This is a genomic window from Staphylococcus sp. MI 10-1553, assembly GCF_010365305.1.
In the GTDB taxonomy this organism is placed as follows: Bacteria; Bacillota; Bacilli; order Staphylococcales; family Staphylococcaceae; genus Staphylococcus.
Genome location: NZ_CP048279.1, coordinates 461,371 through 576,713 on the forward strand (window position 1 = coordinate 461,371; position 115,343 = coordinate 576,713).

97 protein-coding genes and 9 pseudogenes (2 of these 106 only partly in view) are annotated in these 115,343 nt (G+C 36.5%); 76 read left to right on the forward strand and 30 right to left on the reverse strand.

The genetic code is table 11. The features are described 5' to 3' along the window. Positions 1–12, reverse strand: partial view of an ATP phosphoribosyltransferase regulatory subunit gene (locus GZH82_RS02000; RefSeq protein WP_162681084.1) — the start only. It extends 798 nt beyond the left edge of the window; only the first 12 of its 810 coding nucleotides appear in the window; the start codon lies at positions 10–12; the stop codon falls past the left edge of the window. A 333-nt stretch (positions 13–345) separates the two neighbouring features. On the opposite strand from GZH82_RS02000, the gene deoC reads away from it, so the two are divergent. From deoC to dhaM, 7 genes and pseudogenes are all read left to right on the forward strand, one after another. After that, positions 346–1,008: a deoxyribose-phosphate aldolase gene (deoC, locus tag GZH82_RS02005; protein ID WP_162681085.1), complete on the forward strand. Its 663-nt coding sequence runs from the start codon at positions 346–348 to the stop codon at positions 1,006–1,008. A 33-nt stretch (positions 1,009–1,041) separates the two neighbouring features. Next, positions 1,042–2,220, forward strand: a complete 1,179-nt coding sequence (deoB, locus tag GZH82_RS02010; protein ID WP_162681086.1) for a phosphopentomutase — start codon at positions 1,042–1,044, stop codon at positions 2,218–2,220. Positions 2,221–2,317: 97 nt separating this feature from the next. Continuing rightward, positions 2,318–2,533, forward strand: a pseudogene (locus tag GZH82_RS02015) (CidA/LrgA family protein); the annotation flags it as partial. Further along, positions 2,526–3,216, forward strand: a pseudogene (lrgB, locus tag GZH82_RS02020) (antiholin-like protein LrgB). The pseudogenes GZH82_RS02015 and lrgB, both read left to right, overlap by 8 nt. Before the next feature lie 168 nt (positions 3,217–3,384). After that, positions 3,385–4,347: a dihydroxyacetone kinase subunit DhaK gene (dhaK, locus tag GZH82_RS02025; protein WP_162681087.1), complete on the forward strand. Its 963-nt coding sequence runs from the start codon at positions 3,385–3,387 to the stop codon at positions 4,345–4,347. Between the two features lie 22 nt (positions 4,348–4,369). Next, positions 4,370–4,951: a dihydroxyacetone kinase subunit DhaL gene (dhaL, locus tag GZH82_RS02030; RefSeq protein ID WP_162681088.1), complete on the forward strand. Its 582-nt coding sequence runs from the start codon at positions 4,370–4,372 to the stop codon at positions 4,949–4,951. Then, positions 4,948–5,307 (forward strand): dihydroxyacetone kinase phosphoryl donor subunit DhaM, encoded by a 360-nt coding sequence (gene dhaM / locus GZH82_RS02035; protein WP_096547169.1) that lies wholly within the window; start codon positions 4,948–4,950, stop codon positions 5,305–5,307. The genes dhaL and dhaM overlap by 4 nt, the downstream gene beginning before the upstream one ends. A 66-nt stretch (positions 5,308–5,373) precedes the next feature. Here the strand turns inward: dhaM and GZH82_RS02040 are convergent, their stop codons facing one another. Further along, entirely contained in the window at positions 5,374–5,724 is a 351-nt protein-coding gene (locus tag GZH82_RS02040) for a zinc ribbon domain-containing protein YjdM (RefSeq protein ID WP_162682979.1), read from the reverse strand. A gap of 152 nt (positions 5,725–5,876) precedes the next feature. Between GZH82_RS02040 and GZH82_RS02045 the strand changes: the two genes are divergently transcribed. After that, positions 5,877–7,265: an NAD-dependent succinate-semialdehyde dehydrogenase gene (locus GZH82_RS02045; protein ID WP_162681089.1), complete on the forward strand. Its 1,389-nt coding sequence runs from the start codon at positions 5,877–5,879 to the stop codon at positions 7,263–7,265. A gap of 397 nt (positions 7,266–7,662) precedes the next feature. Here GZH82_RS02045 and GZH82_RS02050 read toward each other — a convergent pair. Both GZH82_RS02050 and GZH82_RS14490 read right to left on the reverse strand, forming a co-directional pair. Next, positions 7,663–8,055 (reverse strand): annotated as a pseudogene (locus GZH82_RS02050) (DUF1828 domain-containing protein); the annotation flags it as partial. Between the two features lie 101 nt (positions 8,056–8,156). Next, positions 8,157–8,342, reverse strand: coding sequence for an ATP-binding protein (locus GZH82_RS14490; RefSeq protein ID WP_343236267.1), 186 nt, complete (start codon positions 8,340–8,342; stop codon positions 8,157–8,159). A 625-nt stretch (positions 8,343–8,967) separates the two neighbouring features. Between GZH82_RS14490 and GZH82_RS02055 the strand changes: the two genes are divergently transcribed. From GZH82_RS02055 to GZH82_RS02100, 10 genes are read left to right on the forward strand one after another with little or no spacing between them, the layout of a single operon-like run. Beyond that, entirely contained in the window at positions 8,968–9,129 is a 162-nt protein-coding gene (locus GZH82_RS02055; protein ID WP_162681090.1) for a signal protein, read from the forward strand. A gap of 55 nt (positions 9,130–9,184) precedes the next feature. Continuing rightward, positions 9,185–10,291, forward strand: coding sequence for a serine hydrolase (locus GZH82_RS02060; RefSeq protein ID WP_162681091.1), 1,107 nt, complete (start codon positions 9,185–9,187; stop codon positions 10,289–10,291). A gap of 50 nt (positions 10,292–10,341) precedes the next feature. Continuing rightward, positions 10,342–11,304 carry a phosphotransferase gene (locus tag GZH82_RS02065; protein WP_238989617.1) on the forward strand — a complete coding sequence of 321 codons (963 nt, stop codon included), beginning with the start codon at positions 10,342–10,344 and terminating at the stop codon, positions 11,302–11,304. Between the two features lie 20 nt (positions 11,305–11,324). Further along, a complete protein-coding gene (locus tag GZH82_RS02070; RefSeq protein WP_162681093.1) occupies positions 11,325–12,203 on the forward strand; it encodes a T3SS effector HopA1 family protein in 879 nt (292 codons plus the stop codon). A gap of 19 nt (positions 12,204–12,222) precedes the next feature. Further along, positions 12,223–12,420 carry a hypothetical protein gene (locus GZH82_RS02075; protein ID WP_162681094.1) on the forward strand — a complete coding sequence of 66 codons (198 nt, stop codon included), beginning with the start codon at positions 12,223–12,225 and terminating at the stop codon, positions 12,418–12,420. Beyond that, positions 12,417–13,304: an ABC transporter ATP-binding protein gene (locus tag GZH82_RS02080; RefSeq protein ID WP_162681095.1), complete on the forward strand. Its 888-nt coding sequence runs from the start codon at positions 12,417–12,419 to the stop codon at positions 13,302–13,304. The genes GZH82_RS02075 and GZH82_RS02080 overlap by 4 nt, the downstream gene beginning before the upstream one ends. Positions 13,305–13,316: 12 nt before the next feature. Beyond that, positions 13,317–14,066: a hypothetical protein gene (locus GZH82_RS02085; protein ID WP_162681096.1), complete on the forward strand. Its 750-nt coding sequence runs from the start codon at positions 13,317–13,319 to the stop codon at positions 14,064–14,066. 11 nt (positions 14,067–14,077) lie between these two features. After that, the gene (locus GZH82_RS02090) at positions 14,078–15,019 is read left to right on the forward strand and encodes an ABC transporter ATP-binding protein (RefSeq protein ID WP_162681097.1); all 942 of its coding nucleotides are present in this window, start codon (positions 14,078–14,080) and stop codon (positions 15,017–15,019) included. Next, positions 15,006–15,818 carry an ABC transporter permease subunit gene (locus tag GZH82_RS02095; RefSeq protein WP_162681098.1) on the forward strand — a complete coding sequence of 271 codons (813 nt, stop codon included), beginning with the start codon at positions 15,006–15,008 and terminating at the stop codon, positions 15,816–15,818. The genes GZH82_RS02090 and GZH82_RS02095 overlap by 14 nt, the downstream gene beginning before the upstream one ends. A 14-nt stretch (positions 15,819–15,832) precedes the next feature. After that, the gene (locus GZH82_RS02100; RefSeq protein WP_162681099.1) at positions 15,833–16,951 is read left to right on the forward strand and encodes a quinone oxidoreductase family protein; all 1,119 of its coding nucleotides are present in this window, start codon (positions 15,833–15,835) and stop codon (positions 16,949–16,951) included. A 583-nt stretch (positions 16,952–17,534) separates the two neighbouring features. Here the strand turns inward: GZH82_RS02100 and GZH82_RS02105 are convergent. The 4 genes and pseudogenes from GZH82_RS02105 to istA (GZH82_RS02120) all read right to left on the reverse strand — a co-directional run. Then, positions 17,535–19,214 (reverse strand): annotated as a pseudogene (locus GZH82_RS02105) (IS1182 family transposase); the annotation flags it as partial. Between the two features lie 271 nt (positions 19,215–19,485). Next, entirely contained in the window at positions 19,486–20,685 is a 1,200-nt protein-coding gene (locus GZH82_RS02110) for an IS110 family RNA-guided transposase (RefSeq protein WP_343236282.1), read from the reverse strand. A 293-nt stretch (positions 20,686–20,978) separates the two neighbouring features. Next, positions 20,979–21,722 (reverse strand): ATP-binding protein, encoded by a 744-nt coding sequence (locus tag GZH82_RS02115; protein ID WP_162680791.1) that lies wholly within the window; start codon positions 21,720–21,722, stop codon positions 20,979–20,981. Continuing rightward, complete coding sequence (istA, locus tag GZH82_RS02120) at positions 21,712–23,247, reverse strand: IS21 family transposase (protein ID WP_162680792.1); 1,536 nt, start codon at positions 23,245–23,247, stop codon at positions 21,712–21,714. The genes GZH82_RS02115 and istA (GZH82_RS02120) overlap by 11 nt, the downstream gene beginning before the upstream one ends. A 175-nt stretch (positions 23,248–23,422) precedes the next feature. Between istA (GZH82_RS02120) and GZH82_RS14495 the strand changes: the two are divergent. The 9 genes and pseudogenes from GZH82_RS14495 to spsA all read left to right on the forward strand — a co-directional run bounded on the left by GZH82_RS14495 (position 23,423) and on the right by spsA (position 33,488). Further along, positions 23,423–24,189, forward strand: a pseudogene (locus GZH82_RS14495) (group II intron maturase-specific domain-containing protein). Between the two features lie 151 nt (positions 24,190–24,340). Beyond that, on the forward strand, positions 24,341–24,646 hold the full coding sequence (locus GZH82_RS02130) for a hypothetical protein (protein ID WP_162681101.1): 306 nt from the start codon (positions 24,341–24,343) through the stop codon (positions 24,644–24,646). A 166-nt stretch (positions 24,647–24,812) separates the two neighbouring features. Next, positions 24,813–25,142, forward strand: a complete 330-nt coding sequence (locus GZH82_RS02135) for an antibiotic biosynthesis monooxygenase (RefSeq protein ID WP_162681102.1) — start codon at positions 24,813–24,815, stop codon at positions 25,140–25,142. A 650-nt stretch (positions 25,143–25,792) separates the two neighbouring features. Beyond that, positions 25,793–26,197, forward strand: a complete 405-nt coding sequence (gene tnpA / locus GZH82_RS02140) for an IS200/IS605 family transposase (protein ID WP_162680810.1) — start codon at positions 25,793–25,795, stop codon at positions 26,195–26,197. Positions 26,198–26,212: 15 nt separating this feature from the next. Then, on the forward strand, positions 26,213–27,355 hold the full coding sequence (tnpB, locus tag GZH82_RS02145; RefSeq protein WP_162680811.1) for an IS200/IS605 family element RNA-guided endonuclease TnpB: 1,143 nt from the start codon (positions 26,213–26,215) through the stop codon (positions 27,353–27,355). Between the two features lie 301 nt (positions 27,356–27,656). Continuing rightward, positions 27,657–28,622, forward strand: coding sequence for an alpha/beta fold hydrolase (locus tag GZH82_RS02150; protein WP_162681103.1), 966 nt, complete (start codon positions 27,657–27,659; stop codon positions 28,620–28,622). 29 nt (positions 28,623–28,651) lie between these two features. Further along, entirely contained in the window at positions 28,652–29,377 is a 726-nt protein-coding gene (locus GZH82_RS02155) for a MerR family transcriptional regulator (RefSeq protein ID WP_162681104.1), read from the forward strand. 187 nt (positions 29,378–29,564) lie between these two features. After that, positions 29,565–31,487 (forward strand): fructose-specific PTS transporter subunit EIIC, encoded by a 1,923-nt coding sequence (locus GZH82_RS02160; RefSeq protein ID WP_162681105.1) that lies wholly within the window; start codon positions 29,565–29,567, stop codon positions 31,485–31,487. A 141-nt stretch (positions 31,488–31,628) separates the two neighbouring features. Next, entirely contained in the window at positions 31,629–33,488 is a 1,860-nt protein-coding gene (gene spsA, locus GZH82_RS02165; protein WP_162681106.1) for an LPXTG-anchored surface protein SpsA, read from the forward strand. Positions 33,489–34,083: 595 nt separating this feature from the next. Here the strand turns inward: spsA and GZH82_RS02170 are convergent. Next, a complete protein-coding gene (locus tag GZH82_RS02170; RefSeq protein WP_162681107.1) occupies positions 34,084–36,138 on the reverse strand; it encodes an amidase domain-containing protein in 2,055 nt (684 codons plus the stop codon). Positions 36,139–36,459: 321 nt separating this feature from the next. On the opposite strand from GZH82_RS02170, the gene GZH82_RS02175 reads away from it, so the two are divergent. The 9 genes and pseudogenes from GZH82_RS02175 (at position 36,460) to GZH82_RS02215 (ending at position 46,983) form a co-directional block, all read left to right on the forward strand. Then, the gene (locus GZH82_RS02175) at positions 36,460–39,294 is read left to right on the forward strand and encodes a YhgE/Pip domain-containing protein (protein ID WP_162681108.1); all 2,835 of its coding nucleotides are present in this window, start codon (positions 36,460–36,462) and stop codon (positions 39,292–39,294) included. A 725-nt stretch (positions 39,295–40,019) separates the two neighbouring features. Beyond that, positions 40,020–40,169 (forward strand): annotated as a pseudogene (locus tag GZH82_RS02180) (halocin C8-like domain-containing protein); the annotation flags it as partial. Between the two features lie 400 nt (positions 40,170–40,569). Beyond that, the gene (locus GZH82_RS02185) at positions 40,570–41,199 is read left to right on the forward strand and encodes a class I SAM-dependent methyltransferase (RefSeq protein WP_162681109.1); all 630 of its coding nucleotides are present in this window, start codon (positions 40,570–40,572) and stop codon (positions 41,197–41,199) included. Between the two features lie 207 nt (positions 41,200–41,406). Beyond that, the gene (locus tag GZH82_RS02190; RefSeq protein WP_162681110.1) at positions 41,407–42,135 is read left to right on the forward strand and encodes an epoxyqueuosine reductase QueH; all 729 of its coding nucleotides are present in this window, start codon (positions 41,407–41,409) and stop codon (positions 42,133–42,135) included. 103 nt (positions 42,136–42,238) lie between these two features. After that, complete coding sequence (nikA, locus tag GZH82_RS02195; protein WP_162681111.1) at positions 42,239–43,735, forward strand: nickel ABC transporter substrate-binding protein; 1,497 nt, start codon at positions 42,239–42,241, stop codon at positions 43,733–43,735. Beyond that, complete coding sequence (gene nikB / locus GZH82_RS02200; RefSeq protein ID WP_162681112.1) at positions 43,725–44,711, forward strand: nickel ABC transporter permease; 987 nt, start codon at positions 43,725–43,727, stop codon at positions 44,709–44,711. The genes nikA and nikB overlap by 11 nt, the downstream gene beginning before the upstream one ends. Next, positions 44,708–45,532 carry a nickel transporter permease gene (nikC, locus tag GZH82_RS02205; RefSeq protein ID WP_162681113.1) on the forward strand — a complete coding sequence of 275 codons (825 nt, stop codon included), beginning with the start codon at positions 44,708–44,710 and terminating at the stop codon, positions 45,530–45,532. Before nikB ends, nikC begins: the two co-directional genes overlap by 4 nt. After that, complete coding sequence (locus GZH82_RS02210) at positions 45,525–46,292, forward strand: ATP-binding cassette domain-containing protein (protein ID WP_162681114.1); 768 nt, start codon at positions 45,525–45,527, stop codon at positions 46,290–46,292. The genes nikC and GZH82_RS02210 overlap by 8 nt, the downstream gene beginning before the upstream one ends. Before the next feature lies 1 nt (position 46,293). Further along, positions 46,294–46,983: an ABC transporter ATP-binding protein gene (locus tag GZH82_RS02215; protein WP_162681115.1), complete on the forward strand. Its 690-nt coding sequence runs from the start codon at positions 46,294–46,296 to the stop codon at positions 46,981–46,983. 141 nt (positions 46,984–47,124) lie between these two features. On the opposite strand, the gene GZH82_RS02220 is transcribed toward GZH82_RS02215, so the two are convergent. After that, on the reverse strand, positions 47,125–49,299 hold the full coding sequence (locus tag GZH82_RS02220) for a bifunctional glycosyltransferase family 2 protein/CDP-glycerol:glycerophosphate glycerophosphotransferase (RefSeq protein ID WP_162681116.1): 2,175 nt from the start codon (positions 49,297–49,299) through the stop codon (positions 47,125–47,127). 194 nt (positions 49,300–49,493) lie between these two features. Here GZH82_RS02220 and GZH82_RS02225 point away from each other — a divergent pair, with 194 nt between their 5' ends. Continuing rightward, positions 49,494–50,429: an SDR family NAD(P)-dependent oxidoreductase gene (locus GZH82_RS02225; protein ID WP_162681117.1), complete on the forward strand. Its 936-nt coding sequence runs from the start codon at positions 49,494–49,496 to the stop codon at positions 50,427–50,429. A gap of 255 nt (positions 50,430–50,684) precedes the next feature. Continuing rightward, positions 50,685–53,204: a glycosyltransferase gene (locus GZH82_RS02230; RefSeq protein WP_162681118.1), complete on the forward strand. Its 2,520-nt coding sequence runs from the start codon at positions 50,685–50,687 to the stop codon at positions 53,202–53,204. A 57-nt stretch (positions 53,205–53,261) separates the two neighbouring features. Here GZH82_RS02230 and GZH82_RS02235 read toward each other — a convergent pair whose 3' ends face one another. The 3 genes from GZH82_RS02235 to GZH82_RS02245 are packed head-to-tail and all read right to left on the reverse strand — an operon-like array spanning position 53,262 to position 56,225. Continuing rightward, the gene (locus GZH82_RS02235; protein WP_162681119.1) at positions 53,262–54,761 is read right to left on the reverse strand and encodes a tripartite tricarboxylate transporter permease; all 1,500 of its coding nucleotides are present in this window, start codon (positions 54,759–54,761) and stop codon (positions 53,262–53,264) included. Positions 54,762–54,773: 12 nt separating this feature from the next. Then, a complete protein-coding gene (locus GZH82_RS02240) occupies positions 54,774–55,217 on the reverse strand; it encodes a tripartite tricarboxylate transporter TctB family protein (RefSeq protein ID WP_162681120.1) in 444 nt (147 codons plus the stop codon). 18 nt (positions 55,218–55,235) lie between these two features. Further along, complete coding sequence (locus GZH82_RS02245) at positions 55,236–56,225, reverse strand: tripartite tricarboxylate transporter substrate binding protein (protein WP_162681121.1); 990 nt, start codon at positions 56,223–56,225, stop codon at positions 55,236–55,238. A gap of 257 nt (positions 56,226–56,482) precedes the next feature. Here GZH82_RS02245 and GZH82_RS02250 point away from each other — a divergent pair, with 257 nt between their 5' ends. Continuing rightward, positions 56,483–57,322 carry an AraC family transcriptional regulator gene (locus GZH82_RS02250; protein ID WP_162681122.1) on the forward strand — a complete coding sequence of 280 codons (840 nt, stop codon included), beginning with the start codon at positions 56,483–56,485 and terminating at the stop codon, positions 57,320–57,322. Here the strand turns inward: GZH82_RS02250 and GZH82_RS02255 are convergent. The 3 genes from GZH82_RS02255 to GZH82_RS02265 form a co-directional block, all read right to left on the reverse strand. Then, positions 57,267–59,525 carry an alpha-galactosidase gene (locus GZH82_RS02255; protein ID WP_162681123.1) on the reverse strand — a complete coding sequence of 753 codons (2,259 nt, stop codon included), beginning with the start codon at positions 59,523–59,525 and terminating at the stop codon, positions 57,267–57,269. The genes GZH82_RS02250 and GZH82_RS02255 overlap by 56 nt on opposite strands. After that, positions 59,506–60,915 (reverse strand): melibiose:sodium transporter MelB, encoded by a 1,410-nt coding sequence (gene melB / locus GZH82_RS02260; protein WP_343236269.1) that lies wholly within the window; start codon positions 60,913–60,915, stop codon positions 59,506–59,508. Before melB ends, GZH82_RS02255 begins: the two co-directional genes overlap by 20 nt. 619 nt (positions 60,916–61,534) lie before the next feature. After that, entirely contained in the window at positions 61,535–62,197 is a 663-nt protein-coding gene (locus GZH82_RS02265; RefSeq protein ID WP_162681124.1) for an NAD(P)H-dependent oxidoreductase, read from the reverse strand. 112 nt (positions 62,198–62,309) lie between these two features. On the opposite strand from GZH82_RS02265, the gene GZH82_RS02270 reads away from it, so the two are divergent. Next, positions 62,310–63,173 carry a fructosamine kinase family protein gene (locus GZH82_RS02270; RefSeq protein WP_162681125.1) on the forward strand — a complete coding sequence of 288 codons (864 nt, stop codon included), beginning with the start codon at positions 62,310–62,312 and terminating at the stop codon, positions 63,171–63,173. Then, positions 63,160–63,606: a DUF1648 domain-containing protein gene (locus tag GZH82_RS02275; RefSeq protein ID WP_162681126.1), complete on the forward strand. Its 447-nt coding sequence runs from the start codon at positions 63,160–63,162 to the stop codon at positions 63,604–63,606. The genes GZH82_RS02270 and GZH82_RS02275 overlap by 14 nt, the downstream gene beginning before the upstream one ends. A 68-nt stretch (positions 63,607–63,674) precedes the next feature. Here GZH82_RS02275 and GZH82_RS02280 read toward each other — a convergent pair whose 3' ends face one another. Further along, positions 63,675–64,277, reverse strand: coding sequence for a YIP1 family protein (locus GZH82_RS02280; protein ID WP_162681127.1), 603 nt, complete (start codon positions 64,275–64,277; stop codon positions 63,675–63,677). A 175-nt stretch (positions 64,278–64,452) separates the two neighbouring features. Here GZH82_RS02280 and GZH82_RS14150 point away from each other — a divergent pair, with 175 nt between their 5' ends. The 7 genes from GZH82_RS14150 (at position 64,453) to GZH82_RS02315 (ending at position 71,158) form a co-directional block, all read left to right on the forward strand. Beyond that, positions 64,453–64,722: a hypothetical protein gene (locus GZH82_RS14150; RefSeq protein ID WP_238989621.1), complete on the forward strand. Its 270-nt coding sequence runs from the start codon at positions 64,453–64,455 to the stop codon at positions 64,720–64,722. Between the two features lie 461 nt (positions 64,723–65,183). Then, complete coding sequence (locus tag GZH82_RS02290) at positions 65,184–66,236, forward strand: efflux RND transporter periplasmic adaptor subunit (RefSeq protein WP_162681128.1); 1,053 nt, start codon at positions 65,184–65,186, stop codon at positions 66,234–66,236. Continuing rightward, the gene (locus tag GZH82_RS02295; protein WP_162681129.1) at positions 66,233–66,928 is read left to right on the forward strand and encodes an ABC transporter ATP-binding protein; all 696 of its coding nucleotides are present in this window, start codon (positions 66,233–66,235) and stop codon (positions 66,926–66,928) included. Before GZH82_RS02290 ends, GZH82_RS02295 begins: the two co-directional genes overlap by 4 nt. Beyond that, positions 66,912–68,087 (forward strand): ABC transporter permease, encoded by a 1,176-nt coding sequence (locus GZH82_RS02300; RefSeq protein WP_162681130.1) that lies wholly within the window; start codon positions 66,912–66,914, stop codon positions 68,085–68,087. The genes GZH82_RS02295 and GZH82_RS02300 overlap by 17 nt, the downstream gene beginning before the upstream one ends. Before the next feature lie 256 nt (positions 68,088–68,343). Beyond that, complete coding sequence (tnpA, locus tag GZH82_RS02305) at positions 68,344–68,748, forward strand: IS200/IS605 family transposase (RefSeq protein ID WP_162681131.1); 405 nt, start codon at positions 68,344–68,346, stop codon at positions 68,746–68,748. A 15-nt stretch (positions 68,749–68,763) separates the two neighbouring features. Continuing rightward, positions 68,764–69,906: an IS200/IS605 family element RNA-guided endonuclease TnpB gene (gene tnpB / locus GZH82_RS02310; protein ID WP_162680811.1), complete on the forward strand. Its 1,143-nt coding sequence runs from the start codon at positions 68,764–68,766 to the stop codon at positions 69,904–69,906. 307 nt (positions 69,907–70,213) lie between these two features. Then, positions 70,214–71,158 carry a cation diffusion facilitator family transporter gene (locus GZH82_RS02315; RefSeq protein ID WP_162681132.1) on the forward strand — a complete coding sequence of 315 codons (945 nt, stop codon included), beginning with the start codon at positions 70,214–70,216 and terminating at the stop codon, positions 71,156–71,158. A gap of 180 nt (positions 71,159–71,338) precedes the next feature. Here GZH82_RS02315 and yut read toward each other — a convergent pair whose 3' ends face one another. Beyond that, on the reverse strand, positions 71,339–72,256 hold the full coding sequence (gene yut, locus GZH82_RS02320; RefSeq protein WP_162681133.1) for an urea transporter: 918 nt from the start codon (positions 72,254–72,256) through the stop codon (positions 71,339–71,341). 252 nt (positions 72,257–72,508) lie between these two features. Between yut and GZH82_RS02325 the strand changes: the two genes are divergently transcribed. From GZH82_RS02325 to GZH82_RS02375, 11 genes are all read left to right on the forward strand, one after another. Next, positions 72,509–72,811 carry an urease subunit gamma gene (locus GZH82_RS02325; protein ID WP_014612952.1) on the forward strand — a complete coding sequence of 101 codons (303 nt, stop codon included), beginning with the start codon at positions 72,509–72,511 and terminating at the stop codon, positions 72,809–72,811. Positions 72,812–72,822: 11 nt separating this feature from the next. Continuing rightward, complete coding sequence (locus GZH82_RS02330) at positions 72,823–73,179, forward strand: urease subunit beta (protein ID WP_162682981.1); 357 nt, start codon at positions 72,823–72,825, stop codon at positions 73,177–73,179. Further along, positions 73,176–74,891 carry an urease subunit alpha gene (gene ureC, locus GZH82_RS02335; protein WP_162681134.1) on the forward strand — a complete coding sequence of 572 codons (1,716 nt, stop codon included), beginning with the start codon at positions 73,176–73,178 and terminating at the stop codon, positions 74,889–74,891. Before GZH82_RS02330 ends, ureC begins: the two co-directional genes overlap by 4 nt. Positions 74,892–75,257: 366 nt before the next feature. Further along, the gene (gene dcd / locus GZH82_RS02340) at positions 75,258–75,803 is read left to right on the forward strand and encodes a dCTP deaminase (protein ID WP_162681135.1); all 546 of its coding nucleotides are present in this window, start codon (positions 75,258–75,260) and stop codon (positions 75,801–75,803) included. Continuing rightward, entirely contained in the window at positions 75,804–76,706 is a 903-nt protein-coding gene (locus tag GZH82_RS02345; RefSeq protein ID WP_162681136.1) for a CobW family GTP-binding protein, read from the forward strand. A gap of 280 nt (positions 76,707–76,986) precedes the next feature. Next, a complete protein-coding gene (locus tag GZH82_RS02350; protein WP_162681137.1) occupies positions 76,987–77,409 on the forward strand; it encodes a universal stress protein in 423 nt (140 codons plus the stop codon). Positions 77,410–77,641: 232 nt separating this feature from the next. Continuing rightward, positions 77,642–77,902 carry a ferredoxin gene (locus GZH82_RS02355; RefSeq protein ID WP_162681138.1) on the forward strand — a complete coding sequence of 87 codons (261 nt, stop codon included), beginning with the start codon at positions 77,642–77,644 and terminating at the stop codon, positions 77,900–77,902. Beyond that, positions 77,902–79,587 (forward strand): hypothetical protein, encoded by a 1,686-nt coding sequence (locus tag GZH82_RS02360; RefSeq protein ID WP_162681139.1) that lies wholly within the window; start codon positions 77,902–77,904, stop codon positions 79,585–79,587. The genes GZH82_RS02355 and GZH82_RS02360 overlap by 1 nt, the downstream gene beginning before the upstream one ends. An 18-nt stretch (positions 79,588–79,605) precedes the next feature. Further along, positions 79,606–80,853, forward strand: coding sequence for an ATP-grasp domain-containing protein (locus GZH82_RS02365; RefSeq protein ID WP_162681140.1), 1,248 nt, complete (start codon positions 79,606–79,608; stop codon positions 80,851–80,853). Further along, positions 80,850–82,049, forward strand: a complete 1,200-nt coding sequence (locus GZH82_RS02370) for an ATP-grasp domain-containing protein (RefSeq protein ID WP_162681141.1) — start codon at positions 80,850–80,852, stop codon at positions 82,047–82,049. The genes GZH82_RS02365 and GZH82_RS02370 overlap by 4 nt, the downstream gene beginning before the upstream one ends. Positions 82,050–82,116: 67 nt before the next feature. Continuing rightward, a complete protein-coding gene (locus GZH82_RS02375; RefSeq protein WP_162681142.1) occupies positions 82,117–82,314 on the forward strand; it encodes a hypothetical protein in 198 nt (65 codons plus the stop codon). Positions 82,315–82,546: 232 nt separating this feature from the next. Here GZH82_RS02375 and GZH82_RS02380 read toward each other — a convergent pair whose 3' ends face one another. After that, complete coding sequence (locus tag GZH82_RS02380) at positions 82,547–83,776, reverse strand: MFS transporter (RefSeq protein ID WP_162681143.1); 1,230 nt, start codon at positions 83,774–83,776, stop codon at positions 82,547–82,549. 156 nt (positions 83,777–83,932) lie between these two features. On the opposite strand from GZH82_RS02380, the gene cidR reads away from it, so the two are divergent. The 3 genes and pseudogenes from cidR (at position 83,933) to GZH82_RS02395 (ending at position 86,012) form a co-directional block, all read left to right on the forward strand. Next, the gene (gene cidR, locus GZH82_RS02385) at positions 83,933–84,862 is read left to right on the forward strand and encodes a cidABC operon transcriptional activator CidR (RefSeq protein ID WP_162681144.1); all 930 of its coding nucleotides are present in this window, start codon (positions 83,933–83,935) and stop codon (positions 84,860–84,862) included. Positions 84,863–84,939: 77 nt separating this feature from the next. After that, a pseudogene (locus GZH82_RS02390) lies at positions 84,940–85,332 on the forward strand (CidA/LrgA family protein). Further along, positions 85,329–86,012 (forward strand): LrgB family protein, encoded by a 684-nt coding sequence (locus GZH82_RS02395; protein ID WP_162681145.1) that lies wholly within the window; start codon positions 85,329–85,331, stop codon positions 86,010–86,012. Before GZH82_RS02390 ends, GZH82_RS02395 begins: the two are co-directional and overlap by 4 nt. A gap of 157 nt (positions 86,013–86,169) precedes the next feature. Here the strand turns inward: GZH82_RS02395 and tnpB (GZH82_RS02400) are convergent, their stop codons facing one another. The 5 genes and pseudogenes from tnpB (GZH82_RS02400) to GZH82_RS02420 form a co-directional block, all read right to left on the reverse strand. Then, positions 86,170–87,312 (reverse strand): IS200/IS605 family element RNA-guided endonuclease TnpB, encoded by a 1,143-nt coding sequence (gene tnpB / locus GZH82_RS02400; protein WP_162680811.1) that lies wholly within the window; start codon positions 87,310–87,312, stop codon positions 86,170–86,172. 15 nt (positions 87,313–87,327) lie between these two features. After that, positions 87,328–87,732 (reverse strand): IS200/IS605 family transposase, encoded by a 405-nt coding sequence (gene tnpA / locus GZH82_RS02405; RefSeq protein WP_162680965.1) that lies wholly within the window; start codon positions 87,730–87,732, stop codon positions 87,328–87,330. 497 nt (positions 87,733–88,229) lie between these two features. Beyond that, positions 88,230–89,111: pseudogene (locus GZH82_RS02410) on the reverse strand (Y-family DNA polymerase); the annotation flags it as partial. A 90-nt stretch (positions 89,112–89,201) separates the two neighbouring features. After that, positions 89,202–89,999 (reverse strand): hypothetical protein, encoded by a 798-nt coding sequence (locus GZH82_RS02415; protein WP_162681147.1) that lies wholly within the window; start codon positions 89,997–89,999, stop codon positions 89,202–89,204. Next, on the reverse strand, positions 89,977–91,266 hold the full coding sequence (locus GZH82_RS02420) for a radical SAM/SPASM domain-containing protein (RefSeq protein ID WP_162681148.1): 1,290 nt from the start codon (positions 91,264–91,266) through the stop codon (positions 89,977–89,979). The genes GZH82_RS02415 and GZH82_RS02420 overlap by 23 nt, the downstream gene beginning before the upstream one ends. Before the next feature lie 175 nt (positions 91,267–91,441). On the opposite strand from GZH82_RS02420, the gene istA (GZH82_RS02425) reads away from it, so the two are divergent. The 6 genes and pseudogenes from istA (GZH82_RS02425) to GZH82_RS02445 all read left to right on the forward strand — a co-directional run bounded on the left by istA (GZH82_RS02425) (position 91,442) and on the right by GZH82_RS02445 (position 97,600). Beyond that, positions 91,442–92,977, forward strand: coding sequence for an IS21 family transposase (gene istA, locus GZH82_RS02425; RefSeq protein WP_162680792.1), 1,536 nt, complete (start codon positions 91,442–91,444; stop codon positions 92,975–92,977). After that, positions 92,967–93,710, forward strand: a complete 744-nt coding sequence (locus GZH82_RS02430) for an ATP-binding protein (RefSeq protein WP_162680791.1) — start codon at positions 92,967–92,969, stop codon at positions 93,708–93,710. The genes istA (GZH82_RS02425) and GZH82_RS02430 overlap by 11 nt, the downstream gene beginning before the upstream one ends. Before the next feature lie 435 nt (positions 93,711–94,145). Beyond that, complete coding sequence (locus GZH82_RS02435) at positions 94,146–95,336, forward strand: MFS transporter (RefSeq protein ID WP_162681149.1); 1,191 nt, start codon at positions 94,146–94,148, stop codon at positions 95,334–95,336. Positions 95,337–95,834: 498 nt separating this feature from the next. Continuing rightward, positions 95,835–96,050, forward strand: a pseudogene (locus GZH82_RS14575) (Abi family protein); the annotation flags it as partial. 275 nt (positions 96,051–96,325) lie between these two features. After that, positions 96,326–96,502 (forward strand): hypothetical protein, encoded by a 177-nt coding sequence (locus GZH82_RS13860; protein WP_203232838.1) that lies wholly within the window; start codon positions 96,326–96,328, stop codon positions 96,500–96,502. Between the two features lie 273 nt (positions 96,503–96,775). Beyond that, entirely contained in the window at positions 96,776–97,600 is an 825-nt protein-coding gene (locus GZH82_RS02445; protein ID WP_162682982.1) for a hypothetical protein, read from the forward strand. Positions 97,601–97,827: 227 nt separating this feature from the next. Here the strand turns inward: GZH82_RS02445 and GZH82_RS02450 are convergent, their stop codons facing one another. Continuing rightward, complete coding sequence (locus GZH82_RS02450) at positions 97,828–98,277, reverse strand: MarR family winged helix-turn-helix transcriptional regulator (protein ID WP_162681150.1); 450 nt, start codon at positions 98,275–98,277, stop codon at positions 97,828–97,830. Positions 98,278–98,418: 141 nt separating this feature from the next. Here GZH82_RS02450 and GZH82_RS02455 point away from each other — a divergent pair, with 141 nt between their 5' ends. Together GZH82_RS02455 and GZH82_RS02460 are read left to right on the forward strand one after the other, a co-directional pair. Beyond that, positions 98,419–99,048: a nitroreductase family protein gene (locus GZH82_RS02455; protein ID WP_162681151.1), complete on the forward strand. Its 630-nt coding sequence runs from the start codon at positions 98,419–98,421 to the stop codon at positions 99,046–99,048. Between the two features lie 338 nt (positions 99,049–99,386). Continuing rightward, entirely contained in the window at positions 99,387–100,106 is a 720-nt protein-coding gene (locus GZH82_RS02460; RefSeq protein ID WP_162682983.1) for a GTP pyrophosphokinase, read from the forward strand. 342 nt (positions 100,107–100,448) lie between these two features. Here the strand turns inward: GZH82_RS02460 and GZH82_RS02465 are convergent, their stop codons facing one another. Then, positions 100,449–100,994: a M23 family metallopeptidase gene (locus GZH82_RS02465; RefSeq protein WP_162681152.1), complete on the reverse strand. Its 546-nt coding sequence runs from the start codon at positions 100,992–100,994 to the stop codon at positions 100,449–100,451. Between the two features lie 237 nt (positions 100,995–101,231). Then, complete coding sequence (locus tag GZH82_RS02470; protein WP_162681153.1) at positions 101,232–101,939, reverse strand: transglycosylase SLT domain-containing protein; 708 nt, start codon at positions 101,937–101,939, stop codon at positions 101,232–101,234. A 420-nt stretch (positions 101,940–102,359) separates the two neighbouring features. Between GZH82_RS02470 and GZH82_RS02475 the strand changes: the two genes are divergently transcribed. Together GZH82_RS02475 and GZH82_RS02480 are read left to right on the forward strand one after the other, a co-directional pair. Beyond that, entirely contained in the window at positions 102,360–103,778 is a 1,419-nt protein-coding gene (locus GZH82_RS02475; RefSeq protein ID WP_162681154.1) for a phosphate--AMP phosphotransferase, read from the forward strand. Between the two features lie 87 nt (positions 103,779–103,865). Further along, a complete protein-coding gene (locus GZH82_RS02480; protein WP_162681155.1) occupies positions 103,866–104,741 on the forward strand; it encodes an alpha/beta hydrolase in 876 nt (291 codons plus the stop codon). Positions 104,742–105,039: 298 nt separating this feature from the next. Here the strand turns inward: GZH82_RS02480 and GZH82_RS02485 are convergent, their stop codons facing one another. Next, entirely contained in the window at positions 105,040–105,249 is a 210-nt protein-coding gene (locus tag GZH82_RS02485; RefSeq protein ID WP_162681156.1) for a hypothetical protein, read from the reverse strand. 316 nt (positions 105,250–105,565) lie between these two features. Here GZH82_RS02485 and GZH82_RS02490 point away from each other — a divergent pair, with 316 nt between their 5' ends. After that, positions 105,566–110,548, forward strand: a complete 4,983-nt coding sequence (locus GZH82_RS02490) for an Ig-like domain-containing protein (protein ID WP_162681157.1) — start codon at positions 105,566–105,568, stop codon at positions 110,546–110,548. A gap of 583 nt (positions 110,549–111,131) precedes the next feature. Continuing rightward, positions 111,132–112,013, forward strand: coding sequence for an SDR family oxidoreductase (locus GZH82_RS02495; RefSeq protein ID WP_162681158.1), 882 nt, complete (start codon positions 111,132–111,134; stop codon positions 112,011–112,013). 83 nt (positions 112,014–112,096) lie between these two features. On the opposite strand, the gene GZH82_RS02500 is transcribed toward GZH82_RS02495, so the two are convergent. Further along, positions 112,097–112,306: a hypothetical protein gene (locus GZH82_RS02500; protein WP_162681159.1), complete on the reverse strand. Its 210-nt coding sequence runs from the start codon at positions 112,304–112,306 to the stop codon at positions 112,097–112,099. Positions 112,307–112,492: 186 nt separating this feature from the next. Here GZH82_RS02500 and GZH82_RS02505 point away from each other — a divergent pair, with 186 nt between their 5' ends. After that, positions 112,493–113,617: a hypothetical protein gene (locus GZH82_RS02505; RefSeq protein ID WP_162681160.1), complete on the forward strand. Its 1,125-nt coding sequence runs from the start codon at positions 112,493–112,495 to the stop codon at positions 113,615–113,617. Between the two features lie 352 nt (positions 113,618–113,969). Here GZH82_RS02505 and GZH82_RS02510 read toward each other — a convergent pair whose 3' ends face one another. Next, complete coding sequence (locus tag GZH82_RS02510) at positions 113,970–114,722, reverse strand: DeoR/GlpR family DNA-binding transcription regulator (RefSeq protein ID WP_162681161.1); 753 nt, start codon at positions 114,720–114,722, stop codon at positions 113,970–113,972. Between the two features lie 166 nt (positions 114,723–114,888). Between GZH82_RS02510 and GZH82_RS02515 the strand changes: the two genes are divergently transcribed. Then, positions 114,889–115,343: the 5' end (the start) of an L-fucose isomerase gene (locus tag GZH82_RS02515; protein WP_162681162.1), read on the forward strand. 1,315 nt of this gene lie beyond the right edge of the window; only the first 455 of its 1,770 coding nucleotides appear in the window; it begins with the start codon at positions 114,889–114,891; the stop codon falls past the right edge of the window.

A 115,343-nucleotide genomic window follows, 5' to 3' on the forward strand; every position in this document is an offset into this window, starting at 1 on the left:
AGGTTGTACCATAACCTACCCTCGCTTTCGTTCTCTACCAAGTTAAAGTATTCGAATAGAATACGACAATGGTAGCACAGAGGTTTTCAGATTTCAACTCATTTTTCTGAATAATTTATTTTTAGTTTCGGATGATTGCCATGACCCTTATCATCAAACTGTCCCCAAACCGTTTGATTTGTACATGGAAGGGTCTCATGCCATAACGGTTCAAGCACGAGCAAGCGTCGCACAAATTCAATCCCAACTTATCGCAATCGATCCAAAATAAAAAAATCGTATTTTGAAGCATCTAATTGTATAATTGAGATGGTCAAGTAATTATATAAATAAGGAGCGTTTCGTATGAATTTCGAAAAATATATTGATCACACGTTGTTAAAACCAGAATCAACACGTGCACAAATTGATAAAATTATTGAGGAAGCAAAAGAATATCATTTCAAATCTATTTGTATAAATCCAACACACATCGCTTATGCTGCAGAAAAATTAGCAGATTCAGATGTACTTGTATGTACAGTGATCGGTTTCCCATTAGGTGCGAACACTACGGAAACAAAAGTATTTGAAACAGAAGATGCGATCCGTAAAGGTGCAGATGAAATTGACATGGTGATCAACATTGGTGCATTAAAAGACCAACGTTACAATGACGTACAAAAAGATATTGAAGCGGTCGTTAAAGCTGCACAAGGTAAAACAGTTAAAGTGATTATCGAAACAGCACTATTAACTGATGAAGAAAAAATAAAAGCATCTGAATTAACAAAAGCAGCAGGTGCACATTTCGTGAAAACATCGACAGGCTTCTCTACGGGTGGTGCAACACCTGAAGACGTGAAGTTAATGAAAGATACAGTGGGCGAATCAGTAGAAGTTAAAGCGGCTGGTGGCGTACGTAACTTAGAAGACTTTAAAGCAATGATTGATGCAGGTGCAACACGTATCGGTGCAAGTGCCGGCGTACAAATTATGCAAGGTCTAGAAGTAGATTCAGATTATTAATCAAGGAATTCAATAAATGTGGGAGTGATTAAGATGACAGTACCTTTTCAACGCGTTCATTTAATTGTGATGGATTCAGTTGGGATTGGAGAGGGTCCAGACGCTAAAGACTTTAATGATGAAGGCTCACACACTTTAAAACATACGCTTGAAGGATTTGATCAAAAGTTACCGAACCTTGAAAAATTAGGCTTAGGGAACATTGCGCCATTACCAGTGATTGATGCTGTTGATCATCCTTTAGCGTATTATACAAAATTAAGTGAAGCGTCAGTCGGCAAAGACACGATGACAGGCCACTGGGAAATTATGGGCTTGAACATGATGCAACCGTTCAAAGTGTATCCAGAAGGTTTTCCAGAAGAGTTAGTTCAAGAAATCGAACAACTATCAGGCCGTAAAGTTGTCGCAAACCGCCCAGCATCCGGTACACAAATTATTGACGAGTGGGGCGAACATCAAATGAAGACAGGGGACTTAATCGTCTATACTTCTGCTGATCCTGTACTTCAAATTGCCGCACACGAAGACGTCATTCCGTTAGAAGAGTTGTATGACATTTGTGAAAAAGTCCGTGAACTGACAAAAGATCCAAAATATTTAATTGGACGTATTATTGCACGCCCATATGTGGGTGAACCAGGCAACTTCACACGTACAAGTAACCGTCATGACTATGCATTGAAACCATTTGGTAAAACAGTCATGAATACGTTAAAAGAAAATGACTATGATGTCATTGCGATTGGTAAAATTAATGATATTTATGATGGTGAAGGTGTAACAGAAGCGGTACGTACGAAAAGTAATATGGACGGCATGGACCAATTAATGAACATCGTCAACAAAGACTTTAAAGGATTAAGCTTTTTAAACTTAGTTGACTTTGATGCGTTATATGGCCATCGTCGTGATAAGCCAGGATATGCACAAGCGATTAAAGATTTTGATGATCGTTTGCCAGAATTGATGGATGCAATGCGCGAAGACGATTTATTGATCGTTACAGCGGACCATGGGAATGACCCAACGGCACCGGGTACAGATCACACACGTGAGTACATTCCAGTCATCATGTATAGTCCGAAGTTTAAAGGCGGACATGCATTAGCAGGCGATACAACATTTAGTTCAATCGGTGCGACAATTGCTGATAACTTTGGCGTAACATTGCCTGAGTTTGGACGTAGCTATTTAAATGAATTGAAATAATTGAGTGAAGTGGCTGATGCCTGTAATGGGGTGTCAGCTGCTTTTTAATTTTTTGAGCAATTAGCAGGCTTGTCCTCTCTAATGGGGGCAAGTCTTTTTATTCGTACCAGCTGGGATTTCAGTTGTCAATTCATTGGACATTATTAGTGCAAGTCCGATTCTCATTATTGGATTGATTATTATTTCAACAATTCTGTTACTTGTGTTTACAGGCTTTGCGTCACAAATTTTAATGCGTATGACAACGAAAGATAAAGTGGCAACAACGCCTCGTACTAAAGCGAAAGTGAAAGGAGCGCACTCACATGGTTAATCATCTCGCTATCGATACACCTTATTTCGGTATTTTATTATCAGTGATTCCATTTTTAATCGCAACAGTACTTTTTAAGAAAACAAATGGCTTTTTATTATTCGCACCACTCCTTGTTGCGATGGTTTTCGGGGTAGCGTTCTTACACTTTACAAGTATTCCATATGAAAAGTACAAAATTGGTGGGGACATCATTAATTTCTTCCTCGGACCAGCAACGATTTCATTTGCGATTCCTTTATACAAAAAGCGTGATGTCTTGGTGAAACATTGGCATCGTATTATAGGCGGTATTGGGATTGGAACCGTGTTGGCACTTGTCGGTATTTTCTTCGTCGCAAAAGCACTTCAATTCGGTAGTGATATTATCGCATCAATGCTTCCGCAAGCAGCAACAACAGCGATTGCACTACCTGTATCAGAAGGCATTGGCGGTATTAAAGAGTTGACATCATTAGCGATTATTTTAAATGCGGTTATTATTTATTAAATTATTGAAATGGTTCCACATTGATAATCCGATTGCGAGAGGTTTATCTTTAGGAACGAGCGGACATACGTTAGGTGTAGCGGCAGCAAAAGAATTAGGACTAGTAAAGGAGTCAATGGCAAGCATCGCGATTGTATTGGTTGGGGTTGTCGTTGTAGCAGTTGTTCCGATTTTGATACTCATCTTCTTCTAGACACAATTAAATATCATTAAAAAGTGTTGTACAAACGTGTGAGGTGGAATGCGCGTCTGTACAACTTCTTTTTGTATACAGAATTGTCAAATATATCACAATAGTTTTTGCGTGAACGTTTTCATATTAAAACTTATAATAGAAGAAACTAGGATAGAAGGTGAGCAAATGAAAAAGTTAATCCAGGATAAAACGCACTTTTTACAAGACATGCTAGACGGTTTGAAAATTACAAATCCGAACATTGATGTGATTGCAGATACAGTGGTTGTACGTCAGCATAAAAAAACGTCTGGTGTCGCATTAGTTTCTGGTGGTGGAAGTGGTCACGAACCAGCACATGCGGGCTATGTCGGTGAAGGCATGCTGGATGCTGCGGTATGTGGTGAAGTGTTTACCTCACCGACACCAGATAAAGTGTTAGAAGCCATTAAAGCGGTGGACAATGGAGACGGTGTGTTACTCATTGTTAAAAATTACGCGGGTGACGTCATGAACTTTGAAATGGCAAAAGATATGGCAGCGATGGAAGACATTCAAGTAGACATGGTCGTTGTACGTGATGACATTGCGATTGATGATGTCGAAAAACGTCGTGGGGTTGCAGGTACAGTATTTGTTCATAAATATGCCGGTTATTTATCAGAGCGTGGTAAGAAATTAACAGAGCTTAAAACTGAAGTCGAAGCATTGATTGATCAAATTCGCACAATCGGGATGGCACTCACACCTCCTGCTGTACCAACGACTGGCAAGTATGGTTTCGATATTGAAGATCATGACATGGAAATCGGTATTGGTATTCACGGTGAACGTGGATTAGAACGTGTGCCAGTTGAACCTGTAGAACAAATTGTGCAACGTTTAATTGAACAATTGAAGGCTGAAGTGGCAAGTGATGAATTAATTGTGATGGTAAATGGCATGGGCGGCACACCATTATCAGAATTAGATATTGTGACGAAATATGTCGCATTACAGTTAGAAAAAGAAGGGAAAACTGTAAAAGGCTGGTTTGTAGGTGATTATATGACATCACTCGACATGCAAGGATTTTCATTAACCTTTGTTCCTTATGACGAACACGTATTATCAGCGTTTCGCGCACCTACAACAAGTCGATTTTTTTAACATCATTCAGGAGGTTCACAAGATGAACGTAGCAATTTTAAAAGAACGATTACTTGCATTAAAAGAAACATTTGAAACAGAAGAAGAAACTTTGACAGAGTTGGACCGTGCGATTGGTGACGGGGACCACGGTGTGAATATGCGACGTGGTTTTGAAGCACTTCCTGACCAATTAGACGACAGTTCCATGCAAGCTTTATTCAAAACGACAGGTATGACACTCATGTCGAAAGTGGGCGGAGCGTCTGGACCATTATATGGCTATAGTTTCGTCAAAATGGCGCAAGTCGCAAAAGATGAGATTGATTATGACAACTTAGTCGAATTGTTAAAAGCATTTGAAGAAGCTGTAGCACAACGCGGAAAAGTGACTTTAAATGAAAAAACAATGTATGATGTCATTGCACGTGCGAGAGAAGCGGTAGAACAAGGTGAGACTGTAGATTTAGCGACGTTACAATCTTATGCTGATGCGACACGTGATATCGAAGCGACAAAAGGCCGTGCGTCATATTTTAAAAAGGACTCAATCGGGTATATTGATCCTGGTGCACAAAGTAGTGTCTACATTTTAAATGCACTGATAGGAGCTGATGAAGCGTGACACAAATCGTTTTAGTAAGTCATAGTGATAAAATTGCAGAAGGTACGCAAGAACTGCTTGCACAAATGGCACAAGATGTTACTGTCGTCGCTATTGGTGGCATTGAAGGCGAAATCGGCACATCTTTTGATGACATTTCTGCAGTATTAAATGATATAGACGATGATGCGATTTGCTTCTTTGATATCGGTTCATCGGAAATGAATTTGGATATGGCGATTGAAATGTATACGGGGACACATCGTATTGAAAAAGTCGATGCCCCGATTGTAGAAGGCAGTTTCATTGCGGCAGTTGCTTTATCTACAGGTCAAACGATAGATGAAGCCATCGCATCTGTCGACGAAGCATTTTAATAACATCTATAAAAATAGGACAGCATGAACGCGTACAGCACGACAATGTTGTCCTATTTTTTAACGTTATTTAATTTTTTTCACAACTTCAGATTTTAAACCAATTTGTCCAAAGCCAGGGATTTTACAGTCGATATCGTGGCCGTCTTCAGGGTCAACGAGCTTAATATTTTTTACTTTTGTACCTTGTTTAATCATTTGAGAACTGCCTTTGATTTTTAAATCGCGAATGACTGACACCGTGTCACCATCTTGAAGTGGATTACCATTTGCATCACGGATTATGGCTTGTTCAGTAGCTGCCTCGAGTGTATCGTTTGTCCATTCATACGCACACATCGGGCAAATGTAAAGTCCGCCATCTTCGTAAGTATATTCAGAATCACACTGCGGACAGTTTGGGATTGCGGTTGTCATGTTAGAATCAACTACTTTCATTAAATATATAAATCTAATCTAACACATTCTGAGTGAAAAGTATTTAACAAATTTAACGACATGTTACGATAATTGTGTGATGCGCAATGAAGTGTCATACGGTCACTAACTCAAAGAAAGAGGGATGGAAGATGACAAAGTTTGATGTAGAAAACCCTTCAACAGGAGAAGTCATTAAAACCTATGCATTTACAGAAGAAGCTGAAATTCATCATAAAATTGAACGTGCGTATGAAGCGTATTTATCATGGCGTGAAGTCGATGCGCATAAGCGTTCACGTTTATTATGGCAGTGGTCAACTTTAATTAAAGAGAACCGTGAAGCTTTGGCGGAACTGATTACACTTGAAGGGGGCAAGCCTTATCAAGAAGCATTAGGTGAAGTGGATTACGCTGTCGGCTACGTGGATTGGTATGCCGAAGAAGTGAAACGCATTTACGGTAGAACGATTCCGGCTAACGCACCAGACAAGAAAATTTTAGTTGATAAATTTCCAGTTGGTGTTGTAGGGGCCATTACACCGTGGAACTTCCCAGCTGCAATGATTACACGTAAAATGGCACCCACGCTCGCAGCAGGTTGTACGATTGTATGTAAACCAGCGACACAAACGCCAATGACGACGATTCGTTTAGTCGAATTAGCACATGAAGCGGGCATTCCTGAAGATGCGATTTCATACATTTTAGCGAGTGGTAAAACAGCAGGTAAAATTTTCACAGAGCATGAACTGATCAACAAAGTAACGTTCACAGGCTCTACACCAGTGGGTAAAAAGTTAATCGAACAATCAGCGGCATCTGTTAAAAATGTCACAATGGAACTCGGCGGTCTGGCACCACTCATCGTGCATAAAGATGCTGATATTGAACATGCTGTGGAACAAACGATTAAGACAAAATTTAGAAATGCAGGTCAAACTTGTATTTGTGCCAACCGTATTTATGTACACGAAGATATTGCAGAAGAATACGAAAAACAACTTATTGAACAAGTCCATGCCTTAAAAGTAGGGGACGGTATGGAAAAAGATGTGAAAATTGGGCCACTCATTAACCAAAAAGGCGTCGATAAAGTACTCGATCATATTCAAGATGCGGTTGAACATGGCGGTCAATTATCACGTGAATTAGATGACATTCAAGAACGCGGTGGCAACTTCTTAAAACCGGTTGTCATTACTAATGTTAACCATGATATGAAATGTATGCATGAAGAAACATTCGGTCCAGTGGCGCCCGTGATGCGTTACGCTGATATTGATGAAGCGATTCATTTAGCGAATGATACAGAATTTGGATTGGCATCTTACTTTTTCACAAATGATTACCGTACAGGACTTTATATTTACAACAACTTACACTACGGCGTCGTTGGTTGGAATGACGGTGCACCATCTGCACCTCATGCGCCATTTGGTGGTGTGAAAGAAAGTGGTTATGGCCGTGAAGGTGGTATTGAAGGTATCGAACCTTATCTTGAAACAAAATATCTCTCAATCGGTACAAAAACAAAATAACGATCATAGGAATTTTAGGCTAGGGCACATTTCAGTTGTCTTAGCCTTTTTGGAAATCTTTCATAAAAGGTACTGGGGCAAAGGAGGCAAGTTTTTGAAATAATGAACATCAAAAATTTTGTATCAGAATAATCGAGTTGATTTTGTTTCGATTTATGAACACGCATCTTGTTTTCTCTGCCTAATCATTCACCGGCAACGTGTATCATTGTGTAGTGTATTGCATTACATGGAAGCGGAGTGCTAAATACATTAAGTCATCATCTATCTGATATACTTCTTTGTTTCTTTCCTCTTTTTCAAGGTGTATGATAGACACTTCTTCAATCGCAAGAAAGTAAAAAATAAGGGTAAGTGGGAGCACCCTGGAAAAATTAAGTTAATAAATATATTTTTTCATATCATTAACGAAAATAAGGCACTGTAATAGATTATGTTTAGATTTATTTAAGTTTTTAAAATTAGATTCAACAAAAATTTCATGAGTCATATCATTATATTTAATGCCATATGCTGAAAGATGTTCTTCAAAGATTTTTTTGCGTTTTTTCGATTTGTTTATGAAAACCCCATTGTTTTCTAATCCGAATATAGTATAGCCATCGTCTGTTAAAGTGATGATGTCCCGAGATTGATCGTATATAGCATATATAATCAAATTATCTAAAGTGTGGTCTTTAAAAGGAGAGTCTATTCTTACTACATTGTTTGACAAATTAGAAAACTCTAATTCTTGGTTGTACCAATCAAGATATTCTTTTTTTAATTTGTTAGCATCAAATGTAGGCATATTAACACTCCTTTGTTCAAATTCTTGTAAATTATTATAGTCTAAAAATGATATATAAGCACTATGTCAATAGCGGTTTGAAAATGTCATTTTTTAGCGGTTTAAGAATGACGTATGTTTAAACTTTTTTCACTTTTATAGTCTTTAAGTCGGTATGAATCCCCTGTAATTATAAATATTTTTGAATGATGAATGAGTCTATTAATAATAGCTGATGACGTTATCTTGTTACGCAATGAATCCCCAAAAAATTTGAAAAGGGGATTTTTGTCGTTATAATTGTACATATTTATTTTGACATTTATATTTAGCCTTTCTCATCAATAATTAGTAGCTTGATTCTGCTTAATTGTTTTAAAGTATTATTTCTTTGGTTTCTAATGTGATTAAGAGTTTATTTAATTCATTAAAAGTATAGAATTGGATTTTGATATTTTGCTTTAATTTGTGTAGCTACATTTTAATTTCTTTCCTAACTTCGTAATATTTTTGAACGTTCTTAAATCATAATGCTACTAGCTACATAGCTCAGCGAAATTTAGCTTCATGCTTTTCATGGTATAAAATAACACTCCTTCATATATCACGGCTCAATCAAACAACTGCTGTTTAAAGATTGAGTTAATGTCTTATTATATATCTTATAGGTGTTGTTTAAAACAGATTAAAATATCAAGATTCAACTAAAATGTAAATTTTAATATATAATTTTAATAACTTTGTTTATTAGTTAGAAGATGTAAATATTGAGGTTAATGTATTTCTTATAGACTTCATGGTATTGTGTAATAAGTGATAACATAAACTTAAATTTATAAAAAAATAAAAAGCGCAAAACAATATTGACTTTTTTGTTTGTGTGAAATAAAATGAAAGCGGTTACCATCCTGTTATCTATGGGAGGATTGAATTATGAAGGATTTATTATTCAATGGATATAGCAACTATACAACAGCTAACAATATTCAAAAGTGTGCTGTAGATGAATGTGAATTAGGTAATGTAGGAACATCAATTTCATTAAGTGTAACTTATTCATATTCGATTTCATGGACAATTACTTGGAGTGTGTAATATAACTTTATAGAAGTGTTTTGATTTTATTCTAAATAATAGGGTGGTGACCTTTATGTTGAATGTTCATATAGAATTTTTAAAGTTACTGAATTCTAAAGATAAATCAGATATTAAAAGTGAAGTTAGGAAAATTGTTTCCAAAAAGAAAAGTGAGAAAGATATAAAGAATCTTGAAAATTTAATAATTGCATTAAGGCTGGGAAATACAAAATACATTTGGAATAAAGAGAGCAATGAAATTGTTTTGCATGAAAGAAACATTTCTGGGTGTATAAAAATGTATTTGGATGAAGAAAATTTGTTAGATAGATTCTTCATTTTACCAACTATACCTGAGATGACCAATATAAAAGATTTTGAAAGAGCCATAAAACAAATCAATGCGGATTATGAAATCCAATTAGATTGGGAAAAAAATTTGTTAAAAATACAATCAGAAGAAAATAGAAATATGCCGTTAGCAATTTCTTCTATGGTAAAGATTATTGTAGCAGCCTGCATTTATAAGGAAATTAGTGAAGAAAATATTGAATTGAGTAGTACAATTAAAATAAAAGAAGAGGATATAAGTGTTTTGAGTGCGGGAATAAGCAAACAAAATATTGGTGAAGTATTTACCGTTGAAGAATTATTGAAATTATTATTGCTCGTTTCAGATAATACAGCTATGGATGTTTTTATCAATTATCTAGGGGAAAATAAGATCAAAAATTTTTTGAACTTTGAAAATTCTAAAGTAGAAAACAAAGGATATAAATTTAAATTTCCTTTAACAAAGAAAATTTACACTGAAGCATGGTGTGCTGAATCAAATTTCGAACAACAATGGAGAAAATCCGCAATGAAAAAAGTTGTTTGGACTGAGGGATTAGACTATTATATCGATTTAGACTACGTGAGGTATAGTATGAATTACCTGTTAAATAATAGTTGGATACCTTGGGATGATATTCAAAATAATAATGTTATTTATAAAGGAGGATCAGCACCAGGAGTATTATCATGTATCTGGTCAACGAGAAATCTGGAAAAAGAAGACTTTTTGCAATTTATGTTTGTCATAAATAAAAGAGAAGCCCTCTCTTTATTGGAAGAATTATACATTTTTGGATGTGCTAATAAGCTGTTGGAATTTTATGGAGTTTTGAAGGTAAAATGATTTATATATTTGAGTTAGTATTTTATATGAAAAAGAAATGAGGAATGGACATGAAAGTTAGGGAAGGACGAAATATTAATAAAAAAATAGAGAAGGGAGGAGAAAATTTTTTTAAAAAGACAATAGTAGGTCCGAAAAGTGATGCACAAAGAAGATTTGATAATTGCTTGAAGTGGGAAAAATTACACAAAAACTTACCTAAGATAAATTCTCCTGAGCTTTTAGATTATGATAAAAATGAATTAGATTTATACTTTGAGTGGTTAGAAGGAGGAATTTCACTGGAAGACTTTTTGCTAGAAAAGTCAGATTGTTTGGAAAATAAGATAAAGATAGCATCAAATGCATTAGCCATTATACACACAACAAACAATTGGATAGTGGATGTTGATAAAGAAAAAAGTTTGCCAAATAGACGTTCGCTTATGATAGCAATAAACAAGTATGATTATGCTAGTTGTACTGGCGCAGAATTAGAGCTGTTTGCACTTTTACATCAAGATAAAAAATTTATAGAGTCATTGTTTGATGAAAATGATGAAAATAATGAAAATGATGAATGCCTGTGTCATGGAGACGTAAGACTGGATCAATTCATATGGTATCAAAATAAAATGTATATTATTGATTTTGAAGAGTTACGAATCGGTGATGGAACAAGAGATCTTGCGGGAATAATAGGTTCGATCTATTTTAACTGTCTGTTAAAAACTTTTAGTAAAACCACACAAGAAACCTCAGATGAAAAAGAGATCGAGTCACAATTTGTTGAAAGAGGTATGGCATATATAGAAGAAATGATACCAATTATGAAATCAGCATATGAAGCCTATTCAATTGTAAAACCAATTAATAAAATAAATTTATCAATAAATATTGGATGGTTTATTATTGAAAGAATCATGAGTAGAGCCAAATATTCTTTTAAATTGTCAGCTACAGATAAAGCAATTTTAGGGATTGGAAGAGAAATAATATTGTCTCCTAATAAGTTTGAGGAAATTTTTAAATAGTAAAAATAGGGGGGATTTTAATGTTACATAATACTTCTATTGAAACATTATTAGCTAACATGAATTTAGAGGTAGACTTAAATAAAGTAACAGTAGCAAATAATGTATATAAAGGTGTTTTAGAGAAACCTAAAGTAGAATTAATACAATGGTTATATAAAGTGTTGCACACAGGTAATATAGAGATGAATATGAATCAAATAATAAATTCATTAAATGATTTAGACAGTAATATTATTAAACGTTTAAAAGATCCTGAAATTAAAATGCCTGTTCAAAAGCAAGAAGTTTATAGCAAAAGCTATCCTATATTACACGGTGTAAGAATATACGAAGATATAGGAATAGACCAGTTTATAAGTATTCCTTGTTTTCGTCCGAATCTTACGCCCGGCTTTTTTATGTTTGTAAACACAGAAAACGGTATGCATAATGGTAATGTAAAAAGACATTATATTTATGCAGATACGCCTGAATATGGAATCGAAACATGGGTGAATTGTGTTGAAAAATTAATAAGTGAAAAGATTTCATTTTCAGCAAAAGTGCTTTCATCTTCGACTAATTACCCAAGAAATGACGCATTAGTTTTTTATAGTAGCAAAGATACACAGAGAGTTCAAGAAATATTGGTTAATGAAGTGAATAAAAACCCTATTAGAAATATAAAAGGATCTTTGTTGGCAAAAAAAATAGTGCATAATTTATATGTAGCAGATGAACCTATTCAGAGACAAGGTATGCATCAAAGTTTTGGAGAACATCGGTCTAATGCAATAGCAGATGCGATACAAGATCATTTTATTACAGGTGTAGATTTTAAATTATTATTAAAGCAAAGATTATTATCATATAATATAAATATAGAAGATATATCTAAAAATTATTCCGATTTATAAATTGAGGAGGAAAATGGATATGTATATTAAAATTTTAATTCCTATAATTATATTAATAATTATATATTTATTTATATGTTATCGTGATTTGTACAAAATTAATATGGTCAAATACTTACCTAAATGGGGGTGGAGTATTATTATTATTATTTCTATTCCTTTAGGCGGAGTAATTTATTTCCTATTTGGAAGAGAAACACGAGGTGATAATGGGTGACTAGTTTAATTCATGTTAACAATTTATCGATTCACTTTGGGGATTTTATTGCACTAGAAGATATTACTTTAACTTTTGAAAAGACTAATGGAGTGATTGGTTTAATAGGACCTAATGGTGCTGGTAAAACAACTTTAATCAGCGCAATAATTGGACAATTAAAGTTTCATAAGGGTTTTGTAAATGTTAATCATGAAGATGTTGCGTATTGTCCAGATGTACCATCTTTTGAGTCTTTTCTGACACCTAAAGAAGTATTAGAACAAACAATAAGGTTGAGAGGAAAACCGGTCAAAAATTATAAAAAAAAAATATTAGATGTATTAAAAGAAGTAGACTTAATTAAAAGTCAAAATAAGCTTGTGGGAGGCTTTTCTCGTGGCATGAGACAAAGATTGGGAATTGCATCTGCACTGGTTTTAGATCCAAAGATAATATTTTTAGATGAACCAACAAGTGCTTTGGATCCATTTGGACAAAAAGATGTTTTACAATTAGTGGATAAAGTGGCAAAAAATCACGTAGTTGTTATATCAAGTCATAATTTAAAAGAAGTAGAAAAAATTGCCGAGGAAATAATTGTACTCAATGAAGGTAGACTTATTTACAAAGGAAGTTTAAATAGTTTTAGTAGAGAAAATCAAACTCTGTCATTAATAGAATTTTCCGATTCTAAAATTTCTGAAAATTTGGACTATATTTTAAAAGAAAATAACATTTCACATATTTTAGTTGATAAAGCAATAAAATTTGAAAAGGATGAAATAAAAAAAGTACTATCTCTAGTTAATTCTTATGCCGATTATATTGTAAGGATAGAAAGAGAGATATTTTCTTTAGAAGATGCATTTGAAGCACATGTAAAAAATCGCAATAAAAAGTGAGAGGTTAGAGATATGGTTAAATTAGAATTAATGATATGGATTAGAAGTAAAAAGTTTCTTGTAATTTTTGTAGTTTTTTTATTTTCTGGCTTTACATCTCCGCTTATCGCTTATTATTCAAATGATATTATAAGTAGTTTTAGTAATAGTAATACGAAAATTATATTTGCAGATCCTAAATGGACAGATTTGATTTTATCTTACTTTAAAAATGCATCACAGCTCGTGATGTTTATAACTGCATATATCATTGGAGATACATGTAGAATTGGGAGAGACAAATCGATGCAGTTATATTACAAAACTAGAGCAAGTAATTCAGGTAGAATTCTTTATCCAAAGATTCTTGTAAGTCTAATAGTTGTGACTTTAGGAGCGCTTTTCGGAAGTTTAAGTGCATTGTATACAACATGGATTTATTTTGATGACTTTAATTTAAATCATGCTATTCAGGGACTTTTTATTCAAATAATAGGAATTTTGATTTTTTCAACTTTTAGTGGGGTAATTGCGTTTTGGATAAATTCAGCATTTGTCGCTGCTTTAATTGTAGAAATTTTCATATTTATTGCAATGTTTTTTTCCTCCATTGAAGAATTTCAAAAATTGTCACCTGTTACATTACTAAAACCACAGAACGTTTTGATAGAAGGAATAAATACTACCAATTTATGGTATCCGTTGATTAGTGGAGGGCTAGTTTGTTTGATATTAATTCTTGTTAGTTTTTATCGTCCGCTTAGAAGAAAAACTATTAAATGAGGACTGATTTGATGATAGCTAAAGTAACTAATGTTCAGAAATCCCTTAATAACAGGGAAATTATCAAAAATGTTTCGTTTTCTTTAGAAGAAGGATCTATAAATGCTATTTTAGGGCCAAATGGTGTCGGAAAAACAACAACTGTTCGTATATTAACAGGTTTACTAATACCCACTAAAGGTACAGTAGAAGTGTTCGGCACATTAACAACTGATAAAGATTTCGACCGAGTAAGGGAATTTATTGGAGTGCAAAATGATGGCAACCTTTATGAAAGTTTAACAGTTTATGAGAACCTAAAACTTTGGGCGATATTTTACAATATACCAAGCATACAAATTTCCGGACGCATAGATAAGTTATTGCATCACTTTGATTTGCACGAAAGAAAATATAGCAAGGTAGGTACACTAAGTAAAGGCCAAAAACAAAAAGTCTCAATTATAAGAGCTATGCTACATAAACCTAAATTATTAATTTTAGACGAGCCCACCTCTGGACTGGATCCGTCAGCTGCAGAAGAACTGATTAGATATATTCAAAAAATTGTATATGAAAAAAATATAACAGTTTTTATGTGTACACATCAACTTCAAGGATTGGAAAAAATAGCGGATAATATTTTTATTATGTATAATGGTGAGTTTATTGTATGCGGAAATTCATCTAAACTTTTAAGTTCTGAATGGCCAGGAGCGACTTTTGAAATAGTTTCAAATAATCCTTTGAAATGTCTTGAATTATTAAAAAATTTTTCTGAAGTTATAATTAGTTGTGAAGCATATGATGAAGACGTAGTAAGGGTGTCCGTAAAAGAAACAGCAATGATATCAAAAATAATTGAGATGTTGGTATACGAGCGCATTAATATTTATGAGGTTACCAAAGTTGAACGTGAAATTAAAGAATTTTATTTCAAGAAAATAGGTGAAGTCAAACATGGTGAATGTTAAATATGTATGCAATATTGTAAGAAAAGATATCCTGGAGGCAAAAGGTGAACAAGGAATAATCGTATCAGTATTGGTCATTCCCTTCATTTTTAGCGTATTATTGCCATTACTAGTAATAGTGGGAGGAACAAATAATACCTTAGTAAATTTTATCGGAGGTATTCATATTTTTATTGAACAATTACCTAACGATATATTTCCAATAAATATTTCTAAAAATAATGCAATAATTTATGCCATTTTAATGTATTTCTTTATACCATTTTTTTTATTAATACCAGTTATTGTTTCAACAATATTATCGACCTCTAGTTTTACAGGAGAAAGAGAAAAGAAAACTATTGAAGGATTACTCTATACACCTATTACAAATAAAGAATTAATGTTAGGAAAAATATTATCATCTTTTTTACCAGCAATAATTGTAACATGGATTTCAATAACAGTTTTTGGCGTTATTATAAACGTATTTTCAATAAATACAATGGATAAATTAATATTTCCAAACCTTAATTGGATAATAATAGGGGGATTAATAGCGCCATTGATTACTTTTCTATCGATCTCATTAGTAATAGCAATTTCGCATAAGATGAAAACTAGTAAGTCAGCACAGTCAGTTTCTATGTTACTAATACTACCTATTATTGGATTTTTAATTTCACAGGCAAGTGGATTGTTTTTATTTGGTACCAAAATCTCATTAATTTTAGTCTCAGTTTTAATTATCTTAGATTTTTCAATATATTTGATTATTGCTAAAAAGTTCAATAGGGATAGATTTATAACTAAAGTATAGGAGGAGGGTTTGTCGTGAAAGTTTTAACGATAGTAAATACAGATTTAGTTTCAGAAAAAGATGTTGAAATGCTTCCAGATATTAGTATTGCAGGATCTAAAATAAAATGCGGTATTATTGAAATTCCAAAACCAACATTCAATGAATGTGAAAAAGAAAATGACCATTTTGTTTTGGTTAAGGTATTGGCATTTTCTTGTAATTATAGAGATAAAGCAATCATATTAAAATCAGCATTGAAAATGCAGGGAGAATTGAATTTTCAAGCGGCTCCATTTGCATTTTTTGGCTCAGATTTTGTGGCTACTGTTGTTGCGAAAGGGAGCCTAGTAGAAAATTTTGAAATTGGCCAACGTGTAATTCCTAACTGTGCTTATCCAGAATCTCCTTTTCCAGGTGTTGCTGCAGGTGTAGTGACTAACGAAGCTTCAAAAGGATGGTTGAGAATTCATAAATCTAAACTCACTGCTATCCCAGATAATATGGATGATGCTATTGCAGCGAGCTTTTCTATTGGTGGTCAAACATCAACTAGTATGGTTAGGAAAGTTAACATTAAAAAAGGAGAGCGTGTGTTAGTTTTAAGTGGAAGATCAAATACGTCAATGTTTATTATTAATAATTTACTTGAAAAGAATGTCGATACTACTGTATTAACAACATCAACTTGGTCAAAAGAAGAAATTTCTCTAATATCTCCAGCAAAACTTGTTAAAGTGGAAAAATCATTTTTGAAATGGAAAGAGCATGAGGATTTAGGAACTTTTGACGTTGTTTTTGATCCTTTTTTTGATTTGCATTTAGAAAAAGCTGTTAATTCACTAAAAACCTATGGTCGCTATATTACATGTGGATATAAAAATCAGCATAATAAATTCATGGAAGACACTGATAAATTTAATACTAATAATTTAAAGAGTATTATTTTAAAAGTTATGATAAATAATATGTCTATTATTGGTAACTGCATTGGAACAAGTGAAGATTTAGAAAAAGCACTAGCCAACTACAACCCCAGTAGTTTTATTGTTCCGGTTGATGGATGTTATTCCGTGGAAGAAGGGGATAGGTTTGTAGCGCAAACGTATAATAATAGAAGAAGATTAGGTAAAGCTGTTTTGGTTTATTCATGAATAAATGTAGGAATTGCATTTGAGTAATAGGAATCAATCATTAATTTTTAGAATACAGGTTATGAAATTTTTCTGAATAAAACTCATCTATAAGTGTATAATTATGTTATTTTAGAATTAAAAACGCGATTTGTGTTACTATGCAAATCGCGTTTTTGAGGTGCGCTCGGCATGGGTAGTGTATTGGTGGTGAAAGACCTTTATAGGCTTGGGAGTAAGAACTGTTAGCGAAAGATAAGGGCGTCCATTGTGAAGTGGAACCTGAAGGAAGTTGGATGCAAAAACTCGTACTGACGAATCGAAACAGTGTACTAAGACTATGTAGAACGGATGAATTTGCAATGCAAGATGATGAAGTCCCATACTACCCGAGTTCTATATAGTAAATGATGAAGTGACATGAGTGTAAAGGGTTACACTACAGTCGGAAAGGTCTTATCAATAGAATACGGTGTTAACCGGCAACTTATGGAAGGATAAGTAGTGGAACGAAAAAGAATACATGAGTGTGTACAGTAAATCTTAGGTGAAATGAAAGAAATGTATCGTAAGTCTCCATCTGCATACGACGCGCTAATAGAACCATAAAAGGGGCTGGGACATAGACCTTCAGCTCCTTTAAGAAAAAGCCGTTAAAATTCATTTTTTTAGAATTTAACGGTTTTTTTCTTATTAACGAACGAAAACGAGCACTTATTTTAGCTAGTTTTCGTATATTTACTGCCATGAGTGCGATGCCAAGTTCACACTCAACCTTTGATTTTGTGCGAACCGATAATCTTTGGAAACCCAAATTAGCCTTCAGATTTCCAAAAGTTGATTCAACATCTATCTTTCTCTTTTGATAAATGTGTTTCGTCTTTGGATCTGAAAGCTGTTGATTTGTGAAGGCTTTAAAATAGTCCCAAGTTAAATTTTTAAATAAGCGTTTATTTGTGTTGGGGTTCGTACTTTGCTTCATACATTGACTTCGTAATGGACAGCCCACACACGCTTCACATGCATATAATTTAAAATCTCTTTGAATACCGTATCCATCTCTTTTCTTTCTGTAACTTTGGAAATGTAATTCCTTTTTGTTAGGACATATATAGTAATCATCTATCTCACGGTATTCCCAGTTAGCAGTAATCAATGGATTGTTTTTATATTTGCGCTGCTTCTCTTTGAGATACATACTATAAGTGATTAAAGGTGTTTTCTCAAATTCATCGAGTATCATGGTATAGTTGTATTCACTTCCGTAACCCGCATCTGCCACAATATACTCTGGAATGTCACCATATAAATTGTGGATGGATTTTAAAAATGGTTCGAGCGTTCTTGTATCACCTGGATAACTATAAACACCAAAAGCTAAAACGAATTGATTATGGGTTGCGATTTGTAGGTTATAACCCGGTTTCAATTGGCCGTTTCTCATATGATCATCTTTCATTCTCATGAAGGTCGCATCATGATCGGTCTTTGAATAACTTTTTCTGTCACCATAAATTTCCATTTGCTTGTCATATTTGATTTTACGGTCTTTAAAATCTTGGATGGCTTTCTTACTTTGTCTCACCTTACTTCTTTCTTTTCTAAGGGTTTTTCTTGTCTCTACATCTTGAGTCGTTTCAATTTCAGACGTGAGCGCATCATTTTTATGACCTAAATGCGTCTCTATTTGATTCAGTTCTTCACTTGTTAATTCATGCCCAGATTCACGTTTGATTTCAGGAATAATCTCTTCAGAAACGAGTTGCTCATATAAAGCCGTTGATTTTTCAATGACAGACTGACTAAAACGCTTCGTATTAGCCAGCCACTGGAATGTGTACTTATTCGCATTTGCTTCTATTTTTGTGCCATCAATATAAATGACGTCCTCTGTAATGAGTTTATCTTCTAATAATTGGGCTCTTAAACCGACAAATAAAATATGTAGAAATTCCATCATGTGGGGATTCACTCTAAAGCGATTGATGGTTCTATAAGTTGGCGTTTGACCTTGCGCAAGCCACATCATTCGACAACTATCTTTTAACAGATGTTCGATTCTTCGCCCTGAAAAAACAGAATGGGCATAACTATAAAGTATGATTTTTAACATCATTTTTGGATGGTATGATGAAGGACCTCTTTGGCTATAATATGGATTAAAAGCTTCTTGGGGAACAGATTCTACAAGTTTGTTAATAATGAATACAATATCATTTTCAGGAAAAGACATCTCAGTTTCTATTGGAAGTGTAAGTTGAAACATGTTATAATTTTTATACATATAAAGCACCCCTGTCTATTATTTTTGTCGTTATTAATAATTATACAGGAAGTGCTTTATTTTTTTAAATAATATCTAAAAAAGCCCTGATTAAATGTTTTTTTACATCTAATCAGAGCTTTTTTAGCGAAGAGGGCAAGAATTACGTCCCAGCCCCTTTTCCTACGATTTGTCAAGGGTTCAATAAGTGAAATTGACATTACTGAACTAGACCGTCCAATTTTTACTTTTTTGAATAAGGTGTTATGATGTATATGATTATGTGGTTTCGTTAGTGTGGTGCTTTCTGATAATCATATAATTTATCATTGACTATCAAGTAGTGAATGGTCTTTAATAAGCGATTGATACTCGCTATTACGGCAGTCTTGTGGGGTTTCCCATGAGGCTGCTCTCTTAATTTATAATAATAATCCACAATATGGCTTTGATAATGATTTCTTCCCCTAAGAATGTTCATAGTGATTAAATACAATAAACGCCTTGCTTTTTTATTTCCTCTTTTATTAATCGTATCTCGACTCTTTGAAGTTCCTGATTGGTAACGTTTAATATCAATGCCTACAAATGCATTCAGTTGTTTATTTGTTTTGAATTCTCTAATATCTCCAAGTTCCCCAATAAGCAATGTAGCTGTGAGTTCTCCGATGCCAGGAATTGAAATAATATTTTCAAACTCAGTTGTATTTTTAGCTAAATCAATCATTTCCTGATTAAATGCTTTCATTTCTTCTATCCCAATAAGCAGTTTGTCGCATAAGTATTGGACTTTTTGTAGGAGGAAAGAAGACTTGCGCACATTCGGAAAACTATTATTCTTTATTTCAATTAATTTTTTGGCATACTTGTGCGCTTTTTTAATTGAAATGCCTTTATCAGTTGAATGAAGTACTTTTTCCACCAATTCATCATGAGTCAAAATACTTACATAATCAGGATGAGGAAATGCTTTAGCTATATTTAATGCGATTTTTGAATATCTGTTAGTAAATAACTTTTCTAACCCTGGAAATGTTTGATGTAGTGTTTCGACTAACTCAACTTTGAGACAATTTTGGTTGATCTCCATTTCTAAGTGAAAGCGCGCACGTTCTCTCAGTTCAAAGTAGATCTCTTCAGGATGACGTTGTACCTTTGAATCTTTCATTCTAAAGGCAAGAAGTGCGAGTTTATGTGCGTCTGACTTATCTGTTTTCCATGATCTTAACGAATTTGTTTTAAACTTGGCTTCTAGGGGGTTCATTTCTAAGTAATTTATTTTGTGAATTTCACAAAAGTGTTTCATACCTCTTGAATAAACACCTGTTGATTCAAAGAGGATAAACAGGGAATCAAGATGCTTGATATCATTTTTAAGATAACGATAGCCATTTTGATTATTTTGAATGACCAATTCTTTAACGAAAACTTCATCCTTATAATGTGCGACCACACTTTCTGACTTACTGATATCAATACCAAAACAGTTAATAAAAATCATACCTTTCTCTATTGAATTGAGAAGATTTTAACTTTACTTAGCCTTTTTCATTTCATTTTCCTATACACGGTTTCTAAAACCCAACATACTTCAATCGAATTTCAAAAGGAGAGTAAAGCTGATCAGTTTACATTACGGATTCAAAGATCCAAGGGACTGCGCGATCTACTTCTCTCTACAACTATAAAAAATAGCTGTGAAGAAATCTATCGTCATAAATTTCTTCACAGCTAATCTTAGTATGTTTCAGTACCACATAAATCGGCCATTTGGTACCAGTACTACTATTTAATTTTTCTCAATGATTCACCCTCTAAAAATATTTTATATGACTTTGATACAGCTCTATCTAAAATCGCATCTGCGATGGCTCCACCGCCTAATTTCTTATGCCATTCTACAGAAGTCATTTGCGAACAAAGTATTAATGACTTTTCGCGGCTTCTTATTTCAAACACTTCCATTAAATACTTTTGTTCTTGTTCAGTTGTATTAGTTAATAAGAAATCATCAATTACTAAAATATCAGCTCTTCCAAGTTTCTTTAATAATCTATCCAACGTATTATTATATTCAGCTTGTTGTAATTTACTTAGTAAATCAGTCATTCTAAAAAATAACCCTGTATGTCCATTGTCAATTGCGTGGTTGATTAATGCGCAGGCTAGATAGCTTTTGCCAGTGCCGGTGGCGCCCTGAATAATGACATTATTATTGTAAAGAATATAGTCATTAGTAGATAGCTGTTCAATCGTTTCAGGTTTCAATTTTCTTTTGGATGAATAGATTAAATTCTCTAATCTTGCATTAATCACAGATAAATTCGCAGCTTTTCTATATCTCTCTTTTTTATTCCTTAATCTAGTATCTGATTCTTCTATTATTATTTTTTCTAATATATCTAAAGTGGATAGGTTTTGATTACTTTGATTAGTATAGATATCACTTAAATGATCTGCCATAACAGACATTTTCATTTCTCTTAATAATCTTGTTAGGTTACTTAATCTTTCTTTATTATTTATCATAGTAATTAGCTCCTCTTAAAAATGATTGTTCAGGAGCATTACCGCTGTTAGAATTTAATTGGAAAGCTCCACTTGATAATATATTTTTTATTAAGTTAAATCCAGGATTCATTGATTTCTCTAAGGAGATTAGGCAGGCATTATCCAGAGTGCGATCTGTATATTTGTCTGCCAATTTTAATAAGGAATGAACTCTTTTATAGTGACGCTGCTCAGGACCTTCCTCGAACATTTTCTCCACAACAATTCTTGTATTAGGTCCGATTCTAGATGCCCATTTTAAATATCTCTTACTGTTCCACTCACCATGTGTGCTACTATTAGTAGGAAAGTGGTCGTTAATAGAAGTATAGCCACCAGGATGTTTATATAGAGTTGAATGTTCGCATAATAATGTTTCATTTTTATATATCTTAATAGTATTTTTTGAAATTTTAAGTTGAACAGTATCGCCAATATATTGATGAGGAACAGAATAGTTATGCTTCTTATATGTTATATGTGAGTTAGCAAAAACTTTAGCTGTTTTATACTCACAGAATTCATATTTACAGGCTGGTAAACTCTGAAGTGCACTGCGTTCATGTTCTTCGAACAAGGAAAATCTAGATCCTTTTTTCTTTTGAAAAGGTTTCTTATTGAATTTCTCTAATTCTGCTAGCAGGAGATTGTTATATTGTTCTATACTGAAACATTGATAGTTTCTCATCTTGGCAATGATATAAGTTGTTAATTGCTTAACAGTATTTTCTACTGTAGCTTTATCTTTTGGTTTACGAACGCGTGTTGGCATTATGATTGTTCTAAAGTGAGTGGCTAAATCCTCATAACTACGGTTAAGTATGATACCTGTTTTTGAGTTTTTAATCACTCCTGTTTTTAAGTTATCTGATACAAGTAAAGTAGGAACACCTCTAAAATAATTAAACATTTCCACATGTGCATTTATCCAATTTTCTTGTTTCATATCGGTACAACCATAGGCGAATGCATATCCACTGAAAGGTAAGACAGCAACGAACAAATACCCATAAATAACTTCACCTGTTGTAGGATCAATCCAACGGATTTTAGAACCAGCCCAATCAACTTCAACTCTTTCTCCAGCTTTATGACGAATTATTTCTGAAAAAGATTGTTTTGATAAGTATTCATTAAAGTACTTTCTGAACTGAGTTAATTGATAGTAAGCCCTATTATTTAAACGACAAGCATGCACATACTCCTCCCAAAGTAATTTCATAGTAACACCAGGTTGGGATAATGATTTTGAAAGCTCTTTATAGTCAGGCATCGTAAAATCATTATCTTTAAATTTCATTTTTGATTGATTTTTTCTAACATCAAACATATCTGATATTCTTCCTATGTCCCAATTTCTTAATATCTGATACGATAATTGATTTTCCTTAGCAATATCAATTGTTCGTTTTACCAAAGTCCTACCTGAACCCACGCTTTCACAAATCTTCCTTTGACTAAATGACAACTCATGTAGTCTAATAATTTCTAAATAATTAGGCATAAAATCCCTCCAAAAAAAATTTGTACAAAGTGTACAAGTATTTTTATATCATTAAAAAGTAGTAATAAGCGTAAAAAAATAAACTCCAGTAAGGAGTTTATTCAGGTGGTATCAAATTAGCGTTTTTAATGCGACTGGAAAATGCGATTTGGGTGGTCTCATTTACTGCGTTTTTATGGTACTGTTAGAGCGTTGTTTTCATCCATCACTGATGGAGCTTGTTGTAAGACTTGACAACATAGAAAAAGCTATCAAGAAGGTTAAGAAAAACAAAGGTGCTCCTGGAATTGACGGCATGAAAGTCAGTGAACTCCATGCTCACTTTGCGCAGTACTTTTCGCAGATAACGAAAAAACTGCTTGATGGTTCATATCAACCTCAAGCAGTTCGAAAAGTTCAAATTCCCAAACCAAACGGGAAAATGCGTGTGCTTGGTATTCCTGTCGCTAGAGACAGAGTAATACAACAAGCCATTAGACAAGTGATTGAACCAAACATCGACTGAACATTTTCGAATCATAGCTATGGCTTCAGACCGACTATGGAAGCAAAAAGAAATTTAATACGCGCTTTAAGGAGATTAACAAAACGAAATAGACCCGGTACTTTCAAGGATATTATCACTGAAATTAACCAAGTGACGCGCGGCTGGATGTAGAGATTTTATCAGAGGATTTATTGAAAGCACGCAATCTTGGTTAAACCACCGACTTAGACAACTCATTCTTAAACGGTGGAAAAGAGTAAGAACAAAGTATAAGATGTTGTGTCAATATGGTCTTGACCATAGAAGTGCAGTGAAAATCGCACAGTCTCGTAAGAAATATTGGCGGTTATCGAACGCGCACGAAGTTCATCATGCACTTACAACAAAACAAACTCTACAAGTGAGGATTAATACTATTAGCACAGCTTGCAGAGTTGGCTTACGCAAGATATTGAACCGCCGAGTACGGAACCATACGCTCGGTGGTGTGAGAGGACGAATAGTCAATAAATGGCTATTCTTTTGCTCGATTCGAAACCTCCTTTAAATTCTTTATTTATGTTATGCTTTTATTAACTAAAAAAATATAGAAAAAGGAGCAGCTCAATGGTTATTTCACTTGCCGTTTTTGGTTTTCTTTTTTTATTTGTACTCGTGATTTATGTGTTTAAATTAGAATCCCTTATTGCGAATATCGACTTTGAACAAATTCACGAACGCTATCACGATATTGTTCGGAGACGATGGTTGATTTGGACAGAAATGTTGGTGATTGTCCTCGGTATTTGGACGACGATCTTCACCTTTTATTATAGTAACGTTCTTCTTTATATTGGAGGTATTATATTTTGGGTCATTTTAACTTTGGTCAGGTTGCACTATCTCACAAAAAAATTTAAAAAAAGTGAATAACACACTTGCAGTTGATAATGATAATCTTTATCAATTATAATGAAAGAAGTTATCGATTGAACAGTGGGTCTGTATTGAATTGACAATCAAGGTACCTCATTTGGAGATAGATACAATAAGGGTGCAGTCGCGAGCAGTGCGAATGCGTAAAAGGAGTTGAAGTCCTATGTTTATGGCAGAAAATAAATTAACATTACAAAAAGGATCGGCTGAAGCTACGATGGAAAGATTTCACCGTCGTCAAGGTATTGAGACGATTGATGGATTTATTGAAATGTACGTGACACAAACCAATGATTTAGAAGAATACGATGAAGTAAAAATTTTAACGGTTTGGCAATCTGAAGCTGCATTTCGTGAATGGTTAGGCTCAGATGTGTTTAAACAGTCACATAAAAATGTAAGACAGCATCATGAAGAGAAGGAAAGTCCGATTTTGAAAAATAAAGTGTCTACATACCAAATCGGTTATCATTATGAAAAAATGCATAGATAGATATAAAGGGGATGAGATAAAAAATTTTGATGCTATTTGATGAAGTATTTTGTTTAATTTGCCCTCATATCCTATAATTTGTGTTTTTGATTGCTCTTATGGCTTTGCTTTCCGAGAGGCTGAACCTCCAACTCAAATCGGTTTGATTATAGTGTACATGAGGTGGAAGCTGAATTGGATTTTGGGCGCAGTACAGAAATCTGATGTGCAACAAAGATTTCGTAGTACTGCCCCCGCAAGGCTGACTAGACTTCTCAAAAGCATGCGTATTGAGAAGTCAGACAGCTACTGCGATAAACAGTCATCGCTATTTAAAGGAAAGAAGTGACTGTTGACAATATGCACTCATTCCCTCAGGAGTGTCAGCCTTCTGGGCAATCTTACATCAAATACAGTAAAACTGAGGGCAAGTTGATGAAATCAAGAAAAGCAATAGCATCAATTTTTTGTCCAATTCATCCTCTTTTTTCTACTATTTTAAATCTTTAACTTAATTCAGGCAGAAGTCTCCCATCCTCTATAGGTGGGTGATGAATGCCGTTCGGTATGAGGGTTACCGTTGTTACTCGAAAACCGACACGCAAGGCTCATCGCCTTTTTATTTTGTTCTATGTTATAATCAGTCTATATAAGAAGTGAGTTGATATAACATGAAATTAGATACTAATAATCATTCGGTGTTTCTTCTCTATTATCATCTTGTGTTGGTTACTAAATACCGTAGACAAGTGATTGATGATAAAATTTCTGAATTTGCTAAAACAACTTTTGTACGAATTGCAGCGTCTTATCATATTACTCTAGTTGAGTGGAATCATGATAAAGACCATGTTCATATTATGTTCAAAGCACAACCAAAAACAGAATTGACAAAATTCATCAATGCCTATAAAAGTGCCAGTTCGCGTTTGATAAAACGCGACTTTCCAAAAGTAAGACAGTTTCTTTGGAAAGAAATGTTTTGGTCTAGAAGTTTTTGCCTTTTGACAACTGGTGGCGCACCAATTGACGTTATAAAAAAATATATTCAGAATCAAGGTTATAATCATAAATAGAGAGGTGCGTAGCTTATGGAACGACTCAAAGCATATAAATTTAGAATCTATCCAACTGAAGAACAAAAAATTTTCTTCGCTAAGTCTTTCGGTTGTGTCCGTAAGGTCTACAATCTAATGCTTGATGATCGAATGAAAGCTTATGAAGAAACTAAGAATGTTTCTTCTAAAAAAATGAAGTTCCCGACACCAGCTAAATATAAGAATGAATTTCCATTTTTGAAGGAAGTAGATAGCCTTGCCTTGGCTAATGCACAACTCAATTTAGACAAGGCATATAAGAATTTCTTTAGAGATAAATCTGTTGGATTTCCTCGGTTCAAAAGTAAGAAGAATCCCGTTCAAAGCTATACCACTAATAATCAAAATGGCACAATATCCTTGATTGATAATAAATTCATCAAAGTTCCTAAGTTGAAGTCATCAGTTAAAATAAAGCTTCATAGACAACCTAAAGGTATTATCAAATCAGCTACAATATCACGCCGTTCAAGCGGTAAATACTATGTTTCTTTATTGTGCAAAGAAGAAGTTGTCGAGTTTCCTAAAACTAATTCTGCAATTGGAATTGACCTTGGAATCACTCATTTTGCCATTTTTTCTGACGGTCAAAAGATTGATAATAATAAGTTCACTTCGAAAATGGCACAGAAACTAAAACGTGAACAACGTAAGTTGTCGAGACGTGCCCTGTTAGCCAAAAAGAAGGGTATCAATCTCTTTGAAGCCAAAAACTACCAGAAACAAAAACAGAAAGTTGCACGACTACATGAAAAGGTAATGAATCAACGCACTGACTTTCTAAACAAGTTGAGTACAGAGATTATCAAAAATCACGATATTATCTGTATTGAAGACTTAAACACAAAAGGTATGTTGCGAAATCATAAACTGGCTAAAAGCATTTCTGATGTGTCATGGTCTAGCTTTGTGATTAAGCTACAATACAAAGCTGACTGGTATGGACGTGAAATAGTCAAGATTGATAAATGGTTTCCATCAAGTCAAGTCTGTTCAGACTGCGGACATAATGATGGCAAGAAAAATCTCAAAATTCGAGAATGGTCTTGTCCTATTTGCCATGCTCACCATGACCGAGATATAAACGCGAGCATCAATATTTTGACCGAAGGGCTACGAATGCAAACATTAGCTTAGAAAAGACCGATAACCGTAGGGTCTACGGGGATAGCTTGGTCAATAAGAGAAACCTCTGTTAGTAAAGAAATACACTTACAAGTACGCTCTATTCCCAAGAAGCTCCCACTTCAAGCGTTAAGAACCTTTATGTTTTAGCTAAGTGGTGAGTAGTTCACTGAATAGATAAAGGCTAGGAAAAGATAATGTCCTAGCCTGTTTTGTGTTTTGATTTTTGAATGATTGCCTTTTCCTTAGCCTAGAAATACTACAAATCGCTCAAAATAGATTATAATGTTATCGAAAGATGCGAGGTGTAGAAATGAAAACTTACATAGAACAAGATGGACGTACAGTTCAGAAATACTATTTGACTTTAAATGGTCATCGTCAAGGTGTCATTATTGAATCAAGAGGCACAGATAAACCGATATTACTCGTTGTCCATGGTGGGCCAGGTTTTCCACTTTATTCCTTTTTTAGAGCCCATCATATTGACTTGACGGATCGTTACACCGTTGTATTTTGGGATCAACGTGGGACGGGGATGTCTTATACACATGAAACGGTTGAAATGGCAGATTTGATTTCAGATTTGTATCAGCTCATTCAATTTTTGCGTCATCATTTTCAACAAAATCAAGTGTATTTAATGTGCCATTCATTCGGAACTATTATTGGTACACACGCCGCGCATCGTTATCCTGAGTATATTGCGGCATATATTGGTATGGGCCAACTCGGGGATGTTTTTCGTAATGAACAGTGTATTTTGCAACATTTACGCTTTCTAGCACATGAAGAGCGCAATCAACGAGCGATTAAACGATTAAACGCGATTCATTTAACACGTGATTTTAACCAAGATTGCCAATATGAAAAGGCGAGACAACGGTATACCGCACGTTATCATGTCGGATTTTCAAGTCGTGGCTATTCTGTTTGGCGCATGTTTCGTGTGATGATGCAGACGCCGTATTACCGTTTAATGGAAAGAATTAATATTGTCAGAGGCAGTTTATCCACGTTCGAACATTTAACGAGTGAAATGGCACATACCAACTTGAATGATATTGCCCAGGAAATAAAGGTCCCATTTTATATTTTACAAGGTGTTCACGATATGCAAACGACATACGAAGACAGTAAAGCGTTTTTTGATCATGTTGGGTCTCCTGAAAAGCATTTTTACGCCTTTCAAGATACGGCACATGCACCGTTTGTCGATGAGCCAGAAAAAATGATCGAAATGATGCATGAAATCGTTGACCGTCACGTGACGTCATAGGCTATACATGAAGTATGGAGGTGAAATCGATGTCACATTATTCGACAGGTGAACTTGCGAACATGTTTGGACTTTCAAAAAGAACCATTCAGTACTATGATCATCAGCACGTCTTAAAACCTGCTTTTACGGACGACAATCAATATCGGATGTATACGGAGCGTGAGGTTGAACAGTTGCATTTGATTTTAGTGATGAAGTCATTAGGTCTTAGCCTTAAAGAAATCAAGCAAATGTTGTCAGTGGATGGCACACTTCAAACGGTGCGTACATTATTAACGCGTAAAGTGAAAGAAACTGAGGCAGAAATTCGCCAGCAACAACAGCAACTGAAACAAATGAAGCAAATGCAACGGATGATACTGGATGCATCACATGCACCTGTTAAAAATCTTTCTGACATTGAAGATGCGATGAAACAAAAACCACAACATCAACGTCTCATGAAACGCATGTTATGGATGGGAACGACAGCCACATTGTTTGAAGCGATTGGAATTGGGCTAAGTTGGAAATATCGTCAAGTATGGCCAGCCGTTTTAGGATTTGGGAGTGCGATTACAGTAGCACAAAAAATGACGCACACGTACTACCAACAAGTCAGTTATATGTGCCCGAATTGCCAAAAGCAGTTTAAATCGCCATATCGACCATGGTTATTTGCACCTCATACGTCTCAAACAAGACTGTTGACTTGCCCGAATTGTGGCTTCAAAGGATATTGTACAGAAATTTTTGATGCAACAACAAATTAAATGATAATTGTTTAGTGCGCGACATGCGAGTCTGATGCTGTTGCGCACTGGTTTTTTGTCTCGATTTTGAAGTGGTAGATGTACATGCCTTTGAAAATTTGTAAGCGTTTCAAAAATACATTGAATTGCATGGATGAAGCGGATAAGATGGAGATGTATGAATTTTGTGAAGAGAGGAAGCAGTCGTATGAAAATACTCGCAGTTACATCTTGTCCAAACGGTATTGCGCATACCTATATGGCGCAAGAAAAGTTAGAGCAAGCCGCAGCGTCACTCGGTATTGATATTAAAGTGGAAACGCAAGGGGGTGTCGGTGCAGAAAATGTGTTAACAGCTGAAGAAATCGCAGCTGCAGATGGTATTATTATTGCTGCGGATAGACAAGTCGATTTATCACGGTTCAATGGTAAGCCGCTCGTGAAAGAAAGTGTCAGAGCAGGCATTCATCAACCGGAAGCCTTAATTCAACGTGTGGTGCAAGGGGAAGCACCGGTGTATCATGCGACAGGACAATCTGAAGCAAGTGAGACACCTTCACATCAAAGCGAGAATAAGCAAAATGGGATGCAAATGATCTACCAACATTTAATGAATGGGGTTTCCTTTATGGTGCCATTCATCGTTGTCGGAGGACTACTGATTGCATTGGCATTGTCATTAGGTGGTGAAAAAACAGCAACTCAAGGTTTAGTGATTCCGGATGATTCATTTTGGAAACCGTTCGAAAAAATTGGTGCATTAGCGTTTAGTTTTATGGTGCCAATATTGGCCGGTTACATTGCAGTGAGTATTGCTGATAAGCCAGGTCTCGTGCCAGGGATGATTGGTGGTGCGATTGCAGCAGACGGCAGTTTTTACGGTAGTACGGCGGGGGCTGGCTTTTTAGGTGGTATCGTTGCCGGTTTCTTAGCAGGTTATATCGCGAAATGGATTAAAAATATTAAAGTGCCGAAAGCGATGGCGCCGATTATGCCGATCATTATCATTCCAATTATTGCATCGGTCCTCGTTGGCATAATCTTTATTTTCGTTTTAGGTGCGCCAATTGCAGCGGTTTTTGAAACTTTGACAACTTGGTTAAAAGGTATGCAGGGCGCGAACATTGTCATTTTGGCCTTAATTATCGGTGCAATGATTGCATTTGATATGGGTGGCCCAGTGAACAAAGTCGCATTTTTATTTGGTTCAGCTTTAATCGCGGAAGGGAACTACAGCGTCATGGGGATGGTCGCAGTGGCAGTCTGTACACCACCGATTGGACTTGGCCTTGCAACATTTATTCAAAAACGTAAATTCAACCGTAATGAAATCGAAATGGGGAAAGCTTCATTTACGATGGGACTATTCGGGATTACAGAAGGTGCGATTCCATTTGCGGCACAAGATCCTTTACGTATTATACCCGCCAATATGATAGGTGCGATGGTTGCTTCTGTCATTGCTGCACTCGGTCATGTCGGCGATAGAGTCGCGCATGGTGGACCAATCGTTGCAGTATTAGGGGGCATCGATGGGGTGCTCATGTTTATTGTTGCAGTACTAGCCGGTAGTTTTGTAACGACAGCACTCGTGTTAACATTTAAAAAGCAACCGACAGCCACTCAAGAGCTATCTGGAGCACCAGTATCCACAGTCAAAGTGAAAGAAGATACAGACGTAAAAGATATGTTGAATCCACAAGTGATGATTCAAACAGCAGCGCCTATGGATAGAGACAAAGCAATTGATACGATGATTGATCGCTTAGTACACGAAAACTATGTGACAGACGGCGCAGTGTTAAAAGAAGCTGTATTAGCACGTGAGGCAGAATCAACGACAGCGCTTGGTATGCATATCGCGATGCCACATGCGAAAACAAACGCGGTACGTCAACCGATTATTGCAGTACTTAAACATGATCAAGGTGTGCAATGGGAAAGTTTAGACGGTACATTGCCACAACTCGTCTTTTTAATTGCCGTACCGGAACAGAGTCATGATACGCATTTAAAAGTGTTGCAACAACTGTCGAAAAACTTAATGCATGATGACAAACGACAACAATTGTTAGCAACAACGAATGAAGCGGAATTATACGAGACATTACAACATATCATCAAAGCATAACCGAAACTTAAAGAGATTGGGCGTTAGTTTCTCAGTCTCTTACTTTTTGCTTATTTTCAAATTGCAATATATCTTAATCTTTATTTAAAAAGTGAAACATAAGCGCTATAATAGAGTCATATTATAGAAAGGAATGATGGCATGACAGAACGAAAATCCCCTTCATCTCAAAACATGCGTCATCGTTTAGTAAAAGCTGGTACTGTCCTTTTATTGGTCGGTAGTGGACTGCAAATGCCTTCAACATTGTCACACGAAATGACAGCGATAGCCCAGACAGATACGACTGATGATTTGAAAATGTTACGTGAAAACGCAGATAAAAAAGTGAAGGCATTACCATATTTAAATACGAATTATAAAAATGACTTTCTTTCGTTAATTCGTGAATATGATACGTCGTCAAAAAGTATTGAAGCGGTTGTTGACGAAGCAGAAGAAGCCAATCGTTTAGCGCATGATGCTCAGTCGGACGATGAAATACAACCTCAATTAGATGCCATTGATGAAAAAATTAGCGCGTTAAAGGCAAAGGTTGATGAAGGTCAACGAGAATCAACTGAAGTGCGTGAAGATGCAATGTCGACAGAGACAAAGACTGATGAAACTGAAGGAAGAGCGACATCAACTGAAAATGGAGACAAAGCAAAGAAATCTTCTTCAACACAAACGATAGTAGCACCCCATCACGGTCAACAAGATGAAAGTGCACTGAAAGACAATATTAAGAAAGATCTCGATGCACTTAAACAAGAACATGTAGCGCTAGAAAACAAAGTCACACCACTCCAAGGCATTGATAGTGCAATGACACGTATTGACCATTTCGTTTCAGAAAATGTGGAGAACAAGTCTGACAACTATTTTGAAGAAAAACGTCAATATTTACAAAACTTTGAACAAGACATTAAAAGACGCACAGACATTTCTGGTACTGAAAAAGCCACTTTACTTGATGATGCGAAAACAGTAGCAAACCAACTGAATGCGCAAAATGATACGATTTTAACTGCAATTCACAAGCGTGACGACAAACGTGCAGCAGTCGAATCGATATTAGGTGAGATTTTTAATGCACGAGAAGCAGCTCAACGTGCGAAACAGATAGATGTTAAAGGTAAAACAGACCAACAATTGGCGAATCAAATTCATCAACAAGCGGACGGACTCATCAAAATGTCGAGTGATGATTTATTGTTAGGAATGTTGGAAAATAATTCCAATACACAAGGTTTAGTGGAAAGCATTTTACGAACACGCTTTGATGAACAAGAAGCGCACAAAATTGCTGGAGAAATCATGCAAGGTAAACCTTCAAATACAACGATACTCGACCGCTTGAAAGACCATTTTAAAGCGAATGGTAAGGCAAGTGGAGATGATATTTTAAGTGCGTTAATTAATAATACGGATGCAGATTCTAAAGTGATTGAATCGATTTTAGGTGGACGTCTTAACGCAGAAAATGCAAAATTGATTGCTGACCGTGTACATCAAGATAAAGAGAGGGCGCATCAAAACTTGAAGGAGATTGAAGACGAACTCAGTGCTCAAGCCAATCGATTGTTGACTTTACGGAAGCAACTGCAACAAATTCGTCACAATACGCAAACAGACATGAATGACTTGTTTGCGCCGCTGCGTCGTATCGCGAATATTCTCGGTAGTGGTTTAAATGGTGGCAATATTCAATCTTCAGGCCGTACGAATGACAAATTGCAGCAACTGCTAAATCGTGATCATTCGTTGTTAGATCGCGACGGTGGTCTATTCAAACATGATTTTGCGCCAAAGCCGAATATCGACCCATATCAAGCGATTAACAGTCAAACGGCATCACACGGTTTTTTAGACGGTTTATTTGATCAAAATGGTGATTTCAATTTACCGAATACAGGTGAAATTGTGAAGCGGACTTGGCTTCCGTTGGGTATTTTAGTCGTTGCAATCGGCGTACTTATCTTAACGATGAGATTTCATAAAAAAACACGCAAACAATAAGCGTGAAAATATGCATAATAAAGGGATGAGACATAAAAATTTTTGATGCTATTGATGCAGTATTCTTGTTTAACTTGCTCTCAACGATTTGTAGTTTTGATTGCCTTCATGGCTTCCCTTTCAGAGGGACTGATCCTTCAACTAACCAACGCTTTGATTTTACTGTTACATTGGTAGAGAAAGCGTTGGTGGATTTTGGGAGCAGTACAGAAATCTCATGTGTCACAAAGATTTCGTCGTACTGCCCCCGCAAGGCTAACTAGACTTCTCAAAAGCATGTGTATTGAGAAGTCAGACAGCTACTGAGATAAACAGCGACCACTATTAAAGTAAAGAAGTGACTGTTAGCAGTATGCACTCATTCCCTCAGGCGTGTCAGCCTTCTGGGCAATCTTACATCAAACACAAGAAAACTGAGGGCAAGTTTATGAAACCAAGAAACCAATAGCATCAATTTTTTATGTCCCATTCATCCTTATTTTTCGACTGTTTTATAATTATTAATGAATAATAACTTGATAAGTGTTAGAGGCTGGGATAATTTAATGTTCCTGCCTCTAACACTTATCAAATAAAATATCATGAGTAAAATCCTCTATTCAGTTGCTAAATCGCCACTAATGTAGTCCAATTGTTCAGCATCTTTTGCATCAATCGTACGGAACGAAATGACACCGAGTCCTCTAACATTAGATTCAGATACGACGATGGAACCGTCACGATTTACTTTCTCAACGAAGGCGACGTGACCGTAATAACGATCCGCACCTAATTCATTTGGATTAAATACTACTGCGCTGTGTACTTTTGGTTTGCTTGATACACTATAACCTTGTGTGAGTGCAGAATAAGTCCAATCAGCGGCATTGCCCATAGTACCTGAAATGTGAATGTCAAATTGTGCCATACGATTGTACACATACCACGTACATTGACCATAAGGATACGGTGAGTCTGCAGATATGGCAAATGGTTTGAAAGCACTGTCATCGTTTTTCGCAGTTTCGTCGTCATCTTTATCATCTAATAAATCTGGCATGTCGCGTTGGTCAAAACGTGTTAAATCATACGCTTCAATTAAAGCTTCTAACTTTTGGTCATATTGTGGATCTGTCGCATATGTACCAACGAGTGCTGAGGCGGCATCGTGATAACTTGAACTATGACTTTTCCATACGTCTTCATAGATATTCGGATTACCATCAATGCCTTCTTTAATTAAATCTGCATAATCTTGTAATGACGCTTTGTGATCTGGATATTTTCTGAAAGCAGCATCGATTTCATACAATTGCTCGCCATCTGATTCCAAAGTTTTGAAATGTGCAGCCGCTCCGTGATAGCTTCCTTTAATACCAAACAAGTTGAAATAAGGTTCACGTGATAATTCACTTTTACCAGAGTCAGATTCTAAAATCGCTTGAGCAATCATTACAGAGGCGTAGATGTCTTCTTGTTGACCGATATCATGTGCATCTTTCGCAATGTCATTGATAAAATCACGTGTTGATGATTGCGGAACGACACGCATTGTTCCTGAGTCATTTGTAGACGTATCAGAATCAGGCATTGTTTCAAACAGTGTCGTTTGACGCGTTTGCTTTCTGTCTGCTTCGTTTTGATATGATTGTGTCGGCGCTTGTTCTCGCGATGACTTGAAAGTGTCAGGGTCAGAAATTTGCGCTTCATGTTTTTGCGCTTTTGATGTTGAAGATTGCTCAGTAGCCTCTTTTTGTTGTTGATGTGCACGTTGCGTTTGTTCGGCTTTTTCACTATATTCGTCTAACAGTGCATCAATCATCGCATCGTTTTGATTTTTTTCAGTTTGTTTTGAAGAAGCGGCATCACGAGAAGGTGTTGATTGTTCTTCTGTCTGCTTGTTTTTAGTAGCTGGATTTTCTTCAGTCGTTGATGGCACTTCAGTTGTGGCATCATCGTTTTGATGTGGTGCAGGTTGTGCTTCAGATGTTGCTTTGTCTTCTGTTTTTGATGTTTTTTCTGTTGAATCACTATTTTGAGAAGGTGCTACATTGTCTTTAGAACTGTCTTGTTGTTCTGCTGCTGGTTTTTCAGTAGAAGCTTCTTCTGTAGACGTTGTTTCATCAGTTGACGGTGCAGTATTGTCTTCTTGTTTATCTTCATCGTTGCTACTGAGTATTGCTTGAAGTTGCTCGAAAAAGTCTCGATTTTCAGGCGTCGATGATTGCGCTTGTGTTGACGTTGATGTAGCATCATTTGTTGGTGTTGGGTATGTATGCTGAGGCGTATCTGTTGTTTCATTTAATGTAGAATGAAAGAGTTGGTCAAACCAATCTGTATGAGACGACAAAGACGATTTCAACTGTGAATTCAAAGGGGATGTTGTGTCGAAAAGATTAGCCACTTTTGAATCATCTTGGTGCGAAGTCGTTTTCTCGCTTGTTTTCGATGATGTTCGTTTCGTTGTTTCTTTTTTATCTGATGATTGAGATTGCGTTTTACGGTCGTCACGTGTTTCATCTGAAGCGACATCTTTATCATGATCAGCCACTTTTTGATCTTTAGGTACATCTTCAGTTTGAGGTGTTGCTGCAACAGCCCATTGAGGTGTGACAGAAGGGATGAGCAATGCAGTACTTAATAACCCTGTATAAATGAATTTCTTATTCAAGTTAAGACTCCTTTCTTAAAAAAACGCAGTGATTGATGTGTAAAATAAGGTTGAAATGCACAGTGATAATGACACGACTCGGGTCACAAGGGGAAGTGACGTAATGTGAAATCAGTGTGTCCGACTAATAATTATCAAAGGCATTCCGTTCCTACAAAGGTATACAAAATGCTAGAAAACTTGTTATACTAAAAGATGTCTTGCATTTCGTTGATGCGTGTTAACTTAAAAATGACGAAATTTTGAAATTGTTATACATATTTTATATTACATGAATGAAAGCAAATAATAAAGTGTTTCACAAAATATTGAGGTGAAAAAATGAAGAATGCTACCAAACTTTTTCTGACGGATATTAAAAAAATTGCTAAAACACCTGGAGCGATGGTACTGATTTTAGGATTAGCGATACTGCCTTCTTTTTATGCGTGGTTCAACCTCGAAGCAACTTGGGATCCGTACTCGAACACAGACGGCATTAAAATTGCAGTAGTCAACGAGGATAAAGGCGATACAGTGCGCAATAAAAAAATTAACGTCGGGAATCAAATAGAAGAGACTTTGCGTAAAGACGACCATTTTGATTGGCAAATGGTGAGTCGAGAAAAGGCGGATCGCGAATTAAAAATGGGAAAATATTACGCAGCGATTTATATTCCAGAAAAATTCACACATCAAGTGACTGGAATTGTGCGTAAAGACCCTCAACAAGCTGAAGTCGAATATAAAGTAAATCAAAAACTGAACGCGATTGCACCTAAAATGACAGATGCAGGTTCAAGTGAAATTGTGAGAAATGCGAACAAAAAATTTAACGAGACGGTGACAAAAGCTTTATTAGATGAAGCAAATCGTATTGGTATTAAACTAGACGACCAATTGCCAAACTATCATAAAGTCAGAGATGGTATTTATGCGGCAAATAACGCATTACCAAAAATTGAAAAGTTCCGTAAAACGTTGATTTATTTAGATGAAAACCAAGACCAAATCGATCAATATGCGGATCAATTTAGAGCGCTAGATCAATATAAAGATGATGCCGTGACAGCAACCGAACGTTTAAATCAACTGAACGCGAGCATCCCAGCCATTAACGAGCGTGCCAAGCTCATTGTGTCATTAAATCAAGCGATGCCAGATATTGAGCGTGTGCTACAAGTGGCGAGTGGTGTGCCCAATCATTTCCCAGAGATTAACGATGGGGTGGACCGTGCTATTGCAGGTACAGATGAAGCTCTTGTTAAACTGAACGAAATACAACAGTTATTGCCTGCTGTAGAACAACGCGTGAATGAGCTTCAAAATGGGATCGACCGTGCAAGTGCGGCGAATCAAGTAGTAGGAGAAAATGCTCGAAATGCGACTGCAACAACACCGCAAGGCACACAAGGTATGGCATATCGTACCGCGCCAGTGAGTACGACGACACAAGGAGATGGCGACAACGTTCCAGCGGGGCATATCATTTCACCAGAAGATGCGCAAACGATGACGAATGCTTATGGTGATACATTGCAACAAGTAAATCAAGCAGTAGCGCAACAACTTAAAGCGACGTCCGCAGATTTAGATACGGCAGAAAACTTAAGTTATGGTATATTGAGCGCCAAAGATCCGAAGCAATTTGAATCGCCATTAAATCATCTCATTGCACGTATGAATAACGCGACGAAAACGATTCGTGATTATAGGGATTATTTAGCAAACATTGAAAAAAGTGAAGGCGTTGATTTATCAGATGCCCAATCACGACTTAAAACAGTGCAAGAAGATATTGAACAACGAACAACACGTTTGAATGCATTAAAGGATGCCATCTCAGCAGGTAACTCTGGTCAAGCTGAAGCAGCAGACGTATTGGATAGTATATCAAAAGCAAAAGATCAATTAACGGCTGTTGGAAAATACCTTCGTGGAGATTTTGCGCAGACATTACAAGATATTTCTAATCGATTGGGCACAGCATTGAATCAAGGGGCAACGACTTTGGACAATGTACGACAGCGCCTGAATCAGTTGAATAGCGCGATTCAACAAGGACAGCAATTTTTAACTGAAGGGCAACAACGCTTACATCAATTGAGTGACACGTTACCACGCGTGGAAGCGGTATATATTAACGCTATGAAAGCAGCCCAAGCGTATTTTCCACAATTTCGTCAAAAGGTCGATGAAGCATCCAACTTTGTCGAAAATGACTTACCAAGAGTGGAAGGACGTGTTTCTGATGCGACTGCCACAGTGAATGAAAAATTACCAGAAGCATTCGCACAATATGACCGTTTGCGTAATATTTTAGATACAAATCAACCGAAAGCGAAAGAAACATTACATCGTTTAGCGGAATTTGCGAGAAATGATTTACCAAAAGTTGAAAAAAATTTACAAAAGGCAGACGGTATTTTTAAACAACTCGACAAAGAAAATACGATAGAAGATTTAATTGACTTATTGCGCAATGATCTGAAAAAGCAGGCCGGTGTCATTGCAAGCCCAGTCAATTTACAAAAAGAAGATGTTTTCCCGGTTAAAGATTATGGTTCAGCGAGTACACCATTCTATACGGCATTAGCAATTTGGGTCGGTGCATTGTTACTCGTCAGCCTACTGTCAGTGCACAATAAACATCCAGAGTTAAAACCGTACTTGACGATTCGCGAAACATATTTAGGTAAAATGGGACTTTTCTTATTAATGAATATAACGCAAGCGACAATCGTATCTATTGGGGATATTGTGATTTTGAAAGCATCCATTGAATCAGTGCCACTCTTTATTGCGATGAGTATGTATTCCGCATTGATATTTACAACGATTGTGTATACATTAGTGTCAGTATTAGGAAATCCAGGTAAAGCATTGGCTATCGTCTTACTTGTATTACAAATTGCTGGTGGTGGCGGAACATTCCCAATTGAAGTGACACCTCAATTTTTCCAAAGTATTCATCCATTCTTGCCATTCTCATACAGTATTGATGCATTGAGAGAAGCAGTGGGTGGACCTGTGCCACAGATTTTAACGTATAAGTTGACGATGCTCACTTTATTCGGTGTTGGCTTCTTCTTAGTGGGCTTGATTGGGAAACCATATTTAGACCCATTAGCACAAGGATTGGCGGAGAAGGCCGAGAAGAGCGACGTGTTGGAATAATGTTTTTGTAATCAGGAATGTTGTTTTAAATAAAAGAAGCTTGTAGACCCTCAAGATTGCTGAACTTTTCTCCCTTTCCCAGGGGACTTGCCTCGACTAAATTTGGCTTTGTTGGAATGTACACGTGGTGGAAGCCAAATTGGATTTTCGGCTACGTCTGATTCCACGGGAGTGTCGAAAAGTTCTTGCAATCTTGGGGGCATTTGCATTTAAAAGACACATTTCAAAAACATGATTCTTTTTGGGGGAGCATGATAAGAGTGCAAAGACCCTACGACGCTTTGATTAGGCTGTTACATTTCTAGCGGAAGCGTTGGTGGATTTTGGGAGTAGTACAGAAATCTCATGTGCAACAAAGATTTCGTCGTACTGCCCCCGCAAGGCTGACTAGACTTCTCAAAAGGAGCATTGAGAAGTCAGACAGCTACTGCGTTAAACGGTAGCCACTATCAAAATAAAAAGCGATTATTACAGTCAACTTCTCCCCCCTAAGGAGACTCGTTCATTTTAGCAATTTGAATTCACATGCTTTGTATCAATGAGGCAAGCTTATAAGATGACAAAATCAAAAATTATGTTCCCCATTAACCTTAATTGATTTTACATTTCCATATTTTGATTTTCGCTCATCATAGGAGGGGGTTGAAAAACGCAATTGTGTCCCAGCATCAGTCATGAAAAAAATAGAGAGGGCTCAATTTCGAGTTGCTTCAAATGTTCTTTTTTTATGCGGTACTGGCGGAGCAGGAGGATGTTGGGCAGTAGCTGTTGCATTTGGTATCACTACTGGTTGGGCAGGATTTTCATTAGCCGCAATTTGTGGTCTAATAACATCTCTTGGTTGTACAGGTGCAACTAACTCCATTTGTAAATAGGAAAAGGTGATTACATGACAATGTTCATAATGATATTTTTTTTGTGTATTCTATTGTCATTACATTGATGTATTTTAATAAAACAAGTCATAATTTTGGAACCAGTGAAATGAACTCGACATACACTTGATATTAAAAGGAAGTATAGCTCAATTTAAGCGTAAAAGACGTCAATTCAGACATTTAACGCTTCAACAACCATCAAAAATGTAATTCTTTTTTGAGTAGTCAATGATTCATTATATAAAGTGCAGTGCAAAGGTTGTGACGACCATTTGTACTGTGCTTTTTATTTTTAGAATTTGTAATTAATTGTGTTTTCTTCTTTTTGAGGTTGGCAATATTTGCCGATTAGTATATAATACATATCGAAATGCTAGGAATTGAAAGAGGGATAATCATGGAGTTTATGGACGTGTTTGAAAAATGGGCAGAGCGTTATGATGAAACGGTATTTAATACTGGCAATGATAATGAGTATGAAGATGTGTTTGACGGCTACACAACTATGTTAGAGAGTGTGGTTGCATTGTCGTCGGGGCGTGTACTTGAGATTGGTGCCGGGACAGGTAATTTAACACAGCGCCTTATCCACCAAGGCCTGAATGTCACAGCCATTGATCCTTCTGAAGATATGCGGACGATTGCCAATCAAAAAGAAGGTTTACACGTGTTGAATGGTCACTTTTTAGATGTTCCTACTGACGCATACTTTGATACAATAGTGTCTACATTTGCCTTTCATCACTTAAATCATGACAGTAAACGAGAGGCACTGACTTATTTGAAATCATTTTTAACTGAAGTCGGTCAAGTGATTCTCGTTGATACGCTGTTTGAGTCTGAGGCGGATAAAGCACGTATGATTGAGAAGTATCGTGATAAGGGGTATGTGAATTTAGTTGAGGATTTAGAGACGGAATACTATCCTTTTAAAGATGAACTCGATTTAATTGTTGAGTCAGTGGGTGGCAAAGCTGAATTTGAGCGATTGAATACATTTGCATGGCGTGTTCGCGTCACGTTTTAGCAAGTTTAGTGGTATGAATATTTGAATGGGTTTATGTGGAATGTCTCGATTTATCATTATAGCAGTGATCCGATGTCGTGTTGGATGGCTGCTTTTTTATGGAAGAAAATCATCTGAAATGAAGAAAAGTTCGCCATACATTGTAAGAAATTTTGTGATATATTTGTTTTATTGAAAAGAGATAAGATTTCGAAGTGGGGGAGTCCTATGATTCAAGCGGAACAAATTTTAGAAAAAATGAAAAATCAAAAGATCAATTATGACAAAGTTTTACGTAAGATGATTGTCAATTGGGAACGTGAAAGTGAGCGTCCTTCAATTCTGTTACATAGTTGTTGTGCACCATGTAGCACGTATACGTTAGAGTTTTTAACGGAATATGCGGATGTGTCCATTTATTTTGCGAATCCGAATATTCATCCGAAAAATGAATATTTGCGACGTGCGCGTGTTCAAGAACAATTTGTGCGTGATTTTAATGAAAGAACAGGCAACAATGTCCGCTATATTGAAGCGCCATATGAGCCTCATGAATTTATGAAAATGGCGAAATCTCGTGGTTTGACAGAAGAACCTGAAGGCGGTGCGAGATGTTCGGCATGTTTTGGTATGCGTTTAGAAATGGTGGCAGAAGCGGCTGTAGAACTTGGCTATGATTATTTTGGCAGTGCGATTACATTATCACCGAAGAAAAATGCACAGTTGATTAATGAAATTGGTTTAGACGTGCAACAATTGTATGATGTGAAATATTTACCGAGCGACTTTAAGAAAAATAAAGGCTATGAACGTTCGATTACGATGTGTCAAGACTATGATATTTTCCGTCAATGTTACTGTGGCTGTGTCTTTGCTGCTCAACAACAAGGTATTGATTTCAAAACGATTAACCAACAAGCAAAGTTATTTTTAGAACAATTAGAAAATAAAAATTAAGGGTAACCAAAATAAATAGTTTTATATAGTGGATATTTTTCTGATATAATATTAGCGTTGATAGTGAGTTAGGCTAATTATAGAGAAAGAAGGCGCTTATCGTATGAGATTGAAATATTCACTCGCTGTTTTAACAACGACATCACTATTGTTGGCAAGTTGTGGTACAGGATCGGGGGATCGCAATGCTGACGAAAAGGTGTTAGATATTGAGATACCTTTGAAAACGACATCGATTGCTCCGTATGAGACAGATGTCTCTGTTAGAGCGGGCGCACTAGAGTCTTTATTCAAAGTATCCAAAGAGGGAGAAGTACAGCCTTGGTTGGCTAAAGATTTTAAACAGGTCTCTCCTGAAAAATTGGAATTAACGGTTAAAGATCATGTGACGTTCCAAAATGGTGAAAAATTAACAGGACAAAAAGTGAAAGAAAGTTTAGAACAAGCATTGAAAAAGAGCGATTTTGTAAAATCAACGTTACCGATTAAATCTATTGAAGCGGATGGTCAAAAAGTAACGATTACAACGAAAGAGGCTTACCCAGAGCTCGCTTCTGAATTGGCCAATCCGTATGTTGCTATTTTCGATGCGGATGCAAAAACAGATATTGATGCGAAGCCAGTCGGTACAGGTCCATATCAAATTAAAAATTACCAACGTTCTCAAAAGATTACGCTCAATCGCAATGATCAATACTGGCACGGTAAACCTAAACTTGACGGTGTGACTGTGACTTATCAAGAAGACGGTAATGCGCGTGTAAGTCATTTACAATCTGGTGAAGCGGATTTAATTACGGACGTGCCTGTCAATCGAGTGAAACAACTTGAGGATAAAGGTGATACAAAAGTGTCACATGTTTCCGGTTACCGTACGCAAATGATGATTTACAACATGGATAGTGACAAAATGACGCATGATGTTCGTGAAGCAATGGATAAAATTATTGATCGTCAAGCGCTGGCGAAAGATGTGTCAAATGGTTATGCGAAACCTGCAACGGGCCCATTTAATGATGATTTAGACTTTATTGATAATCATAAAGTGAAAAATCAAGATATTGAAGGTGCGAAAAAGTTAATGGAAGATGCGGGTTATAATGATGCGCATCCACTCAAAATTCAACTCGCGACATACGAAGGCCGTCCAGAACTTCCTAAAATGGCACAAGTGATTCAATCTGATGCGAAAAAAGCACATATTGATATTGAAATCCGCAATGTTGATGATATTGAAGGCTACTTAGAAGATCGCTCACAATGGGATGCGACGATGTATAGTTTTGGTACGATTCCACGTGGGGATACAGGTTACTTCTTCAACCAAGCGTTCCATGAAGATGGTTCAAGCAACAAAGGGGCATACAAAAATAAAGAAGTGACGGAAATGATTGACACATTGAATCATACTGTAGATAAAGCGCAACGTGAATCGCTCTCAAATGACATTATCGATAAAGCTGCACAAGATATTCCAGCAAGCTACATTACGTATAACGATACAGTAGATGGCATGAATAAAGATATAACGCACTTTAAAGCAACACCAGAAGGCATTTATTTAGTCGATGATAAGGTTGATATTCAAGATGCAAATTAAGCGTTTCGTGGGCTCAATCGTAAAAATGATCATCGTCCTATGGGTGCTGTCGACCCTTACATTCATTTTAATGAAAAGTACACCGGGTGACCCAGTCAATCAAATTTTGCATGTCGGGGAATCCAATATTTCACAATCGACTATAGAGGCAACACGTGCACAATATGGTTTAGATGATGCGTGGTTTGTTCAATATTTTCGTTGGATAAGACAAATTGTACAGTTCGATTTTGGGACAAGTTATCAAACAGGGCGTCCTGTCCTTCAAGAAATTGTCTTTTATGCACCGCCAACTATCACGATTGCGATTTTCACAATAATCGTGGTGATGGTGACTGCGCTCCCTTTAGGGGTTGTCGCAGCACGTCATCCGAACGGTAAACTTGATCGGACAATACGCGCCGTAACATCGGTGACAGTGAGTATTCCGTCGTTCTTTTTAGGGATGATTTTACTACACATTTTTGCGTTACATTTTAAAATTTTACCCGTGTCAGGTTACGGTTCGCCTGCACAATGGGTGTTACCGGTCATTGCGATGAGCATCGGAATGAGTGCGTATTACGTGCGTTTAATGCGTGCAAATGTGATGGATCTATATCGTAGTCGTGAAGTGGCAGCATCACGTTTAAGAGGTTTATCGGAGCGCTATATTTTTGTGACTGACATTTTAAAACCTGCACTCGTCCCTGTTGTAACCATTTTAGGACTTTCTATTGGGAGCTTAATCGGTGGTACAGTCGTCATTGAAAATGTATTTGGTATTCCTGGGATTGGGCAGTTTTTAGTCGACAGTATTCGTGCGAGAGATTATCCAGTCATTCAAGGGATTGTGCTCATGTTAGGCATTATCGTTGTGCTGTCTAATTTGGTGAGTGATGCGATTGTTCTCTTTTTAGATCCGAAACAGCGCTACTTGAAGTCCGGCGATGGTGATGTACACACGCAAACGTCAACATACGAGGTGTCGCAATGATGAAGCAGTTACGACAATTACCAAAAATGGTATGGGTATGCGCGCTGTACGTCGTGTTACTCCTCATTGCACAATTTTTTGTTTCAACACAATCTGCATTAGAAGTGAAGTTGAGTGATCAGTTTTTACCAATGAGTTCGATGCATTGGTTAGGAACAGATGACTATGGGCGTGACTTGTTCGCACGCCTTATTATCGGTGCACGCTATACGCTGCTCGTGAGTTTAGTGACAATTGTAATGACGGTCGTTATCGGTGTGCCTATCGGTATGATTGCGGGATTTTTCAAAGGGAAAGTCGAAAAAATCATCATGCGCATCGTCGATATCGGTCTCAGTATTCCAGAATTTGTGCTTATTATTGCAATGGCGAGTTTGTTGAAGCCGAGTATTTGGAATATCGTTTGGGCGATGGTGTGGTTACGTTGGATGACGTATACAAGATTAACCCGTACGATTGTGGCGAGTATTCGTGATATGGACTATATCCGTATGGCAAAATTGTACCGAGTTCCGACGTTTCGCATTATGTTACGTCATTTTGTTCCACATGTTTTACCTTCTATTTTAGTCGTAGCGACAGTAGATTTCGGGAAAAACATTCTCTACATTTCATCGTTATCATTTTTAGGATTAGGGGCACAACCCCCATCACCGGAATGGGGCGCGATGTTAAATGCAGGTCGGGATTTCATGACATCCAATCCGATACTGCTGTTTGCGCCAGCTGTGATGATTGCTGTGACGATTTTAATCTTCCAATTGACTGGCGATGCGTTACGCGATCATTTTACACAAGAGGAGCATCGTGGACATGAATAAGTTATTAGACATAAACAACTTAACTGTACGACAAGGTGAACGGCATGTCATTGAAAGTCTCGATATGACCCTTTATGCTTCAAAAGTGAACGTCCTCATCGGTGAAAGTGGTGCGGGGAAAAGTATGTTGATTAAAGCGTTGCTCGGTGCTTTACCAGAACCTTTTGAAATGACGTACGATGAATGGCATTATCACGGAAAAAGTGTCACATCATTGAAACCATATCTAGGCAAACAAGTCGGGTACATTTCACAAGATTATACGCACAGTTTTAATGACCATACACCGATTGGAAAGCAGCTCATTCGGATTTATCGTCAGCATTACAAAGTATCACGTCAAGAAGCGTCGCACCAAGTTCAAAAAGCACTTCAATGGGTGGGATTAGAGCATCTCGATATGCGTAAACGTTATCGCTTCATGCTGTCAGGAGGGCAACTGGAACGCGTCCTCATTGCGAGTGTTATGATGTTAGAACCGACACTCATTATCGCAGACGAACCTACTGCTGCATTAGATGCTGTTACAGGTCACCAAATCATGACATTGTTGCACCACCTTGCTGAAGCACACGACGTCACGTTATTCGTCGTGACGCATAACTTAACCCATGTGAAACGATTTAGTGATTATCTTTATGTGTTGCAACACGGGCGTATCGTGGATCATGGTGATGATGTCTATTTCAAATCTGCAGACATCCATCCGTACAGTGCGCATTTATTCGAACATCGAAGTCAGTTAAAGCAAGGTGAGTGAGATGATTAAATTAGAACATATAACCGTGCAATATAAAAAGGTCACCGCTTTAGATGATGTGTCATTAGAAGTCGGACCGCATGAAATAGTTGGAATCGTCGGTGAAAGTGGGTCTGGAAAATCAACATTAGCGCATGTGATGTTAGGTGAATTGCGAGCCCAACAAGGTCAGGTCGCATCAACATTTCAGCGTGTACTGCCGATTTTACAACATGCCATTTACGCATTTAATCCTAAGATGACAATAGCGCGTGCATTAAATGAAGCATTGGCTTTTGATGCATCACAGCGTAAAGCACATCAACACTATCGTGATGAATTGATTGCGTCGATGGGATTGTCTCATGAGTTGATGAAGCGGTATCCGAATGCATTGAGTGGGGGACAATTGCAACGTTTCAATGTCATTCGTACATTAATGTTGCAACCAGATTTGTTGATTTGTGATGAGATTACAGCAAATTTAGATGTCATTGCAGAAGATCGAATGGCCCAGCAATTAAAACGACATGTCGAACGGACACATTGTGCTATGGTCGTCATTTCTCATGACTTGGCGTTTTTACAAAAATGGGTCTCACGGATTGTAGTAATGCATCAAGGGCGTGTCGTCGATGCTTTTCCAATAGATGAATTATTTAATGAAGCACGCGATGATTATACGAAAGCGTTGTTGTCGATTTATGAGTGATCGGCATGAGTTAGGACCATTGATCTGATTGTGGCAACACTGTAATCGCAGTTTGATGTTGGAAAGAGAGATAGCGATACATGAATGCCATTATATATGAAAGAAGCTGAGACACAATTACGTATTCTCAGCTTTTTTCTATTAATCTAAACTTTTCTGAATTTCATTATATATCATGTCGCCAATATACTGTGATGCACGTCCATTTTCGTTTGAACAAAAACGTTGGTGAAATGCTTCAATCTTGTCTTGGTACGTTTCACGAATTTGATCAATATTTTTTAAACCTTCAATTAATGCGTCTGGATTTGTGTAAATAGGGCCTGGCAAATCAGTATGGTAATTGATGTAAAAGCCACGTAATTCTGACGCATATTTTTCAATATCATAAGGAAAGAACAGTTGTGGACGCTTCAAAATACCATAATCAAACATCACTGAGGAGTAATCCGTGATTAAACAGTCACTAATTAAGTACAACTTCGAAATGTCATTATAATTCGACACATCAATCGCAAAATCTTCATAGCCTTTAAGTGACAATTGATTCGAAATAAAGTAATGCATTCTTAATAAGATAACGTGCGTATCTCCAAACTGCTCATAAAATTGTTGTAGGTCAAAAGGCAAATCGAATGTGTAATGACCTGCTTCTTTATATTCATCATCACGCCAAGTCGGTGCATACAACACGACTTTTTTATCTTTAGGAATATGCAATTCATCCTTGACTTGTTGTTGCAAAATAACATCGTGTTCATGATTCACTAAAATATCATTACGTGGATAACCAACTTCTAAAATTTTGTCTTTATCCATCCAGAATGCAGATTGAAAAATTTCAGTAGAATATGAGTTTGGTGAAATCAAGTAATCCCAACGTCGAGTAGCAGCATAGAAATTCCTCTTATACAGTTCTGTTGTAGTTCCAGGAAGACGTACCTGTTTCATATCATTTGCAAGTCGCTTCAAAGGCGTACCATGCCACGTTTGAATATATGTTTGATTTGACTTTTTTTCTAAATATAACGGAAGTCTTGAGTTAGAAACCCATACCCGCGCTTTTTTGAAAATTTTATAATAATCTGAGCTTCCTTTTTGAATTTTTTGGATATCACTCGGGAGCGTTGTGTCGTTAATATCCTTGAAAATCCAGTAATAGTTGAGCTGAGGATACGTTTTCTTCATGTACTCATAAACATATTTCGGACTATCACTATAATGTTTGCCACCAAAAGACTCAAATACAATCGTGTTATTTAGGACGCTTTTAGGTGAGTTGAATAATCGATATTGTGCAAGATGATATTGTGGACGTCGTAATAGAATAATCTTCATAAGACGAATGAAATATCGGAAACGATTCATTTTCCATGCCAACTTGTACCATTTTCGATTGAGTAAGCGCATTTCAATTTTGAAAAGCACGGCTTTCTCTTTTTTTAATACTGGACGAAGTGTACGAGACAAATCGCTTAACGTATGCTGAATTTGACGATAACGTTGTTGAATATCTTTATGATTAGGGTCCATATCTTTGCGAATGGTTGTAAGCATATGATTGAGCAAAAACTGTTGAATGTTGCCATTAAAACTTTTTTTTAACGCAACTTTAAACGCACGAACATATTCTGGAAAATAGTCTGCGAATGAATGATTGGAAAAGGGCTGTTTTAAAAAAGGGTCGAACACTTCACCACGATGGTAAAAAGGTAGGCCCTGCATGAAAGTGTAAGTTGAAATATGTTTTAAGTAATCAATTAAAAATGACCAATCGGCATAATGGCTTAAAGTTGTGTTAAATGTTATATTAAACTTTTTTACAGTGTCTGTGCGAAATACGAAATTAGAAGCTGAATGTTGCTTTAAAATAAAGGCTTCATTACCTTGTACATCACCTTGTGCGATTACAAGATTGGAATCAACGTTTTGAACTGGAAGGTCTAACGTAAAATTATCAATTTTTGAAAACAACACATCAGACTGGCTCACGTAATTCATGTAGGTTTCTATCGTATAAGGCATTAAAGTGTCATCAGCATCTAAGAACATGAAATAAGGTGTGTATACTTTAGATATACCGACATTTCTAGCATAAGCATGCCCTTGATTTTGATTGAGTTTGATATATTCTAACTCTTTGTTATACTTTCCTAATGCGCTTTGTAATTTCGCGTCGGTTTGATCTGTTGAACCGTCATTAATGATGATGAGATTAAAGTCTTGGTATGTTTGTTTCTCAAGTGATTTGATTGTCTTTTCAATGTATGATTCAGCATTAAATATCGGGACAATAACAGTTAGTAAATTATTCATAAACTCCCTCATTCTTTCATATATGTCGTATATTGCTAAAGCTTGCAGTTACAGCTTCTAACAAAGATATAATGATTTACAATTATCAACAACTATTTTACAATAGATTAATAAAAAATAAAATGGTATAGTCAAGGGTGCATTATAATAAAAGTATCAAACGATTTTACATATTATTAAGGAGGAAATGAAAAATGAAAGTATTGATTACGGGTGGTGCTGGATTTATCGGTTCACATGTTGCAGAACACTTTATCAAACAGCAACACGATGTATACGTAGTTGACAATTTGAGTAGTGGTTATAGAGCAAACATTCCGTTTATTGATGATGACCATTTCTTCCACACCGATATTAGAAATTACGATGAAATTGAAAGCATTATTCAAACACATCAATTTGATATCATTATACATTTAGCAGCGGTAGTTAGCGTCGTGGATACTGTAGAAAATCCTGAAGAATCAAATGATGTCAACATTTCAGCGCTTGTCCACTTACTTGAATTATGTCGAAAACACCTCAGCCACCTTAAAAAATTTATATTTGCTTCATCAGCAGCAGTTTATGGTAACGAGACGACTTTGCCTAAAAGTATTAATAGTCACATTCAACCCGAGTCACCTTATGCAATTCAAAAGTATAGTAGTGAACAGTATGTGAAACTGTATCATACGTTATATCACTTGCCAACAACATCCCTGCGTTTTTTTAATGTGTATGGACCGAAACAAGATCCACAATCACAGTATTCAGGTGTGTTGTCTATCATGAAAAACTGTTTTGATCATGACAAAACGTTTACTTTCTTTGGAGATGGAGAACAAACAAGGGATTTTGTATATGTTAAAGATATAGTGCAAGCCGTTCAAGTCGTTTTAAAACAGCAAGCTTCTGATGGACAAGTATACAACGTCGGAACATCTCAGCCAACATCATTATTAGCCATATATAAAACTTTTGTTAGTTTATATCAAAAGGAGATACCGGTTGCATTTGCTGACCCTAGAGATGGAGATGTTAAACATTCGTATGCTGATATTGAACCATTGAAGCAATTAGGGTTCTTAAACCGTTACACCCTACAAGAAGGTCTTGATGAATACTTAAAGTTTGAAATGAATCATTAGTCATAACTATTAAAACTTTATTAAGTATTTGTAAATCAGGTAATGTAAGGCTATAAAGTCGTGCTTAATCAGTCCTAACTACAAGGTTGTGACTGATTTTTTCTGATATGGAGAGTATAAGTGGCAAAAAATTTTCATCACAATCGGAAGTCGAGAAAATGGCTGATACGTGAGACAAGCTGATTTGATAGGATGATGTTAAAGAAATAATCATTCAGAAATATTAACATTTTTAATAAAAGGAGAACATAGACGATGAATAAGCGTTTCAAGAAAGTGCTATCTAATCAATTATCTAGGAAATATAAATTTGCAACTTCACCCATTTTAAATCTGATCAAGTCAAAGTATCAAAGAAAAGTGAGTAAATATGCGCAATTGTATCAAAAAAACTCTGTCAAACCTCATCAAATTATCTATCAAGTTAGAGATGGTAAAAGCATCACAGACAGCCCTTACGCCATTTTTCTAAAATTAAATTCAGATAAGCAATTTATTAAATATCAACATATATGGGTCGTCGACCACCCTAATAAATTGCGTTATTATAAGAAGCAGTTCAAAAAATTTAATAATGTTTCATTTGTGATTAAGGAGTCTGATGAATATCTTCAAGCATTAACAGAAAGTAAGTTTATTATTAATAATGCGACTTTTCCTGCTTATTTCACAAAAAAGCCTGAACAAGTGTATATTAATACATGGCATGGGACGCCTTTAAAACATATGGGATTAGATGTAGCAGACAATTTAAGAGGTACGCAAAATACGATAAAAAACTTTTTAGCTTCAGACTACATTATTAGTCCAAATGCGCACACGACACGAATTTTTGAACGAGCATTTAAATTAAATGGTTTATATAACGGTGAAATTTTAGAAATGGGTTATCCACGTATAGATTTGACGCTTAATACGTCTACAAAAGAAGCGAGAAAATATTTAGCTGAAAATCTCAATGTAAAGGGAAAACCTATTTTACTATACTGTCCCACATGGCGAGGGAAAAACGTTAATGATCCAGAAGACAGTTTGTTAAATGTTTTTGAAGAAATTCAATTACTAAACCAAAAGCTACCTTATCAAGTTTTAGTTAAAGTGCATCCTTTTGTGTACAGTAAGGCTAAAGAGATGCCAGAACTTAAACCGTATTTGGTGCCTGACTTTTTAGATACGAATCAATTGATGCCAGCAGTTGATTTAATGATTACCGACTACTCAAGTATATTTTTTGATTTTCTTGTTACGGATAAACCAATCGTGTTTTACGTTCCAGATTTAAAAATGTATCAAAGTGAACGTGGCGTTTATATAGAGCCGTCAGACTTACCTGGTCCAGTCACAGATACAATTCAAGAAGTCATTGAAATGATTCAGGACGAAACATACCGTCATGCTAGTGTTCGAGATAAATATTTGAAATTTAAGCATCAATTTGTAGGCTACGAAGACGGACGAGTCACAGAGCGTTTTATTGAGAAGGTGTTTTTAAACCCACAAAACCAGTCGCTAAAAACGATGCAGAACAATAAAAAGAAGAAATTATTACTTTATCCTGGTGGAATGAAGAATAATGGTATTACAACGTCTGTAATGAACTTGTTATCGAACATTGATTATCAAAAATATGATGTAACCATTTTTCTTAATAATACAAACAACAAGGAACAGTTAAACAATCTACAAAGTATTGATGATCGCGTACGTATTATTTTAAGAAAAGGCCCAATGATTTCTACTTTAAAGGAAAAATATCAAAATGAATTTGTTCGACAAAGAGGGATTTACAAGCCTTTTGAAAAGCGTTTATACCCGAAAGCACTTTTTGAACGCGAATTCAGAAAGATATTTGGAAACTCTGAATTTGATTATGCAATTGATTACAGTGGCTATGCGATGTTCTGGTCAAATCTTATATTAGCGAGTGGAGCTAAAAAGAAATACATCTTGTTGCATAGTGATATTAAGTCTGATATGGAGAGAACAGTAAAAGGGAAGCGTCCACACTATCAAAACTTGAAAGGTGTTATTTCTCTTTATCCCTATTTTGATAAATTAGTGAGTGTTTCAGAAGCAACGAAAAAACTTAATCAGTCCAACTTTGGTGGTCTCAAGTTGAAAAATCGCCATATTGCTTCAAGAAATACAATAAATATTGAAAAGATCAATCAGCTTGTGGATGATGATAGTGATTTATTTGAAAAAAATGGGAAACCTGTATTAGCAACATTAACAGAGGGAGGCATGGAAGCGATTGAATTTTCTCAAGATGACTTCAAAATTGTATCGGTAGGTCGTTTATCGCCAGAAAAAGGTTTTGATATACTCATTAAAGCTGTTGCTGAGTTGAGTCCGAAGTATCCACAGTTGAAGTTATACATTTTAGGAGATGGACCATTGAAGGGGACGTTGAAAAATCTTGTCGAGCAACTCGGTTTACAAAATCATGTTTACTTCTTGGGTCAACGTCGTAATCCATTTTATATTGTGAAACGCGCAGATGTATTTGCACTCACTTCTCATTACGAAGGGCAATCTATGGTAATTTTAGAAGCGTTGACTGTAGGGACCAATGTACTCGCTTCAGACATTATCGCTAACCGTTATGTGCTTGAAGGTGAGAAGTACGGTATGTTAGTAGAAAAGAATGAAGCTGATATTGCTAAAGGTTTAGAGCAATTTATTAATGGTACGAACAAAAATTATGCGAAGTTTGATGCCGTTGCATACAATGAAGAAACAATCCAAGAGTTTTATTTGTTATTAGAGCAATAAATGCATTAAAAAAGAGGGTGAGCTCATACTGAGTGCCCTCTTTTTTTCATCTTAACATTAATTTGAAGATGTTTTTTTCTTCAACAGTTTCATGATGAATGGATAGAATAATGCTAATACAGTCATCATTGTTAAAACAATCGCAATCGGTGAACCGAAGAAAATGTCACCGAGATGATTATGACTCGTAATTAAGCTTTTACGGAAGTTTTGTTCCATATCTGAGCCGATAATTGATGCTAAAATGAGCGGTGCAATTGGGAAATCTAGTAATTTTAATAATAGGCCAATGATGCCGAAAATTAATAAAATGTAGAAATCAATGACACTATAACTCAATGTGTACGTGCCGAGAAAGGCGAGTACTAAAATGATTGGATAAAGTGTTTTCGGTGGTGTTTTTAATATTTTTAATAACAGACCAATCATCGCGATATTAATAATGACTAAGAAAATATTACCGATAAACATACTATTGACGAGTGTCCATACCATTTCGGGTTGTTTCTCGAATAGGAGTGGTCCAGGTTGTAAACCGAGCATCACGACTGCACCGAGAATCACGGCTGTCGTTCCTGACCCAGGGACCCCCATCGTTAATAATGGAATGAGTGAACCGACTGAAGCGGCATTATTCGAAGCTTCAGGTGCAGCTACCCCTTCAATAGCACCTTTACCAAACTTTTTACCATTTTTAGAAAATTGTTTTTCAGTCGCATAACTGAGTAAGGAAGCTACTGATCCACCCGCACCAGGTAAGACCCCGATAAGGAAGCCAATGGGACTTTGTCTTAACATCGTCCAGCGCGTCCGTTTCCAATCTTCTTTCGTTAATTTCATCGAGCCTAAATCACTTTTTGGAGGCGCTAATGTATCTAAATGCATGTAGTTGTAGAGTACTTCAGCGACTGCGTAGACTCCGATAATTATAACTAGAAAGTCGACGCCTTCGCTTAAATGCGTCACATCAAAAGTGAAACGGTACACACTGGTTTGTAAATCAACGCCAATCGTACTCATCATTAAACCGATAGACATGGCGATAAACCCTTTGACCATTTTACCGAGCGATAATGTGACGACCATGGACAATGTGAATAAGAACAAGACGAAATATTCACGTGGTCCAAAGTGCAGGGCAAATTCGGATAACGGCTTAGCAAGAAGAATAAAGCCAATGACTGAAAAAAGTCCGCCAAACAGTGACGCCACAGCTGAAATGGTTAAAGCTTTACCGGCCTGATGATTGAGTGTCATCGGATAACCATCAAATGTCGCAGCAATAGCAGACCCGTCCCCTGGTGTATTGAGCAAGATCGAACTTCTGGAGCCCCCATACATCGCCCCGTAGTAAATCGAAATCATCAAAATCAAGGCACTGACCGGATTCATCCCAAATGTGACAGGAATCAGTACAGCCACCGCTGTCGCAGGCCCTAAACCGGGTAACATCCCTACGACTGTGCCGAGAAAGCCGCCAATGAGAATCCACATTAAATTCATCGGTTGGAAGGCAGTTGAGAGCCCTTCCCAGAAACTATTGATATCGATACCCATATGACCGCCTCCTTATGGCAAACTCACGTCTAACAGCTGTGCAAAGGTATACCATGCGACACCTGAAAAGACGATAGCGACGATTAAATTTTTTAGCCAATGTTGAAAGCCATTGACTAGAAACATCACTGCTGCAAGAAATAATGCTGTTGAAATTAAAAAGCCGATGCGTTCAAAAATGACTGTATAAATCAGGATAAATAAACAAGTCAGACCAATGCGTTTCAGGACGAGTGGTGTTAAAAATGCTTTAAATTCATTGAACGACACATTTTTATCACGAAGCATTTGAAAAAAGTAAATGATACTCATCACAATCAATAAACACGCGATAAGAATTGGAAAATATTTTGGACTTTGAGGATCACCAATTCTAGAAATCGGTAAATTGAGAGAGAGGAGTAAGTAGATAACGCCAATAATGAAGCAAACGATAGGCGCAATAAGTCGTACCATTTTTGATTCCCCCTTTGTTTAAAAACCAGCGTCTTGAATCAGTTGTTCATATTTTTTCTGTTGCTCGTTTAAAAATTTTTCTGATTCATAGCTGTCTTTGTAAAATGCATCCCAGTTTTTGTTTTTGCGAATTGTCTCCCACTGTTTTGATTGAACGACTTTTTTCATGGTGTCATTCCAATAAGCACGTTCTTCTTTCGTCATATTTTTAGGTCCCATAACGCCGCGCCAATGTGGGAAGACCATGTTTAAACCTTGTTCTTTCCAAGTCGGGACATCTTCTAAGCCTTTCACACGTTGATCAGAAGTTGTGGCCAACACTTTAAGCTTGCCTGCCTGATGTTGCGTTTTCACTTCAGAGACTGCTGTTGAAGCGATATCCACGTGGCCACCGAGGAGTGCGGTTTCTAAATCACCACCACTTTTATAAACGAGAAAGTCTAAATTTTTCACGTCGACCCCGTACGCTTTTGCGGCTTGTACAAAAGCAAGATGATCGTTATTCCCTAGACCAGGTGCCACACCAATCGTTAATGACTTCGGATCGGCTTTCAATTTTTCCATCACTTCTTTACCAGAAGATAGGTGAGACTGATTAGAAGCGGATAAACTGATCCATTCCGTCGCTAAAATTGCAATCGGTGTAAAATCTTGGTGACGCAAATCACTTAAGCCAAGTTCGTGGTTGGAAAGTAACAAACTTGAATTAATTGCGATAGATGTAGGTTGGCGTTCACTGAGATATTGCCAGCCCACCTCGCCACCGCCACCTGGTTTGTTGACGACTGTAATATTTTGATCAGTCAGTTTTTTATCTTGCATAATTTTTTGGATTGCGCGTGCAGTCGCATCCCAGCCCCCACCAGGTGAAGCAGGTGCAATAATTTCTACTGTGCGATTAGGAAATTTTTGGCTACTTGATGTCTGAGGTTTGTCTTCTTTATCGTTATTCGTACAAGCCGCCAAAATGAGCACAAGGCCCATGAAACATGTCACGAGTTTTCGCATAACTCCATACCCCCTTTATATGTGACAATTAGTTATATTTTATCATAATATTCAGAATTATAGAGGTTGGATTCAAATGATATACTATTGTCAACATTATTTTGGTTTTGGTTATCAATCAAAGTTTTAAAGGATATTGGGAAGGAGCTAAGTGGAGTAACAAACAGCTTTGATTGTTTTGCAGCTAAATGACAATTGTTCATTAATGGCAGAGATGTATATAATGAAATTGAAGTTCTTTTGAAAAGGTGATGGCTATGGGGAGAAATCGTGTTGTATCGAATGAGAGAACGAACTTATTTAATGATATTCATTTTTTGTTTGCTGGAGAAGAATATTGTGATTCAGGCTATCAATTTGGACCGGCAGTGAGACCTAATTTTATTATTCATTTTATTGTTTCAGGGAAGGGGTATTACCAATTTGATGGACAAACGTATCAGCTTTCACAAAATCAAGGCTTTGTTATTTTTCCAGACAAATTGACGACGTATTGGGCTGACGAAGAAGATCCGTGGCATTATGTATGGATTGGATTTACTGGTACGAAAAGTCACCAATATATGACAGAGGTCGGTGTTTCTTTAGAATATCCAATTATAAAATTAACACATATGAATCAATTTCAAAGACTGATCAATACAATTTTAAATCGGCAAGATGAAGTAATGACACATTTTTATTTCCAAAGCGTATTGAATCAAGTTTTTCATGATATGCGTGTGCATCGAGATGATCCTTTACATCAAATTGAAAATAAAAAGTACAGTCAATATACGCACCAAGTCTTGCATTATATTGAAAATCATTATACACATCCATTTACTGTCACAGATATGGCAAAAGACTTATTTGTTAATCGCTGTTATTTGAGTCGTGTATTTAAAGAAGAAACCGGGATGACCCTCAAAGATTATATGAATCACTTTCGTATCACAAGAGCGAGAGACTTATTGATTATAACCAATTATAGTTATACAGATATCGCTCAGCAGCTTGGATACGAAAGTTATAACAGTTTTTATAAAATGTTTCGTAAAATTACAGGTGAGACACCTTCTGTTTATCGTCATGGTCAGCATTTAGAATCTCTTTAATCTCGAATAACCAAGAGTCAAAATCATATGTTTTATGTTCACCGTTACGTAATTCGCCGTAACTTGTATCAGGTATATCAAAACCAATGTTCATTAATGCCGCACCAGATAGTGTTTGATTAATATTTGAAACATGATAATAACGTTGTGGATCAAGTCCTGAAAGTTTAATGCGCTTTTTGCCGATATTAATGATATTGAGATGTTTATAAACCGCTAACAATGCAGATGTTTGTTTATCATCCACGACCATCCAAGCGGTATAATTGTGCTTGCTTGGATTGAGTAATCTATAAAAGCGACCATATTGTAATAACTTACGGTATTGTTTAACGAACTGTACTTGCGTATTCATGATTTCAAGTTCATTTGGATGCATTTGAGATAAATCAAGTTCATAGCCAAATACACCAAAATAGGAAACGTGACCGCGCGTTTGTAATGATATGTGTCGATGTTCTTGTTCGTTAGGTGACTGAGAGACATGGGCACCCATTGTATTGGGTGGATAAACATATGACGTGCCATATTGAATAAATTGACGTTGATAGGCATCTGTATTGTCACTCGTCCAAATTTGAGGTGTGTAGTACAGCATACCTAAATCAAAGCGACCACCACCACTTGCACAAGATTCAATCAACACATGTGGAAACTTCTGAGTCAAACGGTCTAATAATTGATATAAACCTAATATATAGCGATGGTAAACTTCTCCTTGTTGATTTGTATCTAAATAAGAAGAGAACACATCAGTCATTGAACGATTCATGTCCCACTTGATATACCGAATCGGGGACGAACTTAATATTTCTGATAAAGCATCATCAATATACACAATGACATCTGGGTTGGTATAGTCGAGTACATATTGAAAACGACCATGGGCTGCTGAACGATGAGGAACTTTGATGACCCATTCCGGATGCGCCTGATAGAGCTCGCTTTTTTTGCTCACCATTTCCGGTTCAACCCATAACCCAAAGTCCAGTCCGAGTGCATTGATTTGGTTAACTAAGTGAGGAAGTCCATGAGGCAACTTTTTCTTGTTTATTGTAAAGTCTCCAAGGCCTTCATGATCACTTTGTCGATTGCCAAACCAACCATCATCTAAAACAAACATTTCAATGCCGATAGCCTTTGCTTGTTTTGCAATCGTTAATAATTTATCTTCCGTAAAGTCATAATAAGTCGCTTCCCAGTTGTTCACTAAGATAGGGCGTTCATATTGTTGCCAACGTGCTGCAGTTAGTCCCATACGAATGAGTTGATGAAAATGGTGACTCATCCCATTGAAGCCACTATCACTCATAACTATAAAAGCTTGTGGTGTTGTAAATGTCGAGCCAGGTGCGAGTTCCCACATAAAGTGATCTGGATGTATACCGATTTGTGCGCGGAGTTGATTAAAATTGTCGACTTCAACTTGTCCGATAAAATTACCACTATAGGCAAGTGCGAATCCATAAACAAAACCTTGATGTTCAGTTGTATGGGATTCAGACAATGCGAAAAATGGATTGTGAAGATGACTTGAATGTCCACGCAAAGATTGGATTTTAAATGTGCCAACACCTAAAGACTGTTCCGTTACATGTCTTTCACGACCCCATGCGCCACTGAGATGCGTTAATTTATAGTCTGCGCAAGGAAAATCAACGCTTAAACTTAATGCCTTTGAAAGTTGTAAGTGCATCTCTCCAGAATTTTTAAATACTACATGCCTTGCTATTACATTCATATTTGAAAGGATAACGTAATACAGTTGTACTTCAAGACCACTTTCTGCATCGATTAAATCAATCATTAATGTTTGCCCTGAAACTTGATTATCACGGATATGAGGAAGCCCATCCAATTGTGGGAGGGCATTCAAAACTTGATAACCGTGATATTCTAGTGTAGTGAGTGGACTGTTATTCGGGAGTATGACTTCGAAAGCAGGATCTCGAAAATCACCTGTTCCAAAATTTGGATATTCCATGAATGCATGTTCGTATGAAAAGGTTGTATCATTTTCTCTCGGATAACAAGCAACAGGACGTGATTGTTGGTGAACTAAAAACGTATAATCATCATCTTGGACAGCAGGCCCCGTATACAATTGAACTGGCAATTCTGTAGGGCCAATATAAAAAATATAACTCATCTCGCCATTGGTTAAATGGAATTGACGTGTTGCTTTAGAGATGTGTATCGTCATAGTTCTCCTCCTTTAAAGCTTGTTTTTTTCTATAGTTGAGTGTTTTCACGATGTCATTTAAGAAGTCTCCTTTTAAGTGATATGCATATTTATAAATTAAGTAACTGATGATAATAAAGATAATGGGCATACCCACCATTAAAAAGCGAATCCCATTTTGTGTAAATGTTGTTTGTTCTACATTTGGAACATAGTGGAATAGAGCTAATCCCCAACCAATAATAAATCCTGAAAAAGCCATTGCTGTTTTAACTAAAAATGTTTGTGTAGATGTAATAATACTTTCATTACGTTGACCGAATTTCATTTCGCTATAGTCTATAACGTCTGCGATTGAAACTGTAATAATACCCCAAATTAAACCGAAAGATAATTTAATTAAAGCTGTGCCGATAATTACTGGATAAATCGATTGCGGTATGATAAAACCAGCGAATAGTAAAACGAGTAAACCTAAAATAATCATCACAGTGGCGAATGGATATACTTTTTCACGTGTAATCGTTTTAGAAACTTTCGGGAAAATTAAAAGACCGAACATTTCAACGAAGCCTAATGCGTTAAAAAGTGCAAATAAATGTTTAGATTTCACAACATAATTAAAATAATACAGTAGCGTCGTTGATAAAAATTGAGTTGCTAAGAAGAAGCACAGAATTGTCCCGATATAGGCGAGTAATTCTTTGTTTTTAAAGAGAATACGCCAAATATCTTTGAAGCGGACTTTAATGCCTTCACCTACATTGGTTGGTGCTTCGTTAACATTTTTTACAGTTAAAGAAATCGTCACAATGAAAATAACTGTAAGGATAAAAACATAAACAAAGAAACCAGGAATTTGATCGCCTTCTTTTTGACCAAACCATGTACCTAAAAAATAAATAAATGTTAGGCCGAGTGTACCATTAATCAAATTTGCTGAACTTGCAAATATACGAGGAATAATGGATATTTCTTCACGTTCAACAGGATTGTTAGTCAGGTTTGGCAACCATGACCAGTAAGGAACATCCATCATTGTATAAGTCATTCCCCACAAAATATAAATAATGGAGACATAGACGTATAACGATGTACCTTCGAAATGAAAAGGTGTAAATAGCAAAATAAAGAAGATGCTATTAACTAACGTACCAATTAAAATCCATGGACGGAATTTTCCCCAACGCGTGCGTGTGTTATCAATCACCATCCCCATAATCGGATCGTTAATTGCATCCCAAATACGTGCAACAAAGAATAAAGTTCCCACAAAAGCAGCACTTATTCCTAAAATATCGGTAAGGTAGAACATAATGTAAATATTTACAAACCCTACAACGATATCTTTACCGAAAGCACCGAAACCAAACGAATATTTTTCTAATGTGCTCACTTGTCTTTTCATCATAATCACCTCATTTTTTTAAAGCCATTATAAAAAATATGAGAAGTGCCAGATAGGTGTGTTTGTGAGGGAGATATTGCCATTTGTTACTTTTAGAAAGCGTTTTCATAAAAGGGAGATTATATGTTGGTGAATTGTTCGCTCATCAAACAGAGAATATTTTATAAAGTGTAATTTGATGGAATCGTGATATGTATAAGACTTTTAGGTTGATTTGTGTTGTACGATTATCAATGATTTATAGATATAATATTTGGAGATGTCTTATCATAAAATAATAGTATTGCATATTGGTAGGGGATATAATAACGAGGTCGTCTATCTCTCAGACGTCAAATGGGCGTAGAGAGGAGGTGTTTATTATGGGGGGAATCCTTCTGAATGGCCTAACCACAATTGTTAGTGGTTGCTTTATCGCGTATTATGCGCATTGCTACGTAAACGCGATAAAAATAGGCGACAATGACAATAGCCACACCTAAAGAATCCCCTCACTATTCGGGTAGTGAGGGGATTGGTGTTTATTATGTTGGATTCCTTATAAGCAAATATTAATCTATAAATTCATATTTGTCAACGACTGTAAATATTGATATAAGTCATTCATCGTATGTTATGACGATTAGACCCAATCAATGACGTCTTCCTTGCTACGGCGTGTTTTGGCACGTTTTGGTTCTTCCTCGCGATAACCAAATGCCACCATAACTGATGGTGCATATTCTGCATCATCGAAATAGCCTTTTTCAGATAAAATACGTGATACTTCATCGTATTGAAAACCTTCAATTGGACATGAATCGATGCCTAAAAATGCTGCAGATGTCATCATATTCCCAAGTGCAATATAGGTTTGTTTACTCGCCCAGTCCCATAATGCACGATCGCTTTCGTAAAGGTGTAAGTTGTCGTTTTGGAATGCGGATGTTTTCTCACTCATTTGTTCAATCATATCCGTATCCATTTGTTTCACATCGCGTAATATTTTTTGGACGTATTCATTTTCTGGACGTACATTTTTACGTGCTAAAATTAATACGAAATGACTCGCTGTTTCTAATTGCCCTTGAGCACCCCAGCTCATCGGTTTGAGTGCTTCACGCATTTCAGGGTCTTGAATGACTAAAAACTTCCAAGGTTCAAGACCAAGTGAACTTGGTGACAGACGTCCTGTTTCTAAAATTGTATCGAAATCAGCGTCTTCAATTTTACGACTTGCATCAAAACGTTTTGTAGCAAAGCGATAATTAAATGTATCTAGTAACATTTGGCGTTTATCTTCCATTTGTTGCAACTCCTTTAAGTAGTATCATACAATGATAGTATAGATGACTTTAAATCGACGTTAAAATAGTTTGTTTGAATTCAATTTCAAAAGAGAAAAGGGGTTGAATGTCATGAATGAAAAATGGTATCACACGTTACCACTCGACCATATCCAATCGATTGAACCAGTCAGCGGTGGTGATGTCAATCAAGCTTTTCGTGTAAATACGAATGAAGGTCCTTACTTTTTGCTGATTCAACCAGGTCGAAATGCGTCATTTTACGATGCAGAAATAGCGGGTCTCGAAGCGTTTGAAGCAGCGGGTGTGACGGCGCCGAGAGTCATTGATCAAGGACAGGTTGATCATGATGCCTATTTATTACTGAGCTATTTAGACGAAGGACAAAGTGGCAGTCAAGAAGCGCTCGGAAAATTAGTTGCTCAACTGCATCAAACACATGAACGAGAAGGTCGATTTGGATTTCATTTGCCTTATGAAGGTGGGGATATTCAATTCGATAATACGTGGGCAGACGATTGGCAAACGTTATTTTTAAAACAACGGATGGATCCACTTGCTGAATTGATTCGTCAGCGTCAATTGTGGTCTGATTCGGATGATGCCTTATTTGAAAAAGTTTATGGTTTAATGGCAGACACGCTAGCCCAACATGAGAGTGCCCCGTCTTTGTTACATGGTGATTTGTGGGCAGGAAATTATATGTTTTTAACAGATGGTCGTCCCGCGCTGTTTGATCCTGCGCCTTTATACGGCGACCGCGAATTTGACTTAGGAGCAACGAAAGTTTTTGGTGGGTTCAGCCCAGCATTTTATGAAGCATATGATACAGCCTATCCACTCGCTGAAGGGGCGACGTTACGCATTCGATTTTACGAGTTGTATTTGTTGCTTGTCCATTTAGTGAAGTTTGGCACGATGTATTTAGGGAGTGTCAGAACAACGATGGAGGAAATTGTAGATGAAGCAAATTAATCGATGGATTCCAGTTTTGTGGTTGGTTTCTATCGCGATATTAGCGGTATTTTATACGCAACTCCCTGCACAAGTAGGTACACATTTGAACATTAATGGTGATGTAGACGGATGGGGTGCGAAAAGTCAATTATGGATTTTACCGATGATATTTCTGGTTATCTGGTTTTTTCTATCTTTGTTGCTACACTATGCGCCAGTATGGGAACGTGCTATTCAAGGAAAAACAGTTGAAAAAAGTCGGTCACAACGTCAAGATGTTTTGCTCATTTTAGTTATCGTACAATTGACGGTATGGGTGCTTTACACGGTGTATCTGATTTATCTGATGAATGGTAAAGAAGGGGTACCGTTTTGGCTCATGTGGCTCGCGTATCTCGTCATCGGATTGACAGTGGTGGTTCGTATCGTCCGTGTATTTAAGCGAAATTAAGCATAATAACGATAAGAAAGAGGCTGAGACATTAAGTTTTCCCAGTCTCTTCCTATTTTATGTATGCTTTATGCAGCGATTGCGGTAAATATGACACATAGGATGAACATCGCAGCGCCTAATATCCAAGACCACTTAGCAGACAGGTGCCCATTAGAATGAAGCATAACCCCGAATAGCCACCCTCCTAAGACATTCGTTAAACTCAATGCACTTAAAAATGTGTTTCCGGGTGCGAAAATATTAAGCGAATCAATTTTGACTGTTGTCATATCCAAATGGAATAACACTTGGATGGCACTGATAATAATAGTGGCACATAATATCGCGTTATAGTAACGTAATACGCCGCCGAACATCCCTTTTTTAGAGAGTGCTTTCTTGAAAATCTTATAAATGATTAGTGTGATGCCGAAAGTGATACCAATAAAAATAATGCTCCCGATGATGACCCCAATGATGCCGACCACCATGATGATAGGTGCGGATTGTTGTGCTTGTGCTTCCGTTAATCCTTGTTCAATGAGCTGTTGGGTGTAATCGACAGTGAAAGCAGACAGTGCAGCTTGGATGATGATTAAAACTAGGAATAATAAAACTTTCTTCCATATATGAGGTTGTGTTCTATCTCTGTTAAAAGCTTCTATATATAACGGTTTTGAAAATGCCATAGACCTGCCTCCCGTAAAAGTGTTAAAAATAGTATAGCACTTAATAATATAATTTTATACTTTAATCATGATATTGTGTAAGTTTTGTCATATTTTAGAATTTTTACTTGAAATACAAAAAAGCCTCTAACAATGTGATAGTATTAAGATAATCTTTTTGAGGAGGCAAACAAAGTTGGTCAAGACAAATCTACCTCTATTCCAACATTTTGAAGACCTACGCAACCATCCCACATGGAAAGTGAAAGCAATTTTAATGATGCTTGTTACACGCATTCATGCGTTTTTGTTAAAAATTGACACGGATAATACAACGCTGTTAGAAGGTTTTGGTTATTCAAAAGAAGATATTGAAGAGTTCCATCAAATTCATGGGTTCGCTGATACGATGAGTAGTTTGATGGGGGATGGATTTGTTTTTTGTTTACATTTGTCGTATTTATGATGTTTTCTAAACTGTTGCACTCCGATGTTTCGACCCAAACGATATTATCTGCCTCATTCAGTCATTCGCTTATTGTGACGTCGGTTGCTTTAGTATTTGTATGTATTCAACTTATCTTTCATTTACCATTTCCTACATATAACATCACAAGCCTGAATATTTTTCTACCAGGGAATATATACTTAGCCGCTTTTGATATACAAACGATATTCAAAGGCTATGTGACATTTATCGTTTATTATGCGACAAGTCGTTTGTCTTTGCGTGCTTGTTAACCATCGCATTGACGATATTACTTGCGTTAGGTTCAGCGGCTATAGAAGACACGATACTCAGTTTAGCCGGAGAATTGTAGACGGTCTGTTCTATATAAATTTTATTGTGTTTTTAAAAGAAAATTTATCCTGCTTAATGGTATAATACAACCAAAGTATCTTATGCCATTAAGGAGGATTTTTATTTTGAAGAAAAAAACTTTGATTGTGTCATCAGTGATAGGCATTATCCTACTTGCAGGAATTGCGTTTTTAGTGAAAACATTTGGTGATGTCGGAGGCCCCAAAAATGAAGATGCTTACGATACATATACTGTAAAGACTGAAAAACCGCTACGTGTGACGGGGAAGGTATCTCCGGAAACGATTAAAACATATTTAAATAATGCGCAACTGGGGACTTTTTTAAATGTTCAAGTGAAAGATGGGCAAACAGTGGCTCAGGGAACGCCATTATTGAATTATGATATTGACCCAACACAACGCCAAAAGTTAGTCAAACAGTTGACTGACGCTCAACAAAGTGGAGATCAACAAGTGATTAACCAGGCTTGGAAACAACTGAATCGTTATGATGGTCAAGTGTATAACAGTGTGAATGCGACATTTAATGGAACAGTGTCTTTCGTCGATAACGGTCAAGTCGCTGAAGGTGAACCGATTTTGAAATTAATTGCGAATGAGTTAGAAATTCAGTCAACGATTTCGGAATTTGATTTAGAGAAGATTAAAGTCGGTGATACGGTTAATATTAAAGTGACAAGTACCGGTAAAGCAGGTAAAGGGAAAATTACGCATATTTCACAACTTCCGACGAGCTATCAACAAGATGGTAAAGGAGAGGCTCCTAGTAGTGTGCCCGTTGCAGGTGAAGGTAGTAAAGGCGCTGATTCATTAACAACGAATAATCCTGTTCAATCGCATCCAACAGGTGAAAGCGACAAAGAAACGTCGAAATATAAAATTACAATTGGTGAACTTGAGCTTGATGCGCGTAACGGCTATTCCGTAGAGGCGACGATTCCGTTAGAGACACTCAAAATTCCAAAATCTGTGCTAACGAAAGATCATCATGTTTATGTTGTAGATCAATCTGGTGTGGCTCATCGTACGAAAATCACGTATGACGAAAAGAATGATGAATTAATCGTGAAAAAGGGTGTTAAAAAAGGCGATCGTATCATCAACCACCCTGACACTAAAATTAAAGATGGTGAGAAAGTTGAGGTGGCCAAATGATTGAACTGAAGGGGATCAATCGTCATTTTAAAAATGGGAACGAAAGCAATCACATTTTAAAAGATATCGAGTTGCGGATTGAACAAGGTGAATTTGTCGCAATTATGGGCCCTTCAGGATCGGGTAAAAGTACACTTATCAATATTTTAGGTTTTATCGATCGCGGTTATGAAGGAGACTATTTGTTTAACGGTGAGAATTATCAAAAAACGTCAGATAATGAATTGGCAGCGATTCGTAACCGTACAGTAGGGTTTGTATTTCAGAACTTTAAACTCATACAAAATAACACCATTTTAGAAAATGTCAGTGTGCCATTATTGTATGCAGGGATGCGACCAGCTGAGCGCAATCGACGTGTGTTGGATATTTTACACCGTGTCGGATTGTATGATAAAGAAAATTTAGTGCCCAACAAATTGTCAGGCGGACAACAACAGCGTGTGGCGATTGCTAGAGCGATTGTGAACCGTCCTCGATTTATTATTGCGGATGAGCCAACAGGGGCACTCGATTCGAAAACGTCTGAAGATATTATGGCGTTGTTTATGGAGTTGAATCAGGAGCAAGGCACAACGATGATTGTCGTGACGCACGATCCAAAAGTAGCTGCACAAGCGGATCGTGTCATTCACATTTTGGATGGCCGAGTTCAAAGAGAAGAGGTGCTGTCGCATGGCGTACATCGCTAATATTATCCACGTTTCATTACGTTCGATTATGAAAAATAAACGCCGAAATATTTTTACAATGATAGGGATTATTATTGGGATTGCGGCCGTTATTACGATTATGTCATTAGGAAATGGTTTCAAAAAGACAGCCGACGAACAGTTCAGTGATGCTGGAGCGTCGAAAGATAGTGCTTTGGTCAGTTTTTTACCGAATAACTTTGAGACGGTGAAAGAACCGCCCTTTACGACTGAGGATATTGAGATTGCGCGCCAAGTCGAAGGGGTTCAAGATGCGAGTATTAAAGAAGATGATACACTCGGTTTAACGGCTGAAGTACGTACAGTGAAAAAGAAAGCAGATGTTGCCGTCGTTAAAAGTGAAACAGTGACAGAACCGGACGAAGGGGAAGGTTTTAGTAAAGAAGACAATGCATTGAAACAACGTGTTGCAACAGTGTCTTCGGAAGTGGCAGAGACGTTGTTTAAAGGCGATGCTGTAGGTCAAACACTTTATATTGACGATATTGGTTTTGAAATCGTCGGCGTAAAGGAAAAGGCTCAGATTCCGAATGCTGTGCAAATTCCGACAAAAACGGTTGAAGCGGACTTGCCTAACTTGAAATCTGACTTTCCACAATTGATGTTAAAAGTCGGTGAAGATGCGAACAAAAAAGAAATTGCTACAAAAGTTGCGGATCAATTGAATCAGCGAGGTTCGGCTGTTTCGCAAGGAAGTTACGAATATGCAGATACTGAGGCATTGATGAAGAGTATCGGTAAAATCTTTGACTCCATCACGTACTTTGTCGCAGCCGTGGCAGGGATTTCACTCTTTATTGCAGGTATTGGCGTGATGAATGTGATGTATATTTCTGTGGCAGAACGTACTGAAGAAATTGCTATTCGACGTGCATTCGGTGCGAAAGCGAGAGACATTGAATTTCAGTTTTTAACCGAAAGTGTCGTGCTTTGTTTAATCGGCGGTATTATCGGTTTAATTATCGGTATTTTAATTGCAAAACTCGTTGATGTGGTGACACCTGATTATATTCAAAGTGCAGTGAGTTTAGGTTCGATTATTTTAGCAGTTGGTGTGTCGACCTTGATTGGGATTGTGTTTGGGTGGATTCCTGCACGCGCCGCAGCTAAGAAAGAGTTGATTGATATTATTAAATAATCCTGCATTTTGATGATGCTGAAATATTCATTACTTGAGACATTCCATTTTAAAAATAAAAGTATAGATTGCTGAAAGCCCCTTGCATTTCCAGGTCAGGGGACTTGCCTCAACTCAATTTGTCTTGATTAAAGTGTGCACTGAATGGGAGCCAAATTGGATTTTCGGCTGCGTCTGATCCCTCACGCAAGGCTCATCGCCTTTTTATTTTGTTCTATGTTATAATCAGTCTATATAAGAAGTGAGTTGATATAACATGAAATTAGATACTAATAATCATTCGGTGTTTCTTCTCTATTATCATCTTGTGTTGGTTACTAAATACCGTAGACAAGTGATTGATGATAAAATTTCTAAATTTGCTAAAACAACTTTTGTACGAATTGCAGCGTCTTATCATATTACTCTAGTTGAGTGGAATCATGATAAAGACCATGTTCATATTATGTTCAAAGCACAACCAAAAACAGAATTGACAAAATTCATCAATGCCTATAAAAGTGCCAGTTCGCGTTTGATAAAACGCGACTTTCCAAAAGTAAGACAGTTTCTTTGGAAAGAAATGTTTTGGTCTAGAAGTTTTTGCCTTTTGACAACTGGTGGCGCACCAATTGACGTTATAAAAAAATATATTCAGAATCAAGGTTATAATCATAAATAGAGAGGTGCATAGCTTATGGAACGACTCAAAGCATATAAATTTAGAATCTATCCAACTGAAGAACAAAAAATTTTCTTCGCTAAGTCTTTCGGTTGTGTCCGTAAGGTCTACAATCTAATGCTTGATGATCGAATGAAAGCTTATGAAGAAACTAAGAATGTTTCTTCTAAAAAAATGAAGTTCCCGACACCAGCTAAATATAAGAATGAATTTCCATTTTTGAAGGAAGTAGATAGCCTTGCCTTGGCTAATGCACAACTCAATTTAGACAAGGCATATAAGAATTTCTTTAGAGATAAATCTGTTGGATTTCCTCGGTTCAAAAGTAAGAAGAATCCCGTTCAAAGCTATACCACTAATAATCAAAATGGCACAATATCCTTGATTGATAATAAATTCATCAAAGTTCCTAAGTTGAAGTCATCAGTTAAAATAAAGCTTCATAGACAACCTAAAGGTATTATCAAATCAGCTACAATATCACGCCGTTCAAGCGGTAAATACTATGTTTCTTTATTGTGCAAAGAAGAAGTTGTCGAGTTTCCTAAAACTAATTCTGCAATTGGAATTGACCTTGGAATCACTCATTTTGCCATTTTTTCTGACGGTCAAAAGATTGATAATAATAAGTTCACTTCGAAAATGGCACAGAAACTAAAACGTGAACAACGTAAGTTGTCGAGACGTGCCCTGTTAGCCAAAAAGAAGGGTATCAATCTCTTTGAAGCCAAAAACTACCAGAAACAAAAACAGAAAGTTGCACGACTACATGAAAAGGTAATGAATCAACGCACTGACTTTCTAAACAAGTTGAGTACAGAGATTATCAAAAATCACGATATTATCTGTATTGAAGACTTAAACACAAAAGGTATGTTGCGAAATCATAAACTGGCTAAAAGCATTTCTGATGTGTCATGGTCTAGCTTTGTGATTAAGCTACAATACAAAGCTGACTGGTATGGACGTGAAATAGTCAAGATTGATAAATGGTTTCCATCAAGTCAAGTCTGTTCAGACTGCGGACATAATGATGGCAAGAAAAATCTCAAAATTCGAGAATGGTCTTGTCCTATTTGCCATGCTCACCATGATCGAGATATAAACGCGAGCATCAATATTTTGACCGAAGGGCTACGAATGCAAACATTAGCTTAGAAAAGACCGATAACCGTAGGGTCTACGGGGATAGCTTGGTCAATAAGAGAAACCTCTGTTAGTAAAGAAATACACTTACAAGTATGCTCTATTCCCAAGAAGCTCCCACTTCAAGCGTTAAGAACCTTTATGTTTTAGCTAAGTGGTGAGTAGTTCACCTTATAGACAATATCAAGTAGACGAAAGTTTAGCGAATGACGATTTCATAACATATAGCAAGTAGAACTCATGAGGTGAATGCGGCAGTGGTCGTATTCACCTCGCGTCGTTTAACAGAACTGAGAAATATTATCAAAGGAGTATTTTTATGGCTAGAAGAACATATTTTCATCATGTTGAGCATCGTAAAACACAAGCACACTCGAAAACCACATTATGGCTTTCACTTATCATTACACTCTTTTTTACAGTTGTAGAGTTTGTAGGAGGACTCATTTCTAACTCACTCGCACTGTTATCAGATTCATTTCACATGCTGAGTGACGTTATTGCGTTAGGTTTATCGATGGTCGCGGTCTATTTTGCGAGCCGCCGACCGACTGCACGTTATACATTTGGGTTTTTAAGGTTTGAAATTCTCGCAGCGTTTTTAAATGGGCTTGCACTCGCAGTGATTTCTGCATGGATTTTTTATGAAGCGATAAAGCGCATTATTTTTCCACAACCCGTCGAAAGTGGTTTAATGCTTGTCATTGCGACGATTGGTTTAATTGTGAATGTTATTTTAACCGTCATTTTAATGCGTTCATTGAAGAGTGAAAACAATATTAATATTCAAAGTGCGTTATGGCATTTTATTGGGGACTTATTGAATTCTGTTGGCGTCATCGTAGCAGTCGGTTTGATTTATTTAACGGGGATTCAGTTGATTGACCCGATTTTAAGTATGATCATTGCCTTAGTCATTTTGCGCGGTGGTTATAAAATTATGCGTAATGCTTGGTTGATTTTGATGGAGTCCGTACCAGAACATTTGGAGACCGATGAGATTATGGAGACGATGAAATCCGTAGATCAAGTGTTGGACGTCCATGAGTTTCATTTATGGTCGATTACGACGGATCATTATTCACTCAGTGCCCATGTCGTGCTGGATAGCAGAAACAGTGAAGACGCGTACCGTACGATTAATCGATTGGAGCGGTTGTTGAAAGAAAAGTATGGGTTGGCACATACAACATTACAGATTGAGCATTTGGATATTAATCATTTAGATGAGGCGTATTTTGAAGAAGTGAAGCATGATGGATGATGTTGGGTAGCACACATTTGACTCGCTCACTTGTGTGGCATTTTCAAGAGGGAATGGTTTCACATGCTAACGCTTGATTTGTCATTGTGTGGAAAGTCAGACAGTTTTTGTAAGAGAATGGTAGATAAAGTGCACGCATCGTTCATATAAACGGTGGGTGCACTTTTTTGATATTTTTATTTATTTGCCAGTGTCTGGATGGGTTGTTGATTGTCCGGCTAAAAGTAATGTCCAAGTTGTGATGATAAATGGAAATGTCAGCGATGGGATGCCAATCGGTTCTAAAAATGTTGCGGTTGCTGCATACATCATAGGTGTCATGACTATTGTTAAAATAAAGGCAATCGCTGCTTTGAGATGATTGGCAGAACGGAATGTCACACCAATTGCGATGATAGACAGCATTAAGTTAAAGCCAAAGAGACCTTCATTCAATGTGCCGATATCTGCGCCAAAGAAGAATTCCAATAATAAACCTAAGAAGTTGGCAATTAAAAGATAAATGCCCGCGCGTCTTGAAGCGATAAAACAGGCGATAACAATGAGAATACCGCTGATTGTATGTTCGACTAAAAAGATTTGGCTCACGTCACTAAAAAAGGCATGTATCGGGTGAAAAGTTGTATTTAAATTGACATGCACATCTGCAGTTAACGGTAAGACCTCGACGTTCGTTTTAACAAATTTAAACTGTTGTGACATCAAGAGAACGACCCATGTGATGATGACAAAAGGTGTAGTGAGTTCGGGTAGACGGAAAGGTTTTAAAAAGTTTTTGATGGATTGTGCAATTGGCATAGCTAAAACAATACTGATTAAAATGACGAGTATACTTTGCCAAGACCAGAGTAGAAATAAAGTTAAGTCAATCGCAATCAGTACAGGGTTGAAGCCAGCGAGTCCGGAATGAATCTCTTCGTCGGTATAATTGAAATAACGTGCGGTTAAGAGACTAATGCCACTCCCAATCATTGCGGCGAGTCCGATTTTCCAGTTGCCAATCCATAGCGCGATTAAAATGAGTAAACCTGTCCACGTATTTTCGAGTAGGACGACTTGAGAGAAGTTTTTGAAAAAAGTATGTATCCATTTTGACATTAAAGTTCACTTCTTTCTCTATTACTAAAACAGAATGGAATGCATGTTCATATTTTAACATTTGCATATTTCAATTAACAACTATATTATCATAATATTAATAAGGGTATGGCACTATTGGAGTATAATTATACATTGCTTTGGGAAGTGCTTTTATTATTACCGTATAATATTATGATTTGAAAGAATGGGTAGGGAGGACTATAATAAAGGTCTAAGCCAATTTAATTATGAGAATAAGGAGTGAATGGGATGCACTTTACACAACGAGAACAAGACAAACTGATGATTGTTGTAGCTGCGGATTTAGCCCGACGCCGTAAAGCACGTGGCTTGAAATTAAATCACCCTGAAGCAGTCGCATTAATTAGTTATGAAATATTAGAAGGTGCGCGAGACGGTAAAACAGTTGCCGAATTAATGAGTTACGGGCGTGAAATTTTATCAAAAGATGATGTCATGGAAGGTGTCGAAGCGATGGTGACAGATATCGAAATCGAAGCCACTTTCCCAGATGGTACAAAATTAATTACGATTCATCATCCAATTGTTTAGGAGGGGTAATGATGCAACCTGGAGAAATTATTGTGAATTCAACCGAAATTATGATTAACGAAGGACGCGAAAATACAAAATTACGTGTTAAAAATACAGGGGATCGACCTGTTCAAGTCGGTTCGCATTACCATTTTTTTGAAGCTAACCCGGCATTATCATTTGACCGCGAACAAGCGTATGGTAAACATTTAGATATTCCAGCGGGTGCAGCTGTACGATTCGAACCTGGTGATGAAAAGGAAATTCGTCTCGTACGTTATGCAGGGAAACAACATGTATATGGTTTTCACGGCTTAGTCGATGGGCCGCTTGATCAATCACGTATCACAGCGCCTAATATGGTAGAGGGAAGTGAAGTGAAATGAGTTTTAAAATGACAGAATCACAGTATACAAGTTTGTACGGCCCAACAGTAGGAGATTCCATTCGTTTAGCTGATACGGATTTATTTGCGAAAGTCGAAAAAGATTATGCAAAATATGGCGATGAGGTCACTTTCGGTGGTGGTAAATCAATCCGTGATGGCATGGGTCAAAATCCAAATGCGACACGTGATAACAAAGCAGTAGCAGACTTAGTCATTTCAAATGCGGTTGTCATTGATTATGATAAAGTGATTAAATGTGATATCGGTGTGAAAAACGGCTACATTATGAAATTAGGAAAAGCCGGCAACCCCGATATTATGGACGATGTTGATATTATTATCGGTTCATCAACAGATGTTATCGCTGCAGAGGGCATGATTGTGACTGCAGGCGGTATTGATACACACGTACACTTTATCAATCCTGAACAAGCAGAAGTTGCATTAGAAAGTGGGATTACGACACATATTGGTGGTGGAACTGGGACGTCAGAAGGATCAAAAGCGACTACTGTAACACCAGGTTCTTGGTATATTCACCGCATGCTTCAAGCAGCAGAAAACTTACCGCTTAACATTGGTTTTACGGGTAAAGGTCAAGCGGTTAACCCAACTGCATTAGTAGAGCAAATCCATGCAGGGGTTATCGGTTTGAAAGTACACGAAGACTGGGGTGCAACACCTTCAGCATTACGTCATGCGCTTGAAGTGGCTGATGACTACGATATCCAAATCGCACTTCACGCGGATACATTGAACGAAGCGGGCTTTATGGAAGATACGATGGCAGCCATTGGTGATAAAGTCATTCATATGTATCATACAGAAGGTGCTGGTGGGGGTCATGCGCCAGACTTAATCAAATCTGCGGGTTATCCGAACGTGTTACCATCATCGACGAACCCAACATTACCGTATACACACAATACGATTGATGAACATTTAGACATGGTGATGATTACACACCATTTAAATGCCTCAATTCCAGAAGACGTCGCTTTCGCGGATTCTCGTATTCGTAAAGAAACAATCGCTGCAGAAGACGTTTTACAAGATATGGGTGTATTCAGCATGATTAGCTCTGACTCTCAAGCAATGGGCCGTGTCGGTGAAGTCATTACGCGTGCATGGCAAGTGGCGCACCGTATGAAACAACAACGTGGACCGCTTGAAGGTGATAGTGAATATGATGATAACAATCGTATCCGTCGCTACATTGCGAAATATACGATTAATCCAGCAATTACACACGGTATTTCAGAATATGTCGGTTCTGTTGATCCTGGTAAATTAGCTGACCTTGTCATTTGGGATCCACGTTTCTTCGGTGTTAAACCGGACATGGTTGTTAAAGGCGGTATGGTCAACGTTGCGGCTAATGGTGATGCAAACGGCTCTATTCCAACTTCTGAACCAATTAAATATCGTCACATGTACGGTCAGTACGGTGGCAACTTACAAAGTACGGCAATCACTTTCGTGTCACAAGCGGCTTATATGAACGGCATTCGTCGTACATTAGACTTAAAACGTGATGTGAGACCTGTACGTCATATTCGTCAATTAACTAAAAAAGATATGAAAAATAATAGTGCTTTACCAAAACTTGACGTTGATCCAGAAACATATGAAGTCTTTGTGGATGGGAAAAAAGTAACGAGTGAAGCGGCGACAGAATTACCGATGACCCAACGTTACTTCTTATTCTAAAATGAGTAGATGGCATTGCGCATAGATGAAAATGATAGGGAATGTCAATATTAAGAGCGCAAAATAGATAGAGCAAGCTTGTTCGAATGTACAATTTTCATACAGCGAGCAAGCTTTTTTATATTGCTAAATATTGCGTTTATGAATGATGGACAACGGGTATGAACATCTCAGCGAGTTGACTTGTCCAGTCATTTTCGCGATTATATAACTTCGCATATTTATTGAATTTTGATAACATTACTCAAAAATAAAATGAAAAATATTCAAAAAAATCTTGTATGAATCTTCTGGGCATGATAAATTATGAAAGCATCACGCTTCGTAAAAATTACGATTGATATTTAAGGAACTGAGGTGCATCGTATGATTTTGTCAGATAGTGATATTAAGGCGTATCTCAAACGTCAATTATTGAATATTGAACCATTAGTAGAAGCACATATTGAACCAGCATCTGTTGATTTAACATTAGGATCTCACTTTTTAAAACCTATCCCACCCGAAACAGGTGTTCAACGCATGAGCGACCCGATTGATTACGAGACGATTGAACAATCTCGAGTGGTGATACCCGCGCACGCATTTATTTTAGCTACGACAGAAGAATATATCACGTTACCCCAACAATTGACAGGGTTTATCGAAGGGCGAAGTTCAGTCGGTCGAGCAGGACTTTTCATACAAAATGCAGGCTGGGTTGATCCTGGATTTGAAGGTAAAATCACATTGGAACTGTACAATGCCAACGACTTTCCGTTAGAGATTGAACAAGGCCAACGTATTTGCCAAATCGTATTAGCTGAAACAAAAACGGTACCAGAAACAAAATATCAAGGGAAATACCAAGGCCAACATACAACAACGGGAAGCCGGTTATTTCGTGATTGGATGAAAGATGGAGGAGATTAGATGGATATCGTCATATTAGCGGGCTTCTTAGGTGGCGGTAAAACGTCTACACTGAACTTTTTAATACAAGATGCGATTGATGAAGAGTTAAAACCAGCAGTCATGATGAATGATTTTGGGGCTAAAAATGTAGATGCACATCTCGTGACTGAAGATGTGAAAATGGAAGTGTTAACCAATGGCTGTATTTGTTGTGACTTGAAAGCCAATGTCTCTCAACAGTTGCACGAATTGTATTTAACACATCAACCTGACATTGTCTTTATTGAATGTAGTGGTGCCGCACATCCAGTTGAAGTGTTTGATGCATGCATGACACCTGTGCTTGCGCCATTCATTCAAGACTTGAGTATGTTAGGCATTGTCGATGCGGCAGCGTATGACAATCAATGCACCTTACCAGAACCGATTCAAAATTTAATGGATGAACAAATTCGTTACTGTAGTCATTTGATTATTAATAAAATTGATTTGTTAGAAAGTGACAAGTTGTTATCGGTCGTTCAATCTTTACAACAAAGCTATCCTGAAACACCGTATATTTTAACACGTTACGGCGAACTGACATTACAAGAAGTACAACCTGAATCTGAATATCGTATCAGTGAACGTTCGTCTGTTCATCATCATGGGCATTTATCACACTTATTGTATGAATTTCAATCCCCAATCCAACAAAGTGCGTTAATTGAAGGTTTAAAAGGGTTAAAAGATGTCTTTAGAGTTAAGGGCTTTGTCTATTTTAAAGGTTGTGAAACGCCTTATGTCGTACAATATACGCCAGGCCATTTAGAGTTGAAACCTTGTCCAATCGAAATGTCACCTTATTTAGTCGTGGTAGGGCATGATTTAAATGATGTCGACATTACAGAAACGTTGGATATTATTGAATTCTCATCATAAATATTTAAGGCACTTCACCTTTTTTAGAAGTGCCTTTTTGTTTTGAGAAATAGAATGAACCTACGTTGAATTTTAGCAATGCGCCCAAGATAGCAATTAAATGTTGTATTATTGTCGTCCGTGTGAAAAATAGTGCCCTACATAGGAGATATTTCAAAAGTGAGTCACCTTGAGAAAGCGTTATCATAATGCTAAAATAAAGATGATAAGAAAGCCGTCTCCGTTATTTTCAGTTTGGAATTAAAACAACGGAGACACCAAAAATGAGGAGGGATTAGATATGTTTAGCAATATTCTTGTTCCATATGATTTTGGCAACAGCTTTAAAAACGTCCCTGAACAATTAAAAAAATTGACTGGTAACGATGAGCCGTATGAAATTGTCGTTTTCAATGTCATTTCAGAGACAGAATTAGCGAATTATGTACGCTATCAAGGGAAACATTTTGAAGAAGTGGTAGAAGAAAAGAAAAATGAAATGAAGCCGTTCTTGAAAACGATTGAAGATGTTGGCTTATCTTACAAAGTGAAATTTGCGACAGGCTCTCCAACAAAAGAAATTGTTAATGAAGTTGAGAGTCAAGATTATGATGTAGTTGTGATGAGTAATAAACGTTCAGAAATGGATATTAAACATGTACTCGGTCATGTGACTCACAAAATTGCAAAACGTGTGAATATCCCTGTGTTAATCGTCAAATAAACCTTGGATAAGATGTACGATGAATCAAAATTGAAATAGACGAAAAGGTCCTTTAAATGCAAAATGTTTAAAGGGCTTTTTTATGCTAAAGTTTTCTAAAAGTGAAAAATGATATTTAAATTGAGGTTTATGCATAAATTTATTATAATAAAAAAGTGGAATATTAATTATAAATGTATCAAAAAATACTGTAAAAATGAATTTTGTACGAAAACAGTAAGGGGGAAAGTTGATGAACTATTATGCGTATGTAGAAAGAGAGAATTGTATTGCTTGTTCAGCTTGTGGTGCTGCGGCGCCCCGATTGTTTCGTTATGATGCGGAAGGGATAGCGTACATGTGTTTAGATTGTAATAGTGGCACGGCGCAAATACCTGAATGTGACTTAGGAAATTTAGATGATGCAGTTGAAAATTGTCCCACGTCAGCGATTATAGTGGGACAGCGGCCTTTTTCGTTATCGATCATATTAGACAGAGAGAAGGAATTGTAATGAAGCAAAAAGGTTTTGAACAGTTGTTGGATGAAATGCATGGAAAAGTGACACAACTCGAACAACCGCTAGAAGTGATTGAAACGATGCTGACATTGGATGGTAAAATTCCGCTTGAGATTGCACGACAAAGTTTGAATTTTGAACAATGGGCGATCTATCAACATTTGGAGAATGCGACGTGTGTTTTTACAAATGAACAACCGTCAGACGTTAATGATGTGATAAGTTTTGGTATGTCAGCATATGGGCGTCTTCACTTAGGATCGAGTTTTAACGATGACTATACGAAAGTTTGGGGTTATTTTTCATTGACGCCAGAAGCAATGACTGAAATTGAACAATTGACAACACGTTTGCATACAGAAGAAATGCTGCGTTATCAGTCGGAAGTCGTCCCATTTTTTCGTCATCTTGAACCGCAAGACGTGTTACAAGTCATTGATGCAATTAAAGAAAAAGTGGATTTTATGGCACCGGTATTACTGTATTATAACGGGCATACGTATACGACGTTTTATCATTACAATAATTTATTGAAAAGTTTAGAAGGGGACACAACGCACTTTTTATTGGATGAGTTGGCTGAGAAAAATAAGGACACGTGGACAAGAGATGAATGTATATTTATTTTCAACCTGTATACATTGTTACAATCTGGTCCGCCTGCTCGAGGAGAAGAGGTGAATGGTGTTCATTTTTCACTATATTATTTGTCGCATTATTTAGAAGAAAAGTTAGCGGTTTATCAAGAAATGACCGATACGCCTTCCAAACCTGTACCCAAATCTCTTTTAGCGAAAGCACGATTGATATGCCAATTGCGTGAAAAAGTTGCGGAAAACTATGTCATTTATCGAAAAATTAATGGACTCAACTTACACAAGCAAGAACAGTTTTTAAATCAACAAGAAGTGGGACTGTATCGTGATGAAGCGATGGAGAACGAATTAGCGCAAATTTTAGGGATGATGCCAGAACAGACGTATTATGACGCATTTCTAAACGATATAGCGCAACATCCGGATATTACGGCGATTCAAACTTTGCTCGAAAAAATGGTAGGTTATGCGATACAGGCGACGAATTCAGATGTCGGTATGACGCGAGGGTTTAGACAGCCATGGATGTATCATGATGCATTAAAACATCATCAGCTAGAAACAATTTTTGCATGGAAACAACAAATGTATTTTTGTTGCGCGATACCGAGTGAAGCGATGAAACAAGCTTTTCGCGATCAAAGTCAGATGTTGGCAGGTATTTTGACGGCAATGAGTAAACGCATGGAATACAACAGTTGGCACTATACACCGGGGAATTTTTTGAATGAGCGACATCGGATTCAGCGACATTACTATTTCCCGCCAGTGATGAGTGATATTACAGAGTGGAGTAATCAACATCATCAAGGGCATGTATTTGCAAATGTGAAACATGCGATACGTTGTCCTGGGGCGATTCAATGTCCGCCGTATACGTTAAACGCCTTTTACGATTTACGGTTGATGAAAACGTCTGGCGTGGTGTATTCTGAAATAGACTTAATGAAAGCGCTTTATTACAAAGAGATTGTTGGTGCACTATATCAAGCATGGTTCGATTATTGTCGTGAACATCAAAGTCAACTTGATATGACGGCATATGATCGTCAATGGTATCAACAGCAATTTATAGAGGTTTAACATAGGAGCGTGAAGTGCGTGAAAACATTACTATTTATTAATTTAAGAAGTCATAAAGTAGAGCGAGTTGCGCCGGTGATTGAGGCGAAAAGACAAGGGTATCGTGTCGTATTGATGACAGACCATGATCCACAACTGATTGACAGTGGACTAGATGAAGTGATTGAAATCGATACGTATGACGAAACAGCAGTCGTTGAAGCGGTGCTCGCGTATCATCAACAGCACCCTTTAAGTGGCATATTAACGTGGTCGGATAAAGATGTAGAGTTGGTTGCGCAATTAAATGACCGTCTGCAATTACCCGGTATTCCGATGTCGCACGTTAAAAATGCCCGCAACAAATATTTAATGCGTGTGGCGTTTGACCAAGTGTCTGACATTTCACCTTCTTTTGAAAATGTGCGCAGTGAAGATGATTTACGTCATGCTGTTGCACGCATTGGGACGCCAGGGATATTGAAACCAGTTGGTGCTTCGGGAAGTAAAGGGATTTTTAAAATTGAAAGTGAAGCATGTATTGATTATGTGTACGAAACATTACGTCATGCGACATCACCAGAACGTGACAAAGTGTATCGTTATTATCCGAATGACTATATTTATGAAGGGTATCTTGTCGGTGAAGAAGTGTCGGTTGAAGGTGTCGTGCAAAATGGAGAAGTATGCATTGCAGGGATTACGGACAAAGCGGTCACACCTGAATATTCACTGGAGTACATTGCGATTTTTCCGTCTGATAAACATGCGGCCTTACAACAAGAAATTAAAGCGAAAGCGACACAAGCCATTCAAAGTTTAGGCATTGACCATTGTGCATTTCATCTGGAAGGTAGAGTGACGAAAGACGGTTTTAAAGTGATCGAAACAGCGGCAAGACCAGGGGGTGGCTTCATTACATCACATTTAGTTCCAGGTGCATCTGGCCATTCATTGATTGAAAAAATATTAGATGTTGCAGTTGGTAACGATGTGACTGAAAATTGGCCTACTTTTGATCAAACGTCCAAGAAAATGTGTTTTTATAGCGTCATGGCCGAGCAAGCTGGAACATTTAAAGGGATTCAAGGGCTTGACCGCTTAGTTGAAATACCAGGTGTGCACGATGTCATTCCTTTAAAAAATTACGGAGATTCGGTGGTTTTGCCTCCTGAACACTTTTCGAGTTGTTTTGTGCTCAATATCGTTTTTGAAGCTGAGTCGACTGAAGCGGTTCAACAAAAAATTGATTGGATTCATGAAGTGGTTGAGGTGGTTGTGGAATGACAATACTGATGTTATCAAGTACGGACCATGCAAAAACACCGTATGATGAATGGTTTCCGGATACAGTAGAGCAAATGATTTTATTTTGTCCGGCTGAGAAAAAAGACAGTTATGCGGACGAAGATTATTTACGTATTGAAGCATTTGAACATTATATGGTAAATCCTGACATTGAAATGCGTGCGCTCGAATTAAGTCGACAATATGACATTACCCATGTGCTATCGATTTCGGAATTTGACGTGATAAGAGCGGCCAAAATTAGAGCATTGTTGAATTTAGAGGGTCAGTCGCTGATGAGTGCAGAAGCATATCGAGATAAAGTGCTCATGAAACAGTTGTTGCAAAGCACATCAGTGAAAACACCACACTTTGATAAAGCGATAGACAGCGCGAATATACAACGATTTGTAGGAAAATACGGCTACCCTGTCGTACTCAAGCCTATTGATGGATCAGGTTCGTCGGATGTCGTGATTGCACGCACACACCAGGATATTGACACGTTTTTACAGACGCATCCCGACTTAGGAAGATATGAAATTGAACAGTTTATTGATGGGGAGATGTATCATGTCGATGGCCTTGTTCACAATGGAGACGTGAAGTGTGCCTATGTGTCGCACTATTACAATGGATGTCTAGCCTTTAAGGATCATCAGCCGTTAGCGAGCTATATGCTGAAGGCAGACAATCCACTCAGTCAAGCGCTACAACAACAAGTGAAGCAAGTCGTTGGGGCATTACCGACATTGCCGAACGGATCATTTCATGCCGAATTTTTCGTGACGCCGACGAACGACATCTATTTTTGTGAAATTGCGAGTCGTACAGGGGGCGGTGAAATCGGTCGTACGCTAGAACATGCTATTGGGATGCAGCTCAATCAAATGAGTCTTTACTTGCAAACAGGACGTGCAGACGAGGTAGATGCGTACACACAAATTCAACGGTATGGCGGATTCATCTTGTTACCTCCTCAAAATGCGACATTTCAAGGGATACAGCAACCGTTAGAAGAAGAGTGGGTCCTTTTTCAATCCCTTAAGGCAACACCAGGCCAACCATTTGGCGCAGCGCAATTGAGTGTGGATCATATCATGTCAGTTGTGATCGAAGGAGAAGATGAGGCGACATTGATTGCGCGAATTGATCAAGTCATCGCATGGTATCAGCAAGAAGTAAAGTGGAAATGATTGCAAGTAACAACACGCAATGATAACGTACGAGATGCAGACATGTCAGTAGATAAAGGGAGATTAAATGAACGAACGTAAGCACACGATGCCAAAATCACAGCAAGTCTTGCTCGCAGTGATTCTATTGATTTTGATACTAGAAATTGTATTAACAGCCTTTTTCGTTTCATTTAGTTCATTAATTTTCAAAGGGCTCACTATCCTGAATGGTGTACTTATCACGGTATTTTTGAGTCGGCAAATCAAACGAAAAGGGATTTAATTAAAATGATAACAACCATTCTTCGGTACTATAAATGGAAATACGTATGGATTGAATTTGTGACTGTGCAGTCGAGGTGTTGAAACGCCAGTACGATTATTTTACAATCACATCGAGGTCACCATTGAGTTACAGTGAAGCGTGATTTTTATATTTGTGATAGGCATCGTTTAAAAAAGCGATAGGAAGGCTGGGAAAACTTAAATGCCCCCAGCCTTTTAAATATGTTTTTTCAAACCCCCTCATAACGTTTGACGGTTGACAGTAATAAGAGAAAGCCTGTTACGACTGTTGCGAAAACTAAACCTGACATCATAAGCGGTGTGAGTACCGTACCAATGATTAAAAATAGCCGCGATATGAGCTCTGCACCAATCGGCACCCAACTGTCTAATGCAGAATGGGCACCACGTGTGTCGGCAGGGATAAACCGTATTTTTTCTGCTTCCACAGTCGGCGTGAACAAAATTTCACCAATCGTGGCCATCAACATAAAGATAACAAGGACGAGTGCGTGGTTATTACTCATGACAACCGTATAGCCTCCTGCGAAAAAGAGAAAGCCAATATTTAAAATGGTCGCAACTTTGAAACGTTTAAAGTAATGTAAAATCGCAAAGCTTAAACTAATAATCGTCAACGTATTGATTAATAACAATATCGAAAACATACGGACGCCATCAATTGGAAAGTCAAACAACTGAAACGTTTTGAATTGATGTTCTAAACGCACTGCGACATAGGATGAGAGCGACATTTCCGCACTTAATATGAGCATACTACTGATAAGCAATAAGACGAAAGGTCGATTCCGATATGCCACTTGATAACGTTGAAACATCGCCACAAAGCGACGTGCTGATGGATGGCTGATTGTGCGTCGTGCTTCTTGTACACCAAAATAGAGAATCAACACATTCACAGTTAAACAAATAAAAATCAACACAAATAAACTCACTTTGAACGAACTGTAAAATAATCCCCCCATGAGCATCCCGAGCGCAGTAGAGGTGTTCGAAATCCAATATTTGAAGCGGGCATAGCGTTGTCGGTGTGTCTCGTCAATACTATCTAAAGCTAAAGCGTTGTACATCGGCTTGGCTAAGGCAGTAAACAGTTCATTGAGAAGATAACAGGCCAAGAAAACAACAAATAATAATTGAAATGACTGTGACCCTTCTAACTGAGCTAATACAGCCCCCATACCTAGGAAGAGCAGTGCACTCATTGTCGTTAAACAAGCGATGACCTTCTTCTTAAGCGGTAAATGGTCGCTCAAATAACCACCGATAATCGAACCGCTAAATTTTAATAAAATCCCAACAATGAGCATAAGTCCGGCTTTTTTACCGCCTAAATAGTGCGTGAGTAATAATGCCATAAACGGAAACACGGCATTCACAGAGGCATTTTGAATAAACAACATGAGTAAACGTAACTTCACATTTTTAGGTAATGTCATAAGCATATCTCCATTGTATAAGATAAAAAATATGTAAAATTAGTATTATATTACCCTCAAAATGAAAGCGTGTCAAAATTTGTATGAGACCGCCGTGCACGATACAATTTGTAAGAAACATTGCGCTATAATGAAGAGGAAGAATGGAGGGTGAAATTGGATATTAAACAGATGAAGTATTTTATAGAGATTGTACGTCAAGGTGGGATGACGCGTGCAGCCGAGACATTATACATCGCGCAACCGACGATCAGTAAGGCGATTAAAGAGTTGGAGTCTGAGATTGGTCAGCCGCTGTTTGATCGCACACGTCGCCAATTGTTGCTGACGGACGTGGGAGAAGTGTTTTACCATAAAGCCGTTGAAATATTAAAACTATACGAAAGTTTGCCGAATGAGATCAGTAGTCTGCTTGGTCTTGAGAAAGGTTATATTTCTATCGGTATTTCTGCGTTGATGGATATGGAACGTTTAGTTCAAGTACTCGGACAGTTTCATCAACAGTATCCGAATGTCGTTTTTAATTTGGACGAAAATGGGGGTAAAACGACTGAAAATCAAGTGCGCAACAATGAAATTCACCTCGGATTAACTTCTTTACCTGTGGATAGTAAAATGTTCGATTCATTTCCATTGTATTCAGAGGAGTTCAAAGTCGTCATGCATCATACCCATCCACTGGCCCAACAACAAACAGTGGCATTTAAAGCATTAAAAGATGAAGACTTTATTATGTTTAATGAAGACTTTTATATTAATGACAAAATTATTGCGTTAACGCGACAAGCAGGCTTCGTACCGCATATCGTATCTAAAATTTCGCAATGGCAATTTATCGAACATTTGATTACCGCAAAAATGGGTATCAGTATTTTGCCGAATAGCAATGTACGTCTCATTAGTCGGAACCCAGAAATTCGTGTGTTGTCGATTGAAGACAGTACAGTGGATTGGACGATGGGGGTCATTTGGCGTAAGGACGTCTATTTAAATCATGCCACACAAACATTTTTAGATTATCTGAATATCCATTTACCGTTAACGACAGTACCTGAAAGCCGTTCCATAGATAAAAGTAATAATTAACATGAAAAAGCAATATTTTTATAATGGTTGATGACCCGTTACAATAGAATCATTCGAACGAAGAAAGGATGATTGAAATGGCAAAGATGAAACGGCTATTGAAAACTGTAACGCAATTATTCATCATATATGGGATTACGATGTTAGGTAATCAAATCTAGCAATTTTTCAACATCCCCCTAGCTGGTAGTATTATTGGGTTATTCTTGTTTTTCATTTTGCTTCAATTCAAAATGATTAAAGTTGAATGGATTAAAGAAGGTGCCAATTTTCTACTCGCGACGATGGTGTTTTTCTTCGTTCCGTCCGTGATAGGATTGATGGATGTCGTCTCAGAAATTAACATTAACTTTATTATATTTTTTACATTAGTTGCTGTAGGTACGGTACTCGTCGCATATACTTCTGGATTACTGGCTGAAAAAATGGTGACAGGTCGTATCTTTCAGAAAGGACAAAAGCAATCATGATTATCTTACAAGGTATTGCGATGATTGTTTTGACAGTCGTGATGTTTATGTTGTCCAAAAAAATATATGTTAAGTTTAAATCACCTATTCTCAACCCCGCTTTGATGACATCTATCGGCGTTATTGCGATATTATTGCTTTTTAATATCGACTATCACGGTTATATGGTGGGAGGGCAATGGATTAATCAGCTATTGAGTTCCACAGTAGTGTGTTTAGCTTTTCCACTGTACTTAAACCGGCACAAGATTGTAAAGTATTTCAAAACAATCTTCGTTAGTGTACTTACAGCTGTAATTTTAAATTTCTCCATAATTTATTTTTCTTTAAAATTACTTGGCTATGGACGCGAAGATATTGTGACATTGTTACCCCGTTCAATTACAGCGGCGGTCGGCATTCAAGTGTCACATCAGCTTGGTGGCGAGGATACCATTACCATCCTGTTCATTATCGCTACGGGCTTATTAGGAAGTATGATGGGTGCCACCCTCGTCCGTATGACGAACTTTCAATCTTCCATTGCACGAGGCATGACATTTGGTAATTCTTCTCATGCATTTGGAACCGCACGTGCTTTGGAAATGGATTTAGAGTCAGGCGCATTTAGTTCAATCGGTATGATATTATCAGCCGTTATGAGTTCTGTCATGCTTCCAATCTTATTGATGTTGTTCTAGTGAACTACTCACCACTTAGCTAAAACATAAAGGTTCTTAACGCTTGAAGTGGGAGCTTCTTGGGAATAGAGCGTACTTGTAAGTGTATTTCTTTACTAACAGAGGTTTCTCTTATTGACCAAGCTATCCCCGTAGACCCTACGGTTATCGGTCTTTTCTAAGCTAATGTTTGCATTCGTAGCCCTTCGGTCAAAATATTGATGCTCGCGTTTATATCTCGGTCATGGTGAGCATGGCAAATAGGACAAGACCATTCTCGAATTTTGAGATTTTTCTTGCCATCATTATGTCCGCAGTCTGAACAGACTTGACTTGATGGAAACCATTTATCAATCTTGACTATTTCACGTCCATACCAGTCAGCTTTGTATTGTAGCTTAATCACAAAGCTAGACCATGACACATCAGAAATGCTTTTAGCCAGTTTATGATTTCGCAACATACCTTTTGTGTTTAAGTCTTCAATACAGATAATATCGTGATTTTTGATAATCTCTGTACTCAACTTGTTTAGAAAGTCAGTGCGTTGATTCATTACCTTTTCATGTAGTCGTGCAACTTTCTGTTTTTGTTTCTGGTAGTTTTTGGCTTCAAAGAGATTGATACCCTTCTTTTTGGCTAACAGGGCACGTCTCGACAACTTACGTTGTTCACGTTTTAGTTTCTGTGCCATTTTCGAAGTGAACTTATTATTATCAATCTTTTGACCGTCAGAAAAAATGGCAAAATGAGTGATTCCAAGGTCAATTCCAATTGCAGAATTAGTTTTAGGAAACTCGACAACTTCTTCTTTGCACAATAAAGAAACATAGTATTTACCGCTTGAACGGCGTGATATTGTAGCTGATTTGATAATACCTTTAGGTTGTCTATGAAGCTTTATTTTAACTGATGACTTCAACTTAGGAACTTTGATGAATTTATTATCAATCAAGGATATTGTGCCATTTTGATTATTAGTGGTATAGCTTTGAACGGGATTCTTCTTACTTTTGAACCGAGGAAATCCAACAGATTTATCTCTAAAGAAATTCTTATATGCCTTGTCTAAATTGAGTTGTGCATTAGCCAAGGCAAGGCTATCTACTTCCTTCAAAAATGGAAATTCATTCTTATATTTAGCTGGTGTCGGGAACTTCATTTTTTTAGAAGAAACATTCTTAGTTTCTTCATAAGCTTTCATTCGATCATCAAGCATTAGATTGTAGACCTTACGGACACAACCGAAAGACTTAGCGAAGAAAATTTTTTGTTCTTCAGTTGGATAGATTCTAAATTTATATGCTTTGAGTCGTTCCATAAGCTACGCACCTCTCTATTTATGATTATAACCTTGATTCTGAATATATTTTTTTATAACGTCAATTGGTGCGCCACCAGTTGTCAAAAGGCAAAAACTTCTAGACCAAAACATTTCTTTCCAAAGAAACTGTCTTACTTTTGGAAAGTCGCGTTTTATCAAACGCGAACTGGCACTTTTATAGGCATTGATGAATTTTGTCAATTCTGTTTTTGGTTGTGCTTTGAACATAATATGAACATGGTCTTTATCCTGATTCCACTCAACTAGAGTAATATGATAAGACGCTGCAATTCGTACAAAAGTTGTTTTAGCAAATTCAGAAATTTTATCATCAATCACATGTCTACGGTATTTAGTAACCAACACAAGATGATAATAGAGAAGAAACACCGAATGATTATTAGTATCTAATTTCATGTTATATCAACTCACTTCTTATATAGACTGATTATAACATAGAACAAAATAAAAAGGCGATGAGCCTTGCGTGTCGGTTTTCGAGTTACCAACGGTAACCCTCATACCGAACGGCATTCATCACCCACCTATAGAGGATGGGAGACTTCTGCCTGAATTAAGTTAAAAAGTCATTAATAGATGAATATGACCGTGATAAATTTAGTATTTTTCCGTTTTCAACCATCTTCTATCTAATGGTTTACGTATTCACTGCACGCGTGTGAGAAAGGTTTATAAAAATCAAAGGAGTGGCTATTCAAGTAAAATGATTAAGCTATAATGAAGATACAAGTGTAAATACTACTAACTACATTGAATTTGAGAAGAAATACGCAACAAAATAACCTAGCTTAGAATGTATTTTTGATTTTTAAAAGTACATGATAGGCTAGCAAGCAAAGCACGGTAGAATTCTCTTTTTTCTGTGTCCGGATTCTTGACATAGATCCAACTCCCTTTTTTCTTGATCTATAAAACACATCCTCTACTTGCTCACTTAAAACTGTTTTTAACTCATGTAATTCATAGTCCCTCATTAGAGTTTGACTTTTACCAAGCCCTTTGTTTTTTATTTTGTGTGGTTTTCTAATTAAACTTTCATCAATTCCATTAGCATGTAAGTGTAACTCGATACCAATTAACCCAAAGTCTCTTTTTAAATATTCGTAAGGGTATTGCGCTAACTGTCCTACTATAAATATTCCTCTTTTATTTAACTTTTGAGCTGTTCTCTTATTTATGCCCCACATATCGGTTAAATTATCAATCTTCCATAATTTGCAAGGTACATCTTCATAACGCCATTCAGCAATGGCATTATTTGTTTTCTTCGTTTCAATATCCATAGCTACTTTTGACAAAAACATATTCGATCCAATGCCAATTGTATTTTTAATTCCTATTGAATCGAATATTTTTTCTTGTAATAATTCAGCAAATTCTTTCGGTGTATTAGCAAATAAATGGAATGACTCTGTAATATCCATAAAAAATTCATCAATACTATATTGACGAAAATCCTCATGTGGCAAATAATTCAAAGCTATCTTAGAAATTTCATTTGATAATTTCATATATGTTCGCATTTTCGGGTTAGTAATATATATGTCAGTTCTTTGTGGAATTTCGAACAAACGAGACCCTGTTTTAATTCCCATTTTCTTCAGTTCTGGTATAAATGCTAACACAACAGACCCTTGTCTTTTAGTATCTGCCACTACTGCCAATTTAACTTTTAAAGGATCTAAATCATTTAAAATGCACGATACACTAGCAAAGAAACTTTTTAAATCAACACATAATATATCTCTTTGTTGACATTGGAAATAGTCATACATTTATTTCACCCCACTAAGATTAAGTATCTACATTATAGAACATATGTTTGATTAGGTGAATAAAAATTAGACCCCAATTACGGGATCTATTCATATAAACCTTAAAAGTTTTCCAAGATTATTATTTAACAATTCAAACAACTTTTTATTTGAAGGTTTGTCAACAAGCTTTATTGCTTGTGCTAGCTCATCATAAGCCTCTTGAAATTTATCAATCTTATAATATGCAAGAGCTTTAGCGTTCTTAGCATTTGCTAACATTAAATTATCGCCTTTATCTTTAGCTTCACCTTCAAGAGTAAAACTTATCTGTAATGCATCATTAGGACGATTAGCATAGGACAACAACACACAAGATCTATTTAATAATCTAATTTTCAAAACATCAGTTTTAACATTAGAGTAAATATGGCTTATTATTTCATTTAAACTATATCCATTAACAGATAGTACATCAATGTAACTCTTCACCAATTCAGGAGGTTTTTTATTTATTTGTTTGTATACACCAATAAAATTATCAGTATCATAACACAAATAATAATGCATAGCTAATTGTATGTAATAATCTTCGTTGTTAAGTTCTTCACTTAAAAGTTTAATATTTTCAGATAAGCGAAGCACATCTTTTTTCAATGCATCAGAGAACTTCTCTATTTTTTTAATAGGCTCATTTAAATAGATGTAGTTTAAAACATTAAATTGATTTTTAATATAATGATCATACAAATTGTGATAACCGTTAAGAATTAAGTCTGGGTACTTTTTAAATATGCTTCTTATAAGTTCTTCACTTAAGTTTTTATAATTATTATTTTCAAGAATCTTTATAATCCCACTCACTTCAAGCTTATATAATTCTACATTATTTAATTGATAGTTCGGCATCAATCTCACCCTTAGAATCAATAATATTAATAATTTCTTTTGTATTATACTTTGCTGTTGGACAAGGTTGTTTTTTCTTTTTAATTCGATGTAATGGACAACTATCACCGTGACAAACTGGAGAAAAGTGACAAGAATGGCATACCGAATCATTCTTACCCCCATTTACCCAAAGATTCATTTTAGCAGAATCTAATTTTAATGACCCATCCTTTTCCAATTTACCCACTTTATTAATATCATCATACAATGCTATAGTACATTTATATAATAAACCATCAACGCCAATTACAAATGAGTTCTGACTAGCTGCAAAACAAGAGCTATTTCTAGCAAAAAGTGATTTAGAATTACATATATTAGCACCATTCTTAACTGCATTTTGAAATTCGCTATAAACAACTTCTTCAGGCAAGTCGTTCATGGAATGCTCTCCACCCCAATATCTAATGTCCTGGAAGTAAATCTCGTAGCGTTTATCATTATCAAAGTTTTCCTTTATGGTCGCAATAAAGTTTGGAACCGCTTTATGATTATCAATTCCTAAATTCATTCTTATGGTTATTTTAAAGTTATCTCTAGAGTCCTTTGATTCTACTAAATTTTTTAAGATTTTATTGTAAGTTGGTTGTCCACCAATTAACATTCTATGTTTGTCATGCGTTTCACTATCCCCATCTAAAGTAATTTGATAATACAAAACATTATATTTCAATAGATTGTTGAAAGTTTCATAGTTCAACAAATAACCATTTGAAGTAATCTGTGAAACATATTTTACTTTATTTTCTTTACAGATTCTCATAAATTCTTCACTTAAGTTATAAATTACATCTTTTGCAAGCAGTGGTTCTCCTCCAAACCAATTAACTAAAAGCATTTTAATTTTAGAGTCGTCTTGTAATTTTCGTTCAACATATTTTACTAGAGATTTTTGCACATCTTCACTCATTTTGTTTTTCTCAAATTTTTCATAACAATAAGCACATCTAAAATTACAATTTTGATGAGGCATAATAATCAATTGTAATTTTTCCTCTTTTATCTCCACAAAATATTCATTCCAATGATCGTCATCGGAATCTGAAGCTTCAAATTGATATCTTTCTAAATATTCATTAATGCCATTAACCTTTTTTAAATCCTCGTATGATTTAATAGCTTCTAATGGAGCCTTAATAGTTTTATTTGATAAAAAACTATGAAAGAATATATGAGATTCATTTTTTTCAGAAATAGTATGAAAACAACGCTCTAACAGTACCATAAAAACGCAGTAAATGAGACCACCCAAATCGCATTTTCCAGTCGCATTAAAAACGCTAATTTGATACCACCTGAATAAACTCCTTACTGGAGTTTATTTTTTTACGCTTATTACTACTTTTTAATGATATAAAAATACTTGTACACTTTGTACAAATTTTTTTTGGAGGGATTTTATGCCTAATTATTTAGAAATTATTAGACTACATGAGTTGTCATTTAGTCAAAGGAAGATTTGTGAAAGCGTGGGTTCAGGTAGGACTTTGGTAAAACGAACAATTGATATTGCTAAGGAAAATCAATTATCGTATCAGATATTAAGAAATTGGGACATAGGAAGAATATCAGATATGTTTGATGTTAGAAAAAATCAATCAAAAATGAAATTTAAAGATAATGATTTTACGATGCCTGACTATAAAGAGCTTTCAAAATCATTATCCCAACCTGGTGTTACTATGAAATTACTTTGGGAGGAGTATGTGCATGCTTGTCGTTTAAATAATAGGGCTTACTATCAATTAACTCAGTTCAGAAAGTACTTTAATGAATACTTATCAAAACAATCTTTTTCAGAAATAATTCGTCATAAAGCTGGAGAAAGAGTTGAAGTTGATTGGGCTGGTTCTAAAATCCGTTGGATTGATCCTACAACAGGTGAAGTTATTTATGGGTATTTGTTCGTTGCTGTCTTACCTTTCAGTGGATATGCATTCGCCTATGGTTGTACCGATATGAAACAAGAAAATTGGATAAATGCACATGTGGAAATGTTTAATTATTTTAGAGGTGTTCCTACTTTACTTGTATCAGATAACTTAAAAACAGGAGTGATTAAAAACTCAAAAACAGGTATCATACTTAACCGTAGTTATGAGGATTTAGCCACTCACTTTAGAACAATCATAATGCCAACACGCGTTCGTAAACCAAAAGATAAAGCTACAGTAGAAAATACTGTTAAGCAATTAACAACTTATATCATTGCCAAGATGAGAAACTATCAATGTTTCAGTATAGAACAATATAACAATCTCCTGCTAGCAGAATTAGAGAAATTCAATAAGAAACCTTTTCAAAAGAAAAAAGGATCTAGATTTTCCTTGTTCGAAGAACATGAACGCAGTGCACTTCAGAGTTTACCAGCCTGTAAATATGAATTCTGTGAGTATAAAACAGCTAAAGTTTTTGCTAACTCACATATAACATATAAGAAGCATAACTATTCTGTTCCTCATCAATATATTGGCGATACTGTTCAACTTAAAATTTCAAAAAATACTATTAAGATATATAAAAATGAAACATTATTATGCGAACATTCAACTCTATATAAACATCCTGGTGGCTATACTTCTATTAACGACCACTTTCCTACTAATAGTAGCACACATGGTGAGTGGAACAGTAAGAGATATTTAAAATGGGCATCTAGAATCGGACCTAATACAAGAATTGTTGTGGAGAAAATGTTCGAGGAAGGTCCTGAGCAGCGTCACTATAAAAGAGTTCATTCCTTATTAAAATTGGCAGACAAATATACAGATCGCACTCTGGATAATGCCTGCCTAATCTCCTTAGAGAAATCAATGAATCCTGGATTTAACTTAATAAAAAATATATTATCAAGTGGAGCTTTCCAATTAAATTCTAACAGCGGTAATGCTCCTGAACAATCATTTTTAAGAGGAGCTAATTACTATGATAAATAATAAAGAAAGATTAAGTAACCTAACAAGATTATTAAGAGAAATGAAAATGTCTGTTATGGCAGATCATTTAAGTGATATCTATACTAATCAAAGTAATCAAAACCTATCCACTTTAGATATATTAGAAAAAATAATAATAGAAGAATCAGATACTAGATTAAGGAATAAAAAAGAGAGATATAGAAAAGCTGCGAATTTATCTGTGATTAATGCAAGATTAGAGAATTTAATCTATTCATCCAAAAGAAAATTGAAACCTGAAACGATTGAACAGCTATCTACTAATGACTATATTCTTTACAATAATAATGTCATTATTCAGGGCGCCACCGGCACTGGCAAAAGCTATCTAGCCTGCGCATTAATCAACCACGCAATTGACAATGGACATACAGGGTTATTTTTTAGAATGACTGATTTACTAAGTAAATTACAACAAGCTGAATATAATAATACGTTGGATAGATTATTAAAGAAACTTGGAAGAGCTGATATTTTAGTAATTGATGATTTCTTATTAACTAATACAACTGAACAAGAACAAAAGTATTTAATGGAAGTGTTTGAAATAAGAAGCCGCGAAAAGTCATTAATACTTTGTTCGCAAATGACTTCTGTAGAATGGCATAAGAAATTAGGCGGTGGAGCCATCGCAGATGCGATTTTAGATAGAGCTGTATCAAAGTCATATAAAATATTTTTAGAGGGTGAATCATTGAGAAAAATTAAATAGTAGTACTGGTACCAAATGGCCGATTTATGTGGTACTGAAAAACGCGATTTACATGGTCCCGTAAATCGCGTTTTTATGGTTCTATTAGCGCGTCGTATGCAATAGTATATTTAGACTTCATTGTATCACCCCAATTGTTTAATAAAAAGAGGAGTGTAAATACACTCCCCATGATTATTTAACTAATGTCAATACAACCTCCAATATTAACGCCTGTACTTTCTGCTACTAATTCTTCATTCTCTTTAATTTCAAAAACTAATGTCATAATAATTTCCCCTTTCGAATTTTTATAATTCAGCTGAATTTATTGTGAGTCATTATCATATTTATCATTAATATTCCTCACAACATATATATTAGCGGAATTTTCAGAAATGTAAAGGCTTTCAAAAAGATTTTTTTTAGATTAAACTGTTATAAAGGGGAGATAATATGAATAAATCAATAATATTAATAATTTTTGAAACAATATCAATATTTTTTTCTTCAATTTTTACCTTCGCGTGTGGTTTTTATGTACTTAAAATAACTCATTCAGGCTCTACTTTTGGTACTTATTTGGCTATTCTTGCTGTAATAACAACAGTTTCATCACCTTTTTTAGGTAATTTAATTGACAGAAATTCAAATAAATTAATTTTAATAACAGGACAACTTTTAAGTATCATTATTTTGTTTATTTTCTTTTTAATTTACAATGATGAAGTTTACACAATATTTCTTGTAATGGTCGTCTTAGTCTTCGTGGACTCGATAGTAAAAACAACTATTTCTTCTAATTTAAAATTTATAACCGGAGATTATTTAGAAAAAGTGGTGTCAATTAGACAAACAATACAATCCTCGTCAGTTCTAATTACACCTCTATTAGGAGGTTTAATAGTCACTCTAATTGACTTGAAATATTTGGCATTAATCAATATGTTTACAGAGTTTGTTGCCTTTCTTTTATTATTACTTTTAAAATTTAAATCAGGAAATATAACAAGTAGAAGCCAGAAATTCACACATAGTTTCTTGGATGGGATAAAGCATTTGATTTCTATAAATAACCTGAAGGTTATTTTTATCATTAACTTATTTATTAATTTCTTATGTAATTCTCTTATTGTAGGATTACCGATTATAATAATTAATCATTTAAATATGAATGCTAAATACTTGGGATTAGCAGAAGGTACTTTAGGGGGTGCAATAGTAGCTTCATCAATATTAATTTCAATATTAAATATCCAAAATCGATTGAAATTTTTATATTTATTTTCAATGCTACTACAAGCCGTATCTTTATTTATCGTATCCCTGACTTATTTTGATACTATAACTAAATTTTACCTATTTATTATTATATTAATATCAAATCTATTTTTAGGTTTCTCAGTTGCATTAAACAATATACCTTTTCAAGTTATGTTACAAAAGATTGTTGATGAAAATTATAAATCTAGAGTTTTCTCAATAATTCAAAGTATGAGTTCATCAATAACTCCAGTATCTTATGTATTATTTGGTTTCTTAATTCCATTGAATTATTTCTTAATTTACTTCTTTTGTTCGATAGGTATGCTTATTTTATTAGTTATATTCAAGATAAAATTTAAAGACGTATATGAACAAATTTAATTTTTCTCATTATTAAAATCAAACCCATTCACTATACTACTTATGAGCGATGGGTTTGATTTCAAAAGGGCACTAAATTTATCTATATTATAAAAATTAATTATATAAATTCCCATATACAAATACAGAATTTACTCTTTGATTTTAAAATTCTTGATGACAACAATCTAAGACAAAATATTCTAATTATTTAATTTCTTTCGTGATACTCTTTGTATTTATTGATCTTAATCACCTTACAATTTCAGTTATTAATATATCATGCAATACTTTCATATCATTTGTAGACATTTCCATATGTCTTTGAAACGGGTGTGCACGGTCATTTCCTACCCATGCTATAAGCTTCCCTAACCATTTAGAATCTCTAATATTTAGAAGTTCTATACGCCCAGAAAATGTTAAAACTCTTAAATCCTCTTCTGTTTTATCTCCATATACCAGTAAATAGTCCCAAAGCAATTGCTCTACCGCTTTTCTGTATCCAAGTTTAATTGTTCTTTTAGGAAAAATATACGTAAAGATAGTAGTGGGAATTATAATTTTGAATTTTCTGCACTGTAAGACCTTGCAACTTTAGATATGAGATTACATTATCTTTTACTACATATGTGTTTAGATATTGAACACTCACTAAAGACAGAGATTCTTAAAAAAATCACGAATAATGATACAGAAGATGGTTATCAAATCGTGCAAGACTTTATCAAAAGCCGAGAATACTCGTGACTTTAGTCATGAGAGGTTCAAGCCATGTTTTTTCACATCCACCTCTTTGCGGCACGACAAACAGTGTATGTATTGTATAGACCAATTGACCATTTTCCTGCTTTCTAATGAGGTAGATAAGAATGAGATAGCACCGTTATGCATGAGTGCCAAAACTTTTAGGATTCGATATTTTTGTGACATCCGCACTTTATATTTTTCTGTTATTATTTTTATGATAATATGAAGTTATTCATGATTGAACGCGGGAGGTGCTAGCGGTGTATATCATATTAATTATTTTGACAGTGCTGACCGTCATTGCTTGGATTACGGCCATTCGTGCTTTTCGTCAGACGGGGCAAAAGGGCAAAATTAATCCAAATACATGGGTCATCATTGGTGCAGTGTTGACAACATTGACGATCATGATGATGTTTATTTTCAGTCAAAATTAGACGTGTCATCATATGCATGTCGATGATAGAAATGAAAGACAAATGTGGGGAATTGCAAGGGCAGTTTTAAACTTTTGTCTTTTCTTGTGTTTTCTGATGAAGCAGCTGACATTCATCATTTGTTAATTTTTGTTGAGAATCTACCAGAATTCAGTGTATGAAAGTGGAGAAGTGGTATAATACTAAAAAATGAAAACAGATGAGAGAGTGAAAGACATAGTGAATATTTTAGTGATTACTGATGGTCATCCTTATACGCATAATTTTGTAGCCATGTTGGTTGCTGAAGGACATGACGTCTTTGTACAAACACCACCGACGATGAGACAAACGACTGTCGCACAAACACGTGAGATAGATTTGTTTGATCTTTCAAGTACGGTAGAAGCATTAAAAGATATTGCGCTCGTTGTCGTGATTGGGACACCGCTATTTTCTAATACGAGGCTGACACAAAGCCATTCAATGCAATTGCAACGATTGATATATGATAATTTAGGTGTTGCGATGAAACAAGCAAATATTAAACAATGTATCGTTTGGCAATCACATTTGCAGCCGATACTCGAACAAACGATGGCTGCTTTTCAAATAGAAGTGGTTCATCACCCACTTAAAACGACGAAATGGTTTCCACAACGTCGCGTCCTTTATCAATGGAGCGAGGAGCGTCAAACTGTACGCGCGATTCAAGCATTGGATATTCCGCAAAATGTCTCGATGGAAGCGGTCACTGCAATGTATGGCAGATTTTTAAAAACATTGAATGGACGTCTCGTGAATGGGATTTATGATGGGCAACAGTTTACAATCGTGCTCATGCCTTTTAAAATTCCGCTTATTCAGATGCGTCATCATCCGAACAGCGACTTATCACAACGTGTGATTTTGAATATTACAGGAGGATGGCTTGCACAACAAAGTGGACGTGCAGCCCGCATGGAGTTTAGACGATTAGAAGGTGATACGACAACATGTTTAATCGCATTGCATGACTTTGTACCGCGATTGCCATGGAGCGTATATCGTGTGACACAAGCACCGATGCATCGATGCGTCTCTTATCTATTTCGTCAATATTGGCATCAATTTAAATAATAAAAGTGTTTGAAAATAAGGTGTGAGTAGCGACAACGACATCGGAGGAGTAGAAATGTGTGAGAAGTGAAGTCATTCTACTCCATGAGTCCGACTATCATAGAGATTTGCGCTATTATAAACAATATCGCTCAAAGAAATAACTGTAATGATATTGGGGGGACAGCGATATTTAGATCTATAAAGCATTGTCCCCTCGTCAACATCATAGTGATGCAGTTGTCAAATTAGACTGTTACAGGGTGAGAAGGAAAGTTGTTTTCAAGAAATCGTTGCAAGATTCCGACTAATTCTGTCATGTTGGTCCCTTCCATTGAAAGTGAGGCATGTACTTCTTCGTTCAAGTGACTGAGTTGTTGTTTCAATTCGCGCCCTTTATCTGTCAATGAGATATTCAAATTGCGTTCATCTTCAGGCTTTCTTACTTTTTTAATCAAGCCTTGTGTCACTAATTTTTTCGTTAGCGGTGTCAAAGTACCAGAATTAAGATAAATGCGATCGCCGAGACGTTTAATGTTGACGACTTCATCATCGCCAATTGAAATCAGTGTAATATAGCCTGTATATGTGAGTTCGTATTCTTTTAAACAAGCACTATACTTTTTTATGACTTCTTTAGATGCAACATAAAATAAGAAACATAATTCGTCATGAAGCGCTTTTGGATGATTTGTCATGTTGAAGACCCCCAATACTTTTTAACAATAGTTACTACTATTATACATGCTTTTTTCTTGATTCAAAACTATGTATAAAATATAATTGAATCGCGCTTTATTTAATGCGATGTTTACATTATAAGAGGAAAGGTGACTTTTATGGCACACAATCAAAATTTTGAAACCATACTTACAGGCCGTCGTTCTGTAAAGTTATTTGATACAGAAGTAAAAATTCCACGTGAAGAAATGAATGAAATGATTAGAAAGGCAACATTAGCGCCTTCATCTATTAATATGCAACCATGGCGCTTTGTCGTTGTTGATACTGAAGAAGGTAAAGATACATTACGTCCACTTGTACAATTCAATAGCCGTCAAAATGATACATCTGCGGCAATGATTGTTATTTTCGGTGACATGTTGAACTATGAACATGCTGAAGAAATTTACGGTGCAGCAGTTGAAAAAGGTTATATGCCACAAGAAGTAAAAGACGAATTAGTAGGCAGATTTGTCGCAATGTATGAAGGACTAGATCAACAATCTATGAACGATATTGTTAAAGTCGATAGTAGTTTAGCGGCAATGCAATTCATGCTCGTTGCACGTGAACACGGTTATGAAACAAATCCAATTGGTGGTTTCAATCGTGAGGACATCGCTGAAGGTCTTGGTTTAGATCCAGAACGCTATGTTCCTGTTATGATTATCGCAATCGGTAAAGCGGCTGAAGAAGGCCGACCAACATCTCGTTTAGACGTAGAAAAAATTGTGCAATATCGTTAATTATAATTATAAGAGTAGACATACAGTTGAGTGATAGCCATTCAGCTGTATTTTTTATACGCAAAGTATCGTTCAAAGTGACATTTCTCACACATCTGTCATTCAAGAGGCAACATTTTTTAGGCGAACGCACAACGACTTATGTACATTGAAATGATGGAAAAACGTGATTCTATCGAAAAACACTTATATTTAAAGACAAGTTTTTATATAAATTTTAACCTTTACATTATCTTTAAGGAAAAGTAGTAAAGACCTAACTAACCTGATATGATGATGAAAGATAACATAGCATTTAGGACTTGGATTTTAAATACAGTTATGTTGAGGTGAAAGAAATGTTCGTAGATAAAAACACACCTTTTAATGAAGAGAGCCTAAGACAAGAAATTGCCAAATATATGAACAGAGATTTGAAAGACATTGGAAGTATTGAAGAAATTGTCGCATTTATCGAACTAGAACATTTATATCGTGCCGCTTTAGAAGAAATTAGTACAAAGTTACGTATTTTAGACGAAGATTTTCAAATTAAATACGCACACAACCCAATTCACCACATGGAACGTCGCGTCAAAGAGATTCCGAGCTTATTACAAAAATTGAAACGAAAAGGATATCCGCTAACCGCAGAAGCAGCAAGAGAAAATATTATGGATATCGCAGGAATTCGAGTCGTTTGTAACTATATTGACGACATTTATACGGTCGAACAATTGTTATTGAAACAAACGGATATTCAGTTATTAACGCGTAAAGATTATGTTGAAAATCCAAAGAAAAATGGTTATAGAAGTTTACATATCGTCATATCTATGCCGATTTTTCTTACGGATGGCATGATTGACGCACCTGTAGAAATCCAGTTACGCACAATTGGTATGGACATGTGGGCGAGTTTAGAGCACAAGATGCATTATAAAAATCAACGTGGCGACTCAGAAATGTATTGTGATACTTTGAAAGAATGCGCGTTAGAAATTGGTGATGTGGAGCAAAAAATGCAACGAATCCATTTAAGTATTCAGCGTGACAGGGAAAAGCTAGGAACATGTTAATGGAGCTATGATGTATTTGGGATGATGACTTGAATCGTACTATGCTTACTAGGGTATTGAATAGGCGTTTGAGAGCCAAACAACTGTCAGTGCATGCCATAGTATTGATTACGTCAATGTGACACGGAGGAAGAGGATATATACTTGAAGGTGTTTCTAATCCATTCTCAGGCAACATATTTGAAAACGTTAAACCCATTTCGCTTATCGTGTCTTATATTTTTATTTTTCATTTCAATGGATAAAATGGGAAACTTGCAACATTATAAAAAAACAGACGCAAAGAGACATATTTTCTCAAAGCGCCTGTTTTTAATTTTACGTAAAAATCGGTCGATAGCGTTAAGTCAGTTTGTAAAGACTCCGCTGTTCATCAGGCAGTTGGTCAATAAAGTCATCAGGATCTTCAGCAAAACGATTTCCGATGCCACCATTCATCCGTTGAAAGTGGAGATGTGGTCCTGTCGTTTGCTCACCCGTATTTCCAGACAACGCAACGACATCGCCAGGGGATACGGTATCGCCAGCTTTCACTTTGAATTCATTGAGATGCATAAACCATTGAAAATATTGTCCATTCTCTTCGCGGATTTCTAACACATTGCCACCGAGTTTGTCTTTGAAAGTTCTTGTCACAGTGCCATTCGTAGGGGCAAGGACTGGTGTGTCTTCCGGTAAACGGTAGTCGTTACCATAATGTCGATTGTCACCGTTAAAAGATAAATCGCGATGATATGTGCCAAAGCCGTGAGTTTTACGGTCTTGATTAAAAATAGCGTGATACTCATTGGACGTTTCGTGCTGAATCGAATCGTAATGCATGACAACTGTGACAGCAATCACAATGACGATCCCTAAAAAGAGCACAGGAAAAAACCATTGTTTCATAAGCTCACCTTGTTTTTTAGATTGTTCCTATTGTATAAGTCATCGTAAGTCAATGCAATCATTTTGTTTACGACAACACACGTATTGCGGGAGATTGATGTATAGAAAAAAAAAAAGAACTTGAAGTGTTCAGGACACTTCAAGTTCTTTTTATCTATATGTTAGGCTTACATACCCCAAGCAGCTAAACCTTATGTTAGGCTTACATACCCCGAGCAGCTAAACCTTATGTTAGGCTTACATACCCCAAGCAGCTAAACCTTGTGCGTTGTATGCTTTTGCAGCTGCATTAATTTGTTGCTCATAAGTGTTTGTTGGACCCCAACCAGGCATTGTTTGTAATAAACCAGATGCACCTGAAGCGTTACGAGCATTTAAGTCACCATTTGATTCACGAGCGATAATAGCTTCCCATACTGATGCTGAAACACCAGTACGTGCCGCTAAATCTTGAGCTGCTCTTGTACCATAGCTACCAGCAGTGTTCCCATTTGCTAATCTTACTGAACCAGTTGAAGTTGAAGTCGTTTGGTAAGATGGTGCTGCTTGTTGTTTTGGTGCTTGACCAGTAGTTTGTTGTGTTGTTGATGGACTATTGCTGTAAGATTGTTGTGAAGCTTGTCCACTTACGTCAGCCATTTGTGTTGGTTGTGCAATTGATGAGTGGTCTTGTGTTGCTTGACCAAAACCGTTGTATGACCAACCGAATTGTACACCGTTTGACCAGAAGTTATATGATACACCGTCTAAAGTGAAGTTGTAGTCGTATGAACCGTCTTCAATAGGGTGTTGGTTTAATGATGGATCGTTATGTTGCGCCATGTCTGCTAATTTAACTTGATCAATCCCTTGTTCTGCTGCATTTGCATCGTGTCCGCTTGCTGCTAATCCTGCTGTTCCGATTGTTGCTGCAAGTGTAGTAGTTAAGAGTAATGATTTTTTCATAGTAAATAAGTCCTCCAGTAAAGTAAGTTTTTATATATTCATTTTCAAAAGTATGCGTAATTAAAAAATTCAACAACCACACTCTACCAATGAAACGACCTTTTGTAAATTACGCGTAAATAACAAAACATTACAATCGCTTTTCATTTTGTCGATTTGTAACATAACTGTCATGTTACTAAAAAGTTGTTCATAACTATTAATATTACTAAAGATGATGTTAACAAGGTTTATAGGAATGTTTTATGAATTAATAGAAATCGACATATATTACAAATATTACAGAACAAAGTTGAATTGTAATGAAACTATGGAGAAGTTTTGAATAAAAAAGGCTTGTCAAGATATTCATGATGTAAAGAGGATATTCCATTGCTCATTTTGAAACGACTTTTATATAATAAGAGTAATGAGGTGAGAATGATGAAAAAACTGGATATGTTACGTTTAGAAATTGCAAGATTAACACGACAAACACACGCACTCGGCATACCTATGATGATTATTTTTGAAGGGGTAGCAGCATCAGGGAAAACGCGCTTGACCAACGACTTATTACTGAATTTAGATGCCAAATATACGAAATTTATTGCCACTAAAACACCTTCTGAATATGACTTAAGGTATCCATTTTTACAACGTTTTTGGGAAACATTACCTGAGAAAGGACATATTAATATTTATTTTAGAAGTTGGTATTCACATTTTGTGGATTATAAAGTTCATCAAATTAAATACCCGCTTTTTAAAGATGAGAAGATACTCAAAAATGAAATTCATGGCTTTGAATCGATGCTCCAAGACGATAATCATGAAATCATCAAATTTTTTATTCATATTAATGAAGAAAAACGAGAAGAGCATATTGCACATATGAAAGCTAATCCATTAACACGTTGGAAAGCACAAGAATATGAACAAATTGTTTCACCAGAAGTGTATTTAGAAACATTAAAACCGATGTTAGATGAGACATGGAAAGAAATCGACTATAGTCATAGGGAAGATGCAATGATAACGATGTATGAGCATCTTCAAGAACGCTTGTCTAAAGCCATTGAAAAAAATCAAAAGCGTAAAGATAGAAATGACGGTCATTTTACACCTCATTTTCAACCACATTTATTTGATAAACCCAAAAATAAAGTGTCAAAAGAAGCATATCAAGATAAAATTGAAGCGCTCCAATTAAGATTGAGAGAATTACAATTCGCATTGTATGAAAGAAAAATTCCATTAATTCTTGTATACGAAGGGATGGATGCGGCCGGTAAAGGTGGAAATATTAAACGGGTAAGGACTTACTTAGATCCTACGGGTTATGAAGTCAATGCCATTAGCGCACCAACAGATGTCGAACTCAATCATCATTATTTATGGCGATTTGCTAAAACCATGCCTAAAAGTGGTCATATCGGTATTTTTGATCGCAGTTGGTATGGGCGTGTCCTCGTTGAACGTGTAGAAGGTTTTGCATCAGAACAAGAATGGATGCGTGCTTATGATGAAATTAATACGTTTGAAAAAATGTGGATTAATGAGGGGGCAATCATATTGAAGTTTTTCTTATCATTAGATAAAGATGAACAATTGAAACGTTTTAAAGCACGCGAAGAAGATATTGATAAACAGTGGAAAATCACAGATGAAGATTGGCGCAATCGAGATAAATGGGACGAATATGTTGAAGCAAGTCACGATATGATTGAAAAAACAAATACCGAAGCTGCACCATGGTATGTTGTGGCTGCAGATCATAAAAAAACAGCACGAATTGAAGTTTTAAAATATATTATTCAAAAATGCGAAGAAAAACTTTGGGGCGTGCAGCAATATTAAAATCCGTCCTAAGTCTTTTGATTCAAAGCTTTTTCTACTATAATATGTTTATCAATAAAACAATAGACCTTAGATAGAGGAATTTTTATGTCATTGGAAAATTACAAAACCGATATTAAAGTATTAGAAAATGCACATCAAGCACAACTTGAAATTGTAACGATGGGTGATGCGAATGCAACCCATGCGGTCGTTTTACTTCATGGTGCGATGATGAATTACAAGATTATGACACTGTTTGCTGAATACCTTCAAAATGCACAGCTTATTTTTATAAACGCCCCAGGTCGCGGAGAAAGTACCGGGTTAGAGCGAAGTCAGTACGACCTCTCAGAATATGCACTACGGATGAACGAAGCGCTTGTTGACATAGTAGCGCATGCGCATATAAAACAAATGTCCATTATAGGTTATTCGATGGGAGGATTGATTGCAACAAAGTTAGCAGGTTATAATTCATTACCCATCAAGCATTTAATTTATTTAAATAGTGCTGCTAAAATTGATTACAAAGAGTTACGCTTTTCTAAGTTGCTCAGTGAGCTTGTTAAAGATATTAAGCCTGCCGAACAAGACAAAGTCGTAAAAAGTATTCCTGAATTTATACTAAAGCAAGGCGTTTCAAAAAAACACAATGAAGTGTTTAACTTTACACAATATCTCGCGCCAGTTGACACCATGATGACAGATTTGTTGTATACATTACGTGCAGATTATTTAGATGATATTGATCTTATTAAAGATATGCCAGAAGTTCTGTTTTTGTTGGGTGAGGATGATGTTATTTTCCCAAACAAAGATTCGAAAACGACTTATGAAAAGTTTGAAGCGTTAGGTGCAAAAGTAAAATCAATTGTTTACCCAGAAGTGGGCCATTTAGATTTTTTACGTGTCTTGGATCACACACGCGATCGTCATCAAGGCAGTATTACGTATCATATCAACCATTTATTATCGTTATAATTTGAAATGAATTACAACAACAATGAAAAACTGATATATAAATCTCAAATAGGGACTTGGACGTAACTTAATCAGAATAAGAAAACACCTCAAAACGCATTCAAACGATTTTTGAGGTGTTTTCTTATGAAACTGTAGTCCCAATCTTTTGATACATTTTTGAATTAATTTTGCTTCAAGCACTTCATTTATGTCATTTCCCTCGTATGCTATGGTTGCCCTTACCAAGGAAAGGGACCCCTCTAATTTGTTGTTTTTGATATATTTCTTGAAACGATTTTATCTCATTTTCGAAAGTTTAAAAGAAATCTGAAGGTAAAAGTTCTTCCAAGTCAATATGTCGAATTTTTTGGACAGGTTCACTATTTAATAATTCTTGAACGGGTTTGCTATCCATCACTTTATTTTTATAGTAATCAATGGTCGAAAGATTTTTTTGTTGATTTAGGAAGTGTGCAGTAACAAAGATGACTACAACAGCGATTATTGCTCGAATGATGACGCGCATAATTTTCCTCCTTTTTGTCATTTGATACATTTATCATACAGGATGATATTTAATATTAACATACGTCTTCGGTAATAATGGCACTTACTACTTTAGCATGACTATGACGATTGACTTGGTACAGAAGTGTGAGGAATTCAACACCAAGGCTAAAACCTCTATTGAAAGTCGGCTTTTGATAAAATCTGTTTTTCAAACTTCTATAAAAAGTGAAATTAACATTACTAAACTCTGGCTTTTAAAATTTAAACTTTATTGATAATATATAATAAGGTGATTTTAATTTACAACAATAATAAGAGGATGTGGATTTCTATTGAATAAAAACGACAAATTCAAATCAACACAGCAAGTGCAACATCATTATGGCATACGTAAATTTAAAGTAGGCATTGTTTCTGTTATGTTTGCTTCCTTCTTTTATATTAATACAGGTCATACCGCACATGCGGCTGAGTTACCCCCTGCAAATGAGACGATGACAACTGATGTTATCTCAAATGAGCGATCGCTTGAGGGACAAGTGAGGGTACATCAAAATGTTTCCACACAGCCACAAAATAACTCACTTAACACATTGAAGCCAACTGACCATAAAAATGGCAACGTTCTGTCCAATACGACTACAATCGCAAAGAGCGACACTTTGGATAAATCTCAAGAGAAAAAAGATGAGCGTGTTCAAGAGAAACTAATAACTGAAAATCAGAAGACCACTGACCAAGCAATAGAAACACATAATCGCCATACAGATTCTACTGCATTTCGTAAGGTTGATGTCACAGAGTCTGAGAAAAATCAAGCAGCGATACCTGCCCCTCAAGCAGAAACAAAAGAAAAAACTGTGCAAGGAATTAATGAAAAAGTATATGAGAAAGCGATTCCTGTTATGAATCACCCTAAAACTGCACAAACGATTGGAATGAGCAGAGGGATAGGTCAAGGACGTGAGAGTCTTGGAATGATTGTTCCTGCGAATACAAAACTATATATTCGTCAAGCGGGCACTCAAAACGCAGAAAATTTACGTGTCAGTCTAATGACAGACGACGGTCACCAAAATAAAAACAAAGTAATCCCGAAAAATGGCGCATGGGTTAATTTAGAGACGACAATTGATAGTGCGGCCTTTGTCAATTTACCTAGAGGTATCGATCATATGCCCTTAGTTGATTTCTACATCGAAAACAACTTGGGACGCGCACTACCTACTTATCGTAAAGGGGAAAATCAAGTTGCTTTTGAATCGCAATGGAAATCACAAAATTCAAGTTATGCATATGTAGAAGGAAAGTATATTACATTTTTAATCCCTAAAGTAGACCAACAGCGTATAAGTGATATGAAACAAAGCCAAGGGCACACGTTTAAGTCATTAGATGATATGATTGACTATTATGACGATGTTATTACGAAATACAATCAATGGACTGGTTTGAATGAAGATCCCCAGTCTATTGATTATAACGTGGGAATGAAATACTTTACAGCTGCTGACAAGCACGGATTCGGACTTGCATATTGGTCATGGGATCGCATGGGTTCGAATAGTAATTCTTTACATGGTTATTTACAACCAGGATGGCTTGGATTACATGAAGTTGGTCATGGTTTTGATGGGTGGATGGTAAGAGATAATCGTATGGAGTTGTTAGAAGTATGGAACAATATTTTGGCTAATGAATATCAAACAAAAGTTCAAGGTATCAAAAATGGATGGTTATATGGTGATAAGCAACAGGCATTTCAAAAACGTATACATGAACAAATGTTAAAGTCACCAGAGTCATTTTCTTATGCGAGTATTGGTTTAAGAGATCGATTAGATTTTATGACGCGTATCGTTCGATTAACGGGTATTGACGGCTTAACAAAAATGCTTCAATCTATACGTGTTGAGGCATCAAAAGCACCTGTTATTAAAGATGTACCACGTTGGATTAATACATACTGGCTTGCGGATAGTGGTTATAATGGTTTAGCCTATTTTGATCTTTATCATATTGATGTCCCTACAAAGTTGAAAGAGACATTAAATGCCTATCCAAATAGTTATATCTATCCCTTAGCGTTGTTGATCCACAATGACGCAGAACGTCAAAAATATGTTGAAAAGCTAGGATTGGCTACCGAGTACGAGTTAGTCCGAACATCTGACATTAAAGATTCAGCAATTAAAACGAATGCGACAGTTAATGTGAATATGCAAAACCAAATCCTACCTGAAGACAGTGTCATTCAGCTTCTCGATGGAACTGAAAAGGTTGCTGAAGCTACCATTGTCAATGGAAAGGCACAGTTTGAAAAGATACATCCAGGTATATATAAAATTATTGCGCCGTTATCAAAAGATTTAGCATTGCCAGAAGATATGTATTTGATAGTGAAAGAAAAAGGGGAAAATGAAGCGACAGTCACATATCCAGCGATACAACATAGACAATCTGCAATGACTGAACGGATTGTATTACAAGGGTTATCTAATCGAGAATTTGCAACAATAGAATATCAACCCGAACATCATAAAGTCATCTATCGTCAAAATCAGATGCAGCCACATAATAATTTTAAGGATGAATATGCACGTATTACCATTAAAAGTAAAAAAGGAGCAATTTTATTTGACAATTCATTAGTGGGAAATGTCACGCCTGAAGCAAAAGAGATTGCTTTTGAAATGCAAGATGGGGATACAATCACTGTGAAACACCGTGAGCCAAACTCGCGTCGTCAAGTACAACGTATAGAGAATGGAAAACGCTTAATATTTCCAAATCAGCGGGATGAAATCGTGACATATACGTTAACTGAAAAAGGATTGATTGTTAATAATGAAGGTACAGAAGCGGCAGAAAATAGATACAATGAGCAGATGCAAGGAGATGTAACACAGCTTATCGCAAAAATGGAGGCACATCCTGATCGAGATTATCGAATTGCGTTATACCGTGTTGTTCAAGGGATTCAACATATGGATGTCATTGAAAAAGAAAAATTGATGCAGCAATTACAACCTTACTTGAAAGAAGTTGTCACGACTCGAGCATCGATACCTACAGTAATTCAAACTGAACGAGATCGTGATAGTATCATAGGAAATGCAGATGGAAATGCAAAGATCACTGTAACTTTTCCATCAGGAGCAGTGACAAAGGTTCAAGCAGATGAATATGGTTATTGGGAAGCGGAAATTCCTGCTAAAGAAGTGTTGCGTGTAGATGATCAATTGGCAATTGTTGCTACATTACCTGGGAAATTTCCTTCTGCACCACTTTATGCTAAAGTCACAGATACAATTGCGCCTCCATCGCCAGAAGTGGATGTTTTTGTAGAAAATGCAACAACGATGTCCGGTACATCATTGCCCCATACATCGATTATTGTTACATTTCCTAACAAGCAAACGATACAAGGGAACGTAGAAGATGGCCATTGGTCTATTCAGATTCCACAAGGTATGTCTCTGACTGCAGATGATACTATTTCAGTGCAAGCAATTGATGATGTAGGAAATCGATCAATACCAAATGATGTCATTCCTTTTGATGAGACGCCTCCAGTACCTCCTAAAGTGACAACTACGGAGGCAGGGAAACATATCGTATGGGGAAGCGGAGAGAAATATAAAGATCTGATTGAAGTAAAACTACCTAATGGGACATTGGTAGATACGCAAATAGGTCGTAATTTAACATGGATGATTGGTGTTCCGTTTGATACAGAACTTAAAGCTGGCGACCAAATCTTTGTGACAGAAATTGACAATTTTGGTAATCAGTCACAACCGGGAATAGGACAAGTTATAGATACAACAGCACCTAAGACACCTACAGTCAATCAATTAAGTGAAGGAACAACTGTATTGATGGGGACAGCAGAGCCGAAAAGTAAAGTCGTTGTGACAATTAATGAGCAACACACTGTAGAGGCGCAGGTCAATCAAGATGGAACGTGGAAAATTATTGATCCTGTTATAGGAAGCATTCAAGCGCATGACAAGGTTGCTGTTAAAGCCATTGATGAAAGTATGAATATCTCGCCAGTGGTATTCATTGTTATCAAACCAGTACCGAAAACATCTCCGCCGACTGAACAACCCAAAGAGAATGTAACGTTGGAAAACGTAAATACATCAGAGGCGGAGAACTCATCAAAGAACGTGGCAATCCCAGAAAAGCTAGAAGAAGTAGAAACACCGAAGACATATGGAAAAGTTGAATCGACAGAAAAAGAGAATTCAACGGTTGTGGAAGATAAAAAAGCAACAGAAAAAGAAGAAGTCGCAGAAACTGTAAATGCACCAGAAGTGCGTGACTCATCAGAAAATGTGGCAATTCCAGAAAACACAGAAGAAGTAGAAACACCGGAGACAGCTGGAAAAGTTGAGCCAACAGAAGAAGAAGAGAATTCAACGGTTGTGGAAGATAAGAGACCAACAGAAAAAGAAGAAGCTGCAGAAGCTGTAAATGTACCAGAAGTGCGTAGCTCATCAGAGAGTGTGACAATCCCTGAAAAGCTAGAAGAAGTAGAAACACCGAAAGCTAGTGATGATGTCAAGGTAACAGAGAAAAATGAAACATCGAAAAAAGAAAATGTGACAGAATCAGAGACTGTTATTGATAATGTAGAACAGCCAGAAAAAGAAGAGAACTCAACGGTCGTGGAAGATAAGAAGCCAACAGAAAAAGAAGAAGCTGCAGAAGCTGTGAATGTACCAGAAGCGGGTGACTCATCAGAGAACGTAGTCACTCCTGAAAAACCAGAAGAAGTAGAAGTGCCAGAGACAGCTAGAAAAGTTGAGTCGATAGAAAAAACAGAAGCACTAGAAAATGATAATACAATGGACAAACAAAGCGAGACTGACACTGAAGAACCCATTAACTCAACGGATGTCACTGAAACGGTTATCGATTCTGACAATGATGTTGCAACAGAAAAGACCATAGTAACAAAAATGCATAGTTTGAAAAATGTTTCTATAGCAGAAGATATTATGTATAAAAACCAACGTGCTGATGAAGTTTATGTAAATGATACGATGCACTTTATGCATACGATGAAAACTATAAATCAAAAAGCAGAAGCACAAAAAGTAGCGAAGAAGTACTTTAAATTAAGTTGCAATACAGCATCGATAGCTAGCATGAATACACGTGATGATACCCAAAAATCATTCTTTGCACCGCAATTACCTGCAACAGGTCTAACTGAAAATAAACAGGGAAAAGGATTACTATTAGTATTTTTGGGGTTAGGTTTGATGATGAAACAGTTCTTTAAGTTACAGGCAAAACAGTAAAGCTGTTCGTCATGATTTTGAAGTTTATTAAGATGTATGATAATTGACACATATTTATTTTATTGACTATTTAACTGTGCTCGTAGTCTTGTCAGCTTTACATTCATTTAATATCAATACGTTTTGATGAAAGTATTGATACTAGAAGTCTAATAACAAAGATATATTAGTAGAGTCTTTAATTTTAAATAGGGAGAGGCACAGAAATCAAAATGATGACTGTTTCTCTCCCTTATTGTTGTTATGGTTCAATGTGTTGAGGGAATTATTGAATGATTTTAAACGGTATCAAAATTCAGCATGTGCTATGAGAATGAATATCTTATACGCCGACATCTTCACAAGCTTGAGCAACCTGGCTCGCTACATTTTGCCCAAGTATAGATAAATAGTTCTTATGTGTTAAATCTTTCAATAAGACATTTATTCAAATGTGAAATTTAGTTTTTAAAATTTTGTTTGTTGACTATTTAAATTATTAAATTATATATGGATGACAATGAGAATGTTTTTTATAGATATGTATGTTTTTAAATACATAAAAAGGGAATGAAAAACATATACAATTGAAAGGGGTTTTATCATGACTCATAATAATCCGTTGAAACAATTTTTTAATGGTGATTTTGAAGAACAACCTCAAGAATATCCTGGGATTCAAAAACAAATGACACCTGTCCCAGATTGTGGAGAAGAAACGTACAAAGGTGCGAATAAATTAAAAGGTAAAAAAGCATTAGTTACAGGTGGCGATTCAGGTATAGGTCGTGCAGCTGCAATTGCTTATGCCAAAGAAGGGGCAGATGTTGCGATTGCTTATCACCCGGATGAACAAGAAGATGCTGAAGAAGTAAAAGCGGTTATTGAAAAAGCAGGACAAAAAGCAGTATTAATTCCAGGTGATTTACGTGATTCGAAATATGCGAAACAAATGGTTAAAGATGCACATAGTCAATTAAATGGGCTCGATATCCTTGTACTCAATGCAGGCATGCAACAATATGAATATGAGATTGAAAATTTAGCAGCGGATCAATTAACAGACACATTTGAAGTCAATGTTTTCTCAAATATTTACTCTATTCAAGAAGCATTACAATATTTTGAGCCAGGCGCAAGTATTATCGTGACTGCATCTATTCAAGGTGTAAAACCAAGTTCACATTTAGTAGATTATGCGATGACAAAAGCTTCTAACATTTCTATGACGAAAAGTTTAGCAGCACAATTAGGGCCTAAAGGTATCCGTGTTAATGCTGTTGCACCAGGTCCTATTTGGACACCACTTCAAGTTAGTGGAGGCCAACCACAAGAAAGTCTGCCAAAATTTGGTCAAAACCAACCACTGCAACGTGCAGGTCAACCTGTTGAGCTAGCAGATGTTTATGTGTTACTCGCTTCAGACAATGCGAGCTATATTACGGGTCAAGTTTATGGTGTCACTGGTGGCGCACCAATTAACTAATCCATTTAACTTAGGTCCATGTGTATATTGAAATGAACCAGGAATCGAATGTATTTCGATTTCTGGTCATTTTTGATATTCAGTTAAAAGAAATCAGAAGGTAATAAATCTTCAAATTCCAAGTGCTCTATTTTTTGCACAGCTTGACTGTTTAAAAAGTCTTGTACATAAGAAGACTGAACAACATCATTTTTGTAATTTTCGACAGCCGCTAAGTTGTCGCTGTCTTGGAAATAGTGTGCAGCAAATAGGATAACACCTATTGCAATGGCAGCACGTAAAAGGACACGCATGGTAGAAACCTCCTTGTAGCGTGATAATTTAAGGATACATGAATGGCTATCGTGTGACATGCGTCTAGAGCAACAATCATCTCTCCAACTTTAGCATGAGAATGTGGCGATCAAACGTTGCGTTACATAAAATTAACATCATTACGTTACGATAAAAGAAAAGAAGACTCAAAGGAGGCGCATGGTGTGAAAGTGACGTTCGAAGCGATTCGACATCAGCAAGGGTGGGTTGAAGCGGTTTATTATGATGAGATACATGAAGGCACGATTCGATTTGAAATGGCAGATCCTATCGAAGTGCGTGATGATTTGGTAGCAGAAGCATTGGCAGCGCTTTGTGGTCAGTACTATGACACGATCGAGATGGAGTGGAAAGTCTCTCAACGAACGAAACAACAGATTGAACGACGCACGGGTGCCAAGCTCATTTGTAAAGTGCGTATGCTCTTTTGGAATATTAATTCAATGATGCGACATGACATCAAAACGCTCAATTTCAACGGGGATGTATATAATTTGTCCGCATTAGCACTGACGACTGGTGACGTGAATGCAGTGTCATTGGATTTTGGTCGGGAATCTGCACACATGTATGACATGTTTGATGAATGGCAAAGTCGCATCGTAAAAACGAATGTGATGGAGACGCATTTTCCTTTGATTACTTCAGATTATTATATGATAGGAAGTATTTTGTACAAAGACTTTTTCAATACCACTTATATGGTGACTGGGATGCAGTTGAATCCGCTGACAGTTAACATGACGAAAATGGAGGCTGAACAGGCGATTGCAGGAATGGTGAACTTGCCTCATTCTCTAGGGTTAACGGCAGTGGGGCATACGAAAATTGCGTGTCAACGTTGGCCCCATTTGCTCGAACAGGCGTGTCATGCAGTGAGAACATCGCAACCACATATCGGTGTACAACAGCGTCTGCTCATAGATGTGGAAAATGAACGCGGTCGACTCGGACTGGGTGCGTATGCGAATCAAGTTCAGTCGACAGAGATTGCTTGGGGAACGGACGAACGGTTGGATTTTTTAGCGCTCTATGTATTGAAATATGGTGGTATGGCGCAAGCAGAAAAGTTAGTCCAACACATCCCATTAGAAGCGGAGGCCCTCGTTCAACAATGTGATTTTCAATTTTATGAGCGTTATTATCCCGGTGTATTGCATTATATGGATAAGTCTATGCGTGAAGCAGTGCAACAGCGGTTAGAAAAATATGGCATTGTGATGATGAGTGAGTCGGATTGGCAAAATTTTATGACTGTCAGAACGTGGATACAACAAACAAGAAGATAAAAGGAAATAAGGGGCTGAGACATTATGTTTTCTCTGCCACTATCTTCACATGACCTTATTATTCATCAATGATTATAAAATAGTCGAAAAATGGAAATGCATAGAACATAAAAATGTATGCTATTGTTTTTCTTGATTTCATAAACTTGTCCTCAGTTTTCTACATTTGATGTCAGATTGGCAAAATGGGCGAGACTCCTAAGGAAAAGTAAAAAAACAACACCACGTCTAATAATTTTGATAGTGGTTATTGTTTATCGCAGTAGCTGTCTGACTTCTCAATGTATGCACTTTTGAGAAGTCTAGTCAGCCTTGCGGGGGTGTTACTATACCCAACTCCGTGTCCTACCCATTAAAGCACTTCGACGTGATGTCGTTCGAGCACTTCGCGATACGCTTTTGGAAGTGGAACATCACTCACCACATAGTCAATGTCATCAAACGATGCGAATTGAAACAGTGCATCTTCATGTGGTATCAGTTTGCTCGAATCGACAAGCATGATGATTTTTCGTCCTTGGCGCACCATTTCTTTCTTAGTAAATCCTTCATGTTCCCCATTCACTGAAGCCCCGTTAACCGAAAATGAACGACAGCTTAACAATGTGACGTCCGTATAATAATGATGAATCGTATTAATCGCTTGGGAACCGACTAATGTCGCTGAATCAGGCTTTAACATCCCGCCTGTTGAAATAAAGTCGAGCGGTGTGGATGATAATTCATACAGCATATTAATTGAGTTCGTAATCACTTTGAAAGACTGCCCTTGAATGGAAAGTAATCGTATAGCCTCTAACACGGTTGAACTCGAGTCCGCCATAATACTGTAACTTTCTTTTAATAAGGGAAGTATTTTTTTAGCGATGATTTTTTTCTTGTCAGAGTTACTCGTCGCACGAAATGCATAAGGAAAGTCACTCTCCGCAACTAACGACGCCCCGCCATGTTTTCTTTTGACGACGCCATCTTTTTCTAACTGTTCCAAATCACGACGAATCGTTTCTTCGCTTACTTTAAAAGTATCTGCTAAATCTTTGACGTTCACATGTTTGAATGTATGCAAACGATTCATAATTTCGCTGTAACGTTGAAATTTTTTCATTTCGTCCATCTCCTTTTCTCACATTATAACGAAAAATATCACAAAAAACCAAAACGCAAACACTCAAAATACCACAAATAATGTGAGAAAATCTTTACTTTATGTAAGCGTTATCATATAATGATTTTGAAAGAGAGAGAAATCATTCATTAAAGGAGGGGTCATGATGTTTACACAGTTACCTAAAATTGGGATTCGTCCAACGATTGATGGACGTCGAAAGGGAGTAAGAGAGTCGCTCGAGGCACAGACGATGGATATGGCGAAAGCCGTGGCACAATTGATTTCAGAGACTTTGAAATACCCAAATGGCGAGGCCGTACAATGTGTGATTGCGGATACAACGATTGGGGGCGTGACTGAAGCCAATAAAGCAAAAGAAAAGTTTGAACAACATCAAGTGTGCGCAACGATCACTGTCACGCCTTGTTGGTGTTATGGTTCGGAAACGATGGATATGAACCACAATATCCCACATGCGATTTGGGGATTGAATGGGACTGAGCGTCCAGGTGCGGTTTATTTAGCGGCAGTCTTATCTGCACATGCACAAAAAGGCATTCCGGCATTTGGCATTTATGGTAAAGATGTTCAAGACGCAACGGATCGTCATATTCCTGA

Bases quoted from the DNA above. Each gene is read 5' to 3' on its own strand.
- nikB (WP_162681112.1), top strand. From the start codon at position 43,725: ATGCAAATTAAGCGTTTCGTGGGCTCAATCGTAAAAATGATCATCGTC.
- GZH82_RS02360 (WP_162681139.1), top strand. From the start codon at position 77,902: ATGAAGCAAAAAGGTTTTGAACAGTTGTTGGATGAAATGCATGGAAAA.
- GZH82_RS02045 (WP_162681089.1), top strand. From the start codon at position 5,877: ATGACAAAGTTTGATGTAGAAAACCCTTCAACAGGAGAAGTCATTAAA.
- GZH82_RS02435 (WP_162681149.1), top strand. From the start codon at position 94,146: ATGAATAAATCAATAATATTAATAATTTTTGAAACAATATCAATATTT.
- GZH82_RS02150 (WP_162681103.1), top strand. From the start codon at position 27,657: ATGAAAACTTACATAGAACAAGATGGACGTACAGTTCAGAAATACTAT.
- GZH82_RS02430 (WP_162680791.1), top strand. From the start codon at position 92,967: ATGATAAATAATAAAGAAAGATTAAGTAACCTAACAAGATTATTAAGA.
- GZH82_RS14490 (WP_343236267.1), bottom strand. From the start codon at position 8,342: ATGTACAATTATAACGACAAAAATCCCCTTTTCAAATTTTTTGGGGAT.
- yut (WP_162681133.1), bottom strand. From the start codon at position 72,256: ATGTCAAAATGGATACATACTTTTTTCAAAAACTTCTCTCAAGTCGTC.
- GZH82_RS02040 (WP_162682979.1), bottom strand. From the start codon at position 5,724: ATGACAACCGCAATCCCAAACTGTCCGCAGTGTGATTCTGAATATACT.
- GZH82_RS02420 (WP_162681148.1), bottom strand. From the start codon at position 91,266: ATGGTACTGTTAGAGCGTTGTTTTCATACTATTTCTGAAAAAAATGAA.
- GZH82_RS02485 (WP_162681156.1), bottom strand. From the start codon at position 105,249: ATGCGCGTCATCATTCGAGCAATAATCGCTGTTGTAGTCATCTTTGTT.
- GZH82_RS02500 (WP_162681159.1), bottom strand. From the start codon at position 112,306: ATGCGTGTCCTTTTACGTGCTGCCATTGCAATAGGTGTTATCCTATTT.
- tnpA (WP_162681131.1), top strand. From the start codon at position 68,344: ATGAAATTAGATACTAATAATCATTCGGTGTTTCTTCTCTATTATCAT.
- GZH82_RS02095 (WP_162681098.1), top strand. From the start codon at position 15,006: ATGGTGAATGTTAAATATGTATGCAATATTGTAAGAAAAGATATCCTG.
- nikA (WP_162681111.1), top strand. From the start codon at position 42,239: ATGAGATTGAAATATTCACTCGCTGTTTTAACAACGACATCACTATTG.
- tnpB (WP_162680811.1), bottom strand. From the start codon at position 87,312: ATGGAACGACTCAAAGCATATAAATTTAGAATCTATCCAACTGAAGAA.
- GZH82_RS02455 (WP_162681151.1), top strand. From the start codon at position 98,419: ATGGCACACAATCAAAATTTTGAAACCATACTTACAGGCCGTCGTTCT.
- GZH82_RS02210 (WP_162681114.1), top strand. From the start codon at position 45,525: ATGAATAAGTTATTAGACATAAACAACTTAACTGTACGACAAGGTGAA.
- ureC (WP_162681134.1), top strand. From the start codon at position 73,176: ATGAGTTTTAAAATGACAGAATCACAGTATACAAGTTTGTACGGCCCA.
- GZH82_RS02355 (WP_162681138.1), top strand. From the start codon at position 77,642: ATGAACTATTATGCGTATGTAGAAAGAGAGAATTGTATTGCTTGTTCA.
- GZH82_RS02315 (WP_162681132.1), top strand. From the start codon at position 70,214: ATGGCTAGAAGAACATATTTTCATCATGTTGAGCATCGTAAAACACAA.
- tnpB (WP_162680811.1), top strand. From the start codon at position 68,764: ATGGAACGACTCAAAGCATATAAATTTAGAATCTATCCAACTGAAGAA.
- GZH82_RS02230 (WP_162681118.1), top strand. From the start codon at position 50,685: ATGAATAAGCGTTTCAAGAAAGTGCTATCTAATCAATTATCTAGGAAA.
- GZH82_RS02090 (WP_162681097.1), top strand. From the start codon at position 14,078: ATGATAGCTAAAGTAACTAATGTTCAGAAATCCCTTAATAACAGGGAA.
- dhaK (WP_162681087.1), top strand. From the start codon at position 3,385: ATGAAAAAGTTAATCCAGGATAAAACGCACTTTTTACAAGACATGCTA.
- GZH82_RS02270 (WP_162681125.1), top strand. From the start codon at position 62,310: ATGAATGAAAAATGGTATCACACGTTACCACTCGACCATATCCAATCG.
- deoB (WP_162681086.1), top strand. From the start codon at position 1,042: ATGACAGTACCTTTTCAACGCGTTCATTTAATTGTGATGGATTCAGTT.
- GZH82_RS02075 (WP_162681094.1), top strand. From the start codon at position 12,223: ATGTATATTAAAATTTTAATTCCTATAATTATATTAATAATTATATAT.
- GZH82_RS02445 (WP_162682982.1), top strand. From the start codon at position 96,776: ATGTTGGTTGCTGAAGGACATGACGTCTTTGTACAAACACCACCGACG.
- tnpB (WP_162680811.1), top strand. From the start codon at position 26,213: ATGGAACGACTCAAAGCATATAAATTTAGAATCTATCCAACTGAAGAA.
- GZH82_RS02465 (WP_162681152.1), bottom strand. From the start codon at position 100,994: ATGAAACAATGGTTTTTTCCTGTGCTCTTTTTAGGGATCGTCATTGTG.
- tnpA (WP_162680810.1), top strand. From the start codon at position 25,793: ATGAAATTAGATACTAATAATCATTCGGTGTTTCTTCTCTATTATCAT.
- melB (WP_343236269.1), bottom strand. From the start codon at position 60,915: ATGATGAAAAGACAAGTGAGCACATTAGAAAAATATTCGTTTGGTTTC.
- GZH82_RS02185 (WP_162681109.1), top strand. From the start codon at position 40,570: ATGGAGTTTATGGACGTGTTTGAAAAATGGGCAGAGCGTTATGATGAA.
- istA (WP_162680792.1), top strand. From the start codon at position 91,442: ATGCCTAATTATTTAGAAATTATTAGACTACATGAGTTGTCATTTAGT.
- GZH82_RS02130 (WP_162681101.1), top strand. From the start codon at position 24,341: ATGGTTATTTCACTTGCCGTTTTTGGTTTTCTTTTTTTATTTGTACTC.
- GZH82_RS02175 (WP_162681108.1), top strand. From the start codon at position 36,460: ATGAAGAATGCTACCAAACTTTTTCTGACGGATATTAAAAAAATTGCT.
- GZH82_RS02300 (WP_162681130.1), top strand. From the start codon at position 66,912: ATGGCGTACATCGCTAATATTATCCACGTTTCATTACGTTCGATTATG.
- GZH82_RS02375 (WP_162681142.1), top strand. From the start codon at position 82,117: ATGAACGAACGTAAGCACACGATGCCAAAATCACAGCAAGTCTTGCTC.
- GZH82_RS02060 (WP_162681091.1), top strand. From the start codon at position 9,185: ATGTTGAATGTTCATATAGAATTTTTAAAGTTACTGAATTCTAAAGAT.
- GZH82_RS02415 (WP_162681147.1), bottom strand. From the start codon at position 89,999: ATGCCGAACTATCAATTAAATAATGTAGAATTATATAAGCTTGAAGTG.
- GZH82_RS02115 (WP_162680791.1), bottom strand. From the start codon at position 21,722: ATGATAAATAATAAAGAAAGATTAAGTAACCTAACAAGATTATTAAGA.
- spsA (WP_162681106.1), top strand. From the start codon at position 31,629: ATGACAGAACGAAAATCCCCTTCATCTCAAAACATGCGTCATCGTTTA.
- GZH82_RS02055 (WP_162681090.1), top strand. From the start codon at position 8,968: ATGAAGGATTTATTATTCAATGGATATAGCAACTATACAACAGCTAAC.
- GZH82_RS02250 (WP_162681122.1), top strand. From the start codon at position 56,483: ATGGGGAGAAATCGTGTTGTATCGAATGAGAGAACGAACTTATTTAAT.
- GZH82_RS02225 (WP_162681117.1), top strand. From the start codon at position 49,494: ATGAAAGTATTGATTACGGGTGGTGCTGGATTTATCGGTTCACATGTT.
- GZH82_RS02330 (WP_162682981.1), top strand. From the start codon at position 72,823: ATGCAACCTGGAGAAATTATTGTGAATTCAACCGAAATTATGATTAAC.
- GZH82_RS02220 (WP_162681116.1), bottom strand. From the start codon at position 49,299: ATGAATAATTTACTAACTGTTATTGTCCCGATATTTAATGCTGAATCA.
- GZH82_RS02065 (WP_238989617.1), top strand. From the start codon at position 10,342: ATGAAAGTTAGGGAAGGACGAAATATTAATAAAAAAATAGAGAAGGGA.
- GZH82_RS02235 (WP_162681119.1), bottom strand. From the start codon at position 54,761: ATGGGTATCGATATCAATAGTTTCTGGGAAGGGCTCTCAACTGCCTTC.
- GZH82_RS02380 (WP_162681143.1), bottom strand. From the start codon at position 83,776: ATGACATTACCTAAAAATGTGAAGTTACGTTTACTCATGTTGTTTATT.
- GZH82_RS02480 (WP_162681155.1), top strand. From the start codon at position 103,866: ATGTCATTGGAAAATTACAAAACCGATATTAAAGTATTAGAAAATGCA.
- GZH82_RS02325 (WP_014612952.1), top strand. From the start codon at position 72,509: ATGCACTTTACACAACGAGAACAAGACAAACTGATGATTGTTGTAGCT.
- GZH82_RS02350 (WP_162681137.1), top strand. From the start codon at position 76,987: ATGTTTAGCAATATTCTTGTTCCATATGATTTTGGCAACAGCTTTAAA.
- deoC (WP_162681085.1), top strand. From the start codon at position 346: ATGAATTTCGAAAAATATATTGATCACACGTTGTTAAAACCAGAATCA.
- nikC (WP_162681113.1), top strand. From the start codon at position 44,708: ATGATGAAGCAGTTACGACAATTACCAAAAATGGTATGGGTATGCGCG.
- GZH82_RS02190 (WP_162681110.1), top strand. From the start codon at position 41,407: ATGATTCAAGCGGAACAAATTTTAGAAAAAATGAAAAATCAAAAGATC.
- GZH82_RS02280 (WP_162681127.1), bottom strand. From the start codon at position 64,277: ATGGCATTTTCAAAACCGTTATATATAGAAGCTTTTAACAGAGATAGA.
- GZH82_RS02135 (WP_162681102.1), top strand. From the start codon at position 24,813: ATGTTTATGGCAGAAAATAAATTAACATTACAAAAAGGATCGGCTGAA.
- GZH82_RS02370 (WP_162681141.1), top strand. From the start codon at position 80,850: ATGACAATACTGATGTTATCAAGTACGGACCATGCAAAAACACCGTAT.
- GZH82_RS02240 (WP_162681120.1), bottom strand. From the start codon at position 55,217: ATGGTACGACTTATTGCGCCTATCGTTTGCTTCATTATTGGCGTTATC.
- GZH82_RS02215 (WP_162681115.1), top strand. From the start codon at position 46,294: ATGATTAAATTAGAACATATAACCGTGCAATATAAAAAGGTCACCGCT.
- GZH82_RS02295 (WP_162681129.1), top strand. From the start codon at position 66,233: ATGATTGAACTGAAGGGGATCAATCGTCATTTTAAAAATGGGAACGAA.
- dhaL (WP_162681088.1), top strand. From the start codon at position 4,370: ATGAACGTAGCAATTTTAAAAGAACGATTACTTGCATTAAAAGAAACA.
- GZH82_RS02470 (WP_162681153.1), bottom strand. From the start codon at position 101,939: ATGAAAAAATCATTACTCTTAACTACTACACTTGCAGCAACAATCGGA.
- GZH82_RS02495 (WP_162681158.1), top strand. From the start codon at position 111,132: ATGACTCATAATAATCCGTTGAAACAATTTTTTAATGGTGATTTTGAA.
- GZH82_RS02395 (WP_162681145.1), top strand. From the start codon at position 85,329: ATGATTATCTTACAAGGTATTGCGATGATTGTTTTGACAGTCGTGATG.
- GZH82_RS02085 (WP_162681096.1), top strand. From the start codon at position 13,317: ATGGTTAAATTAGAATTAATGATATGGATTAGAAGTAAAAAGTTTCTT.
- GZH82_RS02155 (WP_162681104.1), top strand. From the start codon at position 28,652: ATGTCACATTATTCGACAGGTGAACTTGCGAACATGTTTGGACTTTCA.
- GZH82_RS02160 (WP_162681105.1), top strand. From the start codon at position 29,565: ATGAAAATACTCGCAGTTACATCTTGTCCAAACGGTATTGCGCATACC.
- GZH82_RS02245 (WP_162681121.1), bottom strand. From the start codon at position 56,225: ATGCGAAAACTCGTGACATGTTTCATGGGCCTTGTGCTCATTTTGGCG.
- GZH82_RS02450 (WP_162681150.1), bottom strand. From the start codon at position 98,277: ATGACAAATCATCCAAAAGCGCTTCATGACGAATTATGTTTCTTATTT.
- GZH82_RS02275 (WP_162681126.1), top strand. From the start codon at position 63,160: ATGAAGCAAATTAATCGATGGATTCCAGTTTTGTGGTTGGTTTCTATC.
- GZH82_RS02345 (WP_162681136.1), top strand. From the start codon at position 75,804: ATGGATATCGTCATATTAGCGGGCTTCTTAGGTGGCGGTAAAACGTCT.
- dcd (WP_162681135.1), top strand. From the start codon at position 75,258: ATGATTTTGTCAGATAGTGATATTAAGGCGTATCTCAAACGTCAATTA.
- GZH82_RS02460 (WP_162682983.1), top strand. From the start codon at position 99,387: ATGTTCGTAGATAAAAACACACCTTTTAATGAAGAGAGCCTAAGACAA.
- GZH82_RS02265 (WP_162681124.1), bottom strand. From the start codon at position 62,197: ATGGAAGATAAACGCCAAATGTTACTAGATACATTTAATTATCGCTTT.
- GZH82_RS02070 (WP_162681093.1), top strand. From the start codon at position 11,325: ATGTTACATAATACTTCTATTGAAACATTATTAGCTAACATGAATTTA.
- GZH82_RS02475 (WP_162681154.1), top strand. From the start codon at position 102,360: ATGATGAAAAAACTGGATATGTTACGTTTAGAAATTGCAAGATTAACA.
- tnpA (WP_162680965.1), bottom strand. From the start codon at position 87,732: ATGAAATTAGATACTAATAATCATTCGGTGTTTCTTCTCTATTATCAT.
- GZH82_RS02255 (WP_162681123.1), bottom strand. From the start codon at position 59,525: ATGACGATACACATCTCTAAAGCAACACGTCAATTCCATTTAACCAAT.
- GZH82_RS02510 (WP_162681161.1), bottom strand. From the start codon at position 114,722: ATGAAAAAATTTCAACGTTACAGCGAAATTATGAATCGTTTGCATACA.
- istA (WP_162680792.1), bottom strand. From the start codon at position 23,247: ATGCCTAATTATTTAGAAATTATTAGACTACATGAGTTGTCATTTAGT.